The organism is Pedobacter cryoconitis (genome assembly GCF_014200595.1).
Lineage (GTDB): Bacteria > Bacteroidota > Bacteroidia > Sphingobacteriales > Sphingobacteriaceae > Pedobacter > Pedobacter cryoconitis_C.
This window is the reverse complement of the sequence record NZ_JACHCG010000003.1, coordinates 1-115,343: the sequence shown is the minus strand read 5'-3', so window position 1 is coordinate 115,343 and position 115,343 is coordinate 1. Positions and strand designations below refer to the sequence as shown.

At 39.4% G+C, this 115,343-nt stretch carries 107 protein-coding genes and 2 tRNA genes (1 of these 109 running past the window's edge); 53 read left to right on the top strand and 56 right to left on the bottom strand.

Annotated features, from left to right (window positions below; all coding sequences use genetic code 11):
- Positions 1-304, bottom strand: partial view of a TIGR01777 family oxidoreductase gene (locus HDE70_RS17800; RefSeq protein ID WP_183891437.1) — the 5' portion only. Its footprint begins 605 nt before the window's first position; only the first 304 of its 909 coding nucleotides appear in the window; its start codon is at positions 302-304; its stop codon lies beyond the left edge, outside the window.
- A gap of 165 nt (positions 305-469) precedes the next feature.
- Between HDE70_RS17800 and HDE70_RS17795 the strand changes: the two genes are divergently transcribed.
- From HDE70_RS17795 to HDE70_RS17770, 6 genes are all read left to right on the top strand, one after another.
- Complete coding sequence (locus HDE70_RS17795) at positions 470-1,717, top strand: DASH family cryptochrome (protein ID WP_183870021.1); 1,248 nt, start codon at positions 470-472, stop codon at positions 1,715-1,717.
- A 70-nt stretch (positions 1,718-1,787) separates the two neighbouring features.
- On the top strand, positions 1,788-2,666 hold the full coding sequence (locus tag HDE70_RS17790) for a MerR family transcriptional regulator (RefSeq protein ID WP_183891436.1): 879 nt from the start codon (positions 1,788-1,790) through the stop codon (positions 2,664-2,666).
- Between the two features lie 54 nt (positions 2,667-2,720).
- Positions 2,721-5,516, top strand: coding sequence for a 2-oxoglutarate dehydrogenase E1 component (locus HDE70_RS17785; protein ID WP_183891435.1), 2,796 nt, complete (start codon positions 2,721-2,723; stop codon positions 5,514-5,516).
- 20 nt (positions 5,517-5,536) lie between these two features.
- The gene (odhB, locus tag HDE70_RS17780; RefSeq protein ID WP_183891434.1) at positions 5,537-6,769 is read left to right on the top strand and encodes a 2-oxoglutarate dehydrogenase complex dihydrolipoyllysine-residue succinyltransferase; all 1,233 of its coding nucleotides are present in this window, start codon (positions 5,537-5,539) and stop codon (positions 6,767-6,769) included.
- Positions 6,770-6,902: 133 nt separating this feature from the next.
- Positions 6,903-7,793 (top strand): hypothetical protein, encoded by an 891-nt coding sequence (locus HDE70_RS17775; protein WP_183870024.1) that lies wholly within the window; start codon positions 6,903-6,905, stop codon positions 7,791-7,793.
- A 244-nt stretch (positions 7,794-8,037) separates the two neighbouring features.
- A complete protein-coding gene (locus HDE70_RS17770) occupies positions 8,038-9,033 on the top strand; it encodes a hypothetical protein (RefSeq protein ID WP_183891433.1) in 996 nt (331 codons plus the stop codon).
- 76 nt (positions 9,034-9,109) lie between these two features.
- Here the strand turns inward: HDE70_RS17770 and HDE70_RS17765 are convergent, their stop codons facing one another.
- The 3 genes from HDE70_RS17765 to HDE70_RS17755 all read right to left on the bottom strand — a co-directional run bounded on the left by HDE70_RS17765 (position 9,110) and on the right by HDE70_RS17755 (position 13,443).
- Entirely contained in the window at positions 9,110-9,835 is a 726-nt protein-coding gene (locus HDE70_RS17765) for a head GIN domain-containing protein (RefSeq protein ID WP_183891432.1), read from the bottom strand.
- 65 nt (positions 9,836-9,900) lie between these two features.
- Positions 9,901-11,556: a M1 family metallopeptidase gene (locus HDE70_RS17760; protein ID WP_183891431.1), complete on the bottom strand. Its 1,656-nt coding sequence runs from the start codon at positions 11,554-11,556 to the stop codon at positions 9,901-9,903.
- Between the two features lie 6 nt (positions 11,557-11,562).
- Complete coding sequence (locus HDE70_RS17755) at positions 11,563-13,443, bottom strand: CocE/NonD family hydrolase (protein WP_411268051.1); 1,881 nt, start codon at positions 13,441-13,443, stop codon at positions 11,563-11,565.
- A gap of 138 nt (positions 13,444-13,581) precedes the next feature.
- Here HDE70_RS17755 and HDE70_RS17750 point away from each other — a divergent pair, with 138 nt between their 5' ends.
- From HDE70_RS17750 to lpdA, 3 genes are all read left to right on the top strand, one after another.
- Positions 13,582-14,028: a GtrA family protein gene (locus HDE70_RS17750; RefSeq protein ID WP_183891430.1), complete on the top strand. Its 447-nt coding sequence runs from the start codon at positions 13,582-13,584 to the stop codon at positions 14,026-14,028.
- Between the two features lie 9 nt (positions 14,029-14,037).
- Complete coding sequence (locus tag HDE70_RS17745; protein ID WP_183891429.1) at positions 14,038-15,705, top strand: ArnT family glycosyltransferase; 1,668 nt, start codon at positions 14,038-14,040, stop codon at positions 15,703-15,705.
- A 79-nt stretch (positions 15,706-15,784) separates the two neighbouring features.
- On the top strand, positions 15,785-17,191 hold the full coding sequence (gene lpdA / locus HDE70_RS17740) for a dihydrolipoyl dehydrogenase (RefSeq protein WP_183870031.1): 1,407 nt from the start codon (positions 15,785-15,787) through the stop codon (positions 17,189-17,191).
- Between the two features lie 18 nt (positions 17,192-17,209).
- On the opposite strand, the gene HDE70_RS17735 is transcribed toward lpdA, so the two are convergent.
- The 6 genes from HDE70_RS17735 to HDE70_RS17710 all read right to left on the bottom strand — a co-directional run bounded on the left by HDE70_RS17735 (position 17,210) and on the right by HDE70_RS17710 (position 25,191).
- Positions 17,210-18,043 (bottom strand): hypothetical protein, encoded by an 834-nt coding sequence (locus HDE70_RS17735; protein ID WP_183870032.1) that lies wholly within the window; start codon positions 18,041-18,043, stop codon positions 17,210-17,212.
- 77 nt (positions 18,044-18,120) lie between these two features.
- Positions 18,121-21,312, bottom strand: coding sequence for an efflux RND transporter permease subunit (locus HDE70_RS17730; RefSeq protein ID WP_183891428.1), 3,192 nt, complete (start codon positions 21,310-21,312; stop codon positions 18,121-18,123).
- Positions 21,313-21,342: 30 nt separating this feature from the next.
- A complete protein-coding gene (locus tag HDE70_RS17725; protein ID WP_183891427.1) occupies positions 21,343-22,407 on the bottom strand; it encodes an efflux RND transporter periplasmic adaptor subunit in 1,065 nt (354 codons plus the stop codon).
- Positions 22,404-23,726, bottom strand: coding sequence for a TolC family protein (locus tag HDE70_RS17720; protein WP_183870035.1), 1,323 nt, complete (start codon positions 23,724-23,726; stop codon positions 22,404-22,406). The genes HDE70_RS17725 and HDE70_RS17720 overlap by 4 nt, the downstream gene beginning before the upstream one ends.
- 30 nt (positions 23,727-23,756) lie before the next feature.
- Positions 23,757-24,368, bottom strand: coding sequence for a TetR/AcrR family transcriptional regulator (locus HDE70_RS17715; RefSeq protein ID WP_183870036.1), 612 nt, complete (start codon positions 24,366-24,368; stop codon positions 23,757-23,759).
- A gap of 214 nt (positions 24,369-24,582) precedes the next feature.
- Complete coding sequence (locus HDE70_RS17710) at positions 24,583-25,191, bottom strand: TetR/AcrR family transcriptional regulator (RefSeq protein ID WP_183870037.1); 609 nt, start codon at positions 25,189-25,191, stop codon at positions 24,583-24,585.
- 150 nt (positions 25,192-25,341) lie between these two features.
- Between HDE70_RS17710 and murB the strand changes: the two genes are divergently transcribed.
- The 4 genes from murB (at position 25,342) to HDE70_RS17690 (ending at position 28,147) form a co-directional block, all read left to right on the top strand.
- A complete protein-coding gene (gene murB, locus HDE70_RS17705) occupies positions 25,342-26,358 on the top strand; it encodes a UDP-N-acetylmuramate dehydrogenase (RefSeq protein ID WP_183891426.1) in 1,017 nt (338 codons plus the stop codon).
- A gap of 192 nt (positions 26,359-26,550) precedes the next feature.
- Positions 26,551-27,081 carry an RNA polymerase sigma factor gene (locus tag HDE70_RS17700; RefSeq protein ID WP_068405876.1) on the top strand — a complete coding sequence of 177 codons (531 nt, stop codon included), beginning with the start codon at positions 26,551-26,553 and terminating at the stop codon, positions 27,079-27,081.
- Positions 27,082-27,233: 152 nt separating this feature from the next.
- Positions 27,234-27,911 carry a lycopene cyclase domain-containing protein gene (locus HDE70_RS17695; protein WP_183891425.1) on the top strand — a complete coding sequence of 226 codons (678 nt, stop codon included), beginning with the start codon at positions 27,234-27,236 and terminating at the stop codon, positions 27,909-27,911.
- A complete protein-coding gene (locus HDE70_RS17690; protein ID WP_183891424.1) occupies positions 27,911-28,147 on the top strand; it encodes a cytochrome b5 domain-containing protein in 237 nt (78 codons plus the stop codon). The genes HDE70_RS17695 and HDE70_RS17690 overlap by 1 nt, the downstream gene beginning before the upstream one ends.
- A 74-nt stretch (positions 28,148-28,221) precedes the next feature.
- Here HDE70_RS17690 and HDE70_RS17685 read toward each other — a convergent pair whose 3' ends face one another.
- Positions 28,222-29,145, bottom strand: a complete 924-nt coding sequence (locus HDE70_RS17685) for a PfkB family carbohydrate kinase (RefSeq protein WP_183891423.1) — start codon at positions 29,143-29,145, stop codon at positions 28,222-28,224.
- 145 nt (positions 29,146-29,290) lie between these two features.
- On the opposite strand from HDE70_RS17685, the gene HDE70_RS17680 reads away from it, so the two are divergent.
- The 4 genes from HDE70_RS17680 (at position 29,291) to HDE70_RS17665 (ending at position 31,596) form a co-directional block, all read left to right on the top strand.
- Positions 29,291-29,364 (top strand) — tRNA-Asn (locus tag HDE70_RS17680).
- Positions 29,365-29,484: 120 nt separating this feature from the next.
- Positions 29,485-29,558 (top strand) — tRNA-Asn (locus HDE70_RS17675).
- Between the two features lie 1,059 nt (positions 29,559-30,617).
- Complete coding sequence (locus HDE70_RS17670) at positions 30,618-31,208, top strand: cupin domain-containing protein (protein WP_183891422.1); 591 nt, start codon at positions 30,618-30,620, stop codon at positions 31,206-31,208.
- A gap of 13 nt (positions 31,209-31,221) precedes the next feature.
- On the top strand, positions 31,222-31,596 hold the full coding sequence (locus HDE70_RS17665; protein WP_183870305.1) for a hypothetical protein: 375 nt from the start codon (positions 31,222-31,224) through the stop codon (positions 31,594-31,596).
- Here the strand turns inward: HDE70_RS17665 and HDE70_RS17660 are convergent.
- The 6 genes from HDE70_RS17660 to HDE70_RS17635 all read right to left on the bottom strand — a co-directional run bounded on the left by HDE70_RS17660 (position 31,593) and on the right by HDE70_RS17635 (position 35,253).
- Complete coding sequence (locus tag HDE70_RS17660; RefSeq protein ID WP_260161180.1) at positions 31,593-32,666, bottom strand: NAD(P)H-dependent flavin oxidoreductase; 1,074 nt, start codon at positions 32,664-32,666, stop codon at positions 31,593-31,595. The genes HDE70_RS17665 and HDE70_RS17660 overlap by 4 nt on opposite strands.
- Positions 32,667-33,047 (bottom strand): nuclear transport factor 2 family protein, encoded by a 381-nt coding sequence (locus tag HDE70_RS17655; RefSeq protein WP_183870306.1) that lies wholly within the window; start codon positions 33,045-33,047, stop codon positions 32,667-32,669.
- Between the two features lie 11 nt (positions 33,048-33,058).
- Positions 33,059-33,805 carry an SDR family NAD(P)-dependent oxidoreductase gene (locus HDE70_RS17650; RefSeq protein ID WP_183870307.1) on the bottom strand — a complete coding sequence of 249 codons (747 nt, stop codon included), beginning with the start codon at positions 33,803-33,805 and terminating at the stop codon, positions 33,059-33,061.
- 4 nt (positions 33,806-33,809) lie between these two features.
- Positions 33,810-34,034 (bottom strand): tautomerase family protein, encoded by a 225-nt coding sequence (locus tag HDE70_RS17645; protein ID WP_183870308.1) that lies wholly within the window; start codon positions 34,032-34,034, stop codon positions 33,810-33,812.
- Between the two features lie 9 nt (positions 34,035-34,043).
- Complete coding sequence (locus HDE70_RS17640; protein ID WP_183870309.1) at positions 34,044-34,580, bottom strand: YceI family protein; 537 nt, start codon at positions 34,578-34,580, stop codon at positions 34,044-34,046.
- A 94-nt stretch (positions 34,581-34,674) separates the two neighbouring features.
- A complete protein-coding gene (locus HDE70_RS17635; RefSeq protein ID WP_183891421.1) occupies positions 34,675-35,253 on the bottom strand; it encodes a Crp/Fnr family transcriptional regulator in 579 nt (192 codons plus the stop codon).
- Between the two features lie 60 nt (positions 35,254-35,313).
- Between HDE70_RS17635 and HDE70_RS17630 the strand changes: the two genes are divergently transcribed.
- The 3 genes from HDE70_RS17630 to HDE70_RS17620 all read left to right on the top strand — a co-directional run bounded on the left by HDE70_RS17630 (position 35,314) and on the right by HDE70_RS17620 (position 39,619).
- Positions 35,314-36,093, top strand: coding sequence for a hypothetical protein (locus tag HDE70_RS17630; RefSeq protein WP_183891420.1), 780 nt, complete (start codon positions 35,314-35,316; stop codon positions 36,091-36,093).
- 345 nt (positions 36,094-36,438) lie between these two features.
- The gene (locus HDE70_RS17625; protein ID WP_183870120.1) at positions 36,439-37,005 is read left to right on the top strand and encodes a porin family protein; all 567 of its coding nucleotides are present in this window, start codon (positions 36,439-36,441) and stop codon (positions 37,003-37,005) included.
- Positions 37,006-37,099: 94 nt separating this feature from the next.
- Positions 37,100-39,619, top strand: coding sequence for a DUF5686 family protein (locus HDE70_RS17620; RefSeq protein ID WP_183891419.1), 2,520 nt, complete (start codon positions 37,100-37,102; stop codon positions 39,617-39,619).
- An 81-nt stretch (positions 39,620-39,700) separates the two neighbouring features.
- On the opposite strand, the gene HDE70_RS17615 is transcribed toward HDE70_RS17620, so the two are convergent.
- The 5 genes from HDE70_RS17615 to HDE70_RS17595 all read right to left on the bottom strand — a co-directional run bounded on the left by HDE70_RS17615 (position 39,701) and on the right by HDE70_RS17595 (position 43,501).
- Positions 39,701-41,203 (bottom strand): acyl-CoA dehydrogenase family protein, encoded by a 1,503-nt coding sequence (locus tag HDE70_RS17615; RefSeq protein ID WP_311676720.1) that lies wholly within the window; start codon positions 41,201-41,203, stop codon positions 39,701-39,703.
- A 137-nt stretch (positions 41,204-41,340) separates the two neighbouring features.
- Positions 41,341-41,940 (bottom strand): hypothetical protein, encoded by a 600-nt coding sequence (locus tag HDE70_RS17610; RefSeq protein ID WP_183891418.1) that lies wholly within the window; start codon positions 41,938-41,940, stop codon positions 41,341-41,343.
- A 67-nt stretch (positions 41,941-42,007) separates the two neighbouring features.
- Positions 42,008-42,937, bottom strand: a complete 930-nt coding sequence (locus tag HDE70_RS17605; RefSeq protein ID WP_183870117.1) for a HipA domain-containing protein — start codon at positions 42,935-42,937, stop codon at positions 42,008-42,010.
- Positions 42,930-43,262, bottom strand: a complete 333-nt coding sequence (locus HDE70_RS17600) for a HipA N-terminal domain-containing protein (protein WP_221270773.1) — start codon at positions 43,260-43,262, stop codon at positions 42,930-42,932. The genes HDE70_RS17605 and HDE70_RS17600 overlap by 8 nt, the downstream gene beginning before the upstream one ends.
- On the bottom strand, positions 43,262-43,501 hold the full coding sequence (locus HDE70_RS17595) for a helix-turn-helix transcriptional regulator (RefSeq protein ID WP_260161177.1): 240 nt from the start codon (positions 43,499-43,501) through the stop codon (positions 43,262-43,264). The genes HDE70_RS17600 and HDE70_RS17595 overlap by 1 nt, the downstream gene beginning before the upstream one ends.
- A 176-nt stretch (positions 43,502-43,677) precedes the next feature.
- Here HDE70_RS17595 and HDE70_RS17590 point away from each other — a divergent pair, with 176 nt between their 5' ends.
- Positions 43,678-43,965, top strand: a complete 288-nt coding sequence (locus HDE70_RS17590) for a GNAT family N-acetyltransferase (RefSeq protein ID WP_183870116.1) — start codon at positions 43,678-43,680, stop codon at positions 43,963-43,965.
- Positions 43,966-44,059: 94 nt separating this feature from the next.
- The gene (locus HDE70_RS17585; protein ID WP_183891417.1) at positions 44,060-45,667 is read left to right on the top strand and encodes a PAS domain-containing protein; all 1,608 of its coding nucleotides are present in this window, start codon (positions 44,060-44,062) and stop codon (positions 45,665-45,667) included.
- An 11-nt stretch (positions 45,668-45,678) separates the two neighbouring features.
- Here the strand turns inward: HDE70_RS17585 and HDE70_RS17580 are convergent, their stop codons facing one another.
- From HDE70_RS17580 to HDE70_RS17565, 4 genes are all read right to left on the bottom strand, one after another.
- The gene (locus HDE70_RS17580) at positions 45,679-46,599 is read right to left on the bottom strand and encodes a DUF5996 family protein (protein ID WP_183891416.1); all 921 of its coding nucleotides are present in this window, start codon (positions 46,597-46,599) and stop codon (positions 45,679-45,681) included.
- A gap of 34 nt (positions 46,600-46,633) precedes the next feature.
- Positions 46,634-47,434, bottom strand: coding sequence for a helix-turn-helix domain-containing protein (locus tag HDE70_RS17575; RefSeq protein WP_260161174.1), 801 nt, complete (start codon positions 47,432-47,434; stop codon positions 46,634-46,636).
- Between the two features lie 25 nt (positions 47,435-47,459).
- On the bottom strand, positions 47,460-48,494 hold the full coding sequence (locus tag HDE70_RS17570; RefSeq protein ID WP_183891414.1) for an oxidoreductase: 1,035 nt from the start codon (positions 48,492-48,494) through the stop codon (positions 47,460-47,462).
- Positions 48,495-48,612: 118 nt separating this feature from the next.
- Entirely contained in the window at positions 48,613-49,194 is a 582-nt protein-coding gene (locus HDE70_RS17565) for a CAP domain-containing protein (RefSeq protein ID WP_183891413.1), read from the bottom strand.
- A gap of 116 nt (positions 49,195-49,310) precedes the next feature.
- Here HDE70_RS17565 and HDE70_RS17560 point away from each other — a divergent pair, with 116 nt between their 5' ends.
- Positions 49,311-49,709 (top strand): nuclease A inhibitor family protein, encoded by a 399-nt coding sequence (locus tag HDE70_RS17560; protein ID WP_183870110.1) that lies wholly within the window; start codon positions 49,311-49,313, stop codon positions 49,707-49,709.
- Between the two features lie 74 nt (positions 49,710-49,783).
- On the opposite strand, the gene HDE70_RS17555 is transcribed toward HDE70_RS17560, so the two are convergent.
- Entirely contained in the window at positions 49,784-50,146 is a 363-nt protein-coding gene (locus HDE70_RS17555; protein ID WP_183870109.1) for a hypothetical protein, read from the bottom strand.
- 244 nt (positions 50,147-50,390) lie between these two features.
- Here HDE70_RS17555 and HDE70_RS17550 point away from each other — a divergent pair, with 244 nt between their 5' ends.
- Positions 50,391-50,849, top strand: coding sequence for a GyrI-like domain-containing protein (locus HDE70_RS17550; protein WP_183891412.1), 459 nt, complete (start codon positions 50,391-50,393; stop codon positions 50,847-50,849).
- A 325-nt stretch (positions 50,850-51,174) separates the two neighbouring features.
- Here HDE70_RS17550 and HDE70_RS17545 read toward each other — a convergent pair whose 3' ends face one another.
- Positions 51,175-51,999, bottom strand: coding sequence for a universal stress protein (locus HDE70_RS17545; RefSeq protein WP_260161171.1), 825 nt, complete (start codon positions 51,997-51,999; stop codon positions 51,175-51,177).
- Positions 52,000-52,103: 104 nt separating this feature from the next.
- Here HDE70_RS17545 and HDE70_RS17540 point away from each other — a divergent pair, with 104 nt between their 5' ends.
- The 4 genes from HDE70_RS17540 (at position 52,104) to HDE70_RS17525 (ending at position 55,378) form a co-directional block, all read left to right on the top strand.
- Positions 52,104-52,778, top strand: coding sequence for a FadR/GntR family transcriptional regulator (locus HDE70_RS17540; RefSeq protein WP_183891411.1), 675 nt, complete (start codon positions 52,104-52,106; stop codon positions 52,776-52,778).
- 33 nt (positions 52,779-52,811) lie between these two features.
- Positions 52,812-54,047 (top strand): MFS transporter, encoded by a 1,236-nt coding sequence (locus HDE70_RS17535; RefSeq protein ID WP_183891410.1) that lies wholly within the window; start codon positions 52,812-52,814, stop codon positions 54,045-54,047.
- Positions 54,048-54,054: 7 nt separating this feature from the next.
- Positions 54,055-54,516, top strand: coding sequence for a GNAT family N-acetyltransferase (locus tag HDE70_RS17530; RefSeq protein ID WP_183891409.1), 462 nt, complete (start codon positions 54,055-54,057; stop codon positions 54,514-54,516).
- Positions 54,517-54,583: 67 nt separating this feature from the next.
- On the top strand, positions 54,584-55,378 hold the full coding sequence (locus HDE70_RS17525) for a hypothetical protein (protein WP_183891408.1): 795 nt from the start codon (positions 54,584-54,586) through the stop codon (positions 55,376-55,378).
- Between the two features lie 47 nt (positions 55,379-55,425).
- On the opposite strand, the gene HDE70_RS17520 is transcribed toward HDE70_RS17525, so the two are convergent.
- Genes HDE70_RS17520 through HDE70_RS17510 form a run of 3 tightly spaced genes read right to left on the bottom strand, consistent with a single transcriptional unit; the run spans position 55,426 to position 58,574 of the window.
- Positions 55,426-56,547, bottom strand: a complete 1,122-nt coding sequence (locus HDE70_RS17520; RefSeq protein WP_183891407.1) for a TIGR03364 family FAD-dependent oxidoreductase — start codon at positions 56,545-56,547, stop codon at positions 55,426-55,428.
- The gene (locus HDE70_RS17515) at positions 56,540-57,883 is read right to left on the bottom strand and encodes a DUF5690 family protein (RefSeq protein ID WP_221302100.1); all 1,344 of its coding nucleotides are present in this window, start codon (positions 57,881-57,883) and stop codon (positions 56,540-56,542) included. The genes HDE70_RS17520 and HDE70_RS17515 overlap by 8 nt, the downstream gene beginning before the upstream one ends.
- A 1-nt stretch (position 57,884) precedes the next feature.
- Positions 57,885-58,574, bottom strand: coding sequence for an HAD family hydrolase (locus tag HDE70_RS17510; RefSeq protein WP_183891406.1), 690 nt, complete (start codon positions 58,572-58,574; stop codon positions 57,885-57,887).
- Positions 58,575-58,683: 109 nt separating this feature from the next.
- On the opposite strand from HDE70_RS17510, the gene HDE70_RS17505 reads away from it, so the two are divergent.
- The 3 genes from HDE70_RS17505 to HDE70_RS17495 all read left to right on the top strand — a co-directional run bounded on the left by HDE70_RS17505 (position 58,684) and on the right by HDE70_RS17495 (position 64,316).
- Positions 58,684-60,081, top strand: a complete 1,398-nt coding sequence (locus HDE70_RS17505; RefSeq protein ID WP_183891405.1) for a sensor histidine kinase — start codon at positions 58,684-58,686, stop codon at positions 60,079-60,081.
- A gap of 43 nt (positions 60,082-60,124) precedes the next feature.
- Positions 60,125-61,786, top strand: a complete 1,662-nt coding sequence (locus HDE70_RS17500; RefSeq protein WP_183870100.1) for an FAD-dependent oxidoreductase — start codon at positions 60,125-60,127, stop codon at positions 61,784-61,786.
- 148 nt (positions 61,787-61,934) lie between these two features.
- On the top strand, positions 61,935-64,316 hold the full coding sequence (locus HDE70_RS17495; protein WP_183891404.1) for a phosphocholine-specific phospholipase C: 2,382 nt from the start codon (positions 61,935-61,937) through the stop codon (positions 64,314-64,316).
- A 3-nt stretch (positions 64,317-64,319) separates the two neighbouring features.
- Here HDE70_RS17495 and HDE70_RS17490 read toward each other — a convergent pair whose 3' ends face one another.
- Positions 64,320-65,531 carry a GAF domain-containing sensor histidine kinase gene (locus HDE70_RS17490; RefSeq protein WP_183891403.1) on the bottom strand — a complete coding sequence of 404 codons (1,212 nt, stop codon included), beginning with the start codon at positions 65,529-65,531 and terminating at the stop codon, positions 64,320-64,322.
- 333 nt (positions 65,532-65,864) lie between these two features.
- On the opposite strand from HDE70_RS17490, the gene HDE70_RS17485 reads away from it, so the two are divergent.
- A complete protein-coding gene (locus HDE70_RS17485) occupies positions 65,865-66,845 on the top strand; it encodes a chitinase (RefSeq protein WP_183870097.1) in 981 nt (326 codons plus the stop codon).
- Here the strand turns inward: HDE70_RS17485 and HDE70_RS17480 are convergent.
- The 3 genes from HDE70_RS17480 to recJ are packed head-to-tail and all read right to left on the bottom strand — an operon-like array spanning position 66,842 to position 70,811.
- Complete coding sequence (locus HDE70_RS17480) at positions 66,842-68,356, bottom strand: GH3 auxin-responsive promoter family protein (protein WP_183870096.1); 1,515 nt, start codon at positions 68,354-68,356, stop codon at positions 66,842-66,844. The two genes, HDE70_RS17485 and HDE70_RS17480, sit on opposite strands and share 4 nt — an antisense overlap.
- A gap of 8 nt (positions 68,357-68,364) precedes the next feature.
- Positions 68,365-69,099 carry an LPS export ABC transporter ATP-binding protein gene (gene lptB / locus HDE70_RS17475; RefSeq protein ID WP_183870095.1) on the bottom strand — a complete coding sequence of 245 codons (735 nt, stop codon included), beginning with the start codon at positions 69,097-69,099 and terminating at the stop codon, positions 68,365-68,367.
- Positions 69,096-70,811: a single-stranded-DNA-specific exonuclease RecJ gene (recJ, locus tag HDE70_RS17470; RefSeq protein ID WP_183870094.1), complete on the bottom strand. Its 1,716-nt coding sequence runs from the start codon at positions 70,809-70,811 to the stop codon at positions 69,096-69,098. The genes lptB and recJ overlap by 4 nt, the downstream gene beginning before the upstream one ends.
- A 141-nt stretch (positions 70,812-70,952) precedes the next feature.
- Here recJ and HDE70_RS17465 point away from each other — a divergent pair, with 141 nt between their 5' ends.
- A complete protein-coding gene (locus HDE70_RS17465) occupies positions 70,953-71,720 on the top strand; it encodes an MBL fold metallo-hydrolase (protein ID WP_183891402.1) in 768 nt (255 codons plus the stop codon).
- Here HDE70_RS17465 and HDE70_RS17460 read toward each other — a convergent pair.
- The 3 genes from HDE70_RS17460 to HDE70_RS17450 all read right to left on the bottom strand — a co-directional run bounded on the left by HDE70_RS17460 (position 71,713) and on the right by HDE70_RS17450 (position 75,954).
- Positions 71,713-72,120 carry a response regulator gene (locus HDE70_RS17460; protein WP_260161165.1) on the bottom strand — a complete coding sequence of 136 codons (408 nt, stop codon included), beginning with the start codon at positions 72,118-72,120 and terminating at the stop codon, positions 71,713-71,715. The genes HDE70_RS17465 and HDE70_RS17460 overlap by 8 nt on opposite strands.
- 153 nt (positions 72,121-72,273) lie before the next feature.
- On the bottom strand, positions 72,274-75,162 hold the full coding sequence (gene gcvP, locus HDE70_RS17455) for an aminomethyl-transferring glycine dehydrogenase (RefSeq protein ID WP_183870092.1): 2,889 nt from the start codon (positions 75,160-75,162) through the stop codon (positions 72,274-72,276).
- Positions 75,163-75,240: 78 nt separating this feature from the next.
- A complete protein-coding gene (locus tag HDE70_RS17450; RefSeq protein ID WP_068407893.1) occupies positions 75,241-75,954 on the bottom strand; it encodes a pyridoxine 5'-phosphate synthase in 714 nt (237 codons plus the stop codon).
- A 22-nt stretch (positions 75,955-75,976) separates the two neighbouring features.
- Here HDE70_RS17450 and HDE70_RS17445 point away from each other — a divergent pair, with 22 nt between their 5' ends.
- The gene (locus HDE70_RS17445; protein WP_183891401.1) at positions 75,977-76,978 is read left to right on the top strand and encodes a polysaccharide deacetylase family protein; all 1,002 of its coding nucleotides are present in this window, start codon (positions 75,977-75,979) and stop codon (positions 76,976-76,978) included.
- A gap of 61 nt (positions 76,979-77,039) precedes the next feature.
- Here the strand turns inward: HDE70_RS17445 and ahcY are convergent, their stop codons facing one another.
- Positions 77,040-78,356 carry an adenosylhomocysteinase gene (gene ahcY, locus HDE70_RS17440; protein WP_068405975.1) on the bottom strand — a complete coding sequence of 439 codons (1,317 nt, stop codon included), beginning with the start codon at positions 78,354-78,356 and terminating at the stop codon, positions 77,040-77,042.
- Between the two features lie 546 nt (positions 78,357-78,902).
- Between ahcY and tssD (HDE70_RS17435) the strand changes: the two genes are divergently transcribed.
- From tssD (HDE70_RS17435) to HDE70_RS17375, 13 genes are all read left to right on the top strand, one after another.
- Complete coding sequence (gene tssD, locus HDE70_RS17435; RefSeq protein ID WP_183891400.1) at positions 78,903-79,298, top strand: type VI secretion system tube protein TssD; 396 nt, start codon at positions 78,903-78,905, stop codon at positions 79,296-79,298.
- Positions 79,299-79,407: 109 nt separating this feature from the next.
- Positions 79,408-79,803 (top strand): type VI secretion system tube protein TssD, encoded by a 396-nt coding sequence (tssD, locus tag HDE70_RS17430; protein ID WP_183891399.1) that lies wholly within the window; start codon positions 79,408-79,410, stop codon positions 79,801-79,803.
- 20 nt (positions 79,804-79,823) lie between these two features.
- The gene (locus HDE70_RS17425; protein ID WP_183891398.1) at positions 79,824-80,435 is read left to right on the top strand and encodes a hypothetical protein; all 612 of its coding nucleotides are present in this window, start codon (positions 79,824-79,826) and stop codon (positions 80,433-80,435) included.
- Between the two features lie 32 nt (positions 80,436-80,467).
- Positions 80,468-82,303, top strand: coding sequence for a type VI secretion system Vgr family protein (locus tag HDE70_RS17420; protein ID WP_183870088.1), 1,836 nt, complete (start codon positions 80,468-80,470; stop codon positions 82,301-82,303).
- Between the two features lie 2 nt (positions 82,304-82,305).
- Positions 82,306-83,808, top strand: coding sequence for a T6SS phospholipase effector Tle1-like catalytic domain-containing protein (locus tag HDE70_RS17415; RefSeq protein WP_183891397.1), 1,503 nt, complete (start codon positions 82,306-82,308; stop codon positions 83,806-83,808).
- Positions 83,798-84,835: a DUF2931 family protein gene (locus HDE70_RS17410; RefSeq protein WP_183891396.1), complete on the top strand. Its 1,038-nt coding sequence runs from the start codon at positions 83,798-83,800 to the stop codon at positions 84,833-84,835. Before HDE70_RS17415 ends, HDE70_RS17410 begins: the two co-directional genes overlap by 11 nt.
- 2 nt (positions 84,836-84,837) lie before the next feature.
- Positions 84,838-85,827: a hypothetical protein gene (locus HDE70_RS17405; protein ID WP_183891395.1), complete on the top strand. Its 990-nt coding sequence runs from the start codon at positions 84,838-84,840 to the stop codon at positions 85,825-85,827.
- A 15-nt stretch (positions 85,828-85,842) separates the two neighbouring features.
- Positions 85,843-86,319, top strand: a complete 477-nt coding sequence (locus HDE70_RS17400; RefSeq protein ID WP_183870084.1) for a DUF4280 domain-containing protein — start codon at positions 85,843-85,845, stop codon at positions 86,317-86,319.
- 1 nt (position 86,320) lies between these two features.
- Positions 86,321-89,089 carry an OmpA family protein gene (locus HDE70_RS17395; RefSeq protein ID WP_183891394.1) on the top strand — a complete coding sequence of 923 codons (2,769 nt, stop codon included), beginning with the start codon at positions 86,321-86,323 and terminating at the stop codon, positions 89,087-89,089.
- Between the two features lie 2 nt (positions 89,090-89,091).
- A complete protein-coding gene (locus tag HDE70_RS17390; protein WP_183891393.1) occupies positions 89,092-89,730 on the top strand; it encodes a hypothetical protein in 639 nt (212 codons plus the stop codon).
- Between the two features lie 26 nt (positions 89,731-89,756).
- Complete coding sequence (locus tag HDE70_RS17385; RefSeq protein ID WP_183891392.1) at positions 89,757-90,401, top strand: hypothetical protein; 645 nt, start codon at positions 89,757-89,759, stop codon at positions 90,399-90,401.
- A 7-nt stretch (positions 90,402-90,408) separates the two neighbouring features.
- Positions 90,409-91,182: a hypothetical protein gene (locus HDE70_RS17380; protein ID WP_183891391.1), complete on the top strand. Its 774-nt coding sequence runs from the start codon at positions 90,409-90,411 to the stop codon at positions 91,180-91,182.
- A 145-nt stretch (positions 91,183-91,327) separates the two neighbouring features.
- Complete coding sequence (locus HDE70_RS17375) at positions 91,328-91,738, top strand: BrxA/BrxB family bacilliredoxin (RefSeq protein ID WP_111635497.1); 411 nt, start codon at positions 91,328-91,330, stop codon at positions 91,736-91,738.
- Positions 91,739-91,811: 73 nt separating this feature from the next.
- On the opposite strand, the gene cdaA is transcribed toward HDE70_RS17375, so the two are convergent.
- Together cdaA and folP are read right to left on the bottom strand one after the other, a co-directional pair.
- The gene (gene cdaA, locus HDE70_RS17370) at positions 91,812-92,603 is read right to left on the bottom strand and encodes a diadenylate cyclase CdaA (RefSeq protein ID WP_068406022.1); all 792 of its coding nucleotides are present in this window, start codon (positions 92,601-92,603) and stop codon (positions 91,812-91,814) included.
- A gap of 21 nt (positions 92,604-92,624) precedes the next feature.
- A complete protein-coding gene (folP, locus tag HDE70_RS17365; RefSeq protein ID WP_221302105.1) occupies positions 92,625-93,482 on the bottom strand; it encodes a dihydropteroate synthase in 858 nt (285 codons plus the stop codon).
- Positions 93,483-93,552: 70 nt separating this feature from the next.
- Between folP and HDE70_RS17360 the strand changes: the two genes are divergently transcribed.
- Genes HDE70_RS17360 through HDE70_RS17345 form a run of 4 tightly spaced genes read left to right on the top strand, consistent with a single transcriptional unit; the run spans position 93,553 to position 96,848 of the window.
- Positions 93,553-94,095, top strand: a complete 543-nt coding sequence (locus HDE70_RS17360; protein ID WP_183870078.1) for a DUF1599 domain-containing protein — start codon at positions 93,553-93,555, stop codon at positions 94,093-94,095.
- Positions 94,096-94,123: 28 nt separating this feature from the next.
- Positions 94,124-95,275 (top strand): BT_3928 family protein, encoded by a 1,152-nt coding sequence (locus HDE70_RS17355; RefSeq protein ID WP_183870077.1) that lies wholly within the window; start codon positions 94,124-94,126, stop codon positions 95,273-95,275.
- 5 nt (positions 95,276-95,280) lie between these two features.
- Positions 95,281-96,342 (top strand): ABC transporter permease, encoded by a 1,062-nt coding sequence (locus tag HDE70_RS17350; protein WP_183870076.1) that lies wholly within the window; start codon positions 95,281-95,283, stop codon positions 96,340-96,342.
- Positions 96,342-96,848: a shikimate kinase gene (locus HDE70_RS17345; protein WP_183870075.1), complete on the top strand. Its 507-nt coding sequence runs from the start codon at positions 96,342-96,344 to the stop codon at positions 96,846-96,848. The genes HDE70_RS17350 and HDE70_RS17345 overlap by 1 nt, the downstream gene beginning before the upstream one ends.
- On the opposite strand, the gene HDE70_RS17340 is transcribed toward HDE70_RS17345, so the two are convergent.
- The 15 genes from HDE70_RS17340 to HDE70_RS17270 all read right to left on the bottom strand — a co-directional run bounded on the left by HDE70_RS17340 (position 96,845) and on the right by HDE70_RS17270 (position 113,140).
- Positions 96,845-97,243, bottom strand: a complete 399-nt coding sequence (locus HDE70_RS17340; RefSeq protein ID WP_183870074.1) for an acyl-CoA thioesterase — start codon at positions 97,241-97,243, stop codon at positions 96,845-96,847. The two genes, HDE70_RS17345 and HDE70_RS17340, sit on opposite strands and share 4 nt — an antisense overlap.
- Before the next feature lie 66 nt (positions 97,244-97,309).
- Entirely contained in the window at positions 97,310-98,119 is an 810-nt protein-coding gene (locus HDE70_RS17335) for a tRNA pseudouridine synthase A (RefSeq protein WP_183870073.1), read from the bottom strand.
- Between the two features lie 4 nt (positions 98,120-98,123).
- Positions 98,124-100,028, bottom strand: coding sequence for a beta-N-acetylhexosaminidase (locus HDE70_RS17330; RefSeq protein WP_183891389.1), 1,905 nt, complete (start codon positions 100,026-100,028; stop codon positions 98,124-98,126).
- Positions 100,029-100,184: 156 nt separating this feature from the next.
- Entirely contained in the window at positions 100,185-101,582 is a 1,398-nt protein-coding gene (dacB, locus tag HDE70_RS17325) for a D-alanyl-D-alanine carboxypeptidase/D-alanyl-D-alanine-endopeptidase (RefSeq protein WP_183891388.1), read from the bottom strand.
- Positions 101,583-101,701: 119 nt separating this feature from the next.
- A complete protein-coding gene (locus tag HDE70_RS17320) occupies positions 101,702-102,694 on the bottom strand; it encodes an aspartate-semialdehyde dehydrogenase (RefSeq protein WP_183870070.1) in 993 nt (330 codons plus the stop codon).
- 134 nt (positions 102,695-102,828) lie between these two features.
- Complete coding sequence (locus HDE70_RS17315) at positions 102,829-103,701, bottom strand: sugar phosphate isomerase/epimerase family protein (RefSeq protein WP_183891387.1); 873 nt, start codon at positions 103,699-103,701, stop codon at positions 102,829-102,831.
- Positions 103,702-103,711: 10 nt separating this feature from the next.
- Positions 103,712-104,614 (bottom strand): hydroxypyruvate isomerase family protein, encoded by a 903-nt coding sequence (locus HDE70_RS17310; RefSeq protein WP_183891386.1) that lies wholly within the window; start codon positions 104,612-104,614, stop codon positions 103,712-103,714.
- A gap of 2 nt (positions 104,615-104,616) precedes the next feature.
- Positions 104,617-105,864, bottom strand: a complete 1,248-nt coding sequence (locus HDE70_RS17305) for a nucleoside permease (RefSeq protein ID WP_183870122.1) — start codon at positions 105,862-105,864, stop codon at positions 104,617-104,619.
- A gap of 44 nt (positions 105,865-105,908) precedes the next feature.
- Entirely contained in the window at positions 105,909-106,601 is a 693-nt protein-coding gene (locus HDE70_RS17300) for a DUF1080 domain-containing protein (RefSeq protein ID WP_183870067.1), read from the bottom strand.
- Between the two features lie 20 nt (positions 106,602-106,621).
- Positions 106,622-108,079, bottom strand: a complete 1,458-nt coding sequence (locus tag HDE70_RS17295; RefSeq protein ID WP_183870066.1) for a Gfo/Idh/MocA family protein — start codon at positions 108,077-108,079, stop codon at positions 106,622-106,624.
- A 48-nt stretch (positions 108,080-108,127) separates the two neighbouring features.
- Entirely contained in the window at positions 108,128-108,526 is a 399-nt protein-coding gene (locus tag HDE70_RS17290) for a c-type cytochrome (protein ID WP_183870065.1), read from the bottom strand.
- 24 nt (positions 108,527-108,550) lie between these two features.
- A complete protein-coding gene (locus tag HDE70_RS17285) occupies positions 108,551-109,606 on the bottom strand; it encodes a sugar phosphate isomerase/epimerase family protein (RefSeq protein ID WP_183870064.1) in 1,056 nt (351 codons plus the stop codon).
- Positions 109,607-109,612: 6 nt separating this feature from the next.
- The gene (locus tag HDE70_RS17280; RefSeq protein ID WP_183870063.1) at positions 109,613-110,770 is read right to left on the bottom strand and encodes a Gfo/Idh/MocA family protein; all 1,158 of its coding nucleotides are present in this window, start codon (positions 110,768-110,770) and stop codon (positions 109,613-109,615) included.
- Entirely contained in the window at positions 110,770-112,470 is a 1,701-nt protein-coding gene (locus tag HDE70_RS17275) for a GMC oxidoreductase (RefSeq protein ID WP_183870062.1), read from the bottom strand. Before HDE70_RS17275 ends, HDE70_RS17280 begins: the two co-directional genes overlap by 1 nt.
- A 16-nt stretch (positions 112,471-112,486) precedes the next feature.
- Positions 112,487-113,140, bottom strand: coding sequence for a gluconate 2-dehydrogenase subunit 3 family protein (locus tag HDE70_RS17270; RefSeq protein ID WP_183870061.1), 654 nt, complete (start codon positions 113,138-113,140; stop codon positions 112,487-112,489).
- A 281-nt stretch (positions 113,141-113,421) separates the two neighbouring features.
- On the opposite strand from HDE70_RS17270, the gene HDE70_RS17265 reads away from it, so the two are divergent.
- Entirely contained in the window at positions 113,422-114,372 is a 951-nt protein-coding gene (locus HDE70_RS17265; RefSeq protein WP_183870060.1) for an NAD-dependent epimerase/dehydratase family protein, read from the top strand.
- 18 nt (positions 114,373-114,390) lie between these two features.
- On the top strand, positions 114,391-115,116 hold the full coding sequence (locus tag HDE70_RS17260; protein ID WP_183870059.1) for a YebC/PmpR family DNA-binding transcriptional regulator: 726 nt from the start codon (positions 114,391-114,393) through the stop codon (positions 115,114-115,116).
- The last annotated feature ends 227 nt before the right edge of the window (positions 115,117-115,343 follow it).

The following is a 115,343-nucleotide window of genomic DNA, read 5'->3' as shown; positions in this document are numbered from 1 at the left end:
CCAGTGTTTTAAATAAGAGTTGTGTAGAAAGAACCCGGCTGTCAATAATCTCTTTTTTACGCTGATCAGTCCATTTTCCTTTGGATATATTTTCGCCGGCCAGATGGATAATGCTATCTATACCTTCCAGACAAGACGTGTCAATTTTCTGCTGATCTACATCCCATAAAAAGACTTTTACCTGCTCCATTTGATGCGGTTTTCTGGAAAGGATGGAGACGTGATCTCCCCGCTTTAAAAGCGTTTGAATTAAATCTTTGCCGAGCATGCCGGTTGCACCTGTGAGTAAAATATGCTGGTTCATTTAAGATAAACTTTAATATTCGTGTTTTTGTTTCTGAGCAAGCTGTTTAAACGTGATTTTAAACTAAACTTTTGTTGCGGTTATGTAAATATTACTTTGTGTATTAGATGTTAGGATAAAAATGGTATATTTTTGGAGATTACAACAAAACTTTAGTCTAAATAAATGGAATCTCGGAAAATACTCGTCTGGTTTAGAAATGATTTGCGGTTACATGACAACGAAATGTTAGTAGAAGCGATCAGTAAGTCCGATAGTATCCTGCCTGTTTATTTTTTTGATCCGCGTCACTTCGAATGTACTGCTGAAGAAGAAAACAAAGCTGTGCACAATAGATTTCAATTTTTAGCAGAAAGCGTCTCTGCTTTGCGCGAATCATTGAAAAAACTGGGCGGTAATCTTTTAATCATCTCTGGTACTCCTGAGGATCATATCCCTGCACTTGTGGAGCAATATGAAATTGCTGAGGTTTATCACCATAGAGAGGTCGCAACTGAAGAAACTATGGTTTCTTCGAATGTAGAAGATTTACTTTGGAAATTAAGAATAAATCTGAAACACTTTATCGGACATACGCTTTACAATAAAGAAGATCTTCCATTTCCTATTAAAGATATTCCTGATGTTTTTTCCCAGTTTAAGAAAAAGACAGAAAGAGATGCCATCGTCAAAGATTGTTTCCTGGCGCCTGAGCAAATTAATTTTGTAGCAGTAGAGGAATGGGGTGAACTGCCTGAATGCGGCAGAGCTTTTCTGACAAATTTGTCTGGTGGTGAAGAAGAGGGAATAAAGCATTTACAAGAGCTGTTTGCAGCAGGGTCTGAAATTTATATCCGGAGTAGCAAAGCACATGCTGCCCAGCATAGTTTCACTTCTAAACTTTCTCCGTGGCTTGCCGTAGGTGCATTGTCTCCAAGAAAAGTATATTGGGCAGTGAAAGATGCCGAACAACAATTTGGGACTAATAGTCACTTTACACAATTGATATTAGGCTTATTGTGGAGAGACTTCTTCAGGTTTATGTTCAAAAAACATAGTGTGGATTACTTCAAGGATATTGTAGAAATGAAAGAATTTCCGCAGACAGAAGAATATATTCAGAATTTACAACAGTGGAAAGACGGAAATACGGGGAATCCTGTTGTGGATCAATATATGGGTGAACTGAATCAGTCTGGCTTTATTACTCATACAGGACGTTTACTGGTTGCCACTTATCTGATTTATATCTTAAAATTAAACTGGATTGACGGGGCTGGTTATTTTGAGCAAAAACTAATTGATTATTCACCAGCCAGCAATTGGGGCAACTGGGCTTATGTAGCCGGAGGTGGAAAAGATACACGCTCTAAAAATGCGTTTGATTTAGATAAACAAATCAAATTGCTGGATATTGAGGTACAGGATATTTGATAAATAAAGATTCATGTTAAACAAAAAAAATATTTAAAACATTTTTTGTTTAACAACGTTATCACAGTACGTGAAAAGATTCTCAATCAGTGATATAGAAAGCCTGATAGGCATAAAAGCACATACGATCAGGGCCTGGGAGGCCAGATATAACCTGGTACCTCCAAAAAGAACTCCTACGAATATCAGATATTACGAGGAGGATGATCTTAAACATCTGCTTAATATTGTGACTTTGAATGAAAAAGGTTACAAAATAAGCCGGATTGCAAAAATGGACAAGGCGCAGATCAATGACCTTGTGCTGCAACTACAAGCTGATTATAATAATGATACTGTGCAGGTGCTCCGCCTTTCTGATGCTGCATTAAAATATGATGAAACTGCATTTTCTGAGATTCTTTCTGGTTGTATTGAGGAATTAGGGCTAATCGATACGATGGATCTTGTGCTTTTCCCATTTATGAAAAAGGTTGGGATGTTATGGCAAACTGGTGCAATAGATCCATCGCATGAACATTTTGCCTCCAATCTGATCAGGGACAGGATGATTGTAGAGATTGATAAGCTTTCTAAGCCGGACAGAAAAGATCCCAAAAGATTCCTGTTATTTCTTCCGGAAGCCGAAATGCACGAGACAGGTTTACTGTTTGCCCGGTATTTACTAAAACGATGTGGCATGGATACGCTGTATCTTGGACAGGAAATTCCTTACACTGATATTAAAAAAGTAATTGCTCATTATAAACCAGATTACGCTTTTATTGTACTTACCTCTCTGAATCTTGGAAAAGACATCAATAAAATATTGACTAAGGTGTTGGACCATATGGATGTGCCTCTGCTGGTTGCGGGCAGTTTAATCTCTGAATTTGACATACTTCTTGACGATAGGCTGACACCACTTAAAAAGGTTTGTGAAATCGTAGAATTTCTTGATGATTTATAGCTGTTTTTAAAGGTAAAATCCTAATTTTGCCATACTTATACCAATTCTTAAACAATGGATAATTTATCTTATCTCAACGGCGCAAATGCCGAATACATCGATTCTATTTATCAAGCTTATAAAGAAGATCCTAATGCGGTTGAATTCGGCTGGCAGAAGTTTTTTGAAGGGTTTGATTTTGGAAGAGGAGCGGATGCAGGCGTAGCCGGTGAAGCAACTCCCGAACATTTTTTAAAAGAAGTGAATGTCTTAAATCTGATCAATGGCTATCGCCAGCGGGGTCATTTGTTTACCCAAACAAACCCGGTAAGAGAAAGACGTCATCATTTACCAACGCTTGATATTGAAAACTTCGGTTTAAGTCAGACTGACCTGGACACTGTTTTTAATTCGGGTGTAGAACTTGGGATTGGTGCTGCCAAACTAAGCGATATTGTAACCTTCCTGAAAAGAACTTATTGCAGGTCTATTGGTGCGGAATATAAATTCGTTCGTACACCTGAAGTATTAAGCTGGATTGAAAATAAAATGGAAAGTGTGCAGAACACACCAAATTTTTCAATTGAAGAAAAAAGAAGGATCCTTAAAAAGTTAAATGAAGCCGTAAGCTTTGAAAACTTTTTAGGAACTAAGTTTCTTGGTCAGAAGAGATTCTCTTTAGAAGGAGCAGAGGCTTTAATTCCTGCACTGGATTCAGTGATTGAAAAGGGTTCTGCAATGGGAATTGAAGAATTTGTAATTGGTATGGCACACAGAGGGCGTTTGAACGTTCTTGCCAATATCATGCAAAAAACTTACAAAGATATCTTTGCTGAATTTGAAGGTAAAGGTTACAGCGCGGAATCTCCTTTTGGAGGTGATGTGAAGTACCACCTTGGTTATTCTACGGATGTGACTACGAATGACGGAAAGAGCGTGCATTTGAGTTTATGTCCTAACCCATCTCACCTGGAAACAGTAAATGGTGTGGTTGAAGGAATGACACGCTCTAAAATTGATTTCAAATACGGTGGTGATGATTCACGTATTGCACCTATCCTTATTCATGGTGACGCTTCAGTTGCCGGGCAGGGTATCGTTTACGAAGTGATTCAAATGGCTGGTCTGGATGGTTATAAAACTGGTGGTACAATCCACCTGGTCATTAACAATCAGATTGGTTTTACTACAAATTATAAAGACGGACGTACCAGTACTTACTGTACAGATATTGCTAAGGTGACGCTTTCACCTGTTTTCCATGTGAATGGGGATGATGTGGAAGCTTTGGTTTATGCAATCAACCTGGCTATGGAATACCGTCAGAAATATAAAAATGATGTTTTCATCGATATCCTGTGTTACCGCAGGTTCGGTCATAATGAAGCGGATGAGCCTAAGTTCACTCAGCCTTTATTATACAAAAGCATCGAGCAGCATGCTAATCCAAGAGATATCTATATCAAACAATTGATTGGTGAAGGTAAAATGGAAGCTAGCCTGGCAAAAGAAATGGAAGTTGAATTCCGTGGTATTTTACAGGAGAGATTAAATGAGGCTAAAGAAGTTACTTCTACTTATAAAGGTGTGAAGTTTGCTGGTGCATGGTCAGACATGAGAATTGCCAGTGCGGAAGATTTCGTTACTTCTCCGGATACGTCTGTTAAAAAGACTACTTTATTAGAGATTGCAAAAAGGATCAGTACTCTGCCTGCGGATAAGAAGTTCTTCAAGAAAATTGAAAAACTATTCGCTGAGCGTAATAAAATGGCTACTTCAAGTCATGTTTTTGACTGGGCAATGGGTGAGCAGCTGGCTTACGCAACTTTGCTTACTGAAGGTAAGAGAGTTCGTTTAAGCGGACAGGATGTGGAGCGTGGTACATTCTCGCACCGTCATGCTGTATTAACGCTGGAAGATTCTGAAGAGGAATATATCCCTTTAAGTAACCTTTCTGATCAGCAGGCTCCATTTGATATCTACAATTCGCATTTATCAGAATATGGTGTTTTGGGGTTTGAGTATGGTTATGCAATGGCAAACCCTAATGCTTTAACCATTTGGGAAGCACAGTTTGGAGATTTCTTCAATGGCGCACAGATTGTTGTGGATCAGTATATTGCAAGTGCAGAAACAAAATGGCAGCGTGAAAACGGGTTAGTGATGTTATTGCCTCATGGTTATGAAGGACAAGGCCCTGAACACTCTTCTGCAAGGATTGAGCGTTTTATGGAGCTTTGTGCAGATTACAATATGCAGGTAACAAACTGTACTACTCCGGCTAACTTTTTCCATGCAATCCGTCGTCAGTTTAAACGTGATTTCAGAAAACCACTGATCGTTTTCACTCCTAAAAGCTTATTGCGTCATCCACTTTGTGTTTCTAAACTGGAAGAGTTTACTGATGATAAATTCCAGGAGGTAATCAATGATGCAAATGTGAAGGCTAACGAGGTAGACAGAGTGTTATTCTGTAGTGGTAAAATTTACTACGAATTGTTAGAAAAACAACAAAAAGAGGAGATCAAAAATGTTGCGATTGTTCGTGTTGAGCAGTTATATCCTACGCCATTGAAACAAATGGAAGCAGTTTATAAAGGTTATAAAAATGCGAAAGAAGCTATCTGGGTTCAGGAAGAGCCTGAAAACATGGGTGCATGGCCTTATTTGTTACGTAAAACAAGAAAGACAGTATTCAGTGATATTGAAGTGATTTCAAGAAAAGAAAGCAGCAGTACTGCAACTGGATTTGCGAAGCAGCATGCAGATGAGCAAGCTTATATTCTTGCAAAATCTTTTGCAGCACCTGTAACTGAGGTGGATCACAAGATTGCTAAGAAATCAGTGAGTAAAGCATATAACGTAGATTAGGAAAATATAATACATCAATTATGAGTCTAGAAATAAAAGTTCCGCCAGTAGGCGAATCAATTACCGAAGTTGTTTTATCCCGTTGGGTGAAGAATGATGGTGATGCCGTAGAAATGGATGAAGTAATCGCCGAGTTAGAGTCTGATAAAGCAACTTTTGAATTAACTGCTGAGCAAGCCGGAACTTTGAAAATAGTGGCGGCCGAAGGGGATACGCTGGCTATAGGTGCTGTAGTTTGTTCTATCGAAACTAGTGGAGCTGCCCCGGCAAAAGCGGAAGCACCAGCTGCTGAAGAAAAAGCGGTTGTTAATGATGCTCAGCCTGCTGCTCCGGTAGCAGAAAGAAATGGCGAGAGTTATGCAACTGGTACACCTTCACCAGCGGCGGGTAAAATTCTTGCAGAAAAAGGTGTTGACGCAGCAGCTGTTAAAGGCTCTGGTGTTGATGGCAGAATTACTAAAGATGATGCGCTTAAGGCGGAGAAAGCAGCTGCACCAGCGGCTAAGGCTCCTGAAAAAGCTGCACCAGTTGTAGCTGCACCGGTTGCGGGTTCAAGAAATGAACGCAAAGAGAAAATGTCTCCATTGCGCAAAACTGTTGCGAAACGTTTAGTGGCGGTGAAGAATGAAACGGCCATGTTAACTACTTTTAACGAAGTAAACATGAAACCGATCATGGATCTTCGCGGAAAATATAAAGATCAGTTCAAAGAGAAATATGGTGTTGGTTTAGGTTTCATGAGTTTCTTCACGAAAGCTGTTTGTGAGGCTATGAAAGATTTCCCTGCTGTAAATGCACGTATTGATGGGGAGTCTGTTGTTTACAATGACTTCGTAGATATTTCTATTGCTGTTTCTGCACCTAAAGGATTGGTTGTTCCAATTATCAGAAATGCGGAGAGTATGACGCTTGCACAGATTGAAAAATCTGTGATTGAGCTGGCTACTAAAGCACGTGACAGCAAATTGACTTTGGAAGAAATGACTGGTGGAACGTTTACAATCACTAATGGTGGTGTATTTGGTTCTATGATGTCTACGCCAATCATCAATGCGCCTCAGTCTGCGATTTTAGGAATGCACAATATTATTGAGCGCCCGATTGCGGAGAAAGGTGAAGTTGTCGTTCGCCCGATGATGTACCTTGCTTTATCTTATGATCACAGAATCATTGATGGCAGAGAGTCGGTTGGATTCTTAGTGAGAGTAAAACAGTTATTAGAAGATCCTGCACGTTTGTTGTTAGGGGTATAATTACTGATTAATATATTTCCGGAAAAATCCTGCTGTTTCGTTATAGCAGGATTTTTCTGTTTTTATTGCGTCTTGTTCATGTCATTTGTTTTGCTGTAATTCGTTTTTGACAGGATTTCTGTACTTTTACATTGTGAAAAAAAGCTACTTATTATTGTTGTTCCTGGTTTTTGGTAAAAGGACGAAGGCACAAGAAACTACAAATACAACGGATAATCCGGTAAAGATTGGAAAGAGTATATTTTCTAATGAGATCAAGAGGAATTTCTCAAGAAAAGGGGATTTCTTTGTGCATTGGGGATATAATCATTCGTGGTATGGAAAGAGTGATATTAATTTTGTGGGGCCTAATTATGATTTTACATTGAAGGATGTAGTTGCTCATGACAGGCAGTCTCCGTTAAAGTGGAATTATTTAAATCCGGCAAAGATTTCTGAGCCTCAGTATAATCTTCGGGTGGGGTATTTCATTTCTGATAATTATAGTGTTTCGATTGGTTGGGATCACATGAAGTATGTGATGGATATTCCGCAAAGGGTAGCGATTACTGGTGTGATCGGAGAAAATATTTCTGAGCCTGGTGTGCCTACTGGTGCGCTTGCAGGAACATATAATGGACAGATGATTGATGTAACGAGTAAGATGCTTACTTATGAGCATACTGATGGGTTCAATTATGCGAATATTGAGTTTGAGCGTTATGATGATATTTGGGTTGCGCCTTCAAGACAGACTTCTTTAACTTTGGAAACTGGTCTTGGTGGTGGTATGATGGTACCAAGGTCGGATGTACGTTTGTTCGAGCAGGGAAGAAATAATCACTGGAATGTTGCTGGTTATGGTTTTTCTGCTAAGATTGGTTTGAAGTTTTATGTGACCAGGGGGTTATATATTCAAAATACGACGAAAGTTGGGGCAACTAATTTGAAAACTGTCCATACTACAGGCAGGGATGATTTGGATAAAGCAAGTCAGAAGATTAATTATGTACAGAATATGTGGGCTTTAGGGTACCAGTTTTAAACCTTAAAGCGGCTTTCTGGCTTCGCCTAAAAAAAAGGATACTATGTTCGGCCGACATTAAAATTGAATGGCCTCACATTAGTATCCTTTTTTTTTAGGCGTCCCGGAGGGATTTCCTTTTGCAGGGTGGCTGGTATGACTGTAGAAGCGTTTGAGGGCATGTTTTATTTTTTAACGAAAAAATAACAAAAACAGGTTATTTTATTGATAGTTATAGTGGATATTGCAGGTAAATCATATACCTATGAAAAACATTAAATTATCAATTTGCACCGCTCTTGTAGCGGTGTCTTTTTTTGCCTGTAAAAAGGCAAATGACAGTGTTGTGCCGGAGAGTCTCTCTTCAGGACAAACTGCTTCTCAGTCTGTTACTGCCTCGGCTACCGGAGTTACAATACTGGGAGCTCCGATAGCGGAGGCGAAAATCTATAAGCTGATTAAAGGCTATAATAAGGACGATAAGTTTGAAGCCAGTGGTGTTTATTATCTGAATGGTTATTTTTATGTGGCTTCTGATAATCGTTTTGAGATTGCTAAGATCAAGCAGACTTTACCGGAGAACAGCAATGAGAATAGCTTGCTGGGTTCGGGGCCAGGTGATTCAGGATTTGAAGGGATCACTTATGCAGCTAAGAGTACACCTGCTTTTTTTGTAGTGGAAGAAGCTGTAGCGAATGGCAGCCAGTATCAGCCACGTATCCGCGAGTATAATTCAAGTATGGTTTATCAGAGCAGTCTGTGGGCAGATTACTATTTTACGGAAGCAAACAGCAATAAGGGATTTGAAGGAATTGCCTGGGTTGCCCGTGGTGGGGTAGATTATCTGCTTGGTTTGGTGGAAGGAACGGGAAAAATTGCCGTTTTAAAGAAAAATAACAATCAATGGCAGAAAGTTACGGAAATCACGCTTCCTGCTTCGGCCAGTTTTACGGATTATTCAGATCTGACTGTTTATGGGAATAGAGTAGCGATTACCTCGCAGCAGGATTCTAAATTATGGGTTGGTACGTTGAATAGTACGGATTGGGCAATTACCGGGGGTAAAACTTATGAGTTTCCTAAAGGCAATAGTAGTGGGGTAGTGGGTTCAGGAAATAATGTTTTGTATGCGAATGTAGAGGGTGTTTCCTTTATTAACGATACGCAGATCGTTGTTGTCTCGGATAAAGCGAAATCTGATCAGCCTTCTTATCAGAAGTTTAAGGATCAGTCGGTGCATATTTTCAATTTACCTTTATAAATTATTACAAATAACAGAAAGGCCCTGTATTTGATTAAATACGGGGCCTTTCTTGTTTATAGGGAGTTAATAATTGTTATTCTTTTCTGATACTTCCGGATCCGATCACTGTTTTTTTGACTGCTGCATTTCCTGAATAACGGATACTGCCTGAGCCGCTGATCACTGCTTCAATGTTTTTGTTGGCTGTAATACTGATATTGGCTGAACCGCTGATTTGAGCAGAAAGGTCGTTCACGACAAACTCTCTGCCTCTGAAGCCTCCTGACCCACTTAAGGTAAGATTTGAGTCGTCTGCTTTACCACTTAGTTTAATTGAACCTGAACCGCTGATTGTACCTGTAAATGATTTTACATTTGCACTGGCAGTGATGCCTCCTGAGCCGCTAAGGGTTGCTACCAGTTCAGGTGAGTTAATAGCGTTTTCAACAACTATATTACCTGATCCGCTCAGTGTTAAAGAAGTAATCTTTTTCGCTGTGATATAAACGGTTACGTGCGCACTGTTGAATTTTCTTGACCAGTCATTCCATTTGGTTTTTGGTTTGATAGTTAAAACGCCCGAAATTACTTCGGTAGTCAGGTTGGCAATGGCTTCCTGATCACCCTCCAGACGTATTGATTCTTTATTGCCCATCATGATTTTTACAGCCAGAGGGCCGCCTGTAGCAACTCCTTTGAAGCTTCCAACCGGTCTTTCTTCTTCATTGAAAGATTTAGCAATCCGGATAGGAGCGGTGGCATGAACGTGAGAACCGAGCGTAAGCAGGGCAAGTAAGAGTAAACTATTTAATTTCTTCATTTCTGTTAGGTTTTTTTATAGGACGTTAAAGTTTTTGATTAGTTGCATAAACGTCTGCATTTTATTTATCCTTTTTTCAACAAAATATAAAAATTAGGGTCGGCTTTAAAACTGGTTTCATCTATGCCGCTTTGAACAGCAATTGTTTTTGGAGTTGTAGTCGGATGAATAAAGCTAAACTTGCCGGGTGCAAGAGATACTTTAACGGGCATGTCAAATCCTTCAACAACATCCGTCCAGTGGTAGGTTAATTTACCATCTTTGATGCTGTAAGTAAGCGCCGGGACTTTAGTAGTTCTCAAATACTGGTCAAATACTCTGGATAGTTTCAGACCGCTTTCTTTGCTGATATAGTTTTCGATCTGCGCTGTAGTGACAGTTTGATGGTAGAATGTTTTATTCAGGCCACGTAAAATCTGACGGAACCTCTCATCATCCTGGATAAGCTGACGTATGGTATGTACCATATTTGCTCCTTTATAATACATATCTCCGGAGCCTTCATGGTTTACGTTGTAGGCACCGATGATTGGAACGTCATTTTGAATTTTGTGTCTTATACCCACTACATAAGCAGTGGAAGCCTTTTTTCCGTACAGGGATTCAACCAGCAATGCTTCTGAGTAATTGGTGAAACTTTCGTGAATCCACATATCAGCGATGTCTTTCGAGGTAATGTTATTCCCGAACCACTCGTGGCCACTTTCATGCACAGTAATAAAATCAAACTTTAAGCCCCAGCCGGAACCGGATAGGTCATTGCCGAGATAGCCCATTTTAAATTGATTACCATAGGCAACAGCACTTTGATGTTCCATACCAAGATGGGGGGCCTGAACGAGTTTGTAACCATCTTTGTAGAAAGGATAGGGGCCAAACCAGTGTTCGAATGCTTTAAGCATTGGTTTTACATCTGCATCCCAGTGTGGTCTTGCCTTTGCGCTATCAGCTTTCAGCGACCAGTAATCTAAGGTAAGATCTCCATCTTCTCCTTTGTAAAGGTCTGTCCAATGGGCATATTTTCCGATGTAAAATGTAATGTTATAATTGTTGATCGGATTGGCCACAAACCAGTTGTATTGTTTGTAGCCATCAGGTTTGTCCACAATACTGCGCAAGCGCCCGTTTGATACTTCCTGTAAATCTTTAGGAACGCTGATACTGATTAACACACTATCCACTTCGTCACTTTGATGCTCTTTGGTTGGCCACCATGAACTTGCACCGAAGCCCTGACAGGCTACAGATACCCAGGGATCGCCGGCTTCGTCTTTACTGAAAATGAAACCTCCGTCCCATGGAGGTCTTTTGGCAATGACCGGACTACCTGAGTAAAAAACTTCAAATTTATCTTTTGCTCCCTTTTTAATCGTGGCTGGAAAAGTTACAAATACAGCATTAAACTCCCTTTTGAAAGGGAGTTCCTGGTTTTTATAAACTACTTTTTCAATCGTCAGGTTACTGAACAGGTCAAACTGAAGTTGTTTGAAGTCTGTTGTCGCTGTAAAATTGAATTCATTGCTTCCACTGATTGATTTACTGCCGATATCCACTTTGACGTCAAGGTGGTAATAGTTGATATCATAGCAGGTACGCAGCGGGGTCAGCATACCTCTTAATGTATCTGCGCGCGAGAAGGTATGCTTCTCTTTTAAAAGTTGCGCATTGGCCTGAAAAAGGGCTGTGAATACGATGAGAGTACTGATAAATAATCTTTTCATAATGGATTAAGGTTTTAATACGGTCACCGTTAGCGCAGAAGCATTTGCTTTGTCATGATAAATACGGTGGGTTGCTTTCTGGAAGTCTTTATCATCGGCATGATAAATATCCAGGAATTTCTGCGGATTTCTGTCTACTAGAGGAAACCAGGAGTTTTGTACCTGGATCATGATTCTATGACCTTTTTTAAAGGTATGGCCTACATCCGGAAGGGCATAGTTTACTTTGGTGATCTGACCTGGAACGAAAGCTTCGGGCTGCTCAAAACTGTTGCGGAATTTACCGCGCATTACTTCACCGCGAACCAGCATTTCATAACCGCCCATGATAATCCCTTTTGGATTGATTGCCGGATCAGGTTCGTCTTCCGGATAAGCATCGATTAGTTTAACCACATAATCGGCATCTGTTCCTGTTGTTGATACGGAAAGTTTGGCCATTAAGGGGCCTGTTAGCGTGATGTCTTCGGTAAGGACATCTGTTTGGTAAACTTTTACGTCAGGTCTACGGGCCGCAAAACGCTGATCGTCTATCATATATTCTCTGGTTCTTTTCTCTTGTATGCCTTGCTGATAGGGAACCGGGTTGTTAGGATCACTTTCATATTCATCGTAACTGGTTCCCGTTTCTGGTGCGGTGAAACTTAGTTTTCCATTGGCCTGAAAGTATAGTGTTTGTTCTTCTGTGTTTTGAGGCGGCCAGCTGCTGAATTTCTTCCACTGGTTACTACCAGTCAGGAATATAGTCGCTTCGGCTATGTCTGCATCCTTTTTATCTTTCAGGTATTGCATAAAGAAAGGGAATTCTAAGTTCTGCTGATACCAGGTACTGGTTTGCTGACCGAACTGTATATCCCCGAAGCTGGTTCCTGTTGATCTTGACCAGCCTCCGTGAAACCATGGGCCCATAACGAGGCTGTTTTTAGCTTTAGGGTTTTGTTTCTCGATTGCCTGATAAGTGTGTAAAGCCCCATAGGCATCTTCGGCATCGAAGAAACCACCAACTACCAGCACGGCTGGTTTTACATCAGTAAGGTGCTGACGGATATCCATAGCTTTCCAGAAGGAATCATAAGTGCCGTGAGCCATCAGGTCATTCCAGAATTTAATGGTATCACCAAAGTATTTCAGCTTTACGTTTTTCAGCGCACCAACACTTAAGAAAAAGCGGTAATTGTCTTTAATAGGGAACTTAAAGCTTTTAGGGCCTTTGTCCGGAGTAATTGGTTTTGGTCTTGGAACACCAAATACGGAATAAAAATTAAAAGCATCAGCCAGCATAAGTGCACCATTATGGTGAAAATCATCTCCATGAAACCAGTCTGTAACCGGAGCCTGAGGTGATACTGCTTTCAGGCCTGGGTGAGCGCCTGGTAAAGAAGCTGTAGAATAAAATCCTGGGTAAGAGATCCCATAAATACCTGCTTTTCCATTGTTATTCGGGATGTTTTTAATCAGCCAGTCTATGGTGTCATAAGTGTCAGAGCTTTCGTCTATGTCTTTTTTGCTCTTCTTATTGGCAATCTGAGGGCGTACGTCTACAAATTCACCTTCACTCATCCATCTGCCGCGCACATCCTGGTAGACAAAGATGAATCCTTCTCTCAGAAATAGAGGATCCGGGCCTAAGGTTGTTTTGTATTGGTTTTCGCCATAAGGGCTGCTGGTATAGGGTGTACGGTTCAGCATAAAAGGATACTTCTGACTTTTATTCTTTGGAATATAAATCGCAGTAAACAGTTTAACGCCGTCCCGCATAGGGATTTGTCTTTCTATTTTAGTGTAATTGTCACGGACATAGGCAGAATCTGTTACTTGTGCAATAGCGGAATAGCTTGTTACCAGAAAGCAGAGGGCTAACCAGAACATTTTAAAGGAAGGGTTCATATGAAAAGTTTAGATGGCCTAAATATAAGGGATATAGCACCCTTTTTATAAAATAGAGCGCTATATAATCTAAAATGTTACTCATTTTGATCCTCAATTCTAAAATGATTGTACCTTTGGTTCACCTAATGATCGATTATGCCGCAAAATAAATTCAGTAGTTCCTATTTTTCTTCTTTATTGACGCCAAAAATCCTGGCTTTCATAAAGTTTGGAATCACAGGGGTATCGGGATTGATCATAGATTTCGCACTCACCTGGTTTTTTAAAGATGAGCTGGGTTTTAATAAGTTTATTGCAAATGGGATAGGTTTTACCGCGGCAGTGATCAGCAATTATATCATCCATCGCAACTGGACATTTAAAGCCAATAAGTCAAAGCCAGGATTACAATTTACTGCCTTTTTTATTGTTTCATTAATTGGTCTGCTCTTAAATTCGGCAATTATCTTTTTATTAGATAACCTGCTTTCAGTTAACTTTTATGTCAGTAAGGCGATAGCCATTTTTATTGTTTTCTTCTGGAATTTCAGTGCAAACTATTTCTTTGTTTTTAAATCTTCTGACAAAGGAAAATCAATCTAATCAACACCTATGCAGAAAGTATTGGAAGATCAAACTACAAAATGGCTTTACCTTTTTATCGGGTTTGCTGTACTGTTAAATTTTACCGGATTATTTGTGACAGTAATCGGGCCTGACGGTGCTTTATATGCTTCCATCGCCAAAAACATAGCACAACACAATAACTTCATTGATTTAATGGTAGAAGGAAAGGATTGGCTGGATAAGCCTCATTTTCCTTTTTGGGTAACTGCGGTTTTTTTCAAGACGTTTGGTATCAATACCTGGGCTTATAAACTGCCGGGGATACTTTTCATCCTGCTGGCCGCTGTGTATACTTATAAATTTGCTAAAGAGCTTTATTCAAAGCAGGTTGGTTTATGGGCTGTCCTGCTTTTATTAACAGCACAGCATATCCTGATTTGTACGATGGATGTTCGTGCAGAGCCTTTTCTGACCGGACTGATTATCGCAAGTGTTTATCACTTTTATAAGGCTTTGGGCAAAAAGTGGTTCTGGCATTTAGTGATTGCGTCGGTATTTGCTGCTTGCGCGGTAATGACAAAAGGGATTTTTGCCCTGATCCCAATAGGAGGGGCTATAGCCGGAGAATTGCTGATCAAAAAGAATTGGGCAATGGTCTTCAATTTCAGATGGTTAATGGCAGCAGCATTGGTTCTTGTTTTTATGCTTCCGGAACTTTATACTTTGTATCATCAGTTTGATGTTCATCCTGAGAAGGTGGTATTTGGACGTCAGGGGGTGTCAGGAATCAAGTTTTTCTTTTGGGATAGTCAGTTTGGCCGCTTCTTTAACAGTGGCCCGATCAAAAAGTCAAATGGGGATCCGACATTCTTTTTACATACTATTTTATGGGCATTCTTGCCCTGGAGTTTATTGCTTTATACTGCAATATTTCAATTTTTCCGCCAGAACTTTAAGAAACCTTTGTTGACTGAATGGTTCTGTATTTCGGGTTCATTCCTGACTTTACTGGTCTTTTCTTTATCAAAATTTCAACTCCCTTTTTATATTACTATCGTATTTCCGTTTTTTACGATTATTTGTGCGCAATATCTATGTAATATCAAGTTAGAACGTTCTGTAAGAGCAATCCGGATTATGCAGCTGATTGTTGGGGGCATTATGATGTTCCTGATTGTGATATTGCATTATTTTTTCCAGCCTGATAATATCACTGTATTTTCTGCACTGTTACTGGCTGGAGCTGTGGCTTTATTTATTGTGGTATCTCTTCGGCCAATTGACAGTTATTACAAGGTGTTTTTCCAGGTTTGTACGATTGCCTTTTTTGTTAATCTGTATTTTAATCTGGCTTATTATCCACGGTTAGTGAAATACCAGGGGGATAGTGAGGCTGCATTCTGGATCAATGCACACAATACAAAAGGTTTACCGGTGGTGCAAAGCAATCTTGGCTTTGCTTATTCACTGGATTTTTATGTTAATGCGCCTATTTATTTCTTAAGACCGGGGGAAGAATCTTTATTGCCTCCTAAGCCTTATCTGCTGTATGCGAACACGGAATTGGTAGATCAGTATATCAAGCAGGGCATAAAGGTTAAACGCCTTAAAACTTTCGCGAATTACCGGATTACCATGGTCAAAGGAAAGTTTTTAAATCATGCTACCCGTGAGCAGACATTGTCTGTGACTGAAGTAGTGTTGATTAATTGAAAGATTAACAAGAAACCCCCTTGCTGATGCCTTATTTCCATTGGGGATTATTAACTTTGTACAACAAAATTTTATCATTATGCAATACGACGTCGTTATTATTGGTTCTGGTCCTGGTGGTTATGTTAGCGCAATAAGATGTGCACAATTAGGGTTAAAAACAGCTGTTATAGAAAAATATAAAACTTTTGGTGGGACTTGCTTAAATGTAGGTTGTATCCCATCTAAAGCATTGTTAGACTCTTCAGAGCATTATCATAATGCTGCACATACTTTCACTACTCACGGGATTAACCTGAAGGATCTGACTGTGAATATGCCACAGATGATTGCACGTAAAGATGATGTGGTTGCTCAAAATACAGCAGGTATCACTTACTTGTTCAAAAAGAATAAAATTGACAGTTTTGAAGGTTTAGGATCTTTTGTAGATAAAAATACAATCAAGATTACAAAAACTGACGGATCATCAGAAACGATTACAGCTAAGAATGTAGTGATTGCATCGGGTTCTAAGCCTACTGCTTTACCATTTTTACCAATAGATAAAAAAAGAATTATCACTTCTACAGAAGCATTAAATATTAAAGAAGTTCCAAAAACGATGATCGTGATTGGTGGTGGTGTAATCGGACTGGAATTAGGTTCTGTTTACGCACGTTTGGGAACTAAAGTTTCTGTAGTGGAATACCTGCCTTCTATCATTGCTACGATGGATGCTGGTTTAGGTAAAGAATTACAACGTGTATTGAAAAAATCACTGGGTATGGAATTCTTTATGGGCCACAAAGTAACTGGTGCAACTGCAAAAGGTAAAAAAGTAACAGTTTCTGCATTGAACGCTAAAGGCGAAGAAGTGAGTTTAGAAGCTGATTACTGTATTGTAGCTGTTGGCCGTACGGCTTATACTGAAGGTTTAGGTTTAGAGAATATCGGAATCAAAACTGAAGAGCGTGGTAATAAAATCCCTGTAAATGCGCATTTAGAAACTGCTGTACAAGGTGTATATGCAATTGGTGATGTAATTACAGGTGCAATGCTTGCGCATAAAGCGGAAGATGAAGGTGTTTTTGTAGCGGAAACTATCGCAGGTCAAAAACCACATATTAACTATAACCTGATTCCAGGTGTTGTTTATACCTGGCCAGAGGTTGCATCGGTTGGTTATACTGAAGAGCAATTGAAAGAAAAAGGTGTAAAATATAAAGCAGGATCTTTCCCGTTCAAAGCGAGTGGACGTGCTAAAGCAAGTATGGATACAGATGGTTTTGTAAAAGTATTAGCGGATGAAGCTACTGACGAAATATTAGGTGTTCATATGATCGGCCCACGTGCTGCTGATATGATTGCTGAAGCTGTTGTGGCTATGGAATTCCGTGCTTCTGCTGAAGACATCGCAAGAATTTGCCATGCACACCCTACGTATACTGAAGCTATTAAAGAAGCAGCTATGGCTGCAACTGCAAACAGAGCTATTCATATTTAGGATTTGTTCTATAATTTATTAAAAACCCGCAGCTGAGACTGCGGGTTTTTTTATGCCCAGTTTCGGATAAGCTTCAGCCAAAGCTGTTACGCCAAGCTGTATGAGTCTGAGATTTTCTTCCTGATGGCCATGTTGTACTTCTACATTGATATAAGGGATTTTATTTTGCATGGCATAAATGGATAGTGAGCCGTCATCTACTGCTTCTTCTGATTGCAGCACTACATTTACATCCGCTTTTTTTAACAGGTTAAAGAGTTTCAATTCGGTGACTAATATCATATCATCTTCATCCATTTCATAGTTGACGTGAACGGAGTCTGCGGTACTTCCTAATTCATTTTCGGGCAGGTAACTCTGAATACCAAATCCGCCGTCTGCGTTATTATGCAGGGTAAATATATAAGGCGTTTTTTTTGGGCTGTAAGTTTTCAGAATGGTTTTACCAGTGTTTTTCAGTTCGGCAATTACAGCTTCACTGGATACCCCATATTTCTCCAGTCCGATTGGAATGCCTTCATCTGTATAAATGCTGTTGGGATCTGTCTGATAGGTGACCTCATCCTGGATAAATTTAAAGTTTCTTGCGCCTCCATATTGACAGTCTACGATGCTTCCGCCATTCATAGCGATATAATCAAAAGCAGCTTTTACTCCGGTATCTTCATTGTCGTGGATAGCCAGGAAGTTGATACTGGGTGTATTGTAACTGTACTTGATAAGATTCAGTTCCATATCTCCTAACAGGAGTTTGGTACTGTCTGTAGTCATGCCTTCAAATACTGGAGGATACTGTGCTTTAACCACAAATGAACAGGTTAAAAGAAAGATAAATACAAGTGTATATTTCATAGTTACTGCGTATGAATTTCTATAATGCAAAAAAGGAACCACAATGGGTTCCTTTTTGAAATTTATAACGAATGAGCTTAATGCTGATGATCTAAATCGTACTCGTGAACTTCTTTATGATCATAAGGTTCTACCATTAATTCATCAATAGTGACTCCTTTTTTATTGAAACCGAAACGTTCAAGAATTCCGTCGAAGATCTGGTACATTACCGGTACTACAATCAGGGTCAGGAATAATGAACTTAAAAGTCCACCGATAATTACCCAGGCCAGACCGTTTTTCCATTCTGCACCTGCACCACCTGCAAGCGCAATCGGCAACATACCGATTACCATCGCAATGGTTGTCATCAGAATTGGACGTAAACGTGCATGATTGGCTAAAACAAGTGCTTCGTGTGTAGTTTTACCTTCAGCTTTCATCTGGTTGGTAAAATCGACCAGGATAATCGCATTCTTAGCTACCAGACCGATCAGCATGATTAAACCTAGAATTGTAAATATATTTAAGGCATTATTTGTTAATGCCAATGCAAGTAAGGCTCCGATAACTGATAAAGGTATCGAGAACATGACTACAAAAGGATAAACAAAACTGTCGTAAAGGGCTACCATAATCAGGTAAACCAGGATGATTGAGGCCAATAAGGCTATTCCTAAAGTTCCGAAACCATCTCCCTGGTTTTCAGCATCCCCTGCCCATACATAACTTACACCTACAGGTTTTCTAAGTTTGCCTGATTTTTCCAGATCTAACAATTGTTGCTGGAATTCAGCCACAATTGTACCTGTTGGACGTCCGATGGATTGTGCCCTTACTGAAACGGAAGTACTCTTATCTCTTCTTTCCAGCTGACTTGGCCCTGAACCATTGGTAATTGCTGCAAATTGTGATAACTTAATTTGTTTCCCTACCGTATTTACAAAGATCAGATTTCTTACATCGTCAATGTTTTTACGGTTAAATGTCTGGTAACGGATATTAATATCATACTCGTATTCTCCTCTACGGAATTTACCGTCTGTATTTCCACTAAAAGCAGTCTGCATGGTTGCACCTACTGTTTGCAGTGTAAGGCCCAGAGCAGCCATTTTATCACGGTCTACCTGTACATTAATCTCAGGGCTACCATTCTCAACGGATAGCTTAAGCTCTGCTGATCCTTTGATTTTTGCCAGAACAGCTTTAGCACCTTCGGCATATTTCATTGCGCTGTCTAAATCTGAACCCATAACCACCAGTTCAATAGGTGCATTTTCTGCAATACCTAAAATACTGATCGGAACAGTTTTTACTTTAGCACCAACCAATACTTTGGCTAGTTCGCGACTTACTTTTGTCGCATAAATACTTGATACGTCTTCGCGTTTATCGCGTTCAACCAATTTTACATTGATCTCAGATTTATAAGCTGTAGCTTGTGTTCCCCCAAAGTCACCGCTTGATTGCCCTACAGTCGTAATCAATTGCAGGATTTCTGGTTTTTTAACTAAAAAGGCTTCTGCTTTTTGTGTCATCAAATTCGTTTGTTCGATGGAAGCATCTTTAGGAAGCTCTATTTGTACAAGGAATTCTCCTTTATCACTTTTAGGGAAAAACTCTGTTCCGATATATCCTGCCGGAATTAGTCCGCATGAACCGAAAAACATTACCAGTACAATCAGAATTGTTTTTCCTTTATTGGCTAATGACCAGGTTAAAATACTTGTAATCCAGATTGTGAATTTACGTAATTGGGCTTCGAACCATAAAATGAAACGGCCAAATATGTTTTTGCCCTCTATTTTCTCTAGTTTACCAAAACGGGATGATAAAAGAGGGACGATAGAAAAGGAGGTTAGTAAGGATAGTAAAGTCGCAATAATTACTACTACGCAGAATTGACGCAGAATATTGGAAACCAGACCTGTACTTACAGCAATCGGGAAGAATACTACAACAATTACCAGGGTAATGGATACTACGGTAAAGCCAATTTCGCTGGTTGCATCGTAGGCAGCACGCACTTTGTTCTTACCCATCTCCATGTGACGGTAAATGTTCTCCAATACCACAATCGCATCATCCACTAAAATACCTACTACCAGAGATAAGCCCAGTAGAGACATCAGGTTTAAAGTATAGCCCAATACGCTGATCCCGATAAAAGTTGCAATCAGTGAGGCTGGGATAGAAACCATAACAATTAATGCATTTCTAATACTGTGTAAGAAGAAAAGCATAACAAAAGCCACCAGAACAATTGCAAGCAATAAATCATGAATTACCGCATCAGCAGATTCCAGAGTGAAAATAGAACTGTCATTTGCAATGATTATTTTCAGATCATTTTTAGCATAGTCTTTCTGCAAAGTTGCAATTACCTTATGCACGCTTTTACTTACCTCTACGGCATTCGCATCAGATTGTTTGATGATTTGTATTGCAATCGCACCTTTACGGTCTATACGCGCTAATTTCTCTACTTCTTTTTGTGCATCCCTTACGTCTGCGATATCCTGCAAACGGATCTGTGCGCCATCTTTTCCTGTACCTACAACTAATTTACGCAGTTCATCTACGTTTTTGTATTTACCGGATAAACGGATTAAGATGTCCTGGTCATGTGTTTTTACACTACCAGTAGGGAAGTCCAGATTAGATGTTAAAATTGACTGCTGAACTTGTAAAACAGATAAGCCGTATCCCTGAATTTTGTCTGCATCCAGACCCACTTCAATTTCACGTTCTTGTCCGCCTACCAGGTTAACCTGTGCAACACCGTTTACCCTGGATATAATCGGGGCAATACGTTTGTCAATCAGGTCATAGAACGAGGCATCATCCATTTTTGCAGATGCTGACATTGTAATTACTGGTAAGTCATCCAGCGAGAACTTATTTAATGAAGGTGGTTTTACGTCGGTTGGTAAATCTTTCAGAATTGAATTTACTTTACGTTGTGCCTCATTTAATGATAAATCTACGTTGGCTTTATCATTCAGGGTGATCGTCACCACAGATAAACTTTCATAAGAAACCGCATTCAGTTTCTTGATATTCTCCATGGAAGATACCGCATCCTCAATTTTCTTGGTTACGGTATTTTCTACCTCACTCGGCGATGCACCTGGGTATACCGTGGAAATAGACACCACATTCTGAGAGAACTTGGGCAGCAACTCGTAACTTAAAGAGAAGTAGCTCAATAAACCCAGTAATGTCAGAACGCTGAATACAACGATGACAAGTGAAGGTCTTTTTATTGATATTTCTGTTAATTTCATCTATATATAGATTTATATGCTGATCTGATATTATTTAATAATTGCAACCGGACTGCCGTCAACCAAGTTGATCTGTCCGCTGATGATTACTGTTTCACCTTCTTTCAGCCCATCAAGAACTTCTACCTGATCACCGATAATTCTGCCTGCAACTACTTTACGTTGTTTTGCTGTATTTCCTTCGCCAAGCACGAAAACCTCGTTACTGCTTACACTACCCACAAATGAACCGCGGGGAATAGTAATCGTTGCTGCCTGAGCTGGAAACTTGAAAATGGCAGTTCCATACATCCCTGCTTTGATCGTGTTTTTGTGGTTGTTGTCTACCTCAATTTCAATCGGAAAGTTTAGTGTTTCATCCGCTTTAGCAGCAATGAAAGTAATTTTACCAGAGAAATTATCAGAAGGGAATACGTTTGATTTAATCTGCACAGCTTCACCTACTTTCAGGTTAGCAACCTGTCCTTCGTTTACATTCACTTTCAGCTTTAGCTTTGAAACGTCAACCAGTTCAAATAACTGTGTACCTTGTGCGGTAACGAAAGCACCAGTCTCAATGTATTTTTTATTTACTATACCATCAATCGGAGATTTGATATTCGCATCACTTACTCTTCTGGCAGAACTTTGCAGTCTTAGTTTTGCATTTCTTGTAGCTAGTTTTGCCTGATCAAGTTGTTGTTGCGTTACACCACCAGTTTTGAAAGAGCTTACATACCTGGCTTCATCTCTGATTGCATTATCTAATGCAGCTTGTGCAGTTTCTTTATCTGTATTGATAATCTCAGCATCAATATGCGCTAAAACCTGTCCTTTATGTACGCGGTCACCTTCTTCTACATATATTTTGGTAATACGGCCTGCATTTTCTGACAGAAAGTTCAATTCCTTTTTAGGTATAAAATTACCATTTGCACTAAAATCCAAATCAACGGCTACTTTTTTCACTGGAGCCACGCGTACACTGATAGCACCACTTCCCTGAGCTACCAAAGCCGTTTGCGCGTCATTTTTCTTCTTATTGTTTTTAAGTACCAAAGCAATAGCTCCGATAACAACTATAATTAGAATGACTGTTATAATTCCTCTTTTCATTTTAATAGTGATTTTATATTTCCGTTTGATTTGATTAGTTGTATTTCGGCAATTTTGTAGTTCAGTAATGCCTGGGTATAGCTGTTTTGCGCAGACGTTAACGCATTTTCAGTATCCAGAAGATCTGTTAAAGCAGCAAGTCCGTTGTTATAGTTATTTTGTGTACTATTATAAATTTCCTGGGCCAGTAATACGTTCTGACGTTGTGCTTTAATCGTATTGATATTGTTTTTCAGTTGAATCTTAGCATTTTCATAAGCAAGGTTCAATGTGTTTTTAGTATCTCTGATGTCCTCGTCGTTTTTTCTGATATTCACATCTGCCTGGCGTATTTTCGAACGTGTAGCAAAACCACTGAATATTGGTATTTTTAAAGCTAGCCCTATTGCTGAAGCATCATAGTAAAAAGCGCTTCCATGTCTGCTGAATAAGTCGAATTTATCACTCTGACCGGTTTTTGAGAGGTTAGCTGTCAAGGAAAGTTGCGGATAATATTCAGCAACATAAGCTTTACGCTGAAGACCCAATAAATCTTTCTGAACATTCAGTAACCTGATTTCTGTTCTGTTTTCAAGGTTAACACTGTCGGCCATTACCGGCAGCGTCTCTACTTTACTGAATTCATCAGGTGGTAAAGTAATCGTAGCCGAAACAGGCATACCCATTGAGTATTTCAATTGATTTTCCAATTGTACAACTGCATTAATGGTTTGCTCACGTTGTGTCTCCAGGTTAGTTAAATTAACTTTGATCCGGTCCACATCAATTTTCTTGGCTAAGCCGTTTTGATATTGATTGGCAATGATTTTCTCTACAACTTTAACATTCTTGATGTTAGTGTCTATTACATTCAATTGTTGTCTGCTCACTAAAACCTGGTAATAATTATTGGCTACTAATTCAATAATTTGTTCTTCAGTTAGATTTGCATTCAGGTCGTAATACTTTTCACTGGTCTTTGAAGCTTGCAGGCCGGTGAAAACCTGTTGATTGAATAACTGCTGACTTAATTGTATGCCAGCATTGGAATTCCACTTTCTTCCTAAGGTAAATGCCTGATCACCAAAAACAAGCTGTCCGATGATCGGGTTGTAAGTTAATCCGGCATTAGCTGAGATTTGTGGCAGTGCCTGTGCCCTTACTTCCTGTGTTTTGTATTTACCACCATCGATATCCAGTTTTGCTTTACGCACATTTGTATTGTTTTCGATGGCAAAATTAAGTGCATCTTTCAGCGTAAGCTGTTCTTGCGCATTCACCAGGTTGGCGAACAGCAGGCAGAGCATTAAGATGGGAATTGATTTTACTCTTTTAGTCATGATCGTGGTTTTCGTGTAATGGGGCTGATTTTAGTTTTTTAATCCTTTGATGAATATTTTAGAGAGACTTATTTGTTTTTCTTTCATTATTTTTAGTTCTTTTTTTCCTGGAAAAAGTTCTTTATTCCCATGCATGACACATAAAGAAGTCAAACCCGATTGGCAGGATAAGTAGAGTTCGGCCAGTTTAGAGATATCTTCTTGTGGAGCGATCTCTTTATTCTCTATAGCCATCTCAAATATTTTTTCGTGAAACTGAACATTTTTCTCCAGCATTTTTTCTAAATATGATTTTAATTCTACTGAATTCAAGGAAGAATCAGGATTTCCATTAGATAAATGCAGCATATAATAGCGCAGAAAAAAGCGGTGTTTGATTTCTACGATGTTCAATAGTGTGGTTTCAATATTAGTTGATTGCTTTAAATCGGCATATAAAACATCGAAATAATCCCTGAAAATCCGCTCTACTACACCAAGAATTAAACTTGTTTTGTCTGGGAAGTAATAATATAATGAAGGCTTAGAGACAGATAGATCCTCTGCTATTTCATTCATTGTAGTTTTATTGATGCCAAAATGTATAAAACGCTTTATTGCACCCTCTATAATTAGCTCCCTTTTTTTATCCGTTTCTGCCATTTTACTTTTTTACCTTCTGACTTTATTATATGTAAAGTCAAAAGTATGCCAAGCGTTTCTAATAAAGAAACTTTAGTATAAAAACAAGTATCCTTAATGAATAAATGACATTATTATGACTTTAATAAGTTATCTTAAACCGTTTTTATTGGTCTTCAGTCTCTTATAAGTTGTTCTGATGAATAAATGGTAGTTCTATGACTTAAATGTATTCTTAATCTGCGGGCTTTAAACCTGCCAGAAAGATCTCAGCAAATCTTTTTTCTTTCAGAAAAATGAGTTTAAACTGTTCTTTACCTGGAAAAATGTTTCGTGCACGATTAAGAATATTGAAATGGATACCCGATACGGCTTCCACAAATATTTCGGTAGTGAAAGGGATGTCCCTGATGGAGAATTCTCCTGATGTATCACCTTTAGTTAGTAAACCAGTAATAATTTTAAGTTCGAATGCTCTGGCACGCTGAAATTTTTCATACAGTGCTTCCGGAAGCTCAGGGCCAATCATTTGAGTGTATTCAAGCAGGTTGTAATACTTTTGTGTAAAAGCTTGTCTTTTCTGCAAGAGCATCAGGATACCTTCTGTAGCGGTAGAGGTCTTCTCTACAGATTTAATCAGGTCCCTGCTGATGGTATGCATCATATGTTCGATTACACTAACGTACAAGCTCAATTTATCCGGAAAATAATAATAGAGTAACGCCTTTGAAAAAGCAATGTCTTTTGCGATTTCAGTCATTGTAGTTTTTGCGAGTCCGTAATGTGCGAACCTCTTTAATGCAGCGTCTATAATTAAAAGTCTTTTTCTATCTTGATTTTCCATTGTGAATGAGCAATGCTTTTTTTCTGTGAGCGTGCTTGAATTAGGGTTAGAATCGGATGTAAATTATGCAAATTTATTAAATATTATATTTAACATATTTATTACACAGCCTAACAATTACATTTGCGGTAAATAATTCTAATAATTCTTATGCTTGTAATACAAGAAAATATATCCCTTAAACCTTACAATACTTTTGGTATCGATGTCAAAGCACGTTTTTTTACTGAAATCTTTACTGAAAATGAGCTGGTAGATTTAAGGGATCATCCGGTGTTCAAGACCAACAAATTGCTGGTACTTGGAGGTGGGAGCAATGTGCTTTTTACAGAAGACTATACCGGTCTGGTGTTGAAGGTTAGTATCCCTGATATTACTACTGAAGTTGCAGATAGCCAGGTTTTTGTTAGTGCAGGAGCAGGAGTGGTATGGAATGATCTGGTGAACTATTGCGTAGAAAATGGTTTTGCAGGAATGGAAAATTTAAGCCTGATCCCGGGAACTGTAGGTGCATCACCAATCCAGAATATTGGTGCTTATGGTGTAGAACTTAAAGATGTGTTTGAGTCTTGTGAAGCATTCGAACTAGCTACAGGCGAGATTAAAAATTTTGGTTATGAGGATTGCCATTTCGCTTATAGAGACAGTGCTTTTAAAAATGAATTAAAAGGTCAATATATTATTACGCGTGTCAATTTCAGGCTATTTACCCGTATCAGAATCAATTCTCAGTATGGTGCGATACAATCGTTGCTTGCTGAAAGGAGAATTACGCATCCTACAATCACAGATATTTCAAAAGTTGTGGCAGAGATCAGGGTAAGTAAATTGCCAGATCCGTCAACTATTGGAAATGCAGGTAGTTTCTTTAAGAACCCTATTATTGAGCGTTCAAAATTTGAAGTCTTAAAACGTGAATTTCCTGCAATGATCAGCTACCCGGCCGGCGAGAATAAAGTGAAACTGGCTGCTGGATGGCTGATTGAACAATGCGGTTTTAAAGGAATGACTGAAGGGCATACAGGTACCTGGAAAAATCAGGCACTAGTGCTGGTTAACCATGGAGGTGCAACAGGTCAGGAAGTGTATAGTTTTTCAGAAAAAATTATAGACACTGTATTCTCTAAATTTGATATAAAATTGGAACGGGAAGTGAATATCCTGTAACAATTGTGTGATTTTCACAACTATAAGGGGTTTTTTCATGGTTAAACAATTAAATCTATATGTTTAACCATGAATCTTTTTTTTGGTACATATGTTGTATAAGTGTTAATATACAAGATTAAACAAACTCGATAACGCCACTTTTTAAAAGGTCTTGTTTGCTTGCTTTTTTAACCTTAAAACTTAAACACTATGACAAAAAATGAATTCAACCTTCAGCTTCACAACCACTCGGTTTCCTTGCAGTCATTCGCTTTAAATTTTACTAAAGATATTGAAGATGCAAACGACTTAGTTCAGGATACCATGCTGAAAGCGGTTACGTATTACAGTAAGTTCAAAGAGGGTACAAATTTGAAAGGATGGTTATTTACCATCATGAAAAATACTTTTATTAATAATTACAGGCGTTTGGTTAAAACAAATGCATTAATTACTAAATCTGAGGATATTTCTTCTGCAAATCTTCATTATAGTGCAACTAAAAATACAATAGATAGTAAGTTTATTATTGGTGACATCAATAAGGCTTTAGCAACTTTACAACCTGAATACTATGTGCCTTTCATTAAATATTTTGAAGGCTATAAATACCATGAAATTGCGGATATGCTTGAAATTCCAATTGGTACAGTAAAAACAAGGATCCACGTAGCACGACAGATATTGAAAAAATATCTTAAAACGTATTCTAAAGAAATTCTGGGAACAGAGATTGTTTAAGAGCTTTGTTTTTCATTTAAAAAAGCAGTTGTTTTAAAACAGCTGCTTTTTTTGTGCTTTATTTTTGGGTAATGAAAGCATAGCGCAGGATAAAAGAAAATGGTTTAATGGGATCAAAAGTATATTTTTGGTCTTCAGACTTATCCTGCTAAATGAACTATACTTATTTATTTATTGACCTTGCACTTTTGCTACTGCCGGTTTTACTGTTTTCTATCCGGCAACTGAACTTTACTGACCAGAGTAAATTCATAGTTCTTGCTGTTTTAATTAGTGTTTTCTCTTTCTCCATCCCTACGGAATTTATGACACAATTAAAGGTAATTGTGTTTAACCCGCCTTACCTGAGTGGGATGACTTTGTGGCAATTACCGGTAGAAGAGTTGCTGTTATTGTTTATTTTACCTTTCAGCGGGCTCGCGGTTTACTTGTTTCTTAATCATCGATTTCCCGCTAATAGCCTTGAAAAATATAGTCTCGCTTTTAGTAATATTATGCTGGGTGTATGTATAGCGATGCTCTATTTTGGTCATCAAAAGTTATATACGCTTTTTACATTTTCTATCTTATTTGTGTTTATTCTGTACATTGAATATGTCAATAAAATCAGGTTTATGTATCGTTTTTATCGCGCATTTCTGGTGACCTTAATCCCATTTTATATGGTGTACGGTGTACTGGCCAATCTTCCTGTAATTCAGTATAATAGTACTGAAACATTGAATTTTAATCAATTTAATATTCCTTTTGAAACTCCTTTTTATTTTATGGGAATGCTATTGCTGAGTATTTATCTTTTTGAGTTTTTTAAATTAAGATCACGCCGGTAATGGAACTGCCAGAATTTACTAAACAGCAATTAGCATTGAGAAATGGACAGGACAAACCGCAAATATGGGTGGCTTATCTGGGGTTGATTTATGATGTTGGGGAAAGCCGGCTATGGAAAAACGGTAAACATTATGAGCATTGGGCAGGACAGGATTTGACCAGTGAATTAGCAGATGCACCACACTCAGAAACTGTATTTGAAAAGTTTACTGTGATTGGTAAACTGAAAATTTAGCAAAAAGCATCAGCCTTCAGGCTGATGCTTTTTGTTTGGATTCATGCCCGCTATTTTTCAGGCGGACGGAATAATTAAGCTTCAGTAATTGAAAAAGCGCTTAGGTTTACAAATTCCTGTATACGACCGGCAACTTCTGCTGCTGTCAGGTTGACGATTTTTTCTGTACCGAATTTCTCTACACAGAAAGATGCTAATGCAGAACCGTAAACGATTGCATTTTTCATGGTATCGAAATTGATGGTTCCAACTTTCGCCAGGTAACCAATAAAACCACCAGCAAAAGTATCACCAGCGCCAGTTGGGTCGAAAACTTCTGCAAGAGGGAGAGCAGGGGTAGAGAATACTTTATCTTCATGGAAAAGCAATGCACCGTGTTCACCTTTTTTAATGATCAGGTATTTTGGGCCCATCTCCAGAATTTTCTTCGCTGCTTTAACTAATGAGTATTCGCCTGAAAGCTGACGCGCTTCTTCATCATTGATTGTTAATACATCAATCATTTTAAGCGTATCCAGCAAATCATTCAATGCAATGTCCATCCAGAAGTTCATCGTGTCTAAAACGATTAATTTAGGCCTGTTTTTAAGACGTGTAATGACTGTTTGCTGTACCTGTGGAGAAAGATTGCCTAACATCAGGTATTCACAGTCCTGGTAGCTCTCAGGGATAATCGGGTCAAAATCTCCCAAAACATTCAGCTCAGTAACTAAAGTGTCTCTGCTGTTCATGTCATTGTGGTACTTTCCTGACCAGAAAAATGATTTTTCACCTGCTTTTATCTGCAAACCTTCGGTGTCAATACCGTGTTTTGTAAAGGTATTAATGTCTTCCTGAAGGAAGTCATCACCTACAACTCCGACGATTTTCACTTTATTATAGAAGTAAGAAGCAGCCAAACTAGCGTAAGTTGCCGCTCCACCTACTATTTTATCAGTCTTTCCGAAGGGAGTTTCAATTGCATCGAATGCTACACTCCCTATGATTATCAGGCTCATATGTTTTATTTTAATTTTTTTTGAAAAATATTGTCTACAAATATTGCATAAATAATTTAAAAGCCCTAATATTGCATTCCCAAAACGAACGAAGCTTTATGTTGTTTATTAAAGCAGAGAAAACGTTTTCGGATAACCAGAGTACTCCTTCTTAGCTCAGCTGGTTAGAGCATCTGACTGTTAATCAGAGGGTCGCTGGTTCGAGCCCAGCAGAGGGAGCAGATTAAAAACCTTTCAACATCATGTTGAAAGGTTTTTTCTGTTAAAGTAGAGGGCATTGCCTTTTATATTACGCTTTACCTTTTTAAAAAAGGCGTTATTTTTTTAAAAAACCAGCACTCCTTCTTAGCTCAGCTGGTTAGAGCATCTGACTGTTAATCAGAGGGTCGCTGGTTCGAGCCCAGCAGAGGGAGCAAATTGCAAGAAGCCTTTCAGTGGAAACTGGAAGGCTTTTTTGTTGATGCGGTTTTTCCTTCCCCAGCTATCTTTCCGGACATGCTTATATTATTTTTAGGATCAAGTCATAAACACTTTCTGATTTTATAGTTCAATTTATCATTATTAAACACCCTGATTACTTTGATAAGAGATCGGCCAACGCTTCAGCGGAATTCTTAGGGGGAGGAAAGACCCTGATTTTTCCAGGCTTGCTACTTTTACGAAAGTTCTCTGATGCCTTTTTCGGTTTCCATTGATTGTTTCATTATGCCCGGTACAGAACTTTTGAAACACCCAGTACTCCAAACTGCTGCTTTAAAAATGAAACCGCCCAGGATTCCCTTTGAAAATTTACCCGTTAAACTTCCCATAATAAATAAATGCTTTTCCACCAATGTAAGCTATTCGCGTTAAAGATTATCCTGATGCGTAAAAAATGTCCGCAATTGTCCGCAGTTGTCCGTGGGTTAGTCAAAGGGAAAATTATAATTTCATTAATCTTCATCCGGTTATGACCTAAGTTGTGCCTGAATAGAGATCGGGGTGATACCAGGTTGTAAACAGCCTTTAAGCATACTTACTCTAAGTCATTTCAACTAGTTGTTTTGACTTGGACTTGCCATGCTCTCACGTTACTTTAGCACTGCTCTTACCCTAACGAGTACCCGGGCAGTACTCAGGCAGTACCCGGCCGATATAGCTTTATTATTTAGCTATTTTGAATTTATTTACTAACAGCCCGGACTTGTTTCGAGGCATAAGAGCATCCGTGATAGCAAAGACTTTCTGTTTAGCGTGTCAAAAATTTATGCTTAAAAAAGAGCCTGCACACAAGTTTATGAATTGATCCCGAACATGCTGATATAATATTTATTTTTTTTGTAAGGATCAGGATTAAGTTTCGACTAACAGGGAAAACACTAATAAATTAATGGGGATCGGCTCATGAAATCATTCATCAATCACACCGTAGGTTGTACGAACCTTTAAAGATTTATCCTTGGTATACAATTCATTACCTATCTTTGCATTCAATGGACATCAAATCCTATATTGATGAGGGTAACCTGGAACAATATTGTTTCGAGTTAGACAATGTGAGCCTTGGAAACGAGATCGCAGCGTTGCGTTTAGGGCATCCCGAAATCGGACAGGAACTTAACCGGATCGAACTCAGCATCGAAGAACTGGCCAAAACCCATGCTATTATGCCCAGTCTGCAACTTAAAGGCAGAATAATGGCTGCTTTGGGTATTGCTGAAGAAGTGCTCGATCTGAATCACCTGCCACCGACCAGTAAATACTCAAATTATGAAAGTTGGTTAAAAGCGGTGGAACATCTGATTCCGGCAGCACCTTTTGACGATTTTTTTGCACATGTATTACAGCAAAATGAACAAATGGCCCAAACCCTGGTGATCACTAAATTGAATGTACCAGATGAGGTTCATGACGTGGTAGCCGAAAGCTTTTTTATTCTGGAAGGCACTTGTACCTGTACTGTCGGCCACGAAGTTTTTACGCTGAATGCAGGAGATTATTTAGCTATTCCGCTACATACCAACCATGATATCAGGATCGATTCCCCTTATGTGATTGCTATATTACAACACCAGTTCGTCTGATCAATAAAAAAAGATGGAATACTATTTCACGATTATAAAGAATTACCTGTTTCATCAAGCTGATTTGCATCAGGTAGATCCGTGGTTATTTGGTGCCTTGTATTTGTTGAGTAAGCTCTTATTTCTCCTGTTTCTGGGCTTGGCCATTAAAAATTTAAGAAAAGAAAGATCTATTCTGCTGCCTTTGCTATTTGCTGCTTTAGGCTATAGCTTACCTTATCTCTATTTAATCATTGCCGGAAAAAACATTCCACTATGGATATATCTCGTAATTACCCTGATCTATATATTTAGCGGATGGTCCATCCGTGCAAAGTTGCGGAATGCCCGTCTGGACTCCGCAACAGGTGATGCCCCAATTTCCACGACTAAGGAAATTAACCATTAAGGATAAAGATTTGTTGTTTCTGTGATCAGTGCCTGCATTAAATCAGCTGCCTTCGTGTGTTTTAAAGTCACCGTATGCTGACCTGACCAGAAATTAATCAGATCCGTTTTACCCTGAGCAAGTGCGGCTGCTTTCAACTGGCCGATCAGACGACTTTGCAGTGGAAATGGAAGAACTTCAATCTCTTGTTTAACTTCTTCTGAAATACGGTTACGGATCAGTCTGCCCATTCTGCCGGTTAAGGATTTGGAAAGTGCAGTGTAATTGGATTCCTTAGAAAATAACTTAGCTCTGTGAACCGGAGTCGCATTTGATTCATCTGTAGCAAGAAATGCTGTTCCTAACTGAACGGCATCAGCACCTAAGGTTAATGCAGCAGCAATACCTTTCGCATCAGCAATACCGCCTGCTGCAATAACAGGAGTTTTTATGCTCGCTTTCAATTGTTGAATAAGCGCAAAAGTTCCTGTTAATGAATCCTGTGCCGGGCGCAGAAATGAAGGACGATGTCCTCCGGCCTCAAATCCGGCAGCAACTATAGCGTCAACTTTTGCTTCTTCCAGTGCCAGCGCTTCATCCAGTGTAGTGGCTGCACCTACGGTTTTAATACCCATTCTACGGCATTCATCCAATATCTCTTTTGATGGAATACCAAATATAAAACTAAATACTGCTGGTCTGATCTCAAAAACTGCTTCTGCCTGTTTTAAAAATCTGGAAGGAATATTTGCATCCAGATCGGGAAGCGGGATGCTGAGTTCATCAAAATAAGGCTTAAATAACTGCTTTACCTTTTCGATTTTTTCTGTCGGATAATCAATCAGAGAGGCGTCAACATCTGATACCCACAGATTAATATTATAAGGTTTATCTGTTTTGGTTTTTATAATTTGAGCTGCTGCCAGTATTTGCTCTGGTTCAAGTGTGTAAGCACCAAAGCTTCCCAGTCCGCCTGCGTTAGATACAGCGGCTAAAAGTTCCGGAGTAGAGAAGCCGCCGCCCATAGGGCCTGAAAGTATAGGGTAGTTAATGCCAAATAGTTCGCTGATTTGAGTTCGGTGCCACATCATTTATAGATTTACGTGTGTGAGTAATTTATTCATTATGATCCATTCTCCGTTAATCTTATTCAGGGAGAGCAAATCGTAGTAATTAAAATCAAATATCGGTACATGTACTTTGGCAATTGCTATAGAATTAATAATTTCTATCGCTAATATTTCCATTCGGAATGGTTCATTCAGCTCGAAAGGACTTTTACGTTTTTCAACGCCATCCAGGTACTGATCCAGACTTTTAAGATAGGGATCTCCTTTGATCTCCCCGGCAATTATCGCCTGCGGGTGAAAGATATTTCTGAGGATTGTTGTATCTCCATTAAAAATACCTTTAAAATAAGTAGATAATACGGCTGCTACAGCCTCCGCATTATCAGTATAGTGATTAGTCATTTTCTTAATTATTATCCGATGTGATGACCGGAAACATGGCCTCCATCTAAGTTAATGATTTCACCTGTCACAAAATTGCTGCCAGCCAGATAAAGAGCGAGTTCTGCAACATCACTGGTCTCACCGATACGGTTCAGCAGGTGAAGACCGGCAAGACTGTCAGCATTGGTCACGCCTGTTTTAGCTTGAAGCGGGCTCCTGATGATTCCTGGTGCTATCGCGTTTACACGAATGTTATTGGGGCCAAATTCTGTGGCCAGTTGCCTGGTCAGTGCATGGATGCCTCCTTTACTTGAAATAGGTGCTGTGGCTGGAAATCCACCAATAGCATGGTCAACAAGTACAGTCCCAATATTAATAATGGAGCCTTCACCTTGTTTGAGCATTTGTTTTACAGCCGCCTGACTTGTAAAATAAGTGCCTTTCAGGTTAATATTTAAAAAACCGTCAAGATGCGCCTCATCGACCTCCAAAAAAGGTTTGGGTTCAAATATCCCGGCATTGTTTACGAGTACGTCCACAGCCCCGAAACGGGTTACAGCCGTATCAACGAGCAGTTGTCCGGTGCCTGGTTTACTAATGTCACCAATAACCATAGCTACACGTTCCTGATTGTCTAATTCGTTAAATGTAGCTCTTAAATTATCTTCGTTTGCGGAATTAATAATTACGTTATATCCTTTTTGCAGAAATAAACCTGCGATTGCTTTACCAATACCAGTTGATGCACCGGTTACGATTACTGTCTGTGTTTTCATAATGTTATTTAAGCTTGTTTTTAGCTGTTATTCCTTTTTCGCGGAGCAGAGAAACCTGTTCGCCTGCATATCCCCAATCATCCAGTTCAATTTCCTGAATCACTACATGCGTTAGTTGAGGATCTTTGTCCAGTATTTCTGTGATGAGTTTAGTGATTCCTGCAATCAGGGATTGTTTTTGTTCCCGGGTAACGCCTTCGCGGGTAACTTCTATTTTTACGTAGGGCATGACCTGAGGTTAAAGCGTGGCTGATGCAGTTAATTTTACATCCAGATCAAATTCATTATAGATGAGTGTATCACCAAGATTCGTGAAAAAGTTACCTGAACGAAATTTCATGTTATATTTAGTCCGGTCAATAATGATTTTTCCTGAAGCATTGATCTCATCTGCTGTGACAAGCACTGTTGCCGGAAATTCTACTGAATGTGTAATGCCTTTAATAGTCAGGTTTCCTGTGAGCACATAATTCAATGAACTGATGTACTCAGAATTAGTCAATGTAAATAAGGCTTCAGGAAAACTTTCTGTTGCGAAAAAATCTTCAGAGAATAAATGACCGGCAAACTGAGCATTTGTATCCGGGTCAGTGATATCGAGTATTTTTATAGAGGTCGTGTCAATAACAAAGCTTCCGCCACTGAGTTTGTTATCGTCCAGAATAAGTGTACCATCGTTAATGGAGATAGTACCATGGTGTGCGCCAGTTACTTTTTTGCCAGTCCAGCCGATGCTGCTTTGCGTAGTTATAACTTTGAATTTTTTAGTTTCCATTTCTTTATATTATCAATCGCTAATGATTTGATAGTACAAAGGACGGCAGGAAATTTCAGCTGGTTAGGTGATGTACATCACATTCGTATCCGGGTTATTTGTGTGCCTGGTAAAGTCTGCTGAGCGTTTCTCTTGAAACACCAAGATAAGCAGCTATCAGATGTTTGGGAACCAGGTTATAGAGTTGGGGGTATAATGCCAGCAGCTCTTCATAACGGATCCTGGTATCATTATTCATAAATGATAAGAGCCTTTTTTGTGAAGCCAGATAACCTCTGTTAGTTCTCCAACGGAAAAAATGCTCGGCCTGATGCAATTCACTGCATATTTTTTCACGGTCATGATTAGACAGGCAAAGCACTTCTGCATCAGTTATACAATCTACACTGATTGTAGCACTGGTTTGATTGTATAAAGCTCCATAGTCAGAAGTCCACCAGGTAGGCATGGCAAACTGGAGGATATACATTTTGATTTCATCATTAATGAAAAATGCTTTTAAGCAACCGGAAACAACAAAGTACTCATGGTCTACTTTTTCACCAGCACCGATTATTACCTGACCTTTTTTAAAAGACTTCGGTTTAAAATGCGAGAAAAGGTATTCAAATTGTTCTTCGGTCAATGAGGCAGTTTTAGTGATATGTTGTTTTAATATTTCTTTCGCTTCCATGAAAACTATATTCTTATCTTAGGGTCTCCTTAATAATTTTTGTAAAAATCAATGTTTAATATGAAAAGATACGTTTTATTACTCCTTTTATTCATTTCCTTTTCAGGGTATGCCCAGAATACAATTAATAATTATAAATATGTGCTGGTACCTGAGAAATTCAGTTTTCTTAAAGAACAGGATCAGTATAGATTAAATACACTGGCTAAATTCCTGCTGACCGAAAAAGGTTTTGAAACCTATTTTGATAATTTCGAACTGCCAACAGCCATCGCCAATAATAAGTGTGATGCTTTACATGCTGAGGTGCTGGAGAAGAAAGGAATGTTTACAACCAACCTCACGCTTTTACTAAAAGATTGTAAGGGTAATATTATTTTTAAGAGCAAGGAAGGCAAGAGCAGAGAGAAAGAATATAAAACTTCTTATAATCTTGCTTTAAGAGATGCATTTACCTCGTTAGATGAAGTTAAATACGCTTATAACGGAACAGTGAATACAGATCAGCAAGTAGCGGCGACTACAACAACGGTGACTGCTCCTGTAGCAACGGCAACTGTTCCTGTCAGTGCTGCGGTGATCGCCACTGCAAAGCCTGTAACAGTAGAAACAAATCAGCCTGCCGGAACATTATATGCACAGCCAACTGCTAATGGGTATCAATTGATAGATACTACACCTAAAAAAGTATTAACCTTATCAAGGACTTCTGTGCAGGATTATTTTATTGCTGACAATGAAACCGCTAATGGAATCGTATTGAAAAAGAATGGAGCATGGTTTTTTGAATATTATAAAGACGGTAAGCTGATGGCTGAAAAACTGCTGATCAAGTTTTAATTGAACAATACTAACCCCTCTTAAAAGGCCTTTCATAATTAATGAAAGGCCTTTTGTTTTTAACTCCCGAATAGGGGTCTTAAGAAATCCTGCGTTTATGAATCAAATAATCACAGATGACTTACATTAAAAGAACTTATTTATTATTGAGGCGTGCTTTATTCAGCTTTAAGCGGTTAGCTTAAATGATTTGAATAAGGAGGGCCCGGGAAATGGAAACGCTGTTGGACAGATTGAAATGTCGTTTCAGCAGGACTAATTTCCGTCTCAGTTACTTTATCCGCTTTTAGCTTTCAGGCCGGTTTAAATTTGAAGGATAAAGAAAGTAAAATTAATTATTGAGGTATGAAAAAATTATTAGTAGCAGCAGGGCTATTGGTCTCTGTACAATTCGTAAAGGCACAGGATATTCAGTTAATTCCGAAAGCTGGTTTAAGTTTCTCCAGACAGTCGGTTAGTAATATGGAGGGAGAAAAATCAAAGGCTGGTTTTACAGCGGGATTAGGTGTTAATGTGAATATTAAAAATTCAGCATTTTCAATTCAACCAGAATTAAACTATGTCAGTGCGGGTACTAAAATCAAAAATGATAACAACAAGTATAACCTGAATTACCTGGAGCTTCCGGTTTTGGTGAAGTATTCTTTTGGCCCGGTATACATTAACGCAGGCCCATCTATTGGACTGGCTGTTGGCGGAATGAATAAAATGGAAGCTTTCTATCAGGCCAAAGTCCAGAAGTTAAACTTCGGCGTTCAGATGGGTGGTGGCCTGGCTATTCCTTTAGGTAATGGTGCTGTTCTGGTTGATGCCAGGTATTCACTTGGTTTAACTGATGTAAGCAAAGGCCCTGCAACAGTTAAAAACCGCGGTTTCATCGCAACATTGGGTTACGCAATACCATTAAAATAGTTTTGCGATCCATACAAACTGCCCGTGATTTGGGTAATGGGCAGTTTGTAATTAGTTATTGTGTTATCCCAATCAATTATGGCCTATAGGCTTTATGAAGTTTCTTATTTCAATATTCTTTCTTTTTTTCTTCTTTAAGGCAGAGGCCCAGACCATACAGGTGAAAGGTCTGATTACAGATAAAGCAACAGGGCAGCCATTGTCCGGAGTAACCATAAGTTTCGAAAATTCGACAAGTAAGACCTCAAGCGATGCTAAGGGATTTTACACTATTCTATCAAAGGAAAAGATCAAAGCAATTCATTTTTACGGTATAGGGTACCGAAGGCTAAAACTGGAAATGCCTGCCGGACATAGCCATCATATGAATATTGAATTAGAGCCGCAATCTGAGGATTTGTCTGAGGTAAGTATCTCTGTAGCTCATAAACCAAGATATAAGAATAAGGACAATCCAGCAGTTGAACTGATCAGAAGAGTGATTGAACACAAGAAGTCCAATGCAGCAAATCTTCAAAATTACCTTTCTTATCAGGAATATGAGAAAATGAATATTTCATTAAGTATGACTACTGAAAAAGCAAAGACTTCAAAATTGCTTAAGAGGTTATCATTTTTAAAGGATAATTCGGACTCTCTGACCCGGCCGGGCAAATTGTTGACCCCCATTTTTATGAAAGAAAAGATGAGCCATAACCTGGTTTATCAAAATCCTTTTAAACAAGAGACTTCTGTTCTGGCAGAGAATCAATCCCGTATAGATCAATTTATTGACGAAGATGGTATCAATGAATATCTGGATAAGATTTATCAGCGCGTTGATATTTATCAAAATGACATAGGTATTGGTAATCAGAGTTTTATGAGTCCGATTGCAGAGCTTGCTCCTCAGTTTTATAAGTATTTTATTATAGATACACTAAAAGATGTATCTCCAATGCAGATTAAGCTGATGATCGCCCCCCGTAATAAGGAAGATGTGCTCTTTCTGGGTTATCTGTATATTTCTCTCGATGGTAAGTATGCTGTACAAAAGGCAACACTTTCTGTCAATTCTAAAATAAATATTAACTGGGTAAAGGAGATGAATATATCTCTTCAATACCACCAGGATAAAACGGGTCATTATTATTTAGGAAAAAGTGTAATGGCGATGGATCTTGGCCTTTTTAAAGAGGGGGCAAGCATTTTTGGGGAAAGGACTTTGTTCATCAATGATTTTGTGAGTAGCCCGGCACCATTAAATCTGCCCTTAAAACTTAAACCTGTCGAAGGTAAATCAATGCAGCCGGTGCCAATGGCAGAGCTGAGGCCGGAAAAGCTCACTCAAATTGAGGAGATGGCGTATAAGAATATAGATAGTCTGAAAAACTCAAAGCCATTTAAACGGGCTATGGGGGTTGCCTCGTTCTTACTTTCTGGTTATCTGGGGCAGGGTAAAGTAGAAGTTGGCCCATTCAACTCTTTTTATAGTTTTAATCCTGTAGAGGGGCTGAGGCTCAAAGTTGGTGGACGGACTACCGATTTATTCAGCAAACGAATTTTCTTTGATGGACATGTCGCTTATGGTAGCCGTGATCAGAAATGGAAATATTCATTAGGGACGGTACTTTCACTTTCCCCGGGTTCAATTTATGAATTTCCAGTAAAATCATTAACCTTAAGACATAGTTATGAGACACAGATACCGGGGCAGGATCTCAATTTTCTTGAAGATGATAACTTCCTGTTATCTTTTAAAAGAGGAGTAAATGATAAATGGCTGTACAACAGGAAATGGATTTTTGAATATTTAAATGAAATGGAGAATCATTTATCGTTTAAAGTGGCCTATAAAAATCAGATCTTAGATCCGACAGGTGGACTTCGGTTTATCGCATTAACTGACGCTGGACATGTGGAAGTCCCGGATATTACAACTTCTGAATTTACAGCTGAAGTGAGGTGGGCACCTCATGAGCAGTTTTATCAGGGAAAACGCTTCAGAAGACCAATCCGTAATGAATATCCTATTTTCACTTTGCGCGGCTCCGTTGGGGTCAAAGGATTTCTGAATGGAGACTATAACTACCAGAACCTAACCTTTAATGTGTTTAAAAGAGCTTACTTTTCACAGTTTGGTTATTCAGATATTATCCTGGAGGCCGGTAAGGTATTTGGAAAAGTTCCATTTCCATTATTGACTATACATCGTGCTAATCAAAGTTATGCTTACGAACTGCCATCTTATAACCTGATGAATTTCATGGAATTTATGAGTGACAGGTATGCAAGTATTAATCTGGAACATAATTTCAATGGCTTTATCCTGAACAAAATACCATTGGTGAAGCGTCTTCAATTAAGAGAGATCCTGACTTTAAAAGTTTTAAGTGGTTCTCTTTCCAGTAAGAATGAGCCGATTGAAGGTTCGGGATTATATCAGTTTCCAAGGGATCGGCATGGTAATGTAGTGTCTCCGGCATTAGGTGCTACTCCTTATGTGGAGGGAAGTGTCGGAATATCCAATATATTCAAAATACTGAGGATGGATCTGGTTAGGAGGTTTACTTATCTGGACCATCCAAGAATATCCAAATGGGGGATAAGGGCTAAGATTAAAGTCGATTTTTAGATCGGGCCTGGCCAAAAAAAGCCGGTATGTTTACATACCGGCTTTTTTATTAATTTATTAAATCAGGATAAAATTCTCTGGTTAAGCAAAGTTAAACCATGAACTTTCTGATTTATAATCTTCTATTACCTGTGAACTGTTATCGAAGTTAAATGCACAGATTAAAGTACGTACTTCCTGTTTAACGTTCATAATACAATTGTCAATCAGGTCTTTTCTAAATCCTTTAAGTTCCAGATCCAATACATAACCTAAAGAAACAATTCTTCCGATTACTTTTCCCAGATCAAATAATTTTCGTTGTGAAAGTGCACTGTTCAAAGTGAAACTCAGCTCATTTTTGAAGTAATGACAAGCTTGAGCGGTTTGTTGAAGTGTAGCCAGGAAATCAAATAAATTCGATTCTTTCTGTTTCTTCATCTGACGGACAATGATTTCAGAAATTTGCGCATAAAGCATTTCATTTGAACCTTCAAAAATCTGGAAAGGTCTGCTGTCCATAATCCCACGGCCACCAACATGTGAAGTCTGGTATCCTTTAGCGCCAGAAACCTGTGTTAAAATCTGTGCAGATTCCTGCATCAAATCAGTAACTACAGCTTTCATACTATTAGCTTCCAGGCCTTCTGTAGCCAAACTGTGTTCAATACCGCTAATCTTACTGCTTCTAACGCACATTGCTGAACAGATAGTGTAAGCAGATTGTATTTTTGAAAGCTGAAATTGGATCTGATCCATAGCCAGCAAGTTTGTTGCCCCAACCATCCTGTTTTTACATTGTAGAAGCGCCTCATCCAGCATTCGCTTAATAAAGCCCATTCCCATACCAGGAAACTGCATCCTGCTGCGGTGCAGAATGTCCAGCATCATTTTAATACCAGTAGATTCCGGATTTAATTTAAACGTTTTAGGTACTTCAATGTTTAAAATATTACGTCCGTAAGGAATCATATGCAGACCTATGGTATCAAAATACTCTTCTACTACCACATGTTGTTTCTCTTTTGTATTATCACATAGAAAGAAATCAATATCGCGGCTAAGTCCGCCGTCAGCCAGTTCAGCTCTGGAAGCAATCAGCCAATAGTCAGCAAGGCCGGTGAGACCCTGCCAATGTTTTGTCCCTTTAATATGGTAACCATTTGTCAATTCGCTATTACGGGTTTTCATGTTGAGGGCATCACTTCCATAGTCTGGTTCAGTGATCATCAGTCCACCCATATTCTGTTCGTAAAGAAAACGGTCAAAAACTTCTTTTTTAACAGACTCGTCTGCATATTTTGCAAGCGGTTCAAGAAAAAGGGCAATGTTAATTCCAAAGGTAAGCGAAAGTGGTAAAGATTCGTAAGAAGCTGCTGCCAGCACACTCAGACATTCTTTTACCTCAGCTCCCCGGCCTCCATACTCTTCCGGTATAGCAGCTGCCAAAGGTTGCTCGGCAAGAATCTCCTTCATCACTAAAGGAGGAAGTTCTGCCGCTAAATTAAATTGATTAATATTTTCTTTTCCCCTGAATAAGAGTTTTAATTTCTCTTCGAAATCCTTAATGTATTCTGAAAACTCTGTCTTTAATTCTATCATCATTAGGGTCGTAAATTACTGTAATATTTTAATATTATATCTCAACGCAAGATACATCACAAATATACCAAACTAATTTAGAATAGTTCCAGATAATTGTTATTCGGTGAATTCCCTGGAATTTATAGTTAAATAAGTGGCTAATATTCTAATACGTCATCAATAAGAAATGAATTTGCCGCTTCAATAACCCTGATATCTCTATTATATTTTTTGTGATAATTAGTATCTTCAAGTACTACATTAAATACAAAACCATCGGGAGTTTTGTTTTTTAGCTTACAATTTGTCACTTTGATCAGACCGTAATCTTGTTCGGGAATTAAGAAACCAAATCCAATTCCTGCTAATTCCGGATTATACTTTCCCTTCCACTTTGTAATAAATTCGTCTTCAGTGAGGCCATCATCCAAGTCCACATTGATTGCATCAATTTTATAAGCGCTATATTGAGTTGTATAAATATTTTTCACTTCTTTTTCGGCTTCTTCATTCGAATTTTCCATATTACCGTTAGCCTTGTTCAAAGAGCTTTCTATGTTAGCAATGAGCCATTCTTTCACTTTAGCAGCTTCAGGGGAAAGTTCCTGAGCAGCGTTTCCCATGGCAGGGGTCTTTTGCCGGATAGTATCCTTTGCATTAGTATGGACTGAGTCTGTAACGTTATTAGTGTCCTTATGTTTGCCATTACAGGAAGCCAGCAATATAGCGGCTGATAGGAGAATGATAAATTGCTTCATATGTTCAATTTTTTTTTAATTAGCTCAGACACCGGTCGGATACTTAATATAGACAAGGTATCAACAATCAGGCCTTTAGTTTTTCAGTTCTTTCCAGCCAGATACGTTTATAATCCTTTTTATATACTTCGGATAAGAAGGAATAATCAATAAGCTCAAAAATATTTTTTGTATTTGAGGTGTATTTCTTCAACATTCGTTGAAATACAACGGATGAAATCCCCAGCACATTCGCCAATTGCTCAAAATCCCTGCGCTTGATGTTCTTTTTCCTTCCGTTCAAGAGTAAAGCCATCTCTTCGCGATCTGCTGGATTAATTAAACTGCCGTTGATCAGGTCGTATGCAGGGGAGAGAATAATTTCATTTTCTCTGTGAAGTACGGAAAAATTCTTCATGTGCATATCATTATTGCCACTGAGGAAGGAAAATAGAAGTACCTCAAAATAAGTCAGGATATCAAGACGGTTATAAGTACAATATTTATTAATTAGTTTACCACAACGTTCGTAAGAGCTATCATATTTCTGCTCTGTTTGAAATTCACCTAATTGACAGAAATCTTCCATATGGATTTTGAAATTCCCCTGCCGATCAAAGCGTTCTGCCAAATACACCATTTCTCCGTTGGATGCAGGTATCAGACAATGATTACAGGTTTTAATCTTAAATAATGCAGCAAGATGCATAGTTAAGTCTTCTACTTCGGGCATTTGCAGGAACTCCTTGTTTTGAGGTTTTAAAATATATTTGCCCCATAATCCCACAACTGTTAATCTCTTTTCTTTGTTGACTGTCGTTAATTCAACTGATAATTTAGGTTGTACACCAGTAATTGAAATTCGCTGGTTTACAGTTTCTTTAGCCAGCTGATTTAATAGCTCAGTATTAAGCAGGAGTTCTGGGACAGAATCCACACCAAAAAAGCGTTTACTGCATTTATTGTGATAACGCTGGCCATCAGGAACTGGCTGGTAACAAAAGAAACAATTATCCATTTTCTTCCTCCTCTTCTGGATAAACAGTAACAGCGCCTATAGTGTCTCTGCAAAGATTAATAAGTAACTCAAACCGATCATTTCTTTTAAAATTCCACTGTTCTCTGGCAATATGGAGTAACCATCCTTCAGGGATCAAACCATCAAAAAAAGGAAAAAGAATCCTGCTTAGGTAAGGATAGGGCGATAAAGGTAAGGTTAGACTTACAGGCATAGACTTTTCCATATCCAGGTAAATTGGATCATAAGTGAAACGATAGCCGCCGTCGTATTGTTCCAGTATACCGGCCAGGAATTCTCTGTAATAGACTTTTGCTTTTTGCATTATTCAGTGGTGTAATTTTCGGTGATGCCAACTTGCTTGCCAAATAGTTCAAGTACTTGATTAACCTTGTCTAAACGCAGAGTAGTTTTCCCAGATTCCAGTTCGCGAACAAAGCGTAATCCTACACCTGCTTTAAATGCAAGATCTTCTTGAGAAAGTTTTAAGCTTTTCCTTTTTTCTTTAATAAATGATGCGATTGGACTCATTATTTTATACCAAATTTGAATGCCGTTATCCATATATGGATAATTTATATAAATATATAAATATAGTTTAATATACCCTATCGGGTATAAATGTTTTATTTTTTTTATTGATTATACCCGATAGGGTACATTTTATCTAAATGCTTTTAAACTATTTTGGCTGGAATTGAGTTCTATATCTTTATTCTCCATACAATACAATTTGCAAAATGATAAAATCGGACAAACAGTATATTTTCAAATCAGAAAGATTTGGCTTCAGAGACTGGAATCAGGGGTTTGCAACAGAGGGAGCCAAAAGATGTCTTGATTATGCGTTGACTCATTTGAACCTTGATAAGGTAAATGCAATGGCGCCAAAAATAAATATACCCTCCATAAACGTGATGAAAAAACTTGGAATGGAAGAAGTGCTGACCTTTAATCACCCTTTATTAATTGACGATGCAAGACTGCGGGAATGTGTATTGTACGAAATCAAATTAGTTATGCCATAATCCATACTTCTGGCTTTAAATCGATATTTATCGTTATTTTTAGGAGTCCGTTTGAATTTCAGACAGGCGATATGATTTTATAAGCTCAATTCATTTGAAGAACAAGAATTACATCGTACTACTGTACGTAATTATAGGCTGTGTCTGGGTTGTGCTAAGTGATCAGCTGATTGCCTTTTTGGTGGATGGTATGCCAGTAAAGGATCGTGCGCTGATTAATAGTCTGAAAGGCTTTTTCTTTATCGCATTTAGTGCAGTCTTGCTGCATTACCTGGTCAACCTTTATAATAGAGGAAAGAAGCGCGAATTAGCTTATTTGCAACGCGCGCTCGATAACAGTAAGAAAGATCAGCAACAATGGTATTATGCCCATAAAATGGCTAAGATTGCCAGTTGGGAGTATTTGCTGCAAACAGATGAAGTAATATGGTCTGATAATTTATATACATTGTTTGGTCTGACACCTGATGCGGCCATTACAACCGTCTCATTTTTTCTGGAACAAATCCACCCTGATGATCTGGATGGATTTCTTGCAGCGCATGAAAAAACAAAGATTACAGGGGAGATGGATTATGTGCACCGCCTAAAAATTGACGGTGAATGGCGTCATGTACGTGAAGCAGGAAAAGTGATTTACCAGGATGGAAAGCCCTATAAAATCAGTGGTGTGCTCAAAGATATTACAGACAGCTTTAACCGGGAATTATTATTGAATAATGCGTTGGAAAGGCACGAATTAGTCAACAAAGCTACACACGACGCGATATGGGACTGGGATTTGACGACAAGCCAGGTGACCTGGAATTCAGGTTTAAAACAACTATTTGGCTATGACAATACGAAAGGTTTTTTCAAGCCGGATTGGTGGATAGGCAAAATGCACCCATCAGATAGTAAGAGAGTGCTTGACAGCTTAAATGCCTTTGTTAAACAAGCTAAAAAACGCTGGGAAGCCTCTTACCGCCTGCTTTGTGCTGATGGAACTTATAAGTATGTTTTTGATCAGGCTTATTTGGTGACTGGTGAGGATGGTGCACCCCGGAGGATTATCGGAGCCGTGAAAGATGTTGATGAACTCAGACGTAAAGATGAAGAAAACAAGCAACTGGCCGATGTGGTCAGTAAAGTTAAAAGCGGTGTCGTCATTAAAGATATTGCAGGAAAGATAAGCTGGGTTAACCCTTCATTTGAACAGCTGACAGGTTATCCGTTGAATGAGCTGAAAGGGAAAACCCCCGGCGAAATATTGTATGGCCCCGAAACCAGCAGGGTGACCGGTGATGCGATCATAGCTTCACTCAAAGCGCATGATTTCTTTAATATTGAAATTATAAACTATTCAAAAAGTGGAGATCCCTATTGGGTTGAAGTAAATAGTACTTCAATCGTAGATTCCGATGGACAGCACTCGGGATATATCGATATTGTCACCGAGATTACCGAACGTAAAAAGCGTGAAGTAGAAATTAGTGAGCAGAACCATACGCTCAAAGAGATTGCCTGGATTAACTCTCATGAGATCAGAAAACCTGTAGCCTCTATATTAGGATTGTCAGCACTTGCCAACGTTGCAGCAAACCAGGAAGAGAAAGAAGAATATTATAAAAGAATTAATAACTGTGTGAAGGAGATGGATGAAATTATTCATCAAACATCAGCAAAAGTAAATGAGCTGATGGGGAAAGAACATGGATTTTAATCAGAAAAAAATCAGGGCTCAAAATTAGAAAAATCACATTCCAGAGAAGCTCTGTCCCAGTTTCCGGTAACTGCTGCGGCCTCGTAAGTTGACTGTAGAAATTCCATCAGAAATTTTTCAGGGTCAGCAGCATTTCTCACTTCTTCATAATGAAGGATAAACTCACCTAAATCAGGGCTATAGAAGGCTTTCTCAGGTTTTACAGGCTGGTCTTTAAATGTTTCCGGAGTAGGGTAACAGTAAGCATAGAAAACAGGATAAGGGAAATTATCATTGCCCGGCCAGAAACCGCAGCTGCTTACCTCGTGAGAATAAGCTTCCTGCATTACATCGAGTGGCATGTTGGGCATTCCGCCAGCATGTTTAGGTGCTTTCCTGCCCGAAAACCGGGTAACAGCCAGATCAAACCCTCCCCAAAAGAAGTGGACCGGGCTGCATTTTCCACTGAACTTTGCTCTGAACCTGGTAAAAACAGCTTCCATTTTAACCAGTGCCTGCCAGAATGCAGCAATTTGATTTTCCTCATAATGACAATGGATTGTATCTTCCTGAAATGGGACCGCATTTTCTATTTCATTTGGCCTGGCATATATTGGTGCTTCAATTTCCAAAAGTCTTAGCTTTTCAAAAAGCTCGTGATAAAAACTGGATACTGTATGCGAAGATAAACTGAGCTGTTGTTGTCCGTTTGCGCTTGAGGTGATGATCAGCTGATGTGTAAGGAAGTCAAAATCTATCTGGAAAAGACCATTGTGATAAGGAATACTGCCCGTAGTCAAACCCTTTCCGGATACGTATAAAGTTACATGCCAGGAATGATTAAGCCATGGAGACCTGACCAGCCTGATCTTGCCAACGATCTGTGTCCACAATTGTACTGTTGCCAGTGTCTCTTTCAGGTTTTCATATTTTAATTCCGGCCAGTTAGTCATATCTTATGAATTTGGTTTAATAAATATACAGAACTCATCTTGAAACACGCGTCGGATTATAGCCGAATTGCTTCTTAAAAGCGAAAGAAAAATGAGACAGGTTTTCAAATCCTGCCTCGAAGTAAACAGCAGATGGTTTTTGTTTCCCTTCAAATATTTGGTAGTGGGCGAGATCTAGTCGTTTTTTTGTCAGCCATTTTTGGGGAGTAGTATGGAACACCTTTTTAAAATCCTTTTTGAAAGTAGTCAGGCTTCTTCCCGTTAAATATCCAAACTTCTCTGCCGGCATATTGAACATGTAATTTTTCTCCATAAAATCTTCCAGATCGATTTTTCCTGGTTCTTCGAATTGACCAAGGATATGATCAATATCCGGGTCAATAGTTCGTAGAATGGTGATTGCTTCCTGTACTTTTCCTGATGCTATTGCAGCAGGCAGTTCAGCAGAGAAACTAAAGTAAGGTAACAAGGAACTAAATAAACTATCCAATAAAGGATGCTGAGCAAATAATTTGATTTTAGGAATATCCTGGTTGCTATCATCTGTCTTTAGATCAGCATAATATTTGCGCAGAAACTCTAATGTGAAATAAACAGAAACAGCCCGGTATGGCTGCCCATTTGCGGGATATTTGGTTACTCTTGCCAGTTGATTCCGTGGAATCAGAAACGTGTCACCCCTGCGAAAAATATAAGAATGATCAGCCTGAATGATTTTCATCTCACCTGATATTACACTCACCAGTGCATGCTGATTAATGCTCATCCTTTTGCTGAAGTATTTTTTCTCTATGCAATTGAAAAATACATTTGCTTTCGCGCTTAAATCTTCCATAACCATAGTATAAAAATAAAGAAATCTATTGAATACTTACACCAGTAAGCTGTTCACTTAAATTCCAGAGTTCAGTAGCTATTTCAGCGTCAATTGCATGTGGCATTACCCCAAAATTTCCTTTTACGTCTGCCCCGGTTAACGGATCCATTGGGGTGAGGTCTGTCAATACCGAAGCAATATCATTGTTCTCACAATATACGCCCCCTAAACCGTCAAGCTTTGGACTCGTTGCGCACCAAACACTTGTTGAAGCACCTTGTTGTATAGTTTTAAGTTGTCTCAAAGGATCAAAAATTGCATTTCCCTGCGTATCAATAACTCCGGCTTTTAGCAGATCTTCTTTGGAAGCATGGCGGCTCAGGTTTGTATTGACAATTGTACCCGGATGAACAGAAAAAGCCCGGATACCATGTGTTTGTCCACGTTTATCCAACTCTAATGCGAAAAGGATGTTCGCTGTCTTTGACTGTCCATAAGCTGTATAGGGTGTATATTCCCGGTTTTCGAAATTGATATCTTCCAGGATCACCGGAGAATAGCGATGTCCACGGGAGGATACTGAAATTACTCTTGCTCCAGCGGCCCGGCATAGTGCTGGCCAAAGACTTAAGGTCAGTTGAAAATGTCCTAAATGATTGGTAGAAAGTTGTGATTCGTAACCTCTGGAATCCCGCATAAGCGGAGTTGCCATAATTCCTGCACTATTGACCAGGATATGAACAGGGCGGCCAGAAGCAACAAACTGAGCCGCAAATGCATCAACTGAATCTGGCTCCATTAGTTCCATTTCTTTAATCTCCACATTATTAATTCCTGTTAATGGCTGGGCAGCTCTGTCATAATCACGCGCAGGAACGATAACGCTTGCACCCGCAGCACTAAGGATCCGAACTGTTTCCAGGCCAATTCCGGAATACCCGCCAGTTACAATAGCAGTTTTTCCAGAGAGATTTATACTTTTGATTACATCTTGTGCAGTAGAAGCCGCACTAAAACCAGAATGAATAGGGTGCTGATTAGTAGGTAGTTTGATTGCTGAGCTATTTTTTGATTCCATTGTATCGTATGTTTAATTGATAAAACAAAGATAGACTGGTGAAAAATATAACGTTTTGTTTAAAAGGCGCAATTCACTTTGTTCAAAGGACATTAGTTAGCTTTAGTCCATTATTCATCTACCTTCTGGTTCCGAATAACTGTGTCCAGTAATTGCCATTACCAGCAGAACGTGCAACCCCCATCTCCTTAATATTAGCGCTCATGATATTTTGGCAATGTCCATGATCACTGTGGATCCATGAATTGAAAGCTTCATTTTCTGTCTGCTGGCCTTTGGCAATATTTTCAGCATAAGCAGACCAAAGATAACCCGCTGCGGTCATTCTTTGTCCAGGGTCCCGGCCTTCTGTATCCATATGATCAAAGTAGTTTTTCTTTTCCATATCATCAGAATGGGTTTTTGAGATTGTTGCCAGATCATTACTCCAGGTAAGTACAGGAACCGGTGGCATTTTGGTCACTCCACCATCAGGTTGTTTACAATCACATCCTTTTGTCCTTATGTCATTGACTAATTTCAAAAAGAGCGAATTGTCGAGGTTAGTGTCCGCATTTTTATTCGCCGGAACTGGTATAGGTAAAACTTGATTACCAGCAGGAGTCTCTTTTGATTTTGAACAGGATAACATAACAGTCATGCAGCTAATTAAAATCAGGGCAGAAGAGTAGTTCCATTTTACGGCAGATCTGAAATTCATACATTGGAATAGAATCCGTCCCAATTAATTTAATAGTAAATCAAATTAATGTTAACCTTTATTTTTGATATATTTTAATTGACAATCAAGCGTTATGCTGATATAATCTCACCGAAATGGAAAACCAAATTTTAACTGAATTAGCTGAAAAAACACAGGGTCTGTTTTATTTCAGTGAATCTGAAGCCCCGCTAACTATTGAAAACCTTGGACAAGTTCCAAAGGATCAATTAAGCGCAAAGCTTGTCCAGCTTAACAGCGAAACACCCGGCACATTGCAAACAATTGATGAAGATGCTTTCTTTGAAAAAATAGTGAACACTGCTGATCCGGGTGATCAGGTGATGGTAGCTAATGCCCGGAAATTTACTGTACTCCACACTTATCTGAAAGATAATTTCTCTGACATACAGATAGCCCGCATAGAAGGAGGAGTGAATGTACCGATTATCATTACTGCTTATCTCCCGGATGGTACTTGTATCGCGATAACTACTTATGCAATTGAAACTTAGGAAATACCTGCTTGCTTATCAATAAAAATGCCCGCAGAAATATTCCTGCGGGCATTTTTATATAAATACCAGTCTTAGATATTTGGAAACATTGACTGTGCTCTCTGACCAATCAGAGGGATTTCTTTTTTAGTTCCCTGAATAGCACCGATCAAACCTATAATCCATAAAATGAATATAATAAGAGACAGAATGCTGAATATTGTAAATACAAATCCTGAAGGAGCTATGCTAAGAATAATACGTTGTACAATTTGTAAGATAAAAGCTACAATATAAAGTAATAATGTTTGTCTTAGATGAAAACTTCCCAGTTCTGTCCTCTTGTCTTTATGCATACCGAAATAGGCGATAAGCCAGCCGATGATAGTGATATAACTGACAATAGCTACTGATTTTCCGTCTTCTGTTCTTGTTACGTTGAAGTTATTTTCCATATGTTTTTTTGTTAATTTAGCTTGTTTAGAGTGATTTAAATATTTGAATACCGTATCCTGCAATTAAGCTGGCAAGAAGAAAATTTGTCTTTAAAAACAGAAATTCTTTCTTAATAAAATGCCGCTATATAATACATTTTCGATAATTCTTAAATTATATAAACACCCTGAACAAAAATTAAGCCATCTGCTGACATAGGGTTGTCATTCACACTACTAATTTTGCTGCTTAACAAATAAAAAGATGGATACTATAAAAATTGACTCCTTCCACGTAATTGGTATTTCAATACGTACAACTAATGAAAACGGGCAATCAGCTAAAGATATTCCTAAACTTTGGGAGAAGTTTATGTCGGAAGGAATTCTTGACCAGATCCCAGATAAAATTGACAATTCACTCTACTGTATATATACAGATTACGAAAAAGACCATACGCAACCTTACACTACTATTTTAGGATGTAAAGTTGAAAACCTGAATGTTGTCCCTAATCAAATGGTAAGTAAAACAATTGAAGATACTTCTTATCAAAAATTTGTAGCCAAAGGAAATGTAATGCAGGGGGCAGTTTATAACGAATGGGTTAAGATCTGGAATTCAGAATTGGAAAGGACATTTACCGCAGACTTTGAAGTGTACGATGAGCGTTCTCAGAATCCTGAAAATGCAGAGGTGGATATTTTTGTGGCGGTTAAATAAGGCAATGCCGGGATAAGACAGGGTGATTAAGATCACCCTTTTATTTTGAAACCTTTTTAAGGGATTTCATTCAGGTAATCAACCTTAGTGGTTTTATGAACAGAGTCAGCTCTTGTTTTTTTTATTCCCTGAGCAGTTATGTAGTCTTTTTTAACAAGGACTGTTTTCTGTTTTTCCTGGTTCTGACAACTGTAAATGAACAGAGTAAGAAACAGTAAACTCAATAGTGATATTTTCATATCCAAATATCGGTAATACCTTTTGATCGTTATAATTGATTGTTTTAATGGTATTGATTGTTAAAACCGATCACAGAATGGAAATATTACAAGGGAATTGAAAGCAAAGGGATATCGAGCCCGGATGCCATCACACGGGTTTTACTCCTGTGAATAATATTGGCCCAGAAGCCATATTTCTTTGGAACCATAATTAGCAGATCGGCCTGAAACTCTTTAATCTCTTTCTCTATTTCCCTGATGACCATAATTGATTTCACATTTTTATAGTAATAAGTAATCCCATCTAATGCATCGTCCAGTGCATTGACTACAGAGGAATGCTCATCCTCAGATCTTAAAACTTCTAATTTCTGGTCTACATTAAAAACTTCAACATGTGCATCCAGGTCTACGGCTACCTCTTTGATTCGTGCCAGCGCTTTTTTAGATAATCCGCGTAATACATCACAGGCAAAAAGAACTCTTTTTGTACCCTCGAACTTTGCATTCAGCGGTACAGCCAGTACCGGAAGTTTTAAATTCTTAATGGCAAAAGAAGTTGTATTTCCCCAGAGATCCTGTTCCAGCGTTTTTTTTGGCATTCCTAAAACTACCAGTTCAGCTTTATATTTATTGATGACTTCCTTTAGTTCATCCTCAATAAATGAAAAGGCACATTCATGACCTACCTCAATCTGATAATCAAAAGAAAGGGAAAAAGATCTTTCTAATAAACGGATCTCATTTTCAATCATTAATGCCTGAATACTTGAAGCTGGCAAAAGTGTATTAGCTGCATGAAATGGAATGGCGAAGGAATTAAACAAAATCAGTCTTGCATTTTTATGCTTTGCAATTGCAGCAGCATATTCTACTGCATTCTCAGCAAGTATGGAAAAATCGGTTGCGGCAATTATAGTCATCATCATAGACTTACGTTTGAAACAATTTACTCAGATTACTTTGCTTAAACATAAAATGGAATTAATTTGACATAATAAAGAAAATCTATACATTTGAATCATCAGATGATATGATGAATACTACAAATCTAATTTCCCGTAAGTCACTGGCCGACGAGGTAGCCGAAAAACTACAACAGCAAATTGCCTTTGGCACTTATAAAGTAGCTGAAAAACTGCCTATAGAACCAGAACTGATGTCATCCTTCGGTGTCGGCCGCTCTACGATCAGAGAGGCGATCAAGATCCTGGTCAACTGCGGACTATTAAGAGTGCAGCAGGGAATAGGCACCTTTGTAGAAAATTCAACTGGTATTAAAGAACCTTTATCTCAGCGTTTGAAACGTGCTGATTTTGAAGATCTAAATGAAGTGCGGCATTTGCTGGAAATGAAAGTAGCTGAAAAAGCAGCACTGAACAGAACGAAAGCTGACCTGGTGAAAATTTACGACTGGCTCAAAAAACGTGACAAGGCAGCAAAGAACGATTTGCTGGAAGAATGTATCGATGCCGATATCCAATTCCATATATCCATTGCAGAAGCTTCAGGAAATGAAATCCTGATTGACTTATACAAATCGGTGGCTATTCATATGAAAAACTGGTTTCTGGAAGTTTATAAGGATACTAAAGCCTTTAAAGACACCAGCCATCAGCACAAACAACTGGTTAAAAGTATTGAAGCCGGCGATGCAAAAAAAGCATGGAATAACTCAGCAAAAATCATAGGACATATTTCTCAATAATAATTTCATCGCAAAGATGAACTGACATAATTTATGGAAACGAATACAGCAACACTAGATCCCGGTATCAAAAAAGACATCATTCAGAAAACGATTTATCCGATTCTTTTTACGATAAGTTTTACGCATTTCTTAAACGATATGCTGCAAGCAGTTATTCCATCCGTTTATCCGCTTTTCAAGACTGAATTTAACTTGTCATTTTCTCAGATAGGTTTGATCACGCTAACTTATCAGCTAACTGCTTCACTTTTACAGCCTTTTGTAGGCCATTATTCCGATAAAAAACCAAAACCCTATTCTTTGGCGATTGGTATGGGGTTCACGCTGATCGGTTTGATCTTTGTATCCATGGCTGCCAGTTTTGCAGCAATTCTGATTTCCGTTGGTTTTATCGGTATTGGCTCTTCAATTTTTCACCCTGAAGCATCCAGAGTTGCACATTTAGCTTCAGGAGGTAAAAAGGGATTGGCACAATCTATTTTTCAGCTGGGTGGAAACGCAGGAAGTGCGATAGGCCCTTTACTGGCTGCGCTGATTGTTATTCCTTACGGGCAATTTTACATTATCTGGTTCGGAATTGCTGCCGTTCTGGGTATCCTGATTTTATTCCAGATCGGCAAATGGTATAAAGGCCATCTTGATCTTAAAGTTCAGGGAAAAGTTCAGACTTCGGATGAACCTAAACATAATTTATCAAAAGGAAGAGTGATTGGCTCTATTGTTATCCTGCTGGTACTTATCTTTTCAAAGTACTTTTATATGGCCAGCATGACCAGTTATTTCACCTTTTACCTGATCAGCAAATTTCATGTTTCTGTTCAGGAATCGCAGCTCTACCTATTTGCTTTCTTAGCTGCGGTTGCAGCGGGAACGATGATTGGCGGGCCGCTAGGTGATCGTTTCGGAAGGAAATATATTATCTGGATCTCTATTTTAGGCGTTGCCCCATTTACGCTGCTACTGCCTTATACCGGATTATTTTTAACAGGAGTACTGGCTGTAGTGATCGGGGTAATTATCTCTTCTGCATTCTCTGCAATCCTTGTTTATGCGACAGAGCTGATCCCAGGAAAAGTAGGTATGATTGCCGGGCTTTTTTTCGGTTTCGCATTTGGAATGGGTGGGGTAGGATCAGCTGTATTAGGTAAACTGGCCGATCAGACCAGTATTGAATATGTATTTAAGGTTTGTGCTTTTCTACCGCTGATTGGTATAATTACTGGCTTCCTTCCTGATATTGAAAAGAAGAAACAAGCAATTAACTAACCTTATTATGGAACAAATTATTATTAGAAAAGCGACGCTCAGTGATCTGGATATATTACTGCAATTTGAACAAGGTGTCGTTGAAGCTGAACGTCCCTTTAATCCAGTATTAAAAGAATCAGGAGTTCATTATTACAATATCAACGAATTGATTACCGCTGATCATATTGAGCTGCTGGTTGCACAGTCAGGTACTGAAATTATTGGTTGCGGGTATGCGAGAATCGAAAGTGCAAAACCTTACCTTAAATACGATCTTTATGCCTATTTAGGCTTTATGTATGTAGTACCAGCGCATCGCGGGAAAGGCGTAAATAAGTTGATTTTACAAGAACTTACCGCATGGGCTAAAGGGAAAGGCATCACCGAATTGAGGCTTGAGGTTTTTTCAGACAATGCGATTGCGATTAAAGCTTATGAAAAGGCAGGCTTTGGAAAACTCTATATTCACATGCGGAATGAGATTTAAATTATTATTTATAAACGATTTAGCTCATATTTGCCAAAAAAAAGATTTTTCCTGACCCTAATTTATTATGAAATTATCTCTAGTTGCCATTGCTTTAATAATTCTTTCTGCCGGATGTAGCCAGCAGGACCAAAAAGTAAAGAATTATACACCGAGAACGATAACGAAAAATGAAGTCTTTAATGATTTCCCAACAAATGCCTCAGACTCTATTTCTGTTTTAACAAACAGTGAAGGAAAAGCAGAGACCTTTGGTGCAAAATTCAGAGACAGTACGGTTCATATTCAAACTGACCCGGCCGATCAAAGTAAAAGCCCGACAAAATTTGCCTCTGCGCAATTTATCAATAAACAAAAAACAGCGTTGCTGGTTCAGATTGCAGATAGTTCAGGCCTGGTTCCGCGCCCGTTTCTGATTGCAGTGAAAAATGGTGCATTAGAAGTGGTCAGTCTATATCGTCCATCTAAAGGCAAAGAAGATTTAAAGTTCAGCAAAGGAGTGAAGAAAATTGGTGCAACCGGATACCTGGTCAACAATGATTTTTTCATTACCAATGTAACGGCTAAAGTTTACTTAGTTAAAAGACAAAATCCAGATGACAGGATCCAGGGAGACGTTCTGTTAATGTCACCAGACAAACAGACTATTGTTTTTGCCGTTAAAGACGTCCTGTACCAGGTAAATTACCGGACTGATGAAGTAGTTAGTGAACCTATTGTTGCCGGCAGCCCTAAAGGGGATGAAGCAGCTTTTAATAAATGGATTACAGATAACTATGCTTTTGAGAAAAATAAAAGTGGAAATACTTTCCTGAAATACCATGACGATAACAGGATCGTGGATATGAAAGAATTCAAATAAGAATAAAAAAGGACAGCAATTGCTGTCCTTTTTTATTGACAATATGGTTAACCTCTTGATGCAATATACTGCTCACACAATCCAAAAGATAAAGTCATTCCATTACCGCCTAAACCATTGATTACAGTTACTCCCGGTGCTGCCTCCGTAATCAACTCAGTAGCCCCATTAGTCATTTTAGGATAGATACCGTGCCACGACTGCAACATTTTCCATTCCTTGAAATCAGCAAAAGTATGCAGGTAATCGATAATCATGGTATTGATAAATTCCTTATCAAAAGGATCATGAACCAAACCATACTCATGTGAATCCCCGATAGTCAGTTCACCAGTTCCATTTTGTGAAACCATTACATGAATACCCCAATTCAAATGCGTTGCATACTGCTCTTCATATCTTTTTCTTAAAGCCGGTAAAGAAGCGGCTGCCTGGAAGCCCGGATAATGGATCATAGATAAACCACCGCAAAGAGAAGGCCCGATACGCCATTCATCTGGCTGAGTAACTAAACGCATCATCTGTAACTTACATTTAGTGATCGCTGCAGCCGAAAATAATTCGGGATAAAGCGTTTCAAAATCAGCACCGCTGCAAACAAAAATCTCCTCTGCCTCCCAGCTTTGATTTCCCGAACTCACTTTAGGATGTTCAATCCGGCTGATGGCCGTATTCCAATGGAAGACTACTCCGTACTTTTCTGCCAGGTAAGCCGCTACCTGTCCAACAGCCACTCTGGATTCAATAATCATTTCCTCTGCACTCCATAAAGCACCTTTCAACCCATTTACATTGATTGCAGGTGATTTCGCCAATGCCTGTTCCGGCGTTAATAAACTGCAATTCCGATGTTGGCGGTTAATTTCTGCATATTCACGCATCACTTGCAACTCATCTTCATGATAGGCAATATGTAAAGAGCCTACCTCATCATGCCATATTTTAGCCTCCGTACAGATCTCTTTCCAAATACTGCGGGATAACATTGCCCTTTCAAACATTGGGCCTGTAGCTTGTCCAATCGGCCATACCATGCCGAAATTGCGGATGGAAGCACCAACAGCGCGTTCATTCCGCTCAATAACTGTGACTTTATAACCTCTGATGGCCAGGGCACGGGCAGTAGCTAAACCTACAATGCCTGCACCAATTACTATTGCTTTATTCATAATGATACGATATTAAAAGCTGTTCATTTCTCTTTTGTTCCTCAGCTTTTTTTTCTTTATTTCTGTTCTTCTGTGCAGTTTGTAAAAAGTAAATCAAAGACAACACCCCGCTAATTACACCCACAATGGCAACAAGCATTACACCTTCTTTAAAAAAGTTACCCCAGCTAATATCAGGCTTGCCCAGTTCTTTGACTAACAAAATACTTACACTCGCTAAATAACCCGCAGCATCAGCTACATACATAATGAAGCCAGCATTGCTGCGGTAATTGAAAGAAGCAATCATCCTTTCAAAAAATATAGCGTTGTAAGGAACATAAGCAAGATAAAGACCCAAACCTGCGGTTGTCATCCAGGCAATCGGGCTGATCATCTGATGATCAAAAAGATATGTAGACATGCCGACCAGCAAACACCCACCGATAATAAACAGATGAATAATACTGAAAGCCTTGATGTTCTTTTTAACCAAAATCAGCAAGCTCATCGCGATCAGAACAATAACGGAAATGAATAAATCTATGTGCGTGTAAATATTATTACTCTTTACCCCCAGATCTGCCCAGATTTCTACTTCGAAATTATCCCTCACATCACGCATAATCGTTAACAGGACATAAATAATCAGTGTCAAAATAATACCTGGTAAAAAGCGGATCAGGAAAGCTTTCCGCTCTTTAGCATTCATTGGCGTACGTTCTACCCTTAACTTTTTATCTTCCACAGTAGGAGGAGGCATCAGTTCCAGGCAAAACACAAAGAATAAAAGCGGGATTACAAATATGGCTCCCGTAAGGAAAGGCATATTAAATTCATTGATATGGAAATCTGTCAATAAAGTACGACCGATAGTTTTGACAAAACCAGAAGCGAAAATTAAACTGATAGACATTACAGCCGCCATAAACTCGGTAGATTTTCTGCCTTCCAGATAACCGAACACCAGGCCCCAGATCATTCCCAGTGGAAAACCATTGATAAATAAGAAGGCGATATTCCAGGGAGCAGGGACGAGTGCAAACCCTAATAAAGCAAGCCATGAAATTCCAATCAGAATCAGGATGCTCTTACCCCTGTTATTTCCTTTGATCTCGGAGATAAAACGAATACCATAAAACTTACTTAACATATAACCCATCACCTGTGCAATTACCAGCCATACTTTATAGTCAAGGTGCAGATATTGGTGATCAGTAAAAGTACCTGCTGCAAATGCCTTACGAAAGGAATACATGGCTGTATAAGTTCCAAATGCAGCTAAAGCGGCCATTATAGAGATTACTGCATACGGTAATGCCGCGACTTTAATGCGCAGGCGATCGATTAATTTCATACTATCCGTTTATAATGGTCAGTACTTCTGCCATATCATCGATCAGGTGAGTAGGATGGTAAGACGCTAACTCGTCACGGGTAAAAATTCCGGTTGTGATACCCACTACATACTTACAGCCTGCATTTTGTCCTTCATGGATATCTACTTCAGTATCTCCTGCTTTCAGTACTTGCAGCGGATCTGTAATTCCCGCCTGCTGCATTAACCGTTGAATCATCAAAGGATGCAGCCTGCCCAATTCAACCTCGTCAGATCCAATTAAATAATCAATTATTCCTTTTTCTCTCCATTGCAAACGGTTAATAATCGCATCGGCAATATCTTTTGAGAAGCCAGTATTGATTCCAACGCTGACCCCTTGTTCCCTTAAAGCTTTTAGCGTTTCTTCCACATTCGGAAGCGGCTCAATCACAGGGCCTGAAGTATAAAAATTAAGCATTTGCTGTACAAAATCAGTGTGGATGGTGCTGATCAACTGTGTAGTAATGGTTTCAGCTGCCAGCCCATGCATTTGCAGGAGCTGTCTGATCGCGAGATTTTTTTCATAACCCATCAAAGGGTTTATCTGTACTAAATCAATTGCATAACCGTGTTTTGCTAAAGCCGCCTGAAGGGCCTTGCTCACTTCATGATTATCCTTAATTGTAGTACCTGCTATATCAAATACTGCTAGTTTAATAGGGCTCATAGCTATTATCTTTTGTTTAGCAATACTAAACTTTGTTTATTAATAGCAAATAACCTCAATGTTAAGCTTTGGTAAACAATTGATTCATAAATTTAGCTAAATTTAGACCATGCATATCGTAACAGTTTTATGGCTTAAGTCACTCGATTTTTTTAGTAATGTTCCTGATGATCAGCTACAATGGTTTATAGATAACAGTGAAAATCAATTGCTGAATGATGGCGATTATCTGACTCAGCCGGGCGATCCGATCCAGGGCCCTCATGTGCTTGTAGGCGGTAAACTGAGTCTTCATATGTTCCAGAATGGTTCCAAACGTGAATTTGTGATGTTTACCAAAGGGGATATCTCAGGTTACCTGCCTTATTCAAGAGGGAAGATTTCGGGAGGCTATGCACAGGCAATTGGCGAAGTACAACTCTTGAGTTTCCGTACAGAAAGAATTCAGGAAATGATTAAGGATCATTTTGAGCTGACGCAATCACTTGTTCATGTGATGAGTAACCGCGTCAGAGAGTTTACAGCTATGCAGCAGCAAAACGAAAAAATGATGGCGCTCGGTAAACTGAGCGCGGGATTGGCGCATGAGCTGAATAATCCTGCTTCTGCGATTGTACGTGACTCTATTTCACTGAAGGAACACTTAAGAATGGGACCGGAAGTTTTTAAGAAAGTGGCAGCCATCACCATTGCCGAAGCTCAGATTGACAAATTAAATGAGGTATTATTCGGAATATTAGGCAATAAAGAGAAACCTCTTTTAAATCTAAAACAGCGGATGGTTCTGGAAGATGAAATTGCAGACTGGTTTGAAGCGCAGAACGTAGAAAACGGTTATGCGATTGCAGAAAGCTTCGTTGACTTTAACTTTAGTGTTGCAGATCTGGAAGCCTGTGCAGCACCAGTTGCTGAACATCTTTCCCCGGTATTTAACTGGATCAGTAATCTGCTGGTTACAGAGCGGATGGTCGAAGATATTCAGGAATCCTCTAAAAGGATAGCCGATCTGGTTAATTCGGTTAAAACATTTACCCATATGGACAGGGGAATGGATAAAGAATACGCGGATATTCATATTGGTATCCGCAATACACTGACCATGTTAGGTCACAAAATCAAGAAAGGTAATATTACAGTAGTGGAAGATTATGATGAAACGCTTCCACAGATCAAAGGAATGATTGGCGAATTGAACCAGGTCTGGACAAACCTGATCGACAATGCAATTGATGCCATGGAACCAAACCAGAAAGGCACTTTAACCCTGAAAACAGAAAAGGACAGAGAATTTGTTAATGTCTTTATTATTGATGACGGCCCAGGCATTCCTGCCGACGTTCTCACGAGTATATTTGATCCCTTTTTTACGACTAAACCCATGGGTAAAGGCACAGGAATGGGACTAGAAGTGGTTCAGAGAATCATTCATCAGCACAATGGTAACGTTAAGGTTAAATCAGTACCGGGCCGGACGGAATTTACGGTATGTTTTCCATTGGAAAACTAATGGCTTGATAAGCTGTTTAACGAATTTTAAATTAGTATAAAAGATGAACCTTCCTATAATTTTTTCTATAGATGATGACCCTCAGGTTTTGCGCGCAATCAGCCGCGATCTGAAAATAAAATACGGTAAAGAATACAAAATATTAAGCACTACTTCTGCTCAGGAAGCATTAGATATGCTGATCGAACTTAAAAACAGTGCCGATGTGGTCGCTTTATTTTTATGCGACCAGCGGATGCCCGAAATGGAAGGCGTAGCTTTTCTGGAAAAGGCAATGCTGATTTATCCCGAAGCGAAGCGTGTTTTACTGACCGCTTATTCTGATACCGAAGCTGCAATTAAAGCTATCAATGAGGTAAAACTGGATTATTATCTGATTAAGCCATGGGATCCGCCAGAAGATAAACTCTATCCTGTGATCAATGACCTGCTGGATGACTGGCAAGGTGATTATACACCTGAATTTAAAGGAATCAGAGTGGTCGGTTTTCAGTTCTCCCCATTATCGCATGTGGTCAAAGACTATTTAGCCAGTAATCTGATTCCATACCGGTGGATGGATGTGCAGACCAATCCTGATGCGACCAGTTTATTGACGCTTAATAAGCTGACAAATGATGATCTGCCAGTAGTTTTAATGGATGACGGAACATTTTTAACTAAACCTTCCATTAAGGAAATTGCAGCTAAAATAGGGAAGAACCCGGAAATCATTCATGACATGTACGATGTGGTGATTATTGGCGCAGGCCCGGCAGGTTTGGCTGCAGCAGTTTATGGGGCTTCTGAAGGATTAAAAACACTGATGATCGAGCGTAAAGCTCCCGGAGGACAGGCGGGAACAAGTTCAAGGATCGAAAACTATCTGGGCTTTCCGGCTGGATTGAGTGGAGCAGATCTGACCAGAAGGGCAATCAGCCAGGCTGTACGTTTGGGTGCTGGCTTCTTATCTCCGCAATCGGTGAGTGATATTAAACAAAAAGATGGTTATAAAACTATTATTCTGGAAGATGGCCCGGAGATTATCAGCCGTTCGGTAATCATCACCACAGGTGTGGATTACCGGAAACTGGAAGTAAAAGGTGTTTCTGATCTGACTGGTGCAGGTATTTATTATGGAGCTGCCACTACAGAAGCCAGTGCTTGCAGGGATAAAAATGTTTATATTATAGGTGGAGGCAATTCAGCGGGGCAGGCAGCAATGTATTTGTCAAAATTTGCTTGTAGTGTCAACATCGTTGTCCGTAAAGATGATTTGACATCAACTATGTCCTCTTACCTGATTGATCAGATCGGGCATACACCGAATGTGCATGTTTTAGGAAACACCGAAGTCATTGAAGCCAAAGGAGACAAGTGTTTGGAGAAACTGGTGCTGATTAATGTCAAAACAAAAGAAACCAGGGAAGAAGAGGCTGCGGCACTTTATATTTTTATAGGCGCTAAGCCCTATACAGACTGGTTGAAGCTGGATATCCTGAAAGATGAAAAAGGTTTCATTGAAACTGGCCGTGAATTGAGAAATTATGAGAATTTCAATAAAACATGGAAACTGAAAAGAGACCCGTTTTTATTAGAAACCAGTTGTGCAGGTATTTTTGCCGCAGGTGATGTGCGTTCGGGCGCGATGAACAGAGTAGCCTCCGCAGTAGGGGAAGGCTCTATGGCAATCAGCTTTGTACACAAGTACCTGGCTGAAGTTTAAACAGCTGACCGAAGTTTAATAAAGGCTTTACACTAAAGATTTATGTGGGCAATATCTTTGTTACAGCGCATTAATTATAAATATTTCTTATAATTTGATAGCTAAAATGCGCTTTATTAGATTGATACACATAATTTGATTAACAAGAATGAATTCCAGAAGAGACTTTTTAAAGAAAGCAGCAATGTTTTCTGGTGCTGCCGGTTTAGCCAACGTAATTCCGATGTCGATACAAAAGGCAATGGCAATTGAAGCAGATCCCGGAACCACTTTTTATGATGCAGAACACGTGGTGTTCCTGATGCAGGAAAACCGTTCTTTTGATCATATGTTTGGTAAACTGAGTGGTGTACGTGGATTTAATGATCCTCGCGCAGCAATTTTGCCCAACAAGAATAAAGTGTGGCTGCAACAGGACGCTTCTGGAAATACTTTTGCACCTTTCCACATAGATATTAACAAAACTAAAATTACCTGGCAGGGTGGGTTGCCTCATTCCTGGAATGATCAGGTTGCAGCACGTAATAAAGGGAAGTATGATAAATGGGTACCTGTAAAAACTCTCATGACCCTGGGGCACTACGAGCGTACTGATATTCCGTTTTATTATGCGCTGGCTGATGCCTTTACCATTTGTGACCATAGTTTCTGTTCTTCACTAACCGGTACTACGCCAAACAGGCTATTCTTCTGGTCAGGTACGATCCGTCCGCAGCAAAATGGAAAAGCTGTAGCAGTAGTGAATAATTCGCAGGCTGAATCTCATTCTGGTACTTTTGTAGACTGGGATACTTTCCCCGAACTGCTGGAAGACCATGGCGTATCCTGGAAGGTCTATCAGAACGAACTCTGGACAGCAAATTTACAAGATAAAAGAGTTGGTGACTGGGTAGATAACTATGGAGATAACCCTTTGGAATATGTGAAAAGATACAACGTTAAACTTTCTGCCTATTTCCGCAAACATGGTGACCAGACTAATAAAAAAGAAATTTTAACAGCAGAACAAGTTACTGCGAAATATAATAAACTGAGCCAGAAGGAAAGAAACCTGATTGATAAAGCATTTGCGACCAACATCAATATACCAGGAGATTATCTGGAGCTTGAACCCTTCACTTATACCGATGATCAGGGTAAAAAGGAGACAGTGGATATTCCTAAAAATGATATTTTCCACCAGTTCAGAGCAGATGTAGATCAGGGAAAATTACCTGCTGTTTCCTGGTTAGTTGCCCCTCAGCGCTTCTCAGATCACACCAGTTCCCCTTTATATGGAACCTGGTATGTGTCCGAAGCCATTGATATTCTGACTAAGAACCCTGAAGTCTGGAAAAAGACAATTTTTGTTTTAACTTATGATGAAAATGATGGCTATTTTGACCATATTCCACCATTTGTAGCCCCGAACCCCAATGATCCGGAGACTGGAAAAGTCTCTTCAAAAATGAATATTGATGTAGAATGGGAAGCTAAAATGGGTAGTCCGCTAGGTTTAGGTTATCGGGTACCTATGCTGATTGCTTCACCATGGAGTAAAGGAGGATATGTGAATTCACAAGTATTTGATCATACCTCTTCACAGCAATTCCTGGAGAAATTCTTAAGTAAAAAGACAGGTAAAAAGATTAAAAATAATAATATCAGTGACTGGAGAAGGGCAGTCTGCGGGGACTTAACCTCAGTATTCAGACCTTATAACGGAGAAAAACTGGTTAACCCTGAATCCCTGAAAAAAGAGGAAGTAGTGACTAGTATTCAAAATGCAAAGAATAAACCTGCACAGGTTACCCCTGATGCACTAACTGTAGCAGAAATAGCCGCAATCAATACCAACGCACCATTTTCTTTCGCATCACCAGCGGCTATGCCAGTACAAGAAAAGGGAACAAGGAAAGCCTGTGCCCTGCCTTACCAATTATTTGCAGAAGCTAATCTGAATGCAGATAAAACAGCGATAGAATTAAGATTTGAATCTGGTAAAACAGGATTTGGACAATTACTGGAACCTGTAGGTTCGGCATTCAATGTAACTTCCTTAAATCCATATGCTGAAGTAGCTGGTAAAAACTGGGATTACGCGGTTAATGCCGGAGATCAGGTAACACACCAGCTTCAGCTGAGTAAATTTAAAACTGAAAATTATAACCTGCTGGTTAGAGGCCCCAATGGATTTTTCAGACATTTTAAAGGCAGTAAAAATGATCCGGAACTTACCGTAAACTGCACTTATGAGAAATCAGGTTTGTTAAAGGAAAAACTCAGTGGAAACGTCAGTATACTATTGGAAAATAAAGGGACAACGGCTTTAACGCTGGAAATCAAACAGGGCGTATATGCAGGTAATCCGCAAAAAGTTCAATTGAAACCTAAAAGTAAAGAACAGGTTGTACTAAACCTTGGAAAGAATTCGGGCTGGTATGATTTTACAATTTTAACCACAGATGAAGCTTATAGCAGACAATATGCAGGGCACGTGGAAACAGGGGAAGAATCTGTTTCTGACCCTTACATGGCAGGAATCCTATAATAGCTATCCTTGTTTATAAGTGGGCAGAGAGATGAAAAAAGAGCTTCCAAAGTTTTTACCTTCACTTTCTGCCCATACTTTGCCCTTATGGCTTTCCACAAGCATCTTCACAATAAACAAACCTAAACCATAAGATTTTTCATGTGCTGTAGGAATAGCGCTTAATTTTGCGAATTTCGTAAATAGCTTTTTCATATCCTCTTCACTCAGGCCGAGACCTTCATCTTTGAACTCAATGATCAATTCGTCTTCGGCCAGCGAAGTATTGATAACAATAGTAGCTCCTTCATAAGAATACTTCATGGCATTGCTCAGTAAATTGTCCAGTACGTCCAGTATCCGTTCCCGGTCCGCGTATATTAAAACAGACAGTTCATTGTTAATGATTAAAGTTTGGTTTTTCGCAATAAGTGACAGCTCAAACGACTGCTGCATCTGTAAAAGCAAGTCGGTAATAATGACCGGCTCATGCACGAGTTCAACAAGCGAATTCTCACTTCTGGCATCGGTTAGCAGATTGTTAAGCTTTTTCTCTACTCCTTTAGAAGAGCTCTCAATTTTGGCGGCCATAGCAAATACCTTTTCACTTGTCATTTCACGACTGCCCAGCAACTGCGCATACAATGAAATTGATGTAATCGGATTTTTCATATCATGGGCCAGACGATGCAGCCTGTCATCATAAGCTCTTACAATTTTTCTGTTGACCATGCGGGTTTCCAGCTTCTCCATAACCATTCTGGAAAGTAACAGGAGCATTTTGGACTGATGATCGGTTACTGTGGCCCGGGGTTCTGCATCTAAAACGCAAACTGTACCCAGTGCAAACCCATCAGCAGTTCTGATCTGTGCCGCTGCATAAAACCGTACACCTCCCGGTCTGGAGATATAAGGGTTTTTCATTAACTCCGGAAATTGATGAGTGTCGTAAAAAATAGTCAGGTCATCCTCCATAATGCTCAGTGAGCAAAGGCCGTAAGCTCTGGAAATATGGTCAACCTCAATTTTGCTGCTGCTTGCTTTTACGAAAACATGTCCTTTATCAACAAAAGTTACAAAAGCTTTCTTAGTTCCGAATATTTCGGCCGCCATTAAAGCTATCGTATCAAAATCCGTTTCAGAATGGGTGTCCAGAATTTCATATTGGTATAGCTTTTTTAATCTGATCTCATCATTCGTAGGAATAAGATCATCCGGCGTTTTATTATTTGTCATCGATTTTAATTCAGGGCATCCGTGGTTACATCATAAGGCACGTTTTAGCCTGGTTTGACCGGGCATAAAAAGAAATCCTAAGAATAATATTATGCATTAAACAAAAAACTGGTTTGATTGTTGTATAAATTGTTCTTTTTATAAAACGATGCTGATTAACTATAAAAGTAAAAGAATTACAATGACCGGTCCGTGTATGTTTATGTATCAATATTATTCATCCTTATAAGCTATGAGTATAATTAGACTTTGCCTGGGATTTATTAAGTTTCTATATTCACAGGTCTGAAAAAAACATGATATTCATGTTATTTTAAACCTGAACTGAAAGATATGAAACAAAAAGGCGTTAAAATTATTGCTGTTGTGCTATGTTGTTTATGTGCTGTCATCCCTGCCAGCGCTTTCAAGTTAAACAATTCTGGTTACAAAGACGCTAAGTTTGCATTTCCTTCTTTACTCACTGCTACTGCTTTTAACAAGCTTTTCCCATTGAGAAGTAAGTTCTATACTTATCCTTCTTTGCTGAAAGCTGTTCAGAATTTAGCACAGGTAAAAATTCAAGTAGAGAAAAGAGGGCCTTTTATTTATAAAATTACCAGAACTGACCAGCGCACTGGAAAAAAGAGCATTGTTCGTCAGGATAAAGATTGGAATGAGGCCTGGGCGCAGCAAAAAGAATATACGACTGTCACTATTGACTATGGTCTGTTCTGTAACAGTGCAGATCAGAAGATCAATCAAAAAGAATTGGCTGCTTTTTTTGCACAGGCCGCCCATGAAACAAGGGATGGAGCTGACGGTAAATTTAATGATGGGCTGATGCTGAAAAGAGAACTGGATACGACAAATGCCTATATCGCTGCGAATGTGGTTTATCCTGCGGTTGCGGGTAAGAAATATTACGGACGCGGCCCGCTTCAATTAAGTTATAACGGAAATTATGGCTTTGCTTCAGCCTGTATCTTTGGAGACAAAAACAAATTACTCTCTGATCCCGATCTGATCCTTAAAGACCCTGTTGTTGCTTTTGAAACTGCAATCTATTTTTGGATGACCCCTCAGGGAGTTAAACCTTCCGCACATGAAGTGATTACCGGGAAATGGAAGCCTTCAGCTGCGGATCAGGCAAAGGGCTGGGTTGCCGGATTTGGACTGGTGACCAATATTATCAATGGCGCAATTGAATGTAACCATGGAGATGCTGTAGCAGCCATGAAAAACAGAACTGATTATTATCAGTACTACTTACGTGCATTCGGTGTAACTGATACCAGGAAATGTTCCTGCGGAACTATGCAGCCCTTTCCTTAAGCGTTTAGCATTGGTAAAATTTCATCTACATACTTTCTTTCATTAGCCAGACGGGGTACTTTATGTTGTCCGCCCAATTTACCTTTTGATTTCAGCCAGTTATAAAAAGTATCTTTTGGTGCATTGTGAACTTTGGGTCTGCAAAGTGCCATGTTGTTAAAGCGTTTGGCATCATAATCAGAATTGATATCTCTGAGGGTCTGATCAAGTACATCTACGAATTTCTCAAAATTATCAGGCTGCTGATCAAATTCTATGATCCATTCATGTCCTCCGGCATCATTTCCTTTAAAATAAATAGGGCAGGCAGTATAATCTTTAAATGCTGCACCAGTTTCCCTGCATGCTTTACTGATCGCCTGTTCCGCATTGTCAATAATCACTTCTTCGCCAAAAGCATTGATAAAATGTTTAGTGCGGCCTGTAATTTTGATCCTGAAAGGGGATAAAGAAGTAAATTGAACCGTATCTCCAATTACATAACGCCATAAACCAGCATTGGTAGAAATGATAATAGCATAGTTTTTATACAATTCTACCTCTCCAAGACTTAAGGTAACCGGGTTATCATCACAAAGCTGTTCTAAAGGTAAAAACTCATAGTATATCCCATAATCCAGCATTAACAACATCTCTTCCGAATTCTTCTGATCCTGTATACCAAAGAAGCCCTCAGAAGCATTGTAGGTTTCCAGGTAATACATATCCTCTCTGGGGATCAATTCTTTAAACTGCTCTCTGTAAGGACTGAAATTAACCGCACCATGAAAGTAAAGCTCCAGATTTGGCCATACTTCCAGTAAATTCTTTTTACCTGTAATTTCCAGTACCTTTTTAGCAAGTACAATAGTCCACGTCGGTACACCAGAAATGTTGGTTACGTTCTCTTTAATGGTGGCCTCTGCCATACGGTCCATTTTTTGTTCGTAATCATCCATCAAAGCGATTGAAATATCCGGCGTGCGGTAGTATTCCGCCCACATTGGCAGGTTTTTGATCAGTACAGCTGATAGATCTCCATAAAAAGAATCTTCATTTAACTGGTTGATTTGATGACTGCCACCTAATACAAGCGCTTTCCCGGTCAGGATCTGGTTGGAAGGTTTGTTATTGCAGAAGATCGAGATCATATCCTTTCCACCTTTAAAGTGGCATTCTTCTAAAGCCTCAGGAGAGACCGGGATAAATTTACTTCTGTCACTGGTTGTACCGGATGATTTAGCGAACCATTTAATCTCTGAAGGCCAGAGAATATTTTGTTCCCCTTGCAGCATCCGTTCGATATAAGGTTTTAAGGAATCGTAATTTTGAAGTGGAACACGCTGTTTAAACTGTTCCGGGGTTTCAATAGACTTATAATCATATTTCTTTCCCCATTCTGTGTTCTCCGCACAGGAAATCAGGGTGTGAAACCATTCCTCCTGGACATCTATCGGATATTTCATGAAAAGCTCTATCTGGTGGACACGCTTTTTCATATACCAGGTGAAAATAGAATTTACAATTGCCATACGATAGATTATAAGTTTTTACTGCGAAGTACAAAATTGGAACCCAGGTAGACTTTTCTTACCATTTCATTGGCGGCAAGTACCTCGGGAGTACCAGACTCCAGTATTTTACCTTCAAATAGCAAATAGGCCCGGTCCGTAATGGAAAGTGTTTCCTGAACATTGTGGTCGGTAATCAGGATACCGATATTTTTATTTCTGAGTTTGGCAACGATAGTCTGGATTTCCTCTACAGCAATAGGGTCTACCCCCGCAAATGGCTCATCCAGTAAAATGAAATTAGGACTTGCTGCAAGTGCTCTTGCGATCTCTGTCCTGCGGCGTTCCCCTCCTGATAAAAGGTCACCCCGGTTTCTTCTTACTTTGTGCAAACTGAATTCATCAATCAACTCTTCCAGTTTTTCCTGACGTTCTACCCTGGTCATGGTGGTCATTTCCAGAATCGACAGGATGTTGTCTTCAACAGACAGCTTTCTGAAAACAGAGGCTTCCTGTGCTAAATAACCAATCCCTTTCTGTGCCCTGCGGTACATCGCATCCTTGGTGATGTCTTCATCATCCAGGTAGATATTACCTTCATTGGGTTTGATCAGTCCTACAATCATATAAAAGGAAGTAGTTTTTCCCGCTCCGTTAGGGCCGAGTAATCCTACAATTTCCCCCTGACTCACACTAAACGAAACATCGTTGACGACCGTTCGCTGTTTGTATTTTTTTATAAGATTATCAGCTCTTAATATCATTTATATGATTGGTTATTTATCTCTATTGCTTTAATATTCAATTGCAGGCGCTTCTGCTCTTTCCACACATTTTCTTCTATCGTATAACAAACAGAGAAAGGTTGATCAGGTTTTAATAGTTGCTCAAATTCTGCCAGTCCGAATCCAATGGTTTCAAAAATACTGGAATTTTGTTGTTTAATACTCAACTTTAAATGTTTTGCCCCTACAATATAAGGTCTTCCCACGAAAAATACATCATGGCTTACAAATACCGGGGCCGGGTTAACCGGGCCAAAAGGTGCCATCTGAGCGAGTATACGCTGAAACTTGCCATCAATCTGAGCCAATGAAATTTCATTGTCAATCAAAATCTCCGGACAAAGTAAATTTTCTGTTATGGTCGCCGCAACAACAGTTTCAAACCTTTCAGCGAAAGCTTCAATGTTTTCAGGCTTAATCGTCATCCCGGCTGCAAACTTATGCCCGCCAAATTGTTCCAGTAAATCCGCACAACTTAAAAGCGCTTCATACAGATCATAACCTGGTACCGAACGTGCTGACCCTGTCAGCATCCCATTGGATAATGTTAAAACGATGGTTGGCCTGTAATATTTTTCTGTCAGGCGGGAAGCGACAATACCAATCACCCCTTTGTTCCATTGGTCGTTGTAAACTACCGTTGTTTTTTTATTGATCAGGATTTCAGATTCATCAATCAATGCCAATGCCTCTGCGGTAATATTCTGATCTGTTGTTTTGCGGTCTGTATTCTGTAAATTAATAAAAAGACTTTGTTCTGCGGCCAGCGTATCCGCTGTACACAATAACATTTTAACTGCCTGGTTACCATGATCCATCCGTCCGGCGGCATTAATCCGCGGTGCTAAAGTGAATACAACATCGGTAATGGTAAAATCTTTGTTTTTACCGCAGCTATCCATTAATGCTTTCAGCCCTGTGCAAGGGTTTGTATTTAATTTGATCAGCCCATAATAAGCAAGGGTACGGTTCTCATCATTAACCGGAACAATATCCGCAGCAATGGAAACCATAACCAGATCAAGATATCTTTCGTAATTTTCTGCCGGAAGATTGTGCGTCAGGCAATATGCCTGGGCCAGTTTAAAACCAATTCCACAGCCAGCAAGTTCTTTAAACGGATAAGGGCAATCTGATCTTTTAGGATCAAGGATGGCGATTGCTGCCGGCAGTACGTCGCCCGGCAAATGGTGGTCACAAATGATAAAATCTATACCGAGTGTATTTGCATAATCAATCTTGTCATTTGATTTAATTCCGCAATCCAGTGCAATGATCAGGGTAATCCCGCGCGCCTTTGCATGATCAATCCCTGCGGTAGAAATTCCGTACCCTTCTTTATGCCGGTCAGGAATGTAGTATTCAATCGCAGAAGTGAACTGGCTGAAAAAACTATAAGCAAGCGCTACTGAGGTTGTTCCGTCCACATCATAATCTCCATAAATCATGATATTTTCTCCGGCAGCCAGTGCCAGATCGATTCTGGCAATAGCTTTCTCCATATCCTTCATTAAAAAAGGATCATGTAATTGCGTGAGTTGCGGCCTGAAGAAGTCTTTAGCATCCTGAAAAGACAAGATACCCCGTTGTACTAATATTTCAGCTAAACTTGTATCTATATTTAATTGCTGTGCAAGCGAATCTGTTGTTTCTGCTTTACCCTTTACGGCCTGCACCCATCTTTTCTTCATTTAGTCTTGGTTTTGTGTTTTTTGCAAAGCGCTGTTTAAGCGGTAATGACGTTAGCATGAAGGTATTTCATGCAGGTTCCATATCTTTGTAACAGATTGTAAATATATCATTAATTATTCTTTTGACTAACACCTACGCCATTGCAAGTTTTCACTTTATATGAAGGTTCTTATTCTGTAGCAGCCGACAAAAAGTTCGTCCCTTTTAATCCTCAGACAGATAGCCCCAAAGACAGACCCGGATCTCTATTTATACACGTTAACCCTTTCCTTGTTAAATTTGGGGATAAGTTATTGGTGCTGGATACCGGGCTGGGCTATAGTAACAGTGACGGAGAGTTGATTTTACATGAAAATATCCGCAAGGTAGGTTTTAATCCTGAAGATGTGGATTATGTTTTAATGTCACATCTGCATTTTGATCATGCCGGTGGTATGGTACATAAAGAAAACAATGGAATGGAGCTTAGTTTTCCGAACGCGGCTTACGTGATTCAGCGTGGAGAGTGGGAGGGTGCATTTACCAATGCTTCATCCTCTTACCGAACAGAGATTTTTGATTTTCTTCAACGGAATGCAACTTTGATTTTCGTAGATGAAACCGGTGATTTAATTCCGGGCATTAAACATATCCTCACTGGTGGGCATACCCCTTTTCACCAGGCCTGGTTATTGGAAGATGAGGAGAATAAAGTGTTTTTTGGCGGTGATGTTTTACCAGAGCCCGAAGAACTGTACAAGAAATTTATTGCCAAATATGATTACGATGGCCGCAAGTCCATGGAATTAAGAGAAGAATTTGGGCATACAGCTGTTAATGAACACTGGAACTGTCTTTTCTATCATGGTAAAAGTAAAGCGACCGGCTTTATAGAACTGGGTGAAGAAGGCCAGTTTAAAGTTATATAGTCTCTGAATTTTTGCCTTCAAAAAGTTCAACAAGACGTTCAATAGAAAGGGGTTTAGAAATAAACCCTTTTACTGTTTTATAGGTTTTGGCTTTTTCAATGTCATTCTCATAAACTGAAGAAGAGAGCATGTACATATCTATATCATTCTGGATGCCTAACTTTTCATAAGCATCTAAAAACTCCCAGCCATTCAGTACAGGCATGTTGATGTCAATCAGGATCAAATGCGGAAGAACTTCGTTGTTCGCTATTAATTCCTGTAGGTATTCAATCGCCATTGATCCATTTGTCTTGGCAACCATTTTAGCTTCATAGCCTGTTTTTTCTACAATTTTCTTAATAATGAAGATGTTAATATCATCATCGTCAATTACCAACAGGTTAATTTTAGTATTCATCAGCTTAATAGTTTATAGAAAGATCACTGGGATTAATATAAAGATATAAAATAGAAACGTAAAGTAAATCGTTGATGATTTATATATTTGAAAAAAGACGGGCCATCTTAAAAAAATGACCCGTCTCCTTAATCAAAGGAATGTGAAGTTAGGTTATAAACTAACTTCTTCTTCTTCCATATAACTCTCTATTGGCGGGCAGGCACAAACTAATGACCTGTCTCCAAACGAATCGTTAACTCTTCCAACCGAAGGCCAGAATTTATGTTCTGATACATAAGGTAATGGGAACGCAGCAGTTTGTCTGCTGTAGCTATGTGCCCATTCATCTCCTGTAACTTTAGCAGCAGTATGAGGTGCATTTTTTAATGGATTATCTAATTTATCCAATGTACCGTTCTCTACTTGAGTAATTTCATTTCTGATGGCAATTAAAGCATCACAGAAACGGTCAAGCTCATGTTTAGCTTCACTTTCTGTTGGCTCAACCATTAACGTTCCTGCAACCGGGAAAGATACCGTTGGTGCGTGGAAACCATAATCCATTAATCTTTTCGCAATATCAACTACCTCGATACCGAAGTTTTTGAATCCGCGGCAGTCCAGGATCATTTCATGTGCACAACGTCCTTTACTACCAGAATAAAGTACCGGGTAATGTTTCTCTAAACGCGCTTTCATGTAGTTCGCATTTAAGATGGCATATTCAGTAGCATTTTTCAATCCTTCGCCACCCATCATTGCAATATAAGCATGAGAGATGATCAGGATAGAGGCAGAACCCCATGGTGCAGAAGATACTGCGTGAATTGATTTCTCATTGTTGATGTCTACTACAGCGTGACCCGGTAAATATTTTACCAGATGTGCAGCAACACCGATCGGGCCCATACCAGGACCACCACCACCGTGAGGGATACAGAATGTTTTATGTAAGTTCAGGTGACATACATCAGCGCCAATGTTTGCAGGGCTGGTCAAACCTACCTGAGCATTCATATTTGCACCATCCATATAAACCTGTCCGCCATTAGCGTGGATAACTTCACAGATTTCAATGATACTTTCTTCAAATACACCATGTGTAGATGGGTAAGTTACCATGAAACAAGATAAATTAGCTTTATGCTCTTCTGCTTTTGCTTTCAGATCAGCTACATCAATATTACCGTTTGCATCACATTTAACGATTACAATCTTCATTCCGGCCATCGCTGCTGAAGCAGGATTAGTACCATGTGCAGAAGAAGGGATTAAAGCGATGTTACGCTGATGATCACCACGATCCTGGTGATAAGCTCTGATTACCATTAAACCTGCATATTCTCCCTGAGCACCAGCATTTGGTTGTAAACTCATGGCTGCAAAACCAGTAATTTCACTTAACCATCTGTCAATCTCGTTGAATACAGTGTAATAACCAGCCACCTGATCTGCCGGAGCAAACGGGTGAACACGGCCAAACTCTGCCCAGGTAACCGGGATCATTTCTGTTGTTGCATTTAATTTCATAGTACATGAACCTAAAGCAATCATAGAATGACAAAGAGAAAGATCTTTTGCTTCCAGTGATTTGATATAACGCAGCATTTCATGTTCTGAATGGTGCAGATTAAATACCGGGTGTGTCAGGTAAGCTGAAGTACGTTGTAATTCAGCAGGGATTACAGTTTGAATGTTTTTTTCTTCAGCAAGTTCAACGCTGTCCGCAGAGATCGCTTTTACTTTAGAAAATATTTTGTTCAGCAATTTGATGTCTTCAATAGAAGTAGTCTCATCTAATGCGATTGTAGCTACAGAACCAATATAGTTCAGGTTGATTTCGTTATCGATACATTCTTTGTGGATTGAATCTTTCAAATCACCTAAATCAACACGGATGGTGTCGAAGAAAACTTTATTTAATTGTTTATAACCGATTTGCTCAATTGATTGTGAAAGGGCAACAGCTAAGCCATGTGTTCTTTCTGCAATTAATTTAAGACCTTTCGGGCCATGATATACCGCATAGAAACTAGCCATAATAGCTAATAAAGCCTGTGCAGTACAAATGTTTGAAGTTGCTTTATCTCTACGGATATGCTGCTCTCTTGTTTGCAGCGCCATACGTAAAGCGTAGTTGTTATGACTGTCAATTGTTACGCCGATAATTCTTCCAGGGATAGAACGTTTATATTCATCCTTAGTGGCGAAAAATGCAGCATGCGGACCACCGAAGCCCATTGGTACACCAAAACGTTGTGTAGTACCTACAACGATGTCAGCTCCCCATTCTCCCGGAGGAGTTAATAGTGTTAAGCTTAAAATATCAGCTACCACTGTTAATTTAACATTTTTAGCATGTGCTTTTTCAGCGAATGAAGTATAGTTGAACACTTCACCGTTTCCGGCAGGGTATTGAACAATTGCACCAAAGAAATCTTCAGTTGCTTCAAATGTTTGGTGATCACCGGTTACAAGTTCAATTCCGAATGGATTTGCACGTGTTTTTAAGATGTCAATAGTTTGAGGGAATAACAATTCCGAAACGAAAAACTTGTTTGCCTGTGTATTTTTACGCAAACTGAATTGCATAAACATCGCTTCAGCAGCAGCAGTACCTTCATCTAAAAGAGAGGCATTTGCAATTTCCATACCTGTAAGGTCAATAACCATAGTCTGGAAGTTCAGTAAAGCCTGTAAACGACCTTGTGCAATTTCAGCCTGGTATGGAGTATATTGTGTATACCATCCTGGATTTTCCATCACATTTCTCAGAATTACTCCTGGAGTAGTGGTGTCATAATATCCTTGTCCGATATAAGATTTGAAAACTTTATTCAGTGAAGCCGTTTGTCTAAGGCTTTCCAAATATTCTTTCTCAGACTTAGCAACAGGTAAATTAAGTGGTTTTTTCAATCTGATTTTTTGAGGAACAGTTTGTTCAATCAGTTCTTCAATAGAATTCAGACCAAGGGTGCTTAACATAGCCTCAGTATCCTCCGCATTTGGAGCGATATGACGGTTTTTAAAGTCTTCTTTGTAATGGATGTTTAAACTCATGACGGTTAACAATAAATTTGCGCAAAGGTATTAAAATTTCAGTTCCATTCCAATGGAATGGACTGATCTAAATATATTCTACAATTGTTTCAAATAGAGCTGAATTGTGTTTTCCAGACCTAAATACAAGGAATCGCTGATTAAGGCATGGCCAATAGAAACTTCCAGTAAATTAGGGATGTTATCCGCAAAATATTTCAGGTTTTGCAAGTCAAGATCATGCCCGGCATTGATTCCTAAACCAAGTTTATTCGCCGTATGTGCAGCTTGTGTATAAGGGCTGATTGCCTTTACAGGATCTTTTGCATAATTAGCTGCATAGTACTCTGTATAAAGTTCTATCCGGTCAGTTCCTGTAGTTTGTGCAGCTTCGATAATTTCTCTTACCGGATCTGTGAAAATAGAAACCCTGATACCTTCTTTTTGAAATAGCTGGACCATTTCTTTAAGATAGGCCTGATGTTTTATAGTATCCCATCCATGATTGGAAGTGATCTGTCCTTCAGTATCCGGTACCAATGTTACCTGTGCAGGCTTGTTGGCCAGTACAAGGTCAATGAATTTTTGTTCTTTGCAGTTACCTTCTATATTGAATTCTGTTGAAATGGCTGTTTTAAGATCGAATACATCCTGATAACGGATATGACGTTCATCAGGTCTTGGATGTACAGTGATTCCTTCCGCACCAAAACGTTCACAGTCAAGTGCTACCTTAACCAGATCTGGATTGTTTCCCCCGCGACTGTTGCGTAACGTGGCTATTTTATTGATATTTACTGATAGTTTTGCCATGTACAAAGATAAACCATTAAACATGAACAGGTATAATATTATTGTAAACAGGTTAACGTTCTGTGTAATTATTTGTTGTTTTTTAATTTTTGGAGCAATTGTCTGTTCTGCACAGGAGGTCATTAAAAATTATACGGTTTATAGCGGGGTGGCAAAAGTGCAGGGAAATGAGCTGCTTGTTATCCGTAAAATGGAGAAAGCGGGTAAAATATTGTACCTGGCTGTAGATCCACAGACTTTAACGACAGAATTGACTGCTGATGCCGTTGTACGCCCGATGGACTGGAAAAGTGCAAAGGCTTATTTTCAGCAGACCCCTTATTTCAAAGCTTACGATGCTGCTGCAAAACAGGCACTGGCCTTACAGGATGCCGGGGTAACGCATGGTTTCCCTAAAGAGAAAGGAATAACGCTGACTATAGATCTTTGTCCTTCGCATAAACCGCTGGACCGGATTATTTTCACTTCACTGCTTCAGGAGTTTGCTAAAATTGAACAGCCTGTTCCTGTAGCGCTATCTATAACAGGACGCTGGATGTTAACGCATACTGACGATCTGAACTGGTTGAAAGAACTGGTGGCAAAAAAAGAAATTGACATTACCTGGATTGATCATTCCTTCAATCACCATGTAAGCCCGGCTGCACCCTTAAAAACTAATTTTCTGTTAGAACCAGGTACAGATATGAATTTTGAAATATTGGGTACTGAACTGGCTATGTTGCAGCACGGTTTAATTCCTTCTGTATTTTTCAGGTTCCCCGGGCTGGTTTCTGATCAGCGGGTAGTGGATAAAGTTTTAGCTTATGGAATTATCCCGATAGGGAGCGACGCATGGCTTGCGAAAGGACAAAAGCCTGCTGCGGGCAGTATCGTTCTGATTCATGGAAATGGAAACGAACCGGTAGGTGTGGCTGATTTTATCAAGTTGTTAAAAAGCAAGACAGCCGAGGTAACAAGCAAACAATGGCTGATGTATGATTTATCAGAAAGCGTAGAAGACGAGTTTGGAGGGACTAAATAATTATTTTATTAAAAAAGGGATGTCCTTCCGGCGCATCCCTTCTTCTTATTATTTAAATAAACTAGTATCTGTAAGCTTCCGGTTTGAAAGGACCTTCAACTGGTACACCGATATAATCAGCTTGTTGTTGATCTAATACATCTAATTCAACACCGATTTTTGCTAAGTGTAAACGCGCTACTTTCTCATCCAGTGATTTAGGAAGAACATATACTTTGTTCTCATATTTTCCTGGGTTAGTCCAAAGCTCTAACTGTGCTAAAGTCTGGTTAGTGAAAGAGGCAGACATCACGAAACTTGGGTGGCCGGTAGCACATCCTAAGTTTACTAAACGGCCTTCAGCTAATAAAATAACGTCTTTACCGTCGATAGTATATTTATCAACCTGTGGTTTGATTTCGATTTTAGTATCACCGTAGTTCGAGTTTAACCAGGCTACATCGATCTCATTGTCAAAGTGACCAATGTTACAAACGATAACTTTATCTTTCATTACTCTGAAATGCTCAGGACGAACAATGTTACAGTTACCAGTAGTAGTAACCACGATATCAGCTTCTTTAACTGCTGTAGCGAATTTTTTCACTTCATAACCTTCCATTGCAGCTTGTAATGCACAGATAGGATCAATTTCAGAAACGATAACGCGTACACCTTGTGAGCTTAAAGATTCAGCAGAACCTTTACCTACATCACCGTAACCTGCAACTACAGCTACTTTTCCTGCAAGCATAACATCAGTAGCACGACGGATCGCATCGACCAATGACTCACGGCAACCGTATTTGTTGTCAAATTTAGATTTAGTAACTGAGTCATTTACATTGATAGCTGGTAAATGCAAAGTTCCGTTTTTCATACGTTCGTATAAACGGTGAACACCAGTAGTAGTTTCTTCTGATAATCCTTTGATTGCAGCAATCAGCTCAGGGAATTTATCGAAAACCATGTTGGTTAAGTCACCACCATCGTCTAAGATCATATTTAATGGTTGTTGCTCCGGACCAAAGTGTAAAGTTTGCTCAATACACCAGTCGAAATCTGCTTCATTCAAGCCTTTCCACGCATAAACCTGGATTCCGGCAGCAGCAATAGCAGCAGCAGCGTGGTCTTGTGTAGAGAAGATGTTGCAGGATGACCAGGTCACTTCTGCTCCAAGTTCAACTAAAGTTTCAATTAAAACCGCAGTCTGGATAGTCATGTGCAGACATCCTGCGATACGTGCACCTTTTAATGGTTTTGAAGGACCAAATTCAGCACGCAAAGACATTAAGCCTGGCATTTCTGCTTCTGCTAATCCAATTTCTTTACGGCCCCATTCTGCCAGTGAAATGTCCTTTACTTTAAAAGGAACGTAAGTAGTCTCTACTGATGACATATTTTGTTTTGTTAAGTTGTTTATTTATAGTTAGTTGCCGGGTAAACAGGATTGGCAGGATTATTCCCTTGATCCATAACCTTTTTACTATTACAAAATTACACAATAGTTTAGCCAAATTCAAAAAGGGATCAGATGGTTGGGCTGTTTATACAAAGATCTCCACATTCTTGATTTTCAAATGATACTCCGGTGCTCAAAACTGTAAGTCTTAATTAGTTTATTAAACAGTTTCTTATACGGATTTCACCTGACAAATCAGGTCTGATAATCGATTGTAATTACTGTTTTTACTTTACCTGCTCCAATCCTGAACTTTGAAATAACTGTATCCTTTAACTACAAACTGTAGCCTGATTCAACATTCACGAAACAGTATCTAATTCGATTTTATTCCTGTTTTACCCCTGATAAAAAAAATATATCTCCCTGATCTGCAATCAAAGGGGGGCGGGTCCGATAAAGAAACGAAAGTTGTAATGTTGGCAAAATTATTGTTAGTATTGTACATACTTAGTAAATATATTTCACCCAAAAATTAAAGTTATGGCTTTCAAAGCAAGATTAAACTTTTCGGGCAAGGAGTACGATGTGCTCCATTGTTCCTATTCGCTCAACCGGGATGTAGACGCCAAAGGAAGACCCTCTTCCGGAGTATATGGTGGTACAATTGACCTGGAAATTGAATCAACAGAAGATACGTCTATCGTTGAATCAATGGTCAACAATCAATATAAACCTTTAGCAGGAACGCTGCTGATCAAGAAATCTGAAGAAGATGCCAAAATGAAAGAAGTTCATTTTGAGGACGGCTATATTGTCAAGTATACCGAAGGAATCAATATCACAGGCGCCAATCCGATGACCCTGAAGTTCCAGATTTCTGCCCGTAAACTAAAGCTTGGCAATGCTGAGCATACCAATGACTGGCCGAAAGCTTAAATTAAACCAGCTTATAAATCCATATTTTTTGAATTCCGGCCCGGCCGGATTCTCCTGTACCGGATAAATCAATTTAGACTATTATTAATACCATTAAAATAATAATATTATGGCTTTTAAAACCAGATTAACTCTAGGCGCTAAGGAATTTGATGTACTGCAATGCAGTTTCTCCTTAAATAGAGATGTAGATGCTAAAGGACGTCCGTCTTCAGGTGTTTACGGGGGATCTATTCATCTTGAAATAGAATCAACCGAAGATACTTCAGTCATTGAATCCATGGTCAATAATCAATACAAACCATTAGGAGGTACCATCGTCTTTAAAAAAGGCGAAGAAGATGCAAAGATGAAAGAGCTTTCATTCGAAGATGGGTATATCATTCAGTACAATGAAGGAATTGCTGTTAATGACAATACACCAATGACACTGAGTTTTGTCATTTCTGCCAGAAAACTAAAACTTGGAAATGCTGAGCATACCAACGACTGGCCAAAAGCTTAATGTTCTCTTAGTTATCATCTATGTTACGCTACAAAAAAGATACGCCTTATTTCTCCATCTTGTTCGACCTTGAAAAAAATGATTTTAAAGTGGTGCAAAGATGGAGATATAACTGGAACAATGTTCCGGGCACCAGCAGGTGGACGTATACCGAAACCAAAGATTTTCACAGGAAAGTAGAAAGGCTGATCCGGTCTGTGTGGGGAAGTAAGCTGCTGATTAAAATTATTCCCGGATCAACGCTGCCCATGAATTATCTTGCTGCACCTATCAAAACCTCTTTTGAGGTCAGCTGGGTTATGGACAATAGCGCACACTGGACAGCTGCCATTCATAAAACAAATCCAAATACCTACCAGAAAGGGGATATCCGCTGGGATGCGCGAAAACTAAGCCTCGATAGCCCTGACCAGTCTCCCATAAATCACAAATTTGCCCATACAGGCAGTGGAGTGCTTTATACACCAGGTACTTATCTTGAACAAGGAGTAGCCTGGGAAAATACCCTGAATGATTTTCCCGGAATTATGAATACCGGAACAGAACTCAAAAGAAGACATCTTGATTTTATAAGACAAACCATGAACGGGCTGGTACCGGGAATGAAATTCGAATTGAGCTATGGAAAATAATACCAACAAAATTAACAGCTAATTTCTGCAAGATGGAAAAGAAAATAAATCTGGAAATACATATTGATGATACCGCAATTGTTCATTTTAACTCCCTGAGTATTACTCAGGCATTTAACCGTCACCATGAATTTGAGCTCATCATTAACCAGGATGTGATTGAACAAACCGGGGGATTCAAAATTGACCAGTCTAAAACTTGGGTAGGCAAGAGCTTTATCGTCAGTATTGATAAAGGTAATATGGACTTTAAAGGGGTGGTTTGCGAAGTCAATCTTACGCAAAGTCATGGTCTGAGAGGTAACCTGATTATCAAAGGATTTTCTCCGACAATCTTGCTGGAAACGGGTGGCAATCTCATCTCTTACAGTGATATGAAACTGGATCAGATTGTGAAAAAAGTTACCGATACACTGCCGGCAAATGAAATGGAGTTTGCAATTAAACCTGCTTACAGAGAAGAACTTAAATATATAACCCAATTTAAAGAGAGCAATTTTGCTTTTATCAACAGATTGAGTTCCGAGTATGGTGAATTCTTTTATTATGATGGAAAAGCACTTCATTTTGGGATGCCTTCCAGCCAGCGTACAGTTTCACTCGTACATGGCCAGAACCTGAACTTTATGAATATGGCGGTGCGGATTCAACCGATGAATTTCTCTTACTATTCTTACCGTTCTCAGGAAGATAACACCATGTCTACCAACTCTGCTAACCAGAGCAAAGGACTCAATGATTATTCTCAGCATGCTTTTAAGGAATCTACTACTGTATTTGACAGTAAAGTGAATGCACCCGTTAAGCCAAGGGTAGAGAATAAGAGTCAGCTGGAGCAACTGGCAGATAAACATAAAGCTGCAATGGCTTCAAACCTTTCTGATCTTACCGGAGAGAGTACCAATACGGCATTAAATATTGGAAGCATTGCAGATGTGCAGGTTTCCCATAAAATAGGATCAGCAACTTTTAACCAGGATTCTGTAGGCAAGTTTTTAGTCACAGAAATCAGCCATCATATTGATGGTCTGGGCAGATATAATAACACTTTTAAAGGTGTTCCTTCTAATACAGAGGTTTTACCTGTGGCGCACATTCAGGCCCCTCAGGCAGAATCCCAGATAGCTATTGTGACGGATAATAATGATCCTTCGCAAACAGGCAGGATTAAAGTCCAGATGCTTTGGCAAAAAGACAATTCTACCACCGACTGGATCAGGGTATTGACTCCTGATGGAGGAAGCAGTGAACCTTTTGCAAAAAACAGGGGATATGTTTTTATTCCTGAAGTTGGCGATCAGGTCGTAGTCGGTTTCAGATATAATGACCCTGACAGGCCGTTTGTAATGGGAAGTATTTTTCATGGAAATACGGGTGCCGGAGGAAAGGATGCGAATCACCTGAAAAGTATTACTACCAGAAGCGGGCATTTAGTTGAATTCAATGACGGGCCTTCCGGACATGGAATTACCATTACAGATATCAATAAAAATCTGATCCATATTGATACCAGCGGAAATAATATTACGATTACTGCCAATGAAAACATGACTTTGAACTCAAAGAACATGCAGATTAATGTAGGAGAGAATCTGGATATTAATGTGGGTAAGAATATTGGAACACTTGCTGGAAATGATATGACCACGCAGGTAGGCGTAAACAATACCATCAGTACCGGAGCTGATTACTCCTTAACTGCTGCAAATATCAGTGAGGTTGCAGTGGATGCTTTTAAGAGTGAAGCTACCAATATTACCAAGACTGCGGCAGGTGCGCTCAGTATGAGTAGTTTGGAAGGAAGCATTACCAAACACGCCGCCAAAACGATTCATAATAATAGTGGGGAAAAAAGTAATCTCTTTTAGTTATGGGAAATGGTAATATTACGAAAATTGCCAATGGGCATATGCAGGAAACGGCAAAACAGGAATATACTTCCTTTGCCAAGACTATACAGTCCAATGCTGCTCAAAAAGTAACAGAGAACTCTAAAGACGGGATTGTTTATGGAGAACCTCAGCAAATGAAATACACCACCGTTGATGGCATAGACATTATTGCGGGTGTTTTTTTTGATGGTACTTTAAATAATATGACCAATACCAAGAACCATGACACTGGTAAAAATGAAGGGAGTTATGGAAATGATCTGTCTAATGTAGCGAGGTTACTTGCTTATTATAAAGAATCTGATAAGATTGTTAAGACTTATACCGAAGGGATCGGAACAACCAATCTGGATTCAGATGATACGACTGGTTCCGGATTTGGTGCTGGCAGAACCGGTATACCTAAGAAAGTGCTGAAAGGTTGCCAGCAACTGGCTGATCGCGTTATAGCTAAAGCCACAAAGAAAAAGGTGAATACACTGACGATTGATGTATTTGGTTTTAGCAGAGGGGCAGCTGCTGCGAGAAATTTCATTTATGAGGTTACTCAATCTGACTATCCATCGTATCAGGCAGGTACAGGGGTCAGATATGATATTCACGGACAGGTAACTACGCTGGAAAGATTACCAAAAGGCGGAGAATTGGGGAAATTATTATTGAATAAAGGAGTAAAAGTTACCAATATCATTATTCGTTTTGTAGGGTTATTCGATACCGTATCCTCCTTTAATAAAAGTGGTTTTGCGATTTCTCCTGATTTTAGCAATGATGTAGGAGAACTGCATCTGGACAGGCTTTTTAAAGCAGAAAAGGTTATCCATTTTACTGCCGAAAATGAACATCGTAAATACTTTGCACTCACCCGTATTCAAAGTGCCGGAAAAAAAGGTATAGAGAAAGAACTACCGGGTGTGCACTCTGATATTGGAGGCAGTTATCCGGATGAAACCGAATATGTAGATGAAATTCTGAATGGTGGCAGTGCAGTTTTAGAAGCGGAAAAAAACCGGCTGATTGCTGAAGGGTGGTATTTGGAAGAGCAACTGGAATTACATTCTGTAAGGCGCAAATTATCGGGTACGCGTGCGCTGAAAAAAAATTACAGTTATATCCCGCTTCATTTTATGTCGGAATTCGGATTAAAAGAACCAGTTCCTTTACCTTTTGATCAGGTTGGCGTAGAAGGTGAGTATAAATTAACCTATGCATTATTAGATGGGGTAAAAAAGAAATTACATGGGTATGTATTCGGTAAGGAGCTTCCTTATAAATTCATGTACTATAAACAATTAATAGCAGATTATAATGCCAAAAAAATTAGTGCATTTGATTATAATACAGCATTAACTGAACAAAAGAATCTGAGATTACTGCGTAATCAATTCCTGCATTGGTCGGCTAATTATGATGGAATAGGAGGCCCTTTCCAGCCAAATATGGAGAACAACGTACGTAAAAGAATACCTTATGAAGGTTAAAATAATAACGATATTCCAGTTGATCGCAATTCAGCTGGTCTTAATTTTTCAATTATCATCTTGCCAGCGTATGCAGACAGAAGAATATAAGTGGGTCCCAACAGTTGGAGCCCCACAGGAGTACCCGATCAGAATTATTGAAGGACAGTTTATTTCCAATCATGGTTATAGCCCCAATTTACCAAGATCTGCTTTTGTAAATATGGGTTGGGGAGATAATGGTGGGGTAATGGATGTTGGGCCGGAGAAAAGGCCAGCACCAGACAGTTTGTCTTTAACCTGGTTGTCTTTTGCGGAGAATAAATTTTACCGCGGACGTTTTGCGCTGCCTCAGCAGGAAATAGCTCATCTTTTAAAAGATGGTTATCTTGATCATACAACTAATAAAAGAGAAGATTATAATTATTTAACACTGGGATTAACTCCTGGCGGTGGTATAGTTTTATGGCTTTCCGGAGGCCCTAAACAAATTGAGGTGGCTAAATTTCAGGCGAAAGAGGTGAAATTGACTGCACATGATTTAGGTAAAGATTATACTTTCCTGTTCGAACCGGGATTTGTTAAAGACACTTACGAAAGAAATGCCCCTGTAGAAGTTCGTGAGCGTGTTGTGAAAGGCGAAATAAAGCCTGATCAGTTTGATATCTGGCAGAAGCGTTACAACTGGCATTTCACGGTGAATTCAAAGGCCGTTAAATTTTATGAGCTTAAACCCTTTTATTTTAACCAGGAATCAGAAGAGATTTTTGGAGATTCCCTGCTAAATAATCCGGTAGCGGAAAGAGCTTTACCAAGAGAGGTTATTGTAGCATGGATTGATAAGAAAGGGCAAAAAATGCTGACTACACTTGATTTTGATGAAAATGAACTCAGAACAGCATTTGCAAGAATTCCTGAAATGGGTAAAGCGGAACTTCATTTTGAGGTAAACCCGGATGAATATACCATTGCAGTTACTTTTAAAACAGGAACTCAGGAGACTAAAATAATTAAACAGAAGGCTAAGACTGAACTTGAATCAGACTAAAGATGGAAAAGGTAGAATTCGTTGATCAGCACGCGCTTAAACTACAGCTAAAATCAGGTGATTTTTGCCGTAGCTATGGGGTGCAGTACACGTATTTATCAGGTGAAAAAGAGCATACGATAAAATTTAATCTCGACATCAGTTTTGTGAAAACTATGATTGACCGGGCCAGGATTTTTAAAGTAGAAAGGACTTCACCTGTTTTCCTGAACAACAAAGTCCCGGATCTGGTAGCTGATCAGCTGGCTTATGAATGTGGAAAGGTATTTTATCCGCTGCTGCTGGAAATAGATTTTGACGGGCAGTATATCGGAGTCCATAATTATACAGAACTCATTAGCAGGTGGAGTGAAACTAAAAAGGCGGTGCTGGAATATTTTCAGGGAGAAACCACAGAAATGTATCTTGAACTCATGGAAGAAGCTATTTCTACGCCAGAGCGGGTGAGTGAGATTTTTAGAAACGAGTTATTCTATTCGGTTTTCTTCTCTGCGGTTTACAAGCCTTATGGAGGTGGATTTAAGGTGGAGGAACAACTATCTTTTCCAATCGCAGGCCGCGCAGCACCGGTAGAATTCAAAACTACACAAGATGTCAATCCTTTTTTGAATGAGGCAAACTATATTGAAATACATCATCATGGTGTAGTGACAGACAGAAGAAGTAATGCTGACCTTTTAGAAGAGCAGAGTTTCCCCTTGGAACAGCTTCTCAATCCAGATGCTGCCGGAGCAACAGGGACTTATACCGCAAAGTATGTGCTGGATCCATCAACCAGATCAATCCGGTCAATTGTGGCTAAATGGATTCTTGAGCTCAATATTCCTCAGGAAACAGAACTCAAAATATTTGAGCTGATTGAAGATAAAGAAGAAGAAATTAAAATTATAGCAACCGAAAATCAACAAAGGGGAATGACATTCCTTGATGGGAATGCTTCGCCAAAAGGGAGAAAAGTAACAGATATTTTTAACTTTTTGTGGGAGAAATAACTTAAAGATAAAGACATGGCAGAAAAACATTTAGTAGTGGAGGGGGCAATGTGTATGTGTGATTTTGGTAAAAATCCTGACTTTTTAAAAGTACTTACCCATAAGCGTGAGTATGCAAATGATAAAAGCGGATCAACCAAATACATTGCCAGTACCAAAGATATTGGTGCCACTTTTAAGCAGAATACGTTTGGTCCCTGTGCAAAACAGCTGGGCAAACCCTGTAATGCTATCGTTTTGGAATGGAAATATTTTTATGAACATACTACCTTAACCAATGGTGGTAAAATTATATTGGAGGACAGCAAGGCAACTTGTCCGATTGGCGGGCCTGATTGTATCAAGATAATTAAACATGGTCAGATTGCTGAACCGGGGGGGCAGAATTTTAAAAATGCAGAGCCGAAAGTAAGCAAAGTATTAAATCCTGCGGTAGACCCCAGAGCAATAACAGAAGAACCGGTTAGTACTGAAGGAATAATTTTTGAATAACATGGCGAAAACTGTAAAAGGACCAAAAAAGATTCGGTTAAAAGCTGGAGAAAGTTATTTCCCTGGAACCACCAATGACAGTTTAGTGCTGATCAAAGCTGATGTAGCAACCGCATTTGAAGTAGCGGATTGGTTTCCGGAGACTACTGAAGCGCAAAAAAACAACATCACCTGGTTATATGAAGATGTGAAGCGCAAAAAGGTTTTGATGGCTGCAAAAACTGGTGTTCCTGAAATCAGGGCATTAGCTATACCTAAAAAACTCTGCGGAAGTTCACCAATGTATTACCTGGAAGCGAGCCTGACAGGATCGATTGATTTGAGCCTGCATGCGGGGTTGCTGGTTAGAGGAGTTTGTGAACCATTAATTGTAAAATCAAGCTGGAGTAAGGAATATAAAGGAGCAACCCTGGGGAAAGAACCGATCCGTTTTGGTGATGATGTGCATTTAAGATTATTTACTGAAGGGTTAAATGGAAACAGAGTCACGATACAGTTCTTTAAAATGGAATGGGGAGATGATTTTCCAGTAGACACTTTAAACAATATTTTGTGTGAGAATGGGGAAGTCAATTTACTGATCCGGCATACTTTTTTATGGTATCCCAAACTTAAAACAGGGCCGGACGTTCAGGAGATTTATGTTAAAGTACTGGATCCTTTAACTCAAAAATTGGTGTTGGATGACCGCAAGCAGGATATGCACGCCAGATTCCTCAGACTCCGGAATGCGGTGTCTACTTCTGCGGTAGCAAGTCCAACCAATCTTACTGTAGCTACGGTAGGGCCTCCATTGGAGAATTTGAAACAGGTAGATCATTGCCGGTATACTAAAATTGAGCTGATGGACCCTGAAGCGGTTCCGGTATTTGACGAAGGAAAGATCAACCTTGAAGGAGCAAAGAATTCTGAATTCTATCTGGATGAGAAAATCAATTATGCTTTTGATGAGTATAAAGTGCGGGACAGTGATAAAAAGAAGCTGGATAAAATTGCGGAGATTTTGATGAAGATCCCTTACACACCAGTAGAATTAGGATCACATACCGATCGTTTTGGTACGCCGGAGTACAATATGAAGCTTTCAGAAAAGAGAGCTAAAGCGGCAGTAGATTATTTGATTTCTAAAAATATTGATGCCTCCAGGATTTTTCCTAAAGGGTATGGAAAGACGAAATTAGTAAATGCGGATGAAAATCTGAGCAAACAGGATAGTATCGTTAACCGCAGAACGACTATAAAACTTAAAATTTTTACGCATAACGCAGTAAGTATACAATACGAAACTATCGGGCCCGGCGAAAGTATCAAAAGAGAAATTCCGATAAAAATTTCAAACTTTAAAACTAAAGGTCTGTGTAATCTTGTTTCTGCACCGCATAAGTTAGAAGTCCCTTATGGTGATCTGCTGCCTAATAAAGCAGCTGCGACACTAAAGCTGGATGCATCAGAAACTATTCATCCTAAGGTTTATTCTCCTTTGGATGAAAGAACACATGCTTATGATTACATCTGGCCGATGAGCAGACAGGCAAATAAGTTCTACTATTATATCAATTCCTGCGCTTATTTTTCTGATCAGAATAAACCGACACTGGTGATCAATACTTATTCAGATATCAAATGGGTATTGACCTTTTTCTTAAACCTGACCAATGATCTGAGTGTGAAGTGGCAGAATTTTACGCCCGAACAGCATAAGGAGATGCAAAGCAGGGCTGGTAAACTGGGTGCTGAAAGAAGATGGAAGCAAAAGGAAGCTTCTTTTGGTTTCGATTTGCAAAGTAACTGGAATATGGGCGGTGACGGAACATATGGCGGGCATGATGAGTTTAAAAAACAACATGAAGGAAAGTTCAAAAAACTCTACAGTCTTTTTTCTGGTTTAAATTCTATTTCCGACGCGATTACTGCGCAGACTAAAGGAACAGTGAGGAATATCGGATTTAAAAATGGGCCGATCTCATTTGCTGTAAAACCACCTAATCTTTCTTTATCAGCAACTTGGCAATTGCAGCGTGCTAAAAAGAAAGGTGCACCTATGTCTAAAATAGGTACCCGGATAGATATTAATTTTAATGCAAATCCGCTGATTGGCCTGGAATTGACAATCGATCTGATTGGAACTGCTATTGGTCTTGTGGCTGGTGCTATTTCTGGTGGTTCTGCTGCTCCTGGAGCAGTAAAATTATACCAGAAAATTAAAGAGCAGCTTAAAAAAGGTTTGGATCTTGGAAATGATGATGTAGGATTTAAGGCCAGTGTAGATTTTTATATGGATCTGGTCATTACAAGTATGATCAATACTAAAATAGGTTTTGGATTTAATACAGTATCTGAGACTAAAGAAGATACCTTTAAACTGGAAGCTAGCAGTACGCTGGGAGTGGAATTAAAGGCTGGTGTAATGGTCAAAGGGGAGCTTTCCATGTTAGTAGTTTCTGTAGATGGTTATTTTGAAGTTAAAGCAAAAGGTAGCGCATCGATTACTTTCGGGCATGGTGTTTATTATGATTCAAAAGGATTAATGTATAAACCTAAACTAGGATTTGATGGGCTGGATGCAGAGTATATCATTACTGCAAGTGTAGGGTTGGCTACTAAAAAAGGTACACCTGCTGCGGATTTAGTTAAAGATCAAAAAGGAGATTGGGTACTTGCTGAAGGAAACTATAAAGAGGTGATCCCTAAATTTGATGTTATCAAAAGCTTAGAGGAAATTAGCGGGATAAGTATCCAGATTCCATTAATGAGAGGGGATGACGATTAATTATGAAAAAGACTATAATTTTAACATTTACACTGGTCACTGTTTTTATGATCAATATAATAAAATCGCAAACTAAGTATGACCTTGAAAAACTGGCTTACCGGACTGCAATCACTGAGGTATTAAAAGGTAAAGATGCCTATCCTGAAGAACGGGAACTGGCAAGCTCTTTACCCTGCCTCACTACCAATAGCGTTAATAAATTCAAGTTTGGTACAGTTGAGTTTACCAGCGGTGGTCAGAACGGGGCCAAATCTGATCTGAGCAGTACAGTTTCTTTTCTTTTTACCGATCAGAAGCATACAAAACTGGTCGGTTTAGTAATCAGAATAGAGAAAAAAACAGAAGCTAAGAAACTTGGGAAATATATGGCTGCGAAATATGGAAAGGGGATTGTGCTTGCAGCTGTTCCAAAACCACGCGCTACAGGAGAGGTACTTGGTTATCCAGCAGTGTTTTATGTAGATAAGAAAACGAATCAGACGATTGTCGTTGCTGATAATTATACCGAAATAGATGGGAAGCCAGATTTTTCAACAGACCTGTTTATCATTGATAATGGTATTAAAGTTGCTGACCAGGGCAGCAGTGATACGGTGGCCGAAAGGCTGAAGAGGTCTTATAAGAGACTTCAGGAATAGACTTAAAAAAACAAATTATAATCACGATGAAAACATCAATCTACTTAGCTTTAATTTTACTGATCAACTGCTCATGCAAAAGTGAGAAACCAGCTGAATTTGATCTGGCTGATATCAATTTTAAAGAGACTATAGGCCAGGCGTTAAAAGGCACTTCATTACCTGTAAAGGGAGGTAAAACTACCAGCTGGACGCTGGCGCAATATGATATATTTGAAAGTGCAGACCCAAAAGTAATGAAGTTTAATGGAGTTGACTTGTCAGGGAAACTAGGTGATTCTGTGAACAGGGTCATTATTCACTATTCCCGTAAAGACAGTACGATTAGTTTTGTGGAGCTTAAAGTATTCTCTGAGCCACAAGTTAAAGCGCTTGCTGCCGCACTTGATCAAAAGTTAGGTAAAGCACCTTATCCAGGCGATGCGTATACCACTGTTTTTAGTGAAAACGTTCAGTACTTTAACCGGGTATGGATAGACCCTAAAACAACCATTGGTCATTTCTTTACAGATGCGATGTCAAAGGAGAAACATGAAGAAGCAAGATTGGCGATTCTGAACTATTCAAATTCCCAGGTATCGGAGCTGGCTTCATTGAAGGGATATTCTTCAAGCATTAACCTGGATGTCCGTGAAGCCAGTAAACTACTTCCAACAGCAAATAAAAAATAAAGATCTGATGAGGCAACCCTATTATATGGTCGATTTCAGTGTGGCACATTGCATGTTTGAAATCCGCATTAACGATATTTCTGTAATGACACTGGATATTCCGGGGCAGGTTGCCTCTATGACTCCAGTAAATTTCTCTATTCTGGAGAGTGGTGTGCAAACTATTTCTGCAACTTTACTCCCGCATTCCGGGCAGCTGAGTCTTGACCCTGCTGCAATGCTTAAATTTAATATCAAGTTATATGATGTAGACAGAGACTTTGTATTTAAAGAGCAACTGGTAACTTATCAATTTGCGCCAGTAAAAGAGGAACAAAAAATACCGGTTTTACGCCACCAGTTAACTTTTAATGCTACTGTCCCTTATCAGCTGAAAGGCTGGAAGGACGGAACTAACCTGAAAGATGTGGAAGATATGAATGATAAGCTGAGAACAGCTTATCAGCATATTGCTACATTAATTAATAATAAGAGATACGATCATTTTAAAGAGATGATTACTAACAGAGAACATATTATGGTCACTTCCATGTATATGAGTCCGCAACAGGCCAGTGCAAGGATTAACGGTTTAATAGAAGATTTTGAGGCTGGATTTAAAGTCGCACCTATTCCTGCCAATGCTGTGCTGCAAACTTATGGAAACGGAAAGATGGCTGCATTGAAGAAAATTAATGGTGAATCTGCTTTATACCTGGTGAATGAAGAAACCAAAGAAGAACTGATGCTGGATATGATGTTCTATATTCCAAAGGGAAAAACGGCTTTTGAAATCATTTAATCCTGTTAGATCCGGGTTTACAAGGCTGCCGGTTCAAAGTAATTTCAAGGTAAAAAACTGTTCACTCCAGGAGTATTCCTTTGATGCTATGTAACAGTGCAGTACCTTTGTATATTAAAATTGAATAATATTAAAGCTTTTATATATGTATCCAGAATATTTAGTTGAACCAATGCGTGCAGAACTTACGAATGTAGGTTTTGAAGAAATGAAAACTGCGGAAGATGTGGACAACGCGATTTCTTCAGAAGGAACTGTTTTTGTAGTTGTGAATTCTGTTTGTGGCTGTGCAGCTTCAAATGCAAGACCAGCAGCAAAATTAGCAGCCGCTAATGAGAAACACCCTGATAAAATGATTACTGTTTTTGCAGGAATGGAAAAAGAAGCAGTAGACAGAGCAAGAAGCTACATGGTACCTTTCCCTCCGTCTTCACCAGCTATGGCATTGTTCAAAGACGGCAAATTAGTACATATGATTGAACGTCACCAAATTGAAGGACGTGCAGCTCAAATGATCGCTGATAACCTTAAAGGTGCTTTTGATCAATATTGCTAATTGATATCTTAAAAGATATATCCGGTGTATACCGGTAAGGAATCCGGTCTTTGTACCGGATTTTTTATTGCCCTTAAAAATCCTTGTTCAGTAGTTTTTCCAGTTCCCCGAAAGAAACATTCATCCTTACCCTGCCTTGTTTTGCATAAGCAATTTCACCAGTTTCTTCCGATACAATAACTGCAACAGCGTCTGTAGTCTCAGAGACACCAATTCCGGCGCGGTGGCGTAAACCGAACTGCGGAGGCAATTTATCATTGTCTGTCAGCGGTAAGATACAGCTGGCACTTTTAATCTTATTTTCAGCAATAACCACCGCTCCATCATGTAAAGGGCTATATTTTTGAAATATACTTTCTAATAAACGTTTGGAGATCTTAGAATCTATCAGTTCGCAACTATTGGCAAATAACTGATCATCATAAAATTTAACAAATACAATCAAAGCCCCTGTTCTGGACTTCTTCATACTTTTACAAGCATCAATAATGGGTTTGATCCTGACCAGGTTATCACGTTCAATATCTTTGCTGCCAAATAAGTATCCCCACCAGGCTTTGTTTTTCTGTAAAAAGGTGTTTTTACCAATCAACAGTAAGAACCGCCTGATTTCAGGCTGGAAAATTACAATCAATGCAATAATCCCCACACTCATGAACTTGTTAATGATGGTTGATAAAAGGCGCATATTTAAGGCGTCCACCACAAACCACAGGATCAGGATGATAAACATACCCAGCAGTAAATTAACTGCCAGTGTATTTTTAATCAGGTTATAAGTATAATAGATCAGGAACGCAACGAACAAAATGTCCACTACATCCGTAACTGTTATCGTTAGAAAATCAAAGTCAAAGCCTTTCATTGTTGCCAAGTTAGGAAAATATTAAGATTGTTGCATTTTTTCGACAATTGCGACACACTCAACAGCAGCTCTTACATCATGTACACGTAAAATTGATGCACCTTTTTGTAATGCAATTGTATTTAATACCGAGGTTCCGTTCAATGCTTCATCGGCCGTAATGCCCAATAATTTATAAATCATCGATTTTCTTGAAATACCAACCAATACCGGTAAACCGAATACATCCAGGTTTTCCAGCTGATTCATTAACTGGTAATTGTGTGCCGTATTTTTAGCAAAGCCGAAACCAGGATCCAGAATAATATCTTTAACACCCAGCGCTTTTAATGTACTCACTTTTTCTGCGAGATAATCTACTACTTCAAGTCCTATATTTTTATAAACCGGCTTTTGCTGCATAGTTTGTGGCGTACCTTGCATGTGCATCAGGATATAAGGTACATTTAATGCTGCAACAGTCTCAAACATCATTTCATCAAGGTTTCCTCCCGAAATATCATTCACTACATGCGCTCCCGCCTCAATACTTTCTTTGGCAACTTTAGCACGAAATGTATCAATAGATAGCTTAGCTTCCGGAAACCTTTTACTGATTGCGGTAATTGCAGGAATCATTCTCTGAAGTTCCTCCTCTGTAGTGACTTCAGCTGCTCCGGGACGGGAAGAATAAGCGCCGATATCAATAAAAGCAGCACCTTCTTCAAGGCAGGTTTCTGCTCTTTCCAATGCCGCATCAATAGACCCCATTCTGCTGTTGCTGTAGAAAGAATCAGGGGTTAAATTCAGGATGCCCATCACACATGGACGGCTTAAATCAAGGAGTTCACCTTTTAGGTTAAGTGTTATTTTTCGGTTTAAAAATGTATCTTTAGCCATCATTCTGTACAAAAATACAGTATTAAAATAGCCGTTTAAAATTTATCAGACTCTAAATATTTTAATTGTTTTGGCAACAAATACCTCACAAGAATTCGACTCAGTAATTGCGGTTTGTAAATCGCTTTTTTTAAAGAAAACCAAAGACTACGGAACAGCCTGGCGTATCCTGCGTTTATCTTCTATTACCGATCAGTTGTTTATTAAAGCCCAGCGTATCCGTACCCTGGAAGAGAAGAAAGTTTCGAAGGTTGGAGAGGGGATTATTCCTGAATATATCGGTATTATCAATTACTGTGTTATTGCGATGATGCAAAGTGAAATGACAGCGGATGACCCGAACGAACTGGAACTGGCAAAAGTGGAAGCTCTTTTTGATCAGAAGGTAAAAGAAACAAAAGATTTGATGTTAGCCAAAAATCACGATTACGGTGAAGCATGGAGAGATATGAGAGTCAGTTCACTGACCGACCTTATTCTGATGAAAGTATTCAGGGTGAAACAAATTGAAGATAATCTTGGAGAAACTGTAGCCTCAGAAGGCGTGGTTGCCAATTATCAGGATATGCTGAACTATGCAGTTTTTGCACTGATCAGAATGGATGTCAAATAATATCAATACATAAAATAGCTGTAAAAAGATGAACAAAGCTGCGCTGAATTTTTCAAGAATATTTGTAGGTATACTTTTTATTTTCTCTGGTCTGATCAAGGCCAACGATCCGCTCGGGTTCGGCTATAAGCTGGAGGAATATTTTGATGTATTTCATATTTCTGTCTTTAGTCCTTATGCAACCGGAATAGCCATTTTTCTTTGTGTGCTTGAAATTGTATTGGGTGCGTTATTGTTATTTGGTTTCTGGGGTAAGAAAGTGGCTACAGGCCTGCTTGGGATTATCATCTTTTTTACTTTTCTGACCTTTGTCTCCGCTGCTTTTAAAGTAGTAACTTCATGTGGCTGTTTCGGAGATGCCATTCCTTTAACCCCATGGCAGTCCTTTTCGAAAGATCTGATTTTACTGGTACTAATCGTATACCTGTTTATCAACCGCAATAAGATTTTGCCGCTTACCACAAATCCAGGTCAGCAAAAAATTGGCCTGATCGCTGTAGTGGCACTTTCTGTAATTTTTAGTATCTACACTTATACCTATCTTCCTATACTTGACTTTTTACCTTATAAAAAAGGAGCCAGCTTACCAGAGGCGATGAAAATCCCCGCCGGAGCAGAACCGGATCTGTATCTGATTATGTATAAGCTGAAAAATAAAGCGACCGGAGAAACCAAAGAAATGAGTGATAAAGATTATCTGAAAACAGAAATCTGGAAAGACAATAACTGGGAAATCGTAGGTCAGCCGGTACAGAAACTGATAAAAAAAGGTTATGAAGCTAAAATCAAGGATCTGGTAATCAGTGACGCCTCAGGCACAGACTATACCAAAGAACTGATAGAAAATCCATATTATAATATTTTGATTGTTGCTTATAACCTGAATCATACGGATGAAGATGCTATAGGGAAATTGAATGCAATGACGCTGGATCTGACTGAACAATTCAATATCCGCACCGTATTGCTGACTTCTAATTCTGCTCAGGATGCTGCGGTATTCAGTAAACAGCATAAATTGTTTGCAGAGATATTTTATGCAGATGCTGTACCCTTAAAAAGTATGGTCAGAGCCAATCCTGGTATCGTACTAATGAAAAACGGGGTTGTAATTAATAAATGGAGTTACCAGTCACTGCCTTCACTGGAAAAATTAAAAGCCACTTACTTCAATAAGTAAATCAGATGTGGTTTTACGCGCTCAGGAAATTCTGCTACGGGCTCGCTGTGATGGCGGGTGTGGTCGTAGTTGTATTTGTCCTGTTCAACATTCTTCCAGGCGATCCGGCAAGGATGACACTAGGGCAGCGTGCTGACGTCCAATCCTTAGAAGCTGTCCGTAAAGAATTTGGATTAGACCGCTCTAAGCCCATGCAATTTGTTCTTTTTCTGAATGACCTTTCTCCGGTAGGTTTTCATGAAGATAATAAACCGACACAGGAAAAGTATCATTATATCCGTTTGATTAATTATGCTCCGGAAAATGTTATTGCCCTGAAATGGCCCTATCTGAGACGATCTTATCAAACAAAGCGGGAAGTATCAACCATACTATCCGAAACTGTCCCTAACACCTTCGTATTGGCTGCAACGGCTATGCTGTTTGCCACGCTCTCAGGTGTTTTATTAGGCGTACTATCAGCAGTGTATAAAAACACCTGGATTGATCATTCTGTCAATGCTTTTGCGATCATGGGTTTATCAGCACCCTCTTTTTTTGCAGGTATTATTATCGCCTGGTTTTTCGGCTTTGTACTCGGCCCGTATACAGGACTGAATATGTCGGGGAGTTTATATAGTTATGATCCTTTTAAAGGAGAGGTGCTCACGTTGAAAAACCTGATATTGCCAGTACTTACACTTGGACTGCGCCCGCTGGCAATTATCGTGCAGCTCACCAGAACAACTATGCTGGATATACTGGCACAGGATTATATCCGTACCGCGCGTGCGAAAGGATTGGGCCGTAATGCGATCATTTATAAGCATGCCTTAAAGAATGCAATGAACCCTGTAATTACAGCGATTTCCGGCTGGTTTGCATCTTTACTTGCCGGCTCTTTCTTTGTAGAATATATTTTTGGTTATAATGGGCTGGGCAGGGCTACGGTCAGAGCTTTGGAGATGTCCGATTTCCCTGTAGTGATGGGATCGATTCTTTTTATTGCACTGGTATTCGTAGTAATTAATATTTTTGTAGACGTGTTATACGCCCTTGTTGACCCAAGGGTAAAATTGAATAATTAATGAAGATATTTCTAATTGGTTTTATGGGATGCGGCAAGAGTACGCTGGGAAGAAAATTAGCGACTAAACTGGGTTATGACCTGATTGATCTGGATCACCAGATTGAGAAAAATACAGGGCTCACTGTAGGCGATTATTTTTCAACTCATGGAGAAGAAGCTTTCCGTAAATTAGAAAGTGAAACCCTTCAGGCTTTTGATTACCCTAAAAACTGTGTCATTGCAACAGGAGGGGGCACACCGTGCTTCTTTGATAATATAGAGTGGATGAACGCCAATGGGACAACGATCTATATTGAGATGCCGCCAGCCGCACTGGCCAAACGCCTGGAAAGTGGAATCGCCAAGCGCCCGCTGCTGCGTAATCTGACCCCCGAAGGCGTGCTTGAATTTATTGAAGGTAAACTGGCTGAACGTGAGCCATTTTATACTAAAGCATCTCTGGTAATGAGTGGGATCAGCTTGACCGCCGACGATATCCGCGCAGAAATCCTGGCCCGGAACTAATTATCTTCGGCAGCGAACTGCTCTTCTATAAATTTGATCTCTTTTCTGCCGTGTGCAACAGGATTGCCATATTCATCAACATTTACAAAGACCATTTTATCAATTGTTAAAATGCTTTTTCTGGTGATCTTGTTGCGTACTTCACAACGCATCGTCAAAGAAGTGTTTCCGAAAGCGATTGCAGTAATCCCCATCTCAATAATATCTCCCTGTTTTGCAGAGCTTACAAAGTTGATTTCTGAAATATATTTGGTAACAACTCTTGGATTGCCTAGTTGAACAATAGCGTAAATTGCCGCTTCTTCATCTATCCATCTTAACAAACTACCGCCAAATAAGCTTCCATTAGGATTTAAGTCTTCGGGTTTGATCCATTTTCTGGTGTGGAAATTCATAATCTTTAAATTTCCACAAAAATAAGAGTTTCTAAATGCGCGAATCTCACCTGAGCGTAAATAATATCAGAGTGCTTTCCAGTTCGTATCTGCATGTTTTTGAAGAACAGCAGAGAAATCTACCCTTGGAGGGAGGTTCAAATACGGATAAGTTACTTTAGAAAGGTATAACCCCTGAGGGTGTGCCGGCGTAATTAATGCAGGAGTTTTTTTACTGATCAGATGGCTTTCAAACTCATCTACACTGAGCGTACCCTGACCAATTTTTAATAGCTGTCCCATAATAATGCGGATCATCTTTCCTAAAAACCGGTTAGAAGAGATCTGAAATCTCATTTTTTCTCCCTTGTCATCCACCATTAAACTGGCAGATCTCACATAACATAAAGTATGTTCATATTTATCCGGGCTGGTACAAAATGCACGGTAATCTTTGTATAACGGCAATAGAGCAACTGCCGCTTTCATTTGATCCCATTGCAGGTTCTCCAGCAGATAGTAAGAACTAAGGCCGTTTAAAAACGGGTCTTTATAAGTATGCAGGAAATAATCGTAAGCACGCTGTACCGCATCAAACCGGGCATGAGGTAAACCTTCCATCGGTATTATATCATAAACAGCAATATTTAATGGAAGTAACTTGTTGAGCCTGAAGATCAGATCGAAATCCCATTCCTGCTCAATATCCATATGGAAAAAGAACTGGCTGGCATGAACCTGCGCATCCGTTCTGCCGCATCCATTAATGAAGACCGGCACTTTAAAAATCTGGGTCAGGGCGTTTTCTATCACGCCCTGAATATTCAACACATTGAGCTGTTTTTGCCAGCCATTGTATTGTAAACCATTATAACTGATGTGTACGAAATATCTCAACCGCTTATCTTTTTCCTGCTCTTTTATTTAAATCATCAACAGCTATAGTTAACAATCTGCCGATCGCCTGTTTACCTCTGTAGGTAATCACACGCATTTGATTGGCATCCTTGGGGATGACCACTTTCTCTGTATATTTTGGATAAAATCTATCCGGGGTCGAATTGTCAAAGCTGTAATAAATATCCAGTCCATCAATTTCGGTAGTCAGTTCAACCATCACCTGTTTATCGGCGGTTCTGCTTGCTTTGACGATAGGATCATAAATTGCTGGTGAATATTTAGTTTCGGCAATGTCCATTCTATGAAAATGCTGCTCAACTTTACCCGTGAAATTAGTCCAGTTTTTCTTCTCTTTCGGAGACCATACAGATTCTGCAATCGCATAACCTCTTGGCCAGGTCATATATTCTGCCTGACGGATATTATAAACTTGTTCTGCCCATAAATTACCCTGTCCTCCTTTGATATATTTAGGATCTGCTCCGGCCGGAACAGGATCAAATTCATAAGCTTTGCCTAAACGAACAGTGTTATAGACTTTAGATTCGGAGGTCACATCACCCTGCATCAAATCAAGGTAGTTAGTCCCCTGTGGGCTCATTACAACCTCATGCTTAGCACGGGAAGCCTCTATACCGAATTTTGGACTTCTCCAGCTCATCACTGCTGCACCTGCTGGTATATCACTCTCCATAATCTCATCCCAGCCCATAAATTTCTTGCCTTTCGACTCTACAATTTTCTCTACTCTCTTTTCGAAATACCCCTGAACCTGGTGTATATCTTTTAAACCTTCTCTTAACATCAAAGCCTTAATTGCATCACTTTTCTGCCAGTAATTTATCGGAGCTTCATCACCGCCCATATGAATATATTCAAAAGGAAATAATGCGGCAACCTGTGTAATCACAGTATCCAGAAAAGCATAAACTTTTTCATTGGCCGGACATAAGGTATTATCTACCAATGCAATTGGAGGGGCACCTTTTGACCAGTCCATAATACGTTCTCCTGAACGTACACGGTAAGTTTCTGCACCCGGGGTACAAGATAGTTCCGGATAAGATACAACTGCTGCCAGGCTATGTCCGGGAACATCGATCTCTGGTAAAATATCTACAAATCTGTCTTTGGCATATTTAATCAGTTCTCTCACATCGTCCTGCGTATAAAAACCACCATAAGTACGGGGTTCATCAGCTCCTGGTGTACTGAAAGTACCGAAGTCACCTACTTTTTTAACATTCCATGCACCTACCTCAGTTAATTTTGGCAAACCTTTAATTTCCAGTCTCCAGCCCTCATCATCGGTCAGGTGAAGATGAAGCAGGTTAAACTTATAGCGGACCATTGCATCAATGTATTGCTTTACTTCTTGTTTCGTGAAAAAGTGGCGGGCTACATCAAACATTAACCCTCTCCAGGCTACCCGTGGATAGTCAGTAACTTCTACACACGGAATTTTCCAGGTTACCCCTTCAACCAGCTCTTTGGATTCTATTTCTTTTGGGAAAAGCTGTAATAAACTTTGAACACCATAAAACAGTCCGGCAGCCTGATTCGCTTTAATGACGATCATCGCTGGCGTTACCGAAAGCTGATAACCTTCATTGCCTAAAGTTGCATCTGGTCTGGGATTGAGTACTAATCTGATTGTTCCTGTAGCCTGTGTATGTGCAAATTCAGCAACAAACTTACCCGTAGGAACGGATAGTTTTTCCTTCAGGTAATCCACTACGAATTTCATCTCCGGAGTAGCTAAAACAACTACTTTATCTGGTAAAGTGAAAGAACCATTGGTCTTTAACAAAGAAACCGGCTCAGGAATTATTGAAAACTCAGGTGGTCTGCTGGTGAAATTAGTATTGCTATCTATAACTGAAGAAGTAGAAGTTCCGGATCCCATTTGTTGACTATATGTGCTTGTGTAAAAAAGAAGGCAGCATATAAAAGGTAAGAATTTATTCATAAAATGAAGAGGGGCTTGTGCTTGTGAAATTGGTAAAAGGTTGCAATTTAGCAATTTGTGGATAAATACGGGGTTTCTGTGGAGAAAATATTGTTATTTAAGGGCATCCAGCACTTTGAACAGTTTGCTATTGATTCCAGAGCCTGAATAATTGTTAATATTAATCACAACTACATATTTACTGCCATTATCGGCTGTATAATAGCCTGCAAATGCAGAAACATCATTGATTGTACCACTTTTTAACTTCATTCCGTTGTATTCTGGTAAAGATTTATAGAAATCCGGGAACCAGTTTTCCTGTTGTACCTGGAAAAGGATATTGGCCATGGCCGAAGTTGTTACCCTGGTGGCTGGTGAAAGCCCGCTGCCATCAATAATGTTCAAAGCATTTTTGTCAAAGCCTTTTGCTGCCCAGAATTTAACCTCTGCGGCTGCACCATTGCTTGTCGTAGCAGCAACGCCCGATTTCCAGGCTATAGTTCTTAAAAGATGTTCAGCATATAAATTGATACTTTTTTTATTTAACCAGTAAACAATCTCAGGCAAAGCAGGAGAGGTTATCGTACTCAGATTTTGCTTGATTGCTGGTAAAGGTAATTTAGCAGCGGAAAGCTGACGGCTTGTTACCGGAGCTTCAGTAACCTGTATCCCGGCTTTAGCTAAAGTATCTTTCAGGCGAAATGCCGCTTCGTAAGCCGGATCAGGTAATGCTGCTGCAATGCCCTGTTTTTGTATATCTGTTGCCCATGTGCCCCTCAGGTAAGCTATATTTGATAACGGCGGGAGGTAAGCATAAGCATGATCTCCACTGCCTGCCATACCTGGTTTTAATTCGTTAACTATAGTGAGGTATGGCATTTCTGGAACAGTTTTAAGGACTGAAACCGGATTTCCCGGACGGAGTTTAATGTCGAATTGATTTTCTCTCCAGCTTAGGGCAGAAGTGCCGGCACCATAATAATTACCAAGATCCTGCCATATCCAGCCATCAGGTGCAGACTGCGTACCCCAGACACCATCATCACCAATTACTTTACCCTCAACTTTTTTAATACCTGCTGCTTTGATTGCAGCTACCCATTGCGCTAATACAATACTCTCTTTACTGGTTGCATAACGGGGAGAACCCAGGGTAGGGTCGCCGCCGCCTGTGATCATCAAATCTCCCTTTAAGGTGCCATCAGCACTAATGCTCCCGCTATAGCCCAGCGTAGTTTGATAATGGAAATCTTTGCCTAAAATGGAGAATGCAGTTGCTGAAGTGATTGTTTTTAGCGTAGAAGCAGTAGCAAGGCCGATGTTTTCATTCTTTGCATACAATTGTTTTCCTGTTTTGGCATCTAAAACACAGATGGAAGCAATCGCATACTTTGCTTGCTTATCTTCTGATAATGTATTAAAGGATTGTGTTAACTTTTGTACAGGGCTCTGTGCAAAAGAAAAACTGTGCGAAAGCACAAACAAGAATACTATTGATTTTTTTAACATCTGTATCGGATAAATCTATTGCAAATAACGGGAAAGCAAAAGACTAATAACAAAAAATGTGGTGTTATTCCAGCATTTTGCCAGATTAACACCACATCCTGTATTTTTAAAGAACCGGATCAGATCAGTTCTTTTCTTAGTAAAAATTCAGCAATCTGCACTGTATTCGTTGCAGCACCTTTACGCAGGTTATCCGCAACAATCCACATATTTACAGTGTTTGGCAAAGATTCGTCTCTTCTGATACGACCTACAAAAACCTCATCTTTTTCATGTGCGTCTTTTGGCATAGGGTATTTAAGATTTGCAATATCATCCACTACAATAATACCTTCTGTTTTCTCTAAAATTGACCTGATCTCAGCGACATCAAAATCACTCTCAAACTCTATGTTCACAGATTCTGAGTGACCACCCATTACAGGGATCCTTACCGTTGTTGCGGTCACGCGGATGCTATCGTCGCCCATAATTTTACGGGTTTCTTTAATCATTTTCATTTCCTCTTTAGTATATCCGTTTTCTTCGAATACATCAATCTGAGGAATAACATTTAAGTCGATCTGGTGAGGATAAGCCATCGGGCCATCTAAAATACCTTTACGCTCATTCATCATTTGCTCCACAGCTTTAACACCAGTTCCGGTAACAGACTGGTAAGTAGAAACAACTACACGTTTAATTCTGTATTTATCATGTAATGGTTTTAAAGCCACTACCATTTGTATCGTTGAACAGTTCGGGTTAGCAATGATTTTATCATCAATTGATAATTCGTGTCCATTAACCTCTGGTACAATCAGTTTCTTAGATGGATCCATGCGCCATGCAGATGAATTATCAATTACCGTTGTTCCTGCTTCTGCAAATAAAGGAGCATATTTTAAGGAAGTACTTCCACCCGCAGAGAATAAAGCCACATCAGGTTTCATTGCAATTGCTGTTTCCATGTTAACGACCTTGAACTTCTTACCCTTAAATGTGATTTCTTTACCAACACTCTTCTCAGATGCAACCGGAATTAGTTCGGTCAACGGGAAATTACGCTCTTCTAGTACTTTTAACATAACAGTGCCTACTAAACCAGTAGCACCTACAACTGCAATTTTCATTTTTAATGATTTTATTTAAAGTTTATTAATGATAATATATCATATTTCAAATATGGGAAAAAACTTCGCTTTTTCCTTAGCTTACTGCACAAAAAAAGGCGGGCTTATTTAAGCCCGCCTTTTAAATACATTATTTATAAGATTGACTTTTTGACGTAATCTGCACTTTGCTTAATACTCACATATGGATCAATGCTGTAGTTCTCCTGTTCTACAATCAGGTGTTTTAATCCTGCTAGTTTAGCGCCTTTATAGATTGCCTTAAAGTCAATCTTTCCAGAGCCTACTTCTGTATTAATCGTATTGTCAACCTTGTCCATATCCTTTACATGCCACATTGGGAAACGTCCCGGGTGATCAGTAAATAATTTGATCGGATCATTACCTGATCTTACAACCCAGTATAAGTCCATTTCAAACTTAACAGCTTTTGGATCTGTTTCTTTTAAAAGGATGTCATAACCCGTAGTTTCTCCGTATTTTACAAACTCAAAGTTATGGTTATGGTAACCCAGGCCCAGTCCGCTTGCTTTACAGATCGCTGAAGCTTCATTTAATCTGGCTGCAACTTTTTTCCAGTCATCTTCTGTTTTACGCAGGTTATCTCCTAAATAAGGAACTACGATATAACTGCTGCCAATTGTATTCGCTGCTTCGATATAACTTTTAAGCTCATCTGCATTACCAGTTGAAATGAAATGATCCATTCCATAATGTCCGCTTGGTGCAGTTAATCCATTATTTGATAGTAAAGTTTTAAAAGCTTTAGGATCTAAACCCCAGTACTTATCTTTTAATGAATAACCATAAGTTTCTACTTCTTTATAGCCAGCCTTTGCAACTTTAGCAATGGTTCCAGCTACATCAGCCGGCAACTGTGCTCTTAATGAATATAGTTGTAAACCAACAACTTTAGCCGGGGCAGCAGCAAAGGTTAGTGAGGGTAAGACCACAGCACCTGCCGCAGCTAAACCCGCCTGTTTGATGAAATTTCTTCTTGAGTTCATAATTAAATCTTTATAAGTCACAAATTTTAACCGCGTTTCTTAAGGACTGAAGTTTATCCTTCTGTTTAGGAATAAATTCCTGTGCGATGTATCCTTTAAAACCTGTTGCCAGGATAGCTTTGATGATTGCAGGATAAAAAAGCTCCTGCGTATCATCTATTTCATTCCTGCCGGGTACACCAGCAGTATGGTAATGTGCAATATACGGATGATAAGTCCTGATGTTATGAATAACGTCACCTTCATCAATTTGCATATGATAAATGTCGTATAGTAATTTAAAGTTCTCTGAACCCAGTCTTTTAGCCAGTTCAGCACCCCATGCAGTATGATCACACTGATAATCTTTATGATCAACTTTACTATTCAATAATTCCATCACCAGTACTACATTGTGTTTCTCAGCAAGCCCGATCACCTGCTTTAATCCTTCCACACAATTATTCCAGCCTTCTTCATCAGTTTTGCCTCTGCGGCTTCCGCTAAAACAAATCAGGTTTTTATAACCAGCTTCTGCTACCAGCGGAATCATTTTAGCATAATTCTCTATCAATTTAGGATGAAACGTTTTATCATTCCAGCCATCGGTCAAATTAATCTCTGCGCCATTACACATCGAAGAATACAACCCATGTTTCTTCAAAACAGGCCATTCAGCAGGCCCCACGAGGTCTATTGCTTTCAAGCCCATTCCTTTAACGGCGATACAAAGTTCGTCCAACTCAATATCACTAAAACACCAGCGGCAAACAGAATGGTTTACATTCCCTTTTAAAGGAGCGTTACTCTTTATAGGAGCATTGTCTGATTCGCGTTCCGCAGCATAGGATGGCATCGCAGAAGACAGTCCCAAAATTGCTGAACCTGTAATCATTGTTTTCAGTGCATTTCTGCGGCTTTGACCGGTTGCCATCCTTAAACCTCGTTAAATTGGGTGTCCACAACTCTTTTACGCTTTTCATTAAAGAAAAGAGTGAAAAGTAAGAATACAACCAGTGCAATTCCCGCAGGGATAATCCAGACCATTTTCCAGTCTACAGAGCCATCAACTAATTTATAGCTGTCAGTAATCATACCAGCAACTTTGAAGCCAATCAGCATCCCTACACCATAAGTAGCCAGAGTAATTAAACCCTGAGCAGCACTTTTATATTTTTCTCCAGCTCTTGAATTCGTGTAAATCTGACCTGATACAAAGAAGAAGTCATAACATACACCATGTAAAGCAATACCAATAATTAACATAAAGCTTAATTCACCAGCATTACCATAAGCGAATAAAGCATAACGAACTGCCCATGCAATCATGCCGACCAGGATAGTTGCTTTAAAACCGAACCTTTTAAAGAACACAGGGATCATTAAAAGAAATAAGGCTTCTGATACTTGCCCGATTGCCATTTTTCCAGTAGGTTCCTCTACACCAATATTAGATAAGAAAAGATTTGCATTCTGATAATAGAAAGCCAGAGGAATACAGATTAAGATCGCCGATACAAAGAAGATCGCAAAGTTTTTATCCTTTAATAACTTCAAGGCATCTAAACCTAAAATATCCGAGATCTTGATTTTTTCCCCTTTAGCCACTTTTGGTGGTGTTTTTGGCAGTGCAAAACTAAACAAACCTAAAACCAGAGAAGCTATCCCAGCCATTGCAAACGTGTTTTTCAGCATACCTGAGTCCATATGGGCTTTAGAATCCCAAACAAACAGGTAACTGATACATAACCCGGCAACAATCCATCCGATAGTACCCCAGAATCTGATATTTGAAAACTCTTTTTCAGCATCTTTCATCTGGTTAAATGAGACCGAGTTCACTAAAGCCAGGGTAGGCATGAACAGGATCATATAACCTAAAACATAAGGATAGAATACATTTACGTCCGTAGCTGTATACATCTGGTACATTAATACCGCTCCGATCAGATGCAGCACACCAAGAATTTTCTCAGCGTTAAAGAATCTGTCGGCAATCAGTCCGATAATAAATGGGGCAATAATCGCTCCCCACGACTGCGTAGAGAATACAGCAGCTGAGTCTGCACCTGTAGCGTGCAGGTTTTTTTCTAAGAAAGTACCCAGCGTAACAAACCATGAACCCCAGATAAAGAACTCCAGGAACATCATAGTTGATAATTTAATACGGGTATTGATATTCATCATATAGTTTAAATGTTTTTAAGGTGTATCAGAATTTAATATACTTACAATTCTTTGATCATAATATTACGGAACCAAACTTCGTCCCCATGATCTTGTAATGCAATTTTTCCTTTTGTAAAGGTTCCAAAACCATCCCATTTAGCAAACTTGCTTCCTGCGATCAGTGCTTTCCAGTTCTCATCGAACTGTGTAGTTGAAACTGTTTTTACGCCATTCAATATAAACTCTAATTTGCCTTTATTGCTAATAATTTCGGCAGTATTCCATTGCCCCACTGGTTTAACAGGTTCTGAACTGCTTTTTACCAGGTCGTACAAATCACCTGCACGGTGTTTGATAATCTTTCCATCAGGGTGACCATCATTATCAATTACCTGCATTTCAGGACCAGTACTGTAAGTTTGATTGTATTTCTCCGGATTTTCGTTGATATGGAATAAAATACCACTATTAGATTTAGGAGCCACTTTCCAGTCAATTTTCAAATGGAAGTTTGCATATTCTTTATCCGTTACTAAATCACCATCATCTTTTTGTTTAGACTTAGGATCAAGATGTATCGCACCATTTTCAACTTTCCATCCTTTTCCGACAGAAGTTTTGCCATAGCTATGCCATCCCTTAGTTGTTTTTCCATCAAACAAAGAAGTAAACCCTTTTTTTGAACTTTGAGCTTGTGCATTAAAGCCAATCATTGTAAATACCAGTATCGCAGAAATCGCGTAAGTCTTCATATAAGTTGTTTTAGATAAAATTAAGCTCCCAGTGTCCATCCTTTGCGATATTCGCGTTTGACGTACTGGTTTACAGCATCAAAATTGGTAACTTTCATATTGTCATTATCCCATAACAGTTTGATATTTCTGCCAGGATAACTGATTTTTCCATTCGCATCTTTGCGTTGTACATCATTTGCCCTGATGGCAAGATTAGCCATTAATAAAGCTTCAGTAAGCGGGCCTGCAATTTCGAACGGAGAACTCAGCTCTTTTTTGCCATGACCAGCGATACAAGCCTCAACCCATTGCGCATAATGACCTTCTGCACCATTCGGTACACGGGCAAATTTCTCAGGAACTTTAATGTCTTTATTGCGGCTCAATGGTAAAAGACGAGGATTTGCACTATAAGTTTCACTCATCATTTTTCCTTTTGTTCCGATAAATAACGTTCCGTTACCACCGTCACCAAATACTTCATTCGCTTCCAGTTCTTCCGGACGCGTTGGCTGAATACCACCATCCATCCAATGTACAGTAACATCACCCTGAGTCTTAGCGGTTTTAGGGAATTTTAACGTCACATGACTTGAAGGCGGGCAACTATCCGGGAAATAACCACGTTTAAATTCATCCACATAAACAGAACCCACACTGGCTTCAACCTCAGCAGCATATTTTAAACCAAGCACACTAAAAGGAGCTTCCAGCAAATGGCAACCCATATCTCCTAATGCACCAGTTCCATAATCCCACCAGCCTCTCCAGTTAAAAGGAACAAGCTTTTCTACGTAATCCTTGTAAGGAGCACTGTTCAGCCATAAATCCCAATCCAGGTTTTTAGGAATGTCCGCTTTATTTGCAGACCATGGAATACCTTGCGGCCATACCGGACGGTCTGTCCACGCATAAACAGTATGTACATCCCCAATCAGGCCTGCATCATACCATTCCTTCATTTGACGGGGGCCATCATTTGATGCGCCCTGGTTACCCATTTGTGTAACCACTTTATATTTTTTGGCTGCTTCAGTTAACTTTCTGGCTTCATAAATATCATGAGTCAGTGGTTTTTGAACATAAACATGTTTACCCAGCTGCATTGCTGCAAGGGCAATCATAGCATGACTATGGTCTGGTGTAGAAACACTAACCGCATCAAAGTTTTTATGTTCTTTATCCAGTAACTCGCGCCAGTCTTTATAAAACTTAGCTTTAGGGAAGCTTTTCACTGATCCCGCAGCTCTGTTTGTATCTACATCACATAAGAATCCGATATCTGCTTTTCCGCTTTTGGCAAAATTTGCAATATCCGAACCACCTTTCCCACCTGCACCAACTCCTGCTACTATTAATCTGTCACTCGGTGCTATAAATCCATTGCCGCCCAGTACATGACGGGGCACAATCATAAATGAAGCTGCGGCTATTGCTGTTGTCTTAAGAAATGAACGCCTGTTAGACGCGTCTATCTCTTTGTTGGTTTTTTCCATGCTTAATACTATTTGGTTAGATAGGGGTATGTTGGTGTTCCGGAGAACTTATTTTTTCAGTGACAAGATCCAGGTCACCATTTGTTTAGCGTCCTCTTTGCTTAAGTTAGGGTGAGGAGTCATTGGCAGATCACCCCATGTTCCTTTACTTCCTGCAATCACTACATCAGCTAATTTATTGATGTTTTCTTCGCTTGAAGGATATTTTGCTGCGATATCTACATAGGCAGGCCCGATTACCTTTTGAGTTTTGTTATGGCAGCCGATACAATCTGCTGTAGCTATTAGTTTTTCACCAGGCAACATTTCTGATGGAGTTTGTGCTTTTACCGTAGTTTCAGTATCTGTTGAAGCTGCTGTAGTTGATCCTTCAGTAGTAGATCCCGGATTTCCGCAAGATGCTATTGCTAAACTAATACATCCCAAAATTAACAGTGTCTTTTTCATTGTGTGTGTTTTTGTGTTTACTATTTATTTTATACCTAATATTTGTTTGTTGAATTCTGAATCTGCACCTGTCGCAGCGAAATCATCAAATGCTCTGGTTGTGACCGGAATGATGTGGTTTTTAATAAACTCAACACCTTCTCTTGCGCCAGTCTCAGAATCTTTAATACAGCATTCCCATTCCATTACTGCCCAGCCTTTAAAATCATACTGTGCCAGCTTACTGAAGATAGTTTTGAAATCTACCTGTCCATCTCCCGGAGAACGGTAACGGCCTGCGCGGTTTGCCCAGCTTTGGTAACCGCCAAAAGTACCTTGTCTGCCAGTCGCGTTAAATTCTGCATCCTTTACATGGAAAGCTTTAATTCTTTCATGATAAAGATCAATATATTGGATGTAATCCAGTTGTTGTAATACAAAGTGTGACGGATCATATAATAAACATGCTCTCGGATGGAAATTTACCTGCTCTAAAAACATCTCATACGTTATCCCGTCAAATAAATCTTCACCAGGGTGGATCTCATAACAAACATCTACACCACAAGTATCAAATTCATTTAGTATCGGTAACCAGCGGCGGGCAAGTTCCTTAAAACCTTCCTCGACTAATCCTTCTGGTCTTTGCGGCCATGGATGAAACATATGCCATAAAAGTGAACCACTAAAAGTAGCATGTGCATTCAAACCAAGATTCTGGGAAGCTTTGGCTGCATATTTCAGCTGCTGTACTGCCCACTCTGTTCTGGCCACAGGGTTATTCTGGTAAGCAGCTGGTGCAAAACCATCAAATACCTTATCATAAGCAGGATTAACTGCGACTAACTGACCTTGAATATGTGTAGAAAGTTCTGTGATTTCCAGACCGTATGAATTGATTTTTCCTTTCAGTTCGTCCGCATAGGTTTTACTTTCTGCTGCTTGCTGCAAATCAATAAATCTGTTGTCCAGGGTAGGCATTTGTATACCTTTAAACCCTAAATCTGCTGCCCATTGACAAATCCCGTCAAGGGAATTGAACGGGGCCTGGTCTCCAATAAACTGGGCTAAAAAAACTGCTGGTCCTTTGATTGTTGTCATCGTTATTTATATTTTAAAATCAAACCATTTCTGATCTGACAGCCCTGAGGCTACTACATTTTCTATAAATGCCATTCCACGTACACCATCCTCTACACCAGGGAAATCTAACATCTCCGGAGTAGGGGTTTCACCTTGCAGCTTTGCTTTTAAAGTTAACGCGAAATTTCGGTAAATGTTCGCAAAAGCTTCCAGATAACCTTCAGGGTGCCCGGCTGGTGTTCTTGCATTAAATTGTGCCGCCGGGGTTAAATAACCTTGTCCCGAACGATAGAGTTGAGCAGGTGCATCCAGCCATTTTACTTTCAGCGTATTCGGTTCTTCCTGGTGCCATTCCAGGCTCCCTTTTTCCCCGTAAACTTTAATCTTTAATGCATTTTCCTCTCCCGCAGCAATCTGTGAAGCCACTAAAACTCCATTCGCACCATTGTCGAACTTCAGCAATACGTTTCCATCATCATCAAGCGCGCGGCCATCTACCATAATATTCAGATCTGCACAGATTTTTGTAATCTCCAGACCTGAAATATATTCGGCAAGCTGTGCAGCATGTGTTCCGATGTCACCCATACAGCCACTGATCCCGCTTTTCGAAGGATCGGTTCTCCACGCAGACTGTTTATTGCCATCGCGTTCAGAAGGTAAACTTAACCAGCCCTGAGGATACTCTACCAGGATTTTTCTGATTTTCCCGAAAGCATTATCCTTTACCATCTGGCGCGCCTGTTTAACCATCGGATAACCAGAATAGGTATAGGTCAGCGCTAAAGTCAAACCTGTTTCCAATACTTTAGCCCTGAGTAGTTTAGCCTCTGCCAGTGTTAAACTGATCGGCTTGTCAATAACCACGTGGAAACCATGTTCCAATGCCATCATTGCAGGTGCGAAATGTGCAAAATTTGGCGTAACAATGGTTACAAAATGCATTCGTGTAGTTGCAGGCAGGAGACTCTCTTTTTCGATCATCTCCTGGTAAGTCCCGTAATTTCTATCTGCTGCCAGGAACAATAATTCACCTGATTCCTTAGCGGTTTCAGGATTGGAACTTAAAGCTCCGCAAACCAGTTCTATCTGACCATCTATATTGGCTGCAATACGGTGGACGGCGCCTATAAAAGCATTTTTACCGCCACCGATCATCCCCATTCTTATTTTACCGTTCATTAAAGATTACCTTTTTTTAGTTCACTTACTGCAAAATCTGCTGCTCTGGCTGTTAAGGCCATAAAAGTCAGCGAAGGATTTTGACAAGCAATCGATGGCATACAAGATCCATCTGTTACAAATACATTTTTCACTTCATGCATTTGGTTCCATTTATTTAATACTGAAGTTTTAGGGTCATTTCCCATACGGGCTGTTCCTTGCTCATGGATAGCCATACCCGGAGTTGATCCCGCGTCATAAGTTTGTACATTTTTGATCCCTGCTGCTTCAAGCATTTCTGCTGCATCATTCATCATATCAATACGCATTTTTTCTTCGTTACCTTTAAACTCACAGTCAATAGCCAATACCGGCATTCCCCATTTATCTTTTTTGGTTTTATCGATATAAACTCTGTTTTCATGGTAAGGAAGAGATTCACCGAAACCGCCTAATCCCATTTTCCAGGCACCTGGCTGCGTCATCAGATCTTTAAAGTCGCCGCCAAAAGCAAGTTCAGCAACATCTTTATGCCATCCTGTACGGCTTGCACCACCCTGATAACCGAATCCACGTAAATAATCACGTTTATCGCTACCCATATTCTGGTATCTTGGTACATATATACCGTTCGCCCTGCGGCCGTAAGTATATTTGTCGTCAAAACCCTCCGCATCTCCCGAAGCACCGCAACGGAAATGGTGATCCATTAAATTGTGTCCAAGCTCACCACTACCATTACCTAAACCATTAGGATGTTCAGCAGAAGTGGAATTTAACAATAAGAAGGTACTACCTAAAGTAGAGCCATTTACAAAGACAATCTTTGCAAAATATTCTATATTTTCTTTAGTTTCTGAATCGATGATGACTACACCTGTTGCCTTCTGTGTTTCTTTATCATAAACAATATGATCAACTAAAGAGAAAGGGCGTAAAGTAAGGTTTCCAGTAGCTACAGCAGCTGGAAGGGTAGAAGACTGTGTACTGAAATAAGCGCCAAAAGGACACCCTCTGCTACATCTGTCACGGTATTGACAACTTCCTCTTCCTCCATGGGGAACAGTCAGATTGGCTGTACGGCCAATAGTCATGATACGTGATTTCTTCCACTTATCTTCTATACGTTTCTTCACATCTTTTTCCACGCAATTCATTTCCATTGGTGGCAGAAAGTGTCCATCAGGTAAAGCCGGCCAGTTTTCTACCTGACCACTAATTCCTGCAAACTTTTCTACATGGTCATACCACGGACTTAAGTCTTTATATCTGATTGGCCAATCATTACCATGACCATCCTTTTTATTGTCTTCAAAGTTCAGATCACTGAAGCGGTAACTTTGACGGCCCCACATCAATGATTTTCCACCTACGTGAAATCCGCGGTACCAGTCAAAACGTTTTACCTCTGTATACGGACATTCGTGGTCATTTACCCAGAAGCTCTCATTGAATTCCTGGTAAGGATAATCACGCTTTTGTACTGGGTGTGCGTCTTTTTGTGCTTCAGTTAATTTACCACGGTGTTCAAACTCCCATGGTTTTTTCATTGCTGTAGTATAGTCTTTTATATGTTCAATGTTTCTGCCGCGTTCAAGTAACAGAACTTTAAGTCCTTTTTCAGTAAGTTCTTTTGCTGCCCATCCTCCACTTATTCCTGATCCGACTACGATAGCATCGTATGTATTTTGTGCGGTTGCTTTTGTGTTTAAATTCATGTGTTTTGTAAATAGATTAAGAAGAATAAACTTTTTGTCCAGGTTTTAAATCGACGCAGCCATTGTAACGGCCGGGAACGTCAATGTATTCTAACGCCTGTGTAGCGCCGATTTCTGAGGTGAAATAACCTAGCAGGGTTAAATCTCTCGCGATGGCAAAAAAGTAAGATGGGCCTTGTGGTCCATATTTAGCAGCTTTAACAGTATTTGTTAATGCTTTTCCAGTTCCTTTCGCTTTTTCTGCGGCTGCGGCTTTTTCGCCATCAGCTTTCTGAGCAGCAACCGTCTCATCTCTTACTTTTCCAAGTAACTCTCCGCGTTCTTTTACCGAAATTTTAAGGAACGAATTATTGTATTGTTTTTTAGAACGGGCTTCCAGATCTTCAAGGCCTTTGACAAAAACGTCCTGTGCCTCTTTAGGATAACAATCCCTAACCATCATTGAAATCCATGGTCCAACGCCTGCTGCTTTTGCACCTGGTGTTTTTGTAGATGGGATAATAATGTCTGCTACTTCAGTGATCAACTGGTCCTGATCTGCTGAAAATAGTCCCGATCCTTTTTTAGTAGAAGGGGTGTTACAGCTGTCAAGAAATACTCCGATTGTAGTAGCAGATAATGCGCCTCCCATTAAAAAGGCAATGTTTCTGACTGCGTCTCTTCTTTCCATACTTTGATATTTGGTTATTTAAGGTGTTGTTTATACACTATCAACTACTAAAAATAGAAAAAAAATAGACGTAACGAACAAAATATTGGTATTTAATTCTCAATATTCTTGCTTTTGTTACACCCTATATTCATTCTAAATAAGGATTTAGCAAAAGGGTGTCCAAACACCGTTTTAAGGGCTGTTTTCACACCGCTTATTAAATATAAACAATCCCTGTGTAAAAACATTTTTCAACAGGTTTCGTGCAATTTTTTACCTTTGCCAAAATCAAAAGACCAATGACCGAAAAAATACTAGTATTAGGCTCTAATGGGCAGATAGGAACTGAACTGGTGACTGCACTGCGCAAAACTTATGGTGAAGACAATGTAGTGGCCTGTGATATCCGACGTCCTGATTATGACATTAAGAATTCAGGACCTTTTGAGTTCGTTAATGTTTTAGAGAAGGATACTTTAAATACCATTTTTAATAAATATAAACCTAGTCAGGTTTATTTGCTGGCTGCCTTACTATCGGCTACCGGTGAGCAGAATCCAAAACTTGCCTGGGACCTGAACATGAATGGTCTGCTGAATATTCTTGACCTGGCGATAGTGTATAAAACTGCTAAAGTTTACTGGCCAAGCTCGATTGCGGTATTCGGGCCTAACTCTCCGAAGGATCAAACTGAACAATACTGTGTGATGGATCCAAATACTGTTTATGGAATCAGTAAATTAGCAGGTGAAAGATGGTGTGAGTATTACCATCAGAAATTTGGTCTTGATGTACGCAGTATCCGTTACCCAGGTTTAATTAGCTGGAAAGCTGCTCCGGGTGGTGGTACAACGGATTATGCAATACATATTTTTCATGATGCATTAAAGAAAGCGAGTTATGCTTCTTTCCTTTCTGCTGAAACGGAATTACCAATGATGTATATGGATGATGCGATCCGTGGAACAATAGAATTGATGGATGCTCCGGCAGACCGTATTTCTATTCGTTCGAGCTACAACTTTGCCGGTGTAAGTTTTACGCCTGAAACTTTGGCAGCGGAAATAAGGAAACATATTCCGGAATTTACATTAACTTATACTGCTAACGATCCCCGTCAACAGATCGCTTCAAGCTGGCCCCGTTCAATGGATGATCAGATTGCAAGACGTGACTGGGGTTGGAAGCCTGAATTTGATCTGTCAAAAATGACGATTGATATGTTAAACAATTTAAAAAAGATAGGGTAAACCTATATAATTTATACCATGGGAAGAGCATTTGAGTTTAGAAAAGAAAGAAAATTTAAGCGTTGGGCTAAAATGGCCGTGCAGTTCACCCGTATAGGGAAAGAGATTGTAATGGCAGTAAAGGACGGTGGTCCGAATCCTGATACGAATTCACGTTTACGTACAGCAATCCAAAACTCTAAAGCGGTAAATATGCCGAAAGACAGAGTGGATGCTGCAATTAAAAGGGCTTCTAATAAGGATGAGAATGGTTACGAGGAGCATGTTTACGAAGGATATGCACTTCATGGTGTAGCTATATTAATCGAAACTGCTACTGATAATACGAACAGAACTGTAGCTAACGTACGTAGTTACTTTAGTAAAACTGGTGGTTCTTTAGGAAAAACCGGTTCTCTGGATTTTATTTTTAACCGTAAGTCTATTTTTAGATTTGTACCGGGGGAGAAGGATCTGGAAGAGCTGGAATTCGAGTTGATCGATGCTGGTTTGGAAGAGCTATATCTGGAGTCTGATGAAGAGGGCAATGATATCGCTGTTGTTCAAACTGCGTTTGAAGATTTTGGTAAGATGCAGAAGGCGCTGGAAGATTTAGGCTTTGAAATGAAAAGCGCGAAATTGGAGAGGATTGCTATGTCCACAACGCCTATTTCTGAAGAACAGGCGCTTGATGTTTTCAAACTTATTGATAAGTTGGAAGATGATGACGATGTACAGGCTGTTTATAACAATATGGCAGAGTAAGAGGAAGGGGGGTATCCTCTGAGTATAAAAAAAACCAGGAAGTAGTTTTCTTCTGACGTTCATGAAGAATGAACAATGTCAGAAAACTTACTTCCTGGTTTTTTTTATTCACATCCGAACTGGGGGAGTTGGGAAAGAAAGAAAGAAAGAAAGAAAGAAAGAAAGAAAGAAAGAAAGAAAGAAAGAAAGAAAGAAAGAAAGAAAGAAAGAAAGAAAGAAAGAAAGAA

Excerpts from the sequence above, each read along its gene's own strand:
- HDE70_RS17795 (WP_183870021.1), top strand. The coding sequence starts at position 470 with ATGGAATCTCGGAAAATACTCGTCTGGTTTAGAAATGATTTGCGGTTA.
- HDE70_RS17785 (WP_183891435.1), top strand. The coding sequence starts at position 2,721 with ATGGATAATTTATCTTATCTCAACGGCGCAAATGCCGAATACATCGAT.
- odhB (WP_183891434.1), top strand. The coding sequence starts at position 5,537 with ATGAGTCTAGAAATAAAAGTTCCGCCAGTAGGCGAATCAATTACCGAA.
- HDE70_RS17770 (WP_183891433.1), top strand. The coding sequence starts at position 8,038 with ATGAAAAACATTAAATTATCAATTTGCACCGCTCTTGTAGCGGTGTCT.
- HDE70_RS17765 (WP_183891432.1), bottom strand. The coding sequence starts at position 9,835 with ATGAAGAAATTAAATAGTTTACTCTTACTTGCCCTGCTTACGCTCGGT.
- HDE70_RS17760 (WP_183891431.1), bottom strand. The coding sequence starts at position 11,556 with ATGAAAAGATTATTTATCAGTACTCTCATCGTATTCACAGCCCTTTTT.
- HDE70_RS17755 (WP_411268051.1), bottom strand. The coding sequence starts at position 13,443 with ATGAACCCTTCCTTTAAAATGTTCTGGTTAGCCCTCTGCTTTCTGGTA.
- HDE70_RS17750 (WP_183891430.1), top strand. The coding sequence starts at position 13,582 with ATGCCGCAAAATAAATTCAGTAGTTCCTATTTTTCTTCTTTATTGACG.
- HDE70_RS17745 (WP_183891429.1), top strand. The coding sequence starts at position 14,038 with ATGCAGAAAGTATTGGAAGATCAAACTACAAAATGGCTTTACCTTTTT.
- lpdA (WP_183870031.1), top strand. The coding sequence starts at position 15,785 with ATGCAATACGACGTCGTTATTATTGGTTCTGGTCCTGGTGGTTATGTT.
- HDE70_RS17735 (WP_183870032.1), bottom strand. The coding sequence starts at position 18,043 with ATGAAATATACACTTGTATTTATCTTTCTTTTAACCTGTTCATTTGTG.
- HDE70_RS17730 (WP_183891428.1), bottom strand. The coding sequence starts at position 21,312 with ATGAAATTAACAGAAATATCAATAAAAAGACCTTCACTTGTCATCGTT.
- HDE70_RS17725 (WP_183891427.1), bottom strand. The coding sequence starts at position 22,407 with ATGAAAAGAGGAATTATAACAGTCATTCTAATTATAGTTGTTATCGGA.
- HDE70_RS17720 (WP_183870035.1), bottom strand. The coding sequence starts at position 23,726 with ATGACTAAAAGAGTAAAATCAATTCCCATCTTAATGCTCTGCCTGCTG.
- HDE70_RS17715 (WP_183870036.1), bottom strand. The coding sequence starts at position 24,368 with ATGGCAGAAACGGATAAAAAAAGGGAGCTAATTATAGAGGGTGCAATA.
- HDE70_RS17710 (WP_183870037.1), bottom strand. The coding sequence starts at position 25,191 with ATGGAAAATCAAGATAGAAAAAGACTTTTAATTATAGACGCTGCATTA.
- murB (WP_183891426.1), top strand. The coding sequence starts at position 25,342 with ATGCTTGTAATACAAGAAAATATATCCCTTAAACCTTACAATACTTTT.
- HDE70_RS17700 (WP_068405876.1), top strand. The coding sequence starts at position 26,551 with ATGACAAAAAATGAATTCAACCTTCAGCTTCACAACCACTCGGTTTCC.
- HDE70_RS17695 (WP_183891425.1), top strand. The coding sequence starts at position 27,234 with ATGAACTATACTTATTTATTTATTGACCTTGCACTTTTGCTACTGCCG.
- HDE70_RS17690 (WP_183891424.1), top strand. The coding sequence starts at position 27,911 with ATGGAACTGCCAGAATTTACTAAACAGCAATTAGCATTGAGAAATGGA.
- HDE70_RS17685 (WP_183891423.1), bottom strand. The coding sequence starts at position 29,145 with ATGAGCCTGATAATCATAGGGAGTGTAGCATTCGATGCAATTGAAACT.
- HDE70_RS17670 (WP_183891422.1), top strand. The coding sequence starts at position 30,618 with ATGGACATCAAATCCTATATTGATGAGGGTAACCTGGAACAATATTGT.
- HDE70_RS17665 (WP_183870305.1), top strand. The coding sequence starts at position 31,222 with ATGGAATACTATTTCACGATTATAAAGAATTACCTGTTTCATCAAGCT.
- HDE70_RS17660 (WP_260161180.1), bottom strand. The coding sequence starts at position 32,666 with ATGATGTGGCACCGAACTCAAATCAGCGAACTATTTGGCATTAACTAC.
- HDE70_RS17655 (WP_183870306.1), bottom strand. The coding sequence starts at position 33,047 with ATGACTAATCACTATACTGATAATGCGGAGGCTGTAGCAGCCGTATTA.
- HDE70_RS17650 (WP_183870307.1), bottom strand. The coding sequence starts at position 33,805 with ATGAAAACACAGACAGTAATCGTAACCGGTGCATCAACTGGTATTGGT.
- HDE70_RS17645 (WP_183870308.1), bottom strand. The coding sequence starts at position 34,034 with ATGCCCTACGTAAAAATAGAAGTTACCCGCGAAGGCGTTACCCGGGAA.
- HDE70_RS17640 (WP_183870309.1), bottom strand. The coding sequence starts at position 34,580 with ATGGAAACTAAAAAATTCAAAGTTATAACTACGCAAAGCAGCATCGGC.
- HDE70_RS17635 (WP_183891421.1), bottom strand. The coding sequence starts at position 35,253 with ATGGAAGCGAAAGAAATATTAAAACAACATATCACTAAAACTGCCTCA.
- HDE70_RS17630 (WP_183891420.1), top strand. The coding sequence starts at position 35,314 with ATGAAAAGATACGTTTTATTACTCCTTTTATTCATTTCCTTTTCAGGG.
- HDE70_RS17625 (WP_183870120.1), top strand. The coding sequence starts at position 36,439 with ATGAAAAAATTATTAGTAGCAGCAGGGCTATTGGTCTCTGTACAATTC.
- HDE70_RS17620 (WP_183891419.1), top strand. The coding sequence starts at position 37,100 with ATGAAGTTTCTTATTTCAATATTCTTTCTTTTTTTCTTCTTTAAGGCA.
- HDE70_RS17615 (WP_311676720.1), bottom strand. The coding sequence starts at position 41,203 with ATGATGATAGAATTAAAGACAGAGTTTTCAGAATACATTAAGGATTTC.
- HDE70_RS17610 (WP_183891418.1), bottom strand. The coding sequence starts at position 41,940 with ATGAAGCAATTTATCATTCTCCTATCAGCCGCTATATTGCTGGCTTCC.
- HDE70_RS17605 (WP_183870117.1), bottom strand. The coding sequence starts at position 42,937 with ATGGATAATTGTTTCTTTTGTTACCAGCCAGTTCCTGATGGCCAGCGT.
- HDE70_RS17600 (WP_221270773.1), bottom strand. The coding sequence starts at position 43,262 with ATGCAAAAAGCAAAAGTCTATTACAGAGAATTCCTGGCCGGTATACTG.
- HDE70_RS17595 (WP_260161177.1), bottom strand. The coding sequence starts at position 43,501 with ATGGATAACGGCATTCAAATTTGGTATAAAATAATGAGTCCAATCGCA.
- HDE70_RS17590 (WP_183870116.1), top strand. The coding sequence starts at position 43,678 with ATGATAAAATCGGACAAACAGTATATTTTCAAATCAGAAAGATTTGGC.
- HDE70_RS17580 (WP_183891416.1), bottom strand. The coding sequence starts at position 46,599 with ATGACTAACTGGCCGGAATTAAAATATGAAAACCTGAAAGAGACACTG.
- HDE70_RS17575 (WP_260161174.1), bottom strand. The coding sequence starts at position 47,434 with ATGGAAGATTTAAGCGCGAAAGCAAATGTATTTTTCAATTGCATAGAG.
- HDE70_RS17570 (WP_183891414.1), bottom strand. The coding sequence starts at position 48,494 with ATGGAATCAAAAAATAGCTCAGCAATCAAACTACCTACTAATCAGCAC.
- HDE70_RS17565 (WP_183891413.1), bottom strand. The coding sequence starts at position 49,194 with ATGAATTTCAGATCTGCCGTAAAATGGAACTACTCTTCTGCCCTGATT.
- HDE70_RS17560 (WP_183870110.1), top strand. The coding sequence starts at position 49,311 with ATGGAAAACCAAATTTTAACTGAATTAGCTGAAAAAACACAGGGTCTG.
- HDE70_RS17555 (WP_183870109.1), bottom strand. The coding sequence starts at position 50,146 with ATGGAAAATAACTTCAACGTAACAAGAACAGAAGACGGAAAATCAGTA.
- HDE70_RS17550 (WP_183891412.1), top strand. The coding sequence starts at position 50,391 with ATGGATACTATAAAAATTGACTCCTTCCACGTAATTGGTATTTCAATA.
- HDE70_RS17545 (WP_260161171.1), bottom strand. The coding sequence starts at position 51,999 with ATGATGATGACTATAATTGCCGCAACCGATTTTTCCATACTTGCTGAG.
- HDE70_RS17540 (WP_183891411.1), top strand. The coding sequence starts at position 52,104 with ATGATGAATACTACAAATCTAATTTCCCGTAAGTCACTGGCCGACGAG.
- HDE70_RS17535 (WP_183891410.1), top strand. The coding sequence starts at position 52,812 with ATGGAAACGAATACAGCAACACTAGATCCCGGTATCAAAAAAGACATC.
- HDE70_RS17530 (WP_183891409.1), top strand. The coding sequence starts at position 54,055 with ATGGAACAAATTATTATTAGAAAAGCGACGCTCAGTGATCTGGATATA.
- HDE70_RS17525 (WP_183891408.1), top strand. The coding sequence starts at position 54,584 with ATGAAATTATCTCTAGTTGCCATTGCTTTAATAATTCTTTCTGCCGGA.
- HDE70_RS17520 (WP_183891407.1), bottom strand. The coding sequence starts at position 56,547 with ATGAATAAAGCAATAGTAATTGGTGCAGGCATTGTAGGTTTAGCTACT.
- HDE70_RS17515 (WP_221302100.1), bottom strand. The coding sequence starts at position 57,883 with ATGAAATTAATCGATCGCCTGCGCATTAAAGTCGCGGCATTACCGTAT.
- HDE70_RS17510 (WP_183891406.1), bottom strand. The coding sequence starts at position 58,574 with ATGAGCCCTATTAAACTAGCAGTATTTGATATAGCAGGTACTACAATT.
- HDE70_RS17505 (WP_183891405.1), top strand. The coding sequence starts at position 58,684 with ATGCATATCGTAACAGTTTTATGGCTTAAGTCACTCGATTTTTTTAGT.
- HDE70_RS17500 (WP_183870100.1), top strand. The coding sequence starts at position 60,125 with ATGAACCTTCCTATAATTTTTTCTATAGATGATGACCCTCAGGTTTTG.
- HDE70_RS17495 (WP_183891404.1), top strand. The coding sequence starts at position 61,935 with ATGAATTCCAGAAGAGACTTTTTAAAGAAAGCAGCAATGTTTTCTGGT.
- HDE70_RS17490 (WP_183891403.1), bottom strand. The coding sequence starts at position 65,531 with ATGACAAATAATAAAACGCCGGATGATCTTATTCCTACGAATGATGAG.
- HDE70_RS17485 (WP_183870097.1), top strand. The coding sequence starts at position 65,865 with ATGAAACAAAAAGGCGTTAAAATTATTGCTGTTGTGCTATGTTGTTTA.
- HDE70_RS17480 (WP_183870096.1), bottom strand. The coding sequence starts at position 68,356 with ATGGCAATTGTAAATTCTATTTTCACCTGGTATATGAAAAAGCGTGTC.
- lptB (WP_183870095.1), bottom strand. The coding sequence starts at position 69,099 with ATGATATTAAGAGCTGATAATCTTATAAAAAAATACAAACAGCGAACG.
- recJ (WP_183870094.1), bottom strand. The coding sequence starts at position 70,811 with ATGAAGAAAAGATGGGTGCAGGCCGTAAAGGGTAAAGCAGAAACAACA.
- HDE70_RS17460 (WP_260161165.1), bottom strand. The coding sequence starts at position 72,120 with ATGAATACTAAAATTAACCTGTTGGTAATTGACGATGATGATATTAAC.
- gcvP (WP_183870092.1), bottom strand. The coding sequence starts at position 75,162 with ATGAGTTTAAACATCCATTACAAAGAAGACTTTAAAAACCGTCATATC.
- HDE70_RS17450 (WP_068407893.1), bottom strand. The coding sequence starts at position 75,954 with ATGGCAAAACTATCAGTAAATATCAATAAAATAGCCACGTTACGCAAC.
- HDE70_RS17445 (WP_183891401.1), top strand. The coding sequence starts at position 75,977 with ATGAACAGGTATAATATTATTGTAAACAGGTTAACGTTCTGTGTAATT.
- ahcY (WP_068405975.1), bottom strand. The coding sequence starts at position 78,356 with ATGTCATCAGTAGAGACTACTTACGTTCCTTTTAAAGTAAAGGACATT.
- tssD (WP_183891400.1), top strand. The coding sequence starts at position 78,903 with ATGGCTTTCAAAGCAAGATTAAACTTTTCGGGCAAGGAGTACGATGTG.
- tssD (WP_183891399.1), top strand. The coding sequence starts at position 79,408 with ATGGCTTTTAAAACCAGATTAACTCTAGGCGCTAAGGAATTTGATGTA.
- HDE70_RS17425 (WP_183891398.1), top strand. The coding sequence starts at position 79,824 with ATGTTACGCTACAAAAAAGATACGCCTTATTTCTCCATCTTGTTCGAC.
- HDE70_RS17420 (WP_183870088.1), top strand. The coding sequence starts at position 80,468 with ATGGAAAAGAAAATAAATCTGGAAATACATATTGATGATACCGCAATT.
- HDE70_RS17415 (WP_183891397.1), top strand. The coding sequence starts at position 82,306 with ATGGGAAATGGTAATATTACGAAAATTGCCAATGGGCATATGCAGGAA.
- HDE70_RS17410 (WP_183891396.1), top strand. The coding sequence starts at position 83,798 with ATGAAGGTTAAAATAATAACGATATTCCAGTTGATCGCAATTCAGCTG.
- HDE70_RS17405 (WP_183891395.1), top strand. The coding sequence starts at position 84,838 with ATGGAAAAGGTAGAATTCGTTGATCAGCACGCGCTTAAACTACAGCTA.
- HDE70_RS17400 (WP_183870084.1), top strand. The coding sequence starts at position 85,843 with ATGGCAGAAAAACATTTAGTAGTGGAGGGGGCAATGTGTATGTGTGAT.
- HDE70_RS17395 (WP_183891394.1), top strand. The coding sequence starts at position 86,321 with ATGGCGAAAACTGTAAAAGGACCAAAAAAGATTCGGTTAAAAGCTGGA.
- HDE70_RS17390 (WP_183891393.1), top strand. The coding sequence starts at position 89,092 with ATGAAAAAGACTATAATTTTAACATTTACACTGGTCACTGTTTTTATG.
- HDE70_RS17385 (WP_183891392.1), top strand. The coding sequence starts at position 89,757 with ATGAAAACATCAATCTACTTAGCTTTAATTTTACTGATCAACTGCTCA.
- HDE70_RS17380 (WP_183891391.1), top strand. The coding sequence starts at position 90,409 with ATGAGGCAACCCTATTATATGGTCGATTTCAGTGTGGCACATTGCATG.
- HDE70_RS17375 (WP_111635497.1), top strand. The coding sequence starts at position 91,328 with ATGTATCCAGAATATTTAGTTGAACCAATGCGTGCAGAACTTACGAAT.
- cdaA (WP_068406022.1), bottom strand. The coding sequence starts at position 92,603 with ATGAAAGGCTTTGACTTTGATTTTCTAACGATAACAGTTACGGATGTA.
- folP (WP_221302105.1), bottom strand. The coding sequence starts at position 93,482 with ATGGCTAAAGATACATTTTTAAACCGAAAAATAACACTTAACCTAAAA.
- HDE70_RS17355 (WP_183870077.1), top strand. The coding sequence starts at position 94,124 with ATGAACAAAGCTGCGCTGAATTTTTCAAGAATATTTGTAGGTATACTT.
- HDE70_RS17350 (WP_183870076.1), top strand. The coding sequence starts at position 95,281 with ATGTGGTTTTACGCGCTCAGGAAATTCTGCTACGGGCTCGCTGTGATG.
- HDE70_RS17345 (WP_183870075.1), top strand. The coding sequence starts at position 96,342 with ATGAAGATATTTCTAATTGGTTTTATGGGATGCGGCAAGAGTACGCTG.
- HDE70_RS17340 (WP_183870074.1), bottom strand. The coding sequence starts at position 97,243 with ATGAATTTCCACACCAGAAAATGGATCAAACCCGAAGACTTAAATCCT.
- HDE70_RS17330 (WP_183891389.1), bottom strand. The coding sequence starts at position 100,028 with ATGGGATCCGGAACTTCTACTTCTTCAGTTATAGATAGCAATACTAAT.
- dacB (WP_183891388.1), bottom strand. The coding sequence starts at position 101,582 with ATGTTAAAAAAATCAATAGTATTCTTGTTTGTGCTTTCGCACAGTTTT.
- HDE70_RS17320 (WP_183870070.1), bottom strand. The coding sequence starts at position 102,694 with ATGAAAATTGCAGTTGTAGGTGCTACTGGTTTAGTAGGCACTGTTATG.
- HDE70_RS17315 (WP_183891387.1), bottom strand. The coding sequence starts at position 103,701 with ATGAACTCAAGAAGAAATTTCATCAAACAGGCGGGTTTAGCTGCGGCA.
- HDE70_RS17310 (WP_183891386.1), bottom strand. The coding sequence starts at position 104,614 with ATGGCAACCGGTCAAAGCCGCAGAAATGCACTGAAAACAATGATTACA.
- HDE70_RS17305 (WP_183870122.1), bottom strand. The coding sequence starts at position 105,864 with ATGAATATCAATACCCGTATTAAATTATCAACTATGATGTTCCTGGAG.
- HDE70_RS17300 (WP_183870067.1), bottom strand. The coding sequence starts at position 106,601 with ATGAAGACTTACGCGATTTCTGCGATACTGGTATTTACAATGATTGGC.
- HDE70_RS17295 (WP_183870066.1), bottom strand. The coding sequence starts at position 108,079 with ATGGAAAAAACCAACAAAGAGATAGACGCGTCTAACAGGCGTTCATTT.
- HDE70_RS17290 (WP_183870065.1), bottom strand. The coding sequence starts at position 108,526 with ATGAAAAAGACACTGTTAATTTTGGGATGTATTAGTTTAGCAATAGCA.
- HDE70_RS17285 (WP_183870064.1), bottom strand. The coding sequence starts at position 109,606 with ATGACAACAATCAAAGGACCAGCAGTTTTTTTAGCCCAGTTTATTGGA.
- HDE70_RS17280 (WP_183870063.1), bottom strand. The coding sequence starts at position 110,770 with ATGAACGGTAAAATAAGAATGGGGATGATCGGTGGCGGTAAAAATGCT.
- HDE70_RS17275 (WP_183870062.1), bottom strand. The coding sequence starts at position 112,470 with ATGAATTTAAACACAAAAGCAACCGCACAAAATACATACGATGCTATC.
- HDE70_RS17270 (WP_183870061.1), bottom strand. The coding sequence starts at position 113,140 with ATGGAAAGAAGAGACGCAGTCAGAAACATTGCCTTTTTAATGGGAGGC.
- HDE70_RS17265 (WP_183870060.1), top strand. The coding sequence starts at position 113,422 with ATGACCGAAAAAATACTAGTATTAGGCTCTAATGGGCAGATAGGAACT.
- HDE70_RS17260 (WP_183870059.1), top strand. The coding sequence starts at position 114,391 with ATGGGAAGAGCATTTGAGTTTAGAAAAGAAAGAAAATTTAAGCGTTGG.